Source organism: Rhizobium sp. P43, from assembly GCF_056730705.1.
Genome location: NZ_CM161539.1, coordinates 3,700,001 through 3,815,343 on the forward strand (window position 1 = coordinate 3,700,001; position 115,343 = coordinate 3,815,343).

Here is a 115,343-nt window from a genome sequence, read left to right on the forward strand (position 1 = left end):
GTCTCGAAACGGTGCGGGTATCCCGGGCTTCTGCCGACCAGCGGGCTGGGCGCGCGGGGCGAACGGAACCGGGGATCGCAATCCGGCTCTGGCATGCGGGACAAACGGCAGCCCTTCCCGCCTTCACGCCACCGGAAATCCTATCGAGCGACCTATCCGGTCTCGCGCTCGATCTTGCCCACTGGGGTGTTGCTGATCCAGGCCAGCTCCTTCTTATCGACATGCCGCCTGAGGCTGCCCTCAAGGAGGCCCGCCAACTGCTGATCGGGCTCGGAGCGCTCGACGAGAAACTGCAGTTGACCGATAAGGGGCGGCGGATGCGGGATTTCGGACTGCCGCCCCGGCTGTCTGCGATGGTACTGGGCGCGTCACAGCATGGCGACGCGAGGGCCGCAGCAGAGCTGGCGGTTCTCCTGACAGAACAAGGATTGGGCGGTGATGATCTCGACCTCGATGAGCGGCTGAGGCAATTTCGCCGGGATCGAGGCGAGCGAGCACGCAGCGCTCGCAACCTTGCACAACGGCTCTCGTCCGGCCTCAAGCAACGTGATGATGCCGAAGCAGCACCGATCTCTGCCGGGGCACTTCTGATGCATGCCTTCCCGGACCGGATCGCGCGCCAGCGAGGGGGCCGCGGCCGTTTCGTCATGGCCAATGGCCGGGGCGCAGAGATCCCCACATCCGAGCGTCTGGCAGGTGCCGAGCTGATTGTCATCGCCGATCTGACCGGCAAAGCGGCGCAAGGGCGGGTGATCGCGGCCGCTGAGACGTCTCGCGCCGATATCGAGAGCCTGCTCCCCAAGGCTATCACCACGTCAGAAGAAAGCGGCTTCGACACGGCGAGCCGCCAGGTACGCGCAAGACGGGTGACGCGACTGGGGGCAATCATCGTCGATGAAAAGCCACTTCCGAAGCCGAAGGGAGACGATGCCGCCAAAGCACTCGCTGAGGGGGTTCGCCTCATTGGTCTCGCCGCCCTGCCCTTTTCCAAATCAGCGGCCCAGTTGCGACAAAGACTTGGCTTTCTATACCGCAGCCTCGGCGAGCCATGGCCTGATACCAGCGATGAAGGGCTCAGCGCGAGACTGGATGAGTGGTTCGTGCCGTTCCAATCCGGCGTGACGAGCTTCCAGGAGATCAGTGCCGCCAGCCTGCATGACGGGCTGATGGCGCTGGTCCCCGGCGGATCACAGCGCGAGCTCGACCGGCTTGTCCCGACGCATTTCACTGCGCCAACCGGACAAGCCCATCCGATCCGATACGAGGGCGATGAGCCCGTGCTACAGATCAGGGTGCAGGAGCTCTTCGGGTTAAAGAGCCACCCCACGATCGGCGGCGGCAAATTTCCACTGCTTCTGGAGTTGACCTCGCCCGCCCATAGACCCATTCAAACGACACGGGATCTTCCGGGATTTTGGGCCGGATCGTGGAAGGATGTGCGCGCGGACATGCGAGGACGCTATCCAAAGCATCCCTGGCCAGAAGACCCTGCCGCAGCAGATCCGACGACACGAGCGAAACCCCGCGGAACCTGATGACGCGGCACGACAGGAAAAGTGATGACCATGGATCTGGCAGCCAAATTTGGCCCAAGCAGCCGTCGCCTGCGATTGGAAACGCTCGTGAAGCTCCGCTGGGTTGCCGTAGCAGGGCAATTGTCGACGATCCTCATCGTCGCACTCTGGTTCCAATTTCCGCTACCACTGATGACCTGCCTCGGGTTGATCGCGGCATTGGCGGCGGCCAACTCGCTGATGTCGGTGGCCTTCCCTCCCACCTATCGCCTGGAGCCGGCGGCGGCCTTCGCCGTGCTTGCCCTTGATCTCTTCCAGATGGGCGCCTTGCTCTTCATTACCGGCGGGCTCAACAATCCCTTTGCGCCGCTGATCTGTATTCCTGTCATCATCTCGTTTGCATCGCAGCCAAGCCGCCACTCGATCGCGCTGTTCGTAACAGCGCTCGCCTTCATCACGCTGCTGGCCTTCACCCCCTATCCCTTACCCTGGTTCGAGGGGCGTACACTGGAAGTGCACCCGCTTCTGCAGCTCGGCATGTGGAGCTCGATCGTGTCGATGACGGCCTTTGCGGCCTTTTATGCCTATCGCGTTTCGCAGGAAGCAACGCTTCTTGCAGACGCACTCACCGCGACCGAGCTCATCCTGCAAAGGGAGAAGCACTTGCATCAGCTGGATGGGCTTGCAGCCGCAGCAGCACATGAGCTCGGGACACCGTTGGCGACCATCAGCGTGGTGGCAAAGGAGATGGAGCGCGACCTCGGTCATGACGAGCGGTATCGCGAGGATGTGCAGCTGCTGCGCAGCCAAAGCGAGCGCTGCCGAGATATCCTGCGGCGGCTGACGTCGCTGGCGACCGAAGGCGAAGCGCATATGCGCGAGCTGCCGCTCTCCTCGATGATCGAGGAGGTGATCTCACCGCATCGTGAATTCGGAGTGAAGGTCGAGCTGATCGAACTCTCGGACAGGGCATTGGAGCCTGTTGGGACCCGTAATCCGGCCATTCTCTACGGATTGGGCAATCTCCTGGAGAATGCTGTCGATTATGCGCGTTCGACAGTGACCGTCAGTGTCGAGCACACGCCTGCCGAGGTGACGGTCACGATCGAAGACGACGGGGCCGGATTCTCGCCCGGGGTCTTGCAAAGAATTGGCGAGCCCTATGTTACCAGCAGGCAGAGCGATACACGCGCCGGTGGCCTTGGACTTGGATTGTTCATTGCAAAGACGCTGCTCGAACGGTCCGGTGCAAGTCTCCAGTTCGAAAACCGCAGTCCCGAAGGGTCCGGGGCACGCGTTGTAGTAACCTGGCCGCGCGATTACATGGAATTGGACACGTCGTTATGACTTTACCCACCCGGTCTTCACACGCATAAGGTCGTCAGCGGACTTGTCGGAACAGTTGCAGGAACAAGAAGATGGTAGATGTGACATCACAGGTGGCAAAATCCGCAGGCAGCATTCAGGCGGTCGCGCATGATCTCGGTCCGGATCCGTCGCTGCTGATCGTCGATGACGACGCACCGTTCCTGCGCCGCCTGGCACGTGCGATGGAGAGCCGTGGCTTTACTGTCGAGCTGGCCGGTTCCGTCGCTGAGGGTATTTCGAAAGCGAAAGAGGCTGCGCCCGCTTATGCCGTCGTCGATCTCAGGCTCGGTGATGGGACCGGGCTCGATGTCATCGAGGCAATACGGGAGCGCCGTTCCGACACACGGATCATCGTTCTCACAGGCTATGGCAACATTGCGACCGCAGTTACGGCCGTAAAGCTAGGTGCACTGGACTACCTGGCGAAGCCAGCAGACGCCGACGATGTCTATCTCGCACTCACCCAGCGTCCGGGGGAGAAAGCCGAGATACCGGAAAACCCCATGTCAGCCGACCGGATCCGCTGGGAGCACATTCAGCGTGTCTATGAGAGCTGTGAACGCAACGTCTCGGAAACAGCGCGCCGGCTGAACATGCACCGACGGACATTGCAGCGCATTCTCGCGAAACGCGCCCCGAAGTAATCACGAAGGCGATGGCTGCGCCGCCCATTCTGCGGCCATGAGCCTTTGCGCTGCGGCCCTTGAGAAGTCGAGGGTGACTGATTTGCGCGTGGCAGGCGGCAAACGATGCTCTGGGGCCTCCCTGACCAGGTGGCCTGCATAACCATCTGAGAGAAGAAGCCCACAGTCCTCTGGGAAAATCTCCAGGGGTACGCCGGCATGGGTGGCAAAAAACAACCGATCACAGTAGCGGCGATAATCAGGCCACTTCCGATCTACGCGAAAATCTTCGATCGACGACTTGATCTCGACGATCCAGATCTCCCCCTTCTCCGAGAGAGCCATGAGGTCGGCACGGCGTCCGTTGGAGAGCGTCAGCTCGGGCAGGATGGCAAAACGCATCTCTGCCAGAAGGATCTGGATGCCACGACGAATCATCATGGCGCGATCGGACTGACGCCCATCGATTAAGGGATTGTTTACCGCGATGGAGACTAAGGTCATGGATAATTCCGCTCTGCACGCGCTGGTCTGTTGCAAAAAAACCATGCGGAGTCATTTTGCACCGCGATAGACATCCGTCGGAAGTACAGCACTTGCACAGCCGTGATTAATTCAAAATAAACCATAATCAAAGATGGTCACAGGACCATCTCTCAGCCACCATTCACGAGCTTCCTCATGCGCTTCCGCAATATCCTGACCGCGCTTGGCCTGGTTATGTCCCTAGGCCTCGCAGGCTGCACGACGACGACCGGAGACAAGACCGACGTCGCCGAGACCACCAAGGTGCAGATCTTCAGCGACTCCTATGGTGCCATGACCGACGCGGGTTATGCCCTGCCGGCAATTCCGATTCAGAAGATCGACAAGAAGTTTCATCGACAAATTGTCGATTATGAGACCAGGGAAAAGCCGGGCACGATCGTCGTGAACACGCGCGAGCGGTTCCTCTACTACGTGCTGCCGCGCGGCAAGGCCGTTCGTTACGGGATCGGCGTCGGCAAGCAGGGCTTTGCCTGGGAAGGTGAAGCCTATATCGCCTGGAAGCAGGCATGGCCGACCTGGCATCCGCCGAAGGAAATGGCGGAGCGCAAGCCTGAGGTCGCCAAATATGTCGAGAAGGGTATGGATCCGGGTCTTCGTAACCCGCTTGGTGCGCGCGCCATGTATCTCTTCAATGAAAAGGGCCAGGACACGTTGTTCCGCCTGCATGGCACGCCGGAATGGGCATCCATCGGCACCGCTGCGTCTTCGGGCTGCATCCGCCTGATGAACCAGGACGTGATCGATCTCTATAATCGGGTCAAGCCGGGCCGGAACGCCAAGGTCGTGGTTCAGCAGTAAGTTTCCGAGACAGGAATTGCAGAAAGACCCCCCGGAGTGATCCGGCGGGTCTTTTCATTTGATGCACCATTTTCCGTGGAATCAGGCGGCGGCTTTTGCCTTGAGCTCGATGCGACGACGATGCAGGACCGGTTCCGTGTAGCCGTTCGGTTGCTCCCTGCCTTTGAGGACCAGATCGAGAGCTGCCTGGAAAGCGACTGAGCCGTCGTAATCCTTCGCCATCGGCACGTACACCGGGTCACCGGCATTCTGCGCATCAACGACAACCGCCATGCGCTTCAGCGTCTCGACGACCTGTTCTTCCGTCACCACGCCGTGGTGGAGCCAGTTTGCCATGTGCTGGGCGGAAATGCGCAGGGTCGCGCGATCCTCCATCAGACCGACATTGTTGATATCCGGCACCTTGGAGCAACCGACGCCCTGGTCGATCCAGCGCACGACATAACCGAGAATGCCCTGGGCATTGTTGTCGAGCTCGCGCTGGATCTCTTCCGGGGTCCAGTTCGGCCGAGTTGCGACCGGGACGGACAGGATGTCGGCGAGCTTGGCACGCGGACGTGACTTCAAGCCGTTCTGAACGTCTGCAACGTTCACGCTGTGGTAGTGCGTGGCATGCAGCGTCGCTGCAGTCGGCGACGGAACCCAGGCGGTATTGGCGCCGGCCTTCGGATGGGCGATCTTCTGCTCCAACATGGCGGCCATCAGGTCAGGCATGGCCCACATGCCCTTGCCGATCTGGGCATGACCCGACAAACCGCATTCGAGGCCAATATCGACGTTCCAGTTCTCGTAGGCCGAAATCCAGGCCGCCTGCTTCATGTCGCCCTTGCGGATCATCGGGCCGGCTTCCATCGAGGTGTGGATCTCGTCGCCGGTGCGATCGAGGAAGCCTGTATTGATGAAGACGACGCGCTGGCGGGCCGCACGGATGCATTCCTTGAGGTTGACCGTGGTACGGCGCTCCTCGTCCATGATGCCCATCTTAATGGTGTTCGGCGCCATTCCGACCAGCTCTTCGACGCGCGAGAAGATCTCGCAGGCGAAAGCGACCTCTTCCGGGCCATGCATCTTGGGCTTCACGACATACATGGAGCCGGCGCGGGAATTCTTGCGGCGACCGTTCGGGCCGATGTCATGCAGGGCGATCAGAGCGGTGATCGCCGCATCCATGATGCCTTCCGGCACCTCGTGGCCCTCCTTGTCGGTGATCGCAGGGTTGGTCATCAAGTGACCGACATTGCGGACCAGCATCAGCGAACGGCCCGGCAAGGTGACAGCCTTGCCGTCGGCGCCCGTCAAGGTGACGTCTTCGTTCAACGCACGGGTGAAGGTCTTGCCGCCCTTGGAGACTTCCTCCGTCAGGTCGCCCTTCATCAGGCCGAGCCAGTTGGAATAGACGGTGACCTTGTCTTCCGCATCGACGGCGGCGACCGAATCCTCGCAGTCCATGATGGTGGTCAGCGCAGATTCGAGCCTGCAGTCGTTGATGCCGGCCGGGTCCGCCTTGCCGATGACGCCGGTCTTGTCAACGAGGATTTCGACATGCAGGCCGTTCTTGCTGAGGAACAGGCTGGAAGGCGCCATAGCGTCGCCTCGGTAGCCGGCAAATTGGGCGGGATCGGCAAGGCCCGTCATGCCGCCATCCTCAAGGCGGACAGAGAGCGCGCCGTTCTCAACCGAGAGGCTGGCAACCTTGTCCCAGCCGCCGGCGGCAAGCGGCGCAGAGCGGTCCAGGAAGCTTCGCACCCAGGCGATCACCTTGGCGCCGCGAACGGGATTGTAGCCCTTGCCCTTCTCCGCACCATCAAATTCGGAAATCGCGTCCGTGCCGTAGAGCGCATCATAAAGTGAACCCCAGCGGGCATTGGCAGCATTCAGCGCATAGCGGGCGTTCATCACGGGGACGACGAGCTGCGGACCGGCCAGAGTCGAGATTTCCGGATCGACATTGGCGGTCTCGATCTTGAAGGCGGGGCCTTCGGGCAGAAGGTAACCGATCTCGCGCAGGAAGCCTTCATATGCGGCCAGATCCGATGGCGCACCGTTCTTGCGATACCATGCGTCGATCTCGGCCTGCAGCGCATCGCGCTTGGCGAGCAAGACGCGGTTCTTCGGCGCCAGATCGTGGATGATCTTCGAGAAACCGGCGAAGAATGCTTCGGCCTCGACCTGCGTCCCCGGGATCGCCTGGTCCACGACGAAGTTGTAGAGACGCCGGTCGATCGAAAGCCCATGGGTTTGAACTGAAGTCATGACGTCACTCCTCGCATTGATGTCGTTGTTGGTGACAGCATCGCCAAAACCTATTACTAGTCAATCTTGCATAAATTAGAAATATTCTTTCCAAAATGGAAAGTCACTGACGTGCCGTTCTCGGGCGGCCGCTGGCCGTCGCCGTGATCCGGGCTTCCACCAGCTTGCGTCTGCCCTCGATCTCGGGGGCATCGAGCTCTTCCTTCACGATCAGGACAACATCGACAGCGCCGCTCGCTTCGGCTCTTGCGCGTGCCAGTTCGGCTGCCCGCGACCTGGCCCGCTCCAGAGCATGTGCTTCGTCCGTCAGCCGCTCGCTGTCGCCGGCCCCCGTTAGGATAAACAGTCCCTCCTCCGGCGATCCGACTGTGACCGAAACGCTGCTGCGCACCTGTCCGACGACGGCGCCCACGGCGTTGGCGACATCGGCATCTGCGGGCACAGCGACATCGGATGCCAGCATTTCGGCAATCGCCGGGTAATAGACGCCCGCAGAGGCACCGAGCCCAATCAAAGGCCGGTCAAGCGAGAGATTGAAACGCGCGATCCCCGACTGGCGCTTGAGGGCGCGGTCGATCAGTACCGACTTCGCAGGTTCGATGTCGGCAAGGCCATCTTCGGCAAGCGCTGCGGACAGAATGACCTCGGCCGACTGGCGTGTCAGACGATCAACGATCAGTTGGGCAAGCTGCTCAGGTGAAGACGCGATGGGCTGGCCGGAACCATCCTTCTGACGCATGGCCAAGGCCATGCCGAGCTCGGCCGCCCTTCGATCCCATTGGCCCTGGCGATCCAGGACATGCATCGCATCAGATGGGGTCAGACCGCAGATATGGACAAGGCCGCGAGCGACAAGACGGTCGAGTGTCGCCTTCTGCTGGGTGAAGCTGATCAGCTGGTCGAGCGGCAGTGGCACCGTGCCGATCTTCTGAAAGAGGGCGGCCTCCTGTGGCTGCAGACCGGCGGCAAGGTGATCCGGCACCCCGGTTCGGACGGCAAAGCGCCCGTCATGGCGACCGAGATGCGGCGCACGCAGCTGGCGCTCGAGTACATCGGTAATCGCCGTTCCGTGCAGGGTGGCTGCAAGGCTCAAGGGAACGAGACGGCGCGGGCCGAGTTCGATCTTGGCTGCAAGCCCGCGATCGTCGAAGCGGACTTCCGAATCACCACCGAGACCGAAGGTGCGCATCGCGACCGCTTCCACCATGGTGCGATAACCACCGACCACGGCGCCATCCTGATCGAGGCGCGGCTGGCCAGCCTCCATGACGGCGACGTCCGTCGTCGTGCCGCCGATATCGGACACGACGGCATCATCGAGGCCCGTCAGGTGGCGCGCGCCAACGAGACTCGCAGCCGGGCCGGACAGGATGGTTTCGATCGGCCGCAAGCGAGCCTCCGCAGCAGAGATCAGCGCGCCATCGCCGCGCACGACCATCAGCGGGGCCTGGATGCCGCGCTCCACGAGATAGCGTTCGGCGGAGCCGATCAGGCGGTCGATCATGGCGACCAATCGGGCGTTGAGAAGCGTGGTCAGCGCGCGGCGTGGCCCACCGAGCTTGGAGGAAAGCTCATGACTGCAGGTGACGGGCAGGCCGGAATGTCGGCGAATGATATCGCGCGCTCGTTGCTCATGGGCCGGATTGCGCACGGCGAAATAGCCGGCAATCGCGAAGGAAGAGACATTGGCCGAAAGCTCGGGCAGTGCCGCCTCCAGCGCCACCTGGTCGAAAGGTGTCTCATTGCCATGGACATCGTGTCCCCCGGCGATGAAGAGGACGGGATCGTTGCCAAGAGCGTCGGCCAGGCCATCGCGCTTGAGGTCTTCGGGACCGAAACCGATCATGATCAGGCCAGCGCGACCGCCCTGCCCTTCCACCAGCGCGTTGGTCGCAAGCGTTGTCGACAGAGAGACAAGGCCGATCGCCGAGGGATCGATTGCCGATTCGGACAGGACACTTTCGAGCGCGCCGGAGATACCGATCGACAGGTCGTGGCGGGTGGTAAGCGACTTCGCCTTGGCGACGATCCCATGCGTTTCGCTGTAGATCACGGCGTCCGTATAGGTGCCGCCGGTATCGATGCCCAGCATGTAATCGGATGTCACGCAGTCTTCCCCATGATGCCCGCCAGTATGGCGCCGCATCCCTTATGGCACAGGCCCTGGTCCGATTTCCAGCGAAGGAGCGGCAGGATCACGCCGCTTTACGGCTTGCGCGGGGTGACACGCATCGGAAGCCCGCCCGCCGGCTGGGTGGTGAGCTTCTGCACCGGCCAGGGTTTCGTCTGCGGTGTCGTTTCGAACCGATACTTCTGCATCAGAACGGCAAGGGCAATCACCGCTTCCTGCAGGGCAAAGGTCGCGCCGATGCAGACGCGCGGACCAGCGCCGAAGGGCAGATACTGGAAGCGACCGATCTTTTCACGCTCGCCGGGCAAGAAGCGTGAGGGATCGAATATCCGCGGCTTGTCCCAGTAGAGCTCATGGCGATGCAGCGTCCATGGCATGACCAGGACGGTCGTACCCTTGGCGATTTCCACAACCTCGCCGTTCGGGGCCGTGTAGCGGTCATCGGCGATCGCATCGCGGTTGATCGAGGGGGCCGGAGGATAGAGCCGCATGGCTTCCTCGAAGGCGGCGCGCACATGCGGCATGCGGTCCAGCCATTCGACGGGATCGGCGCCCGAGGCGATCACCTCGTCGATCTCTCGCTCCATGGAATCGCGGACATCGGGACAATGCGCCACGCAATAGAGCGTCCAGGCCAGCGCCCGGGCCGTGGTCTCGTGACCGGCGCCGATGAAGGTGAGGATATTGTCCTCGATTTCCTCCGAGGTCAGGCCTTCCGGTCCCTCGAGTTCCAACAGGAGGGTGAGGAAATCATCAGGCGCCTTTTCCCGCTCAGCCTGAATGATGGCTCGGCGGTGGTCCATCGTCCGGCGCACGAGTTCGCGAAACTTGCGCAGTACGCCAAGACCGCGAATGCGGGTCAGGCGGGGGATCCATTTTGGCGCGCGCAGCAGATCAAGTGGATCGATGCGGCCCATGCTGTGCAAGAGGTCATCAACATCCCTGGCGAAGTCACCCTGCTCGGAGATGATGCCCCCGGAGAACAGGGTTTCGGAGAGGATCGCATAGGTGAGCTCCGTCATGTCGACGGCGACATCGCGAACCGTGCCTTCGGCGCCCGCTTCATATCGTTCGAGGAAAAGCTCGCTCTGCTCGCGCATCTGGCGGGCGAATCCGCGGGCATGGCGTGGGGTGAACACCGGCGCCATCGCCTTGCGCGAGCGCTTCCAGACGGGACCTTCGGCTGTCAGCAACCCATCGCGCAGGATCGGCCTGAGCACGAGCTGTCGGATCTCCGACATCTCGTAATTCGCAGCATTGTCGACCAGCACGTGGCGGATCAGGCCGGGATCATTGGCGATGATGGTGGTCTGGCCGAAGAAACGCGTGACAATCCAGGGCCAGGTATAAGAGGGCTGTCCCCAGAGTTCGAGGGGATTGCGCAGGACTGTGCGGATGATTTCAAGCCGGCTCGGCGGGACGGTGCGCGGCACCGGGGCCGGCGGCTCAAAGGTCGATCTTCGCAGACTGGCGTCCATGTCATGCTCCCTCGGGAGCGCAGACGCCCCCATCAAGAGTTAGAGCAGGGACTCCAACTCTTCCAGCCGATCATTGATCAACCAGCCGTAGTAGTTCTCTTCCGGCCAATTCGCCGCACCGCTGGCACGCCTGGTTGCCAGAGCACGTGCGCGCTGCTGGGAATTGCCGATGTTGAAAAGCGTGGCCGTCAAACCGGGATTGCCGGAAATGTCGACATCGGCAATCTCCTTGTAGTCATCGATCGACTTGCGGATCACGGCCGCCATGAAGGCGAGCGAGATATCCGGATCCATGATTGCCTTGTAGACACCGGCCGCATCATTTTCGTCGAGCTTGGGATAGCCGGACTTTTCATGCACGAGGTCGGACAGCATCAGGGCGGTCAGCGGGTTGATCTGCCCAAGGCCGAAGGTCTGTCCGGCATAGAAGGGCTGAAAGAACACGGCGCTGAAACGGTTGTCGGGATAGGATGTGCCACCGACCGTCTGACCACGGAAACGATCCTGCCAGACATCTTCACGGCAGGACCACAGGCGGTAGGAGTCCTGATAGCCACTGCAGTCCGCGAATTCCGGTCGGCCGACAAAATCTGAGATGCTTTCGTCCTTGTAGCCGAAGCGGAAGCTGTTCCCGGCATAGGACGCAGCCTTCACATAGTAACTCTGGAGGCTGTCATAGGCATCGACGTTGTAGGTGTGCTCGCCAACGATCGCCCCGACCATGTGAATGGGTGCGATCCCATAGGCCGATGAGGTTTTCTTGATCTTGGCGATCAGCGAGGAATCATTTCGCAAGAGATCGCGAACTTTCTCGTATTTCAGGTCGAAGGTGGTCCGCCCCGCTTTCGTGCGTCGCACCGACGCACCTGGGATCGCCGGTTGTTCGGCATTGCGGTTGCCGGGCGGCACCTTGTCCGCAGCGACGCCTGCTGCCGGATAAAGACCCGCCAGCCCCAATGCGACGATGATGATCCTGGTAATGTTCAGCACGATTTCCGGCCCCTGGACATATGTCCCGCACGAACTGGCGACGCAGGGCCACCGTCATCCGACAGGCGCATTCCTTACATAAGGGCTGCCTGTATTGTCGATACGGGTCACTTTCACTTTCCCGATACGGCGACGGTGAAAGTGACCCTTAGATGCACAAAGATCACAGGATGTAACGGCTCAAGTCGGTGTTTGTCGCCAGATCTCCGACATGTTGCTGCACATAGGCAGAATCGATCATCACGGCCGAACCACCTCGATCCGGCGCGTGGAAGGAAATCTCGTCCAGCACCCGCTCCATGACCGTCTGCAGGCGACGGGCGCCGATATTCTCGACCGTCTCGTTCAACCGAACGGCAACGTCGGCCAGCGCATCGATGGCATCCTCGGTGAAATCAAGATTGAGTTCTTCGGTCGCCATCAGCGCCTTGTACTGGCGGATGAGGCTTGCTTCGGTCTCCGTCAGGATGCGGCGGAAGTCTTCCTTGGTGAGCGGCTTGAGCTCGACCCGGATCGGCAGACGGCCCTGGAGTTCCGGCAGCAGGTCCGAAGGCTTGGAGACATGGAATGCGCCGGAAGCAATGAAGAGGATATGATCCGTCTTTACCGGGCCGTACTTGGTGGAAACCGTCGTACCTTCGACCAGCGGCAGCAGGTCGCGCTGCACGCCTTCGCGGGAAACACCGGCACCCATGGCGCCCTCTCGGGCGGCGATCTTGTCGATCTCGTCGAGGAAGACGATGCCATCGTTCTCGACGGACCGCAGCGCTTCGCGCTGGATGACTTCATTGTCGATCAGCTTGTCCGACTCGTCACGGATCAGGTCGTTGTAGGATGCCTTGACCGTCGTCCTGACCTTCTTGGTGCGGCTGCCCATGGCCTTGCCGAACATTTCGGACAGGTTGAGGATGCCGATGTTGGCGCCGGGCATGCCGGGGACTTCGAAACCGGGCATGCCGGAGCCGCTGTCTGAGACTTCGATGTCGATTTCCTTGTCATCGAGCTCACCGTTGCGCAGCTTCTTGCGGAAGCTGTCACGGGTGGCGGGCGATGCCGTGGCGCCGACCAGGGCGTCGAGCACACGCTCTTCGGCGAGCGCATGGGCCTTGGCCTGGACTTCCAGACGCTTCTTCTCCCGAACAAGGCCAATGCCGATCTCGACCAGATCGCGGATGATCTGCTCGACGTCACGGCCGACATAGCCGACTTCGGTGAACTTGGTCGCCTCGACCTTGATGAAGGGCGCACCGGCGAGCTTGGCAAGGCGGCGGGAGATTTCCGTCTTGCCGACGCCGGTCGGTCCGATCATCAGGATGTTCTTCGGCATGACCTCGTCGCGCAGGTCTTCCGAGAGCTGCTGGCGGCGCCAGCGATTGCGCAGCGCGATGGCAACCGCGCGCTTCGCCTCATGCTGGCCGATAATGTGACGGTCGAGCTCGGAAACGATCTCGCGCGGAGAAAAATTGGTCATTCAGTCTGCTCCTCACGATGCTGCGGGGCCGCGCATCGTCGCTTGCGGTGGGACGTTTTCGGCAGCCGTCAGGCGGCGTCGAGGGTTTCGACCACCATGTTGTTGTTGGTGTAGACGCAGATCTCGCCGGCGATGGTCAGGGCGCGCGTGGCGATCTCCTCAGCCGAGCGATCGCTGTCCATCAGCGCGCGCGCAGCCGCATAGGCGTAGTTCCCGCCGGAGCCGATCGCGATCGCGCCATGCTCGGGCTCCAGCACGTCGCCATTGCCAGTGATTGCCAGCGTGATCGACTTGTCGGCGACGAGCATCATGGCTTCGAGATTGCGCAGATACTTGTCGGTGCGCCAGTCCTTGGCGAGCTCCACGGCTGCGCGCATCAGCTGGCCGGGATATTGCTCGAGCTTCTTTTCGAGACGATCAAGCAGCGTGAAGGCATCGGCCGTTGCGCCGGCAAAGCCTGCAATCACGTCGCCGCCCTTGCCGATGCGGCGGACCTTGCGGGCATTGCCCTTCATCACGGTCTGGCCGAGGCTGACCTGTCCGTCACCGGCCATCACCACCTTGCCGTCCTTGCGCACGGTAATAATCGTTGTCATCAGTCACCTGTCACCCGTCTTGCAGGCCTTGTGGAGCGGGCTGTGAGGCCCGGTTTGTCGGTTCCTATGTAAGTGGGGTTTCGGCGATTGCAATCTGCGGCAAAAGCTCCGACGCCGCCTTGCGGCAGCGCAATGTAACTTCTGGATATTTCACCGCCCTGCTGTTATGGGAGGGCCGAGATCCTCATGGAGCAGCCAGATGGCAGAGCGTAAAGGCGAAGTTTCCCGCAAGACCAACGAAACCTCGGTCTCGGTTTCCGTCCATATCGACGGCACCGGCACGGGCAAGATTTCGACGGGCGTGGGCTTCTTCGACCATATGCTCGACCAGCTCTGCCGCCACTCGCTGATCGACATGGACATCGATGTGAAGGGCGACCTGCATATCGACGATCACCACACCGTCGAGGACACGGGCATTGCGCTCGGCCAGGCGATTTCCAAGGCGCTCGGCGACCGCAAGGGCATCACGCGCTATGCCTCGATAGACCTTGCCATGGACGAGACGATGACGAAGGCGGCGATCGACGTCTCAGGCCGTCCCTTCCTGGTCTGGAACGTCAATTTCAGCGCGCCGAAAATCGGCACCTTCGACACCGAACTGGTGCGCGAATTCTTCCAGGCTTTCGCCCAGAACGCCGGGATCACGCTGCATGTGCTGAACCATTACGGCGCGAACAACCATCATATTGCCGAGACCTGCTTCAAGGCGGTCGCGCGCGCACTTCGGACGGCAACCGAAGTCGATCCGCGGCAGGCAAACCGTATCCCCTCCACCAAGGGCACCCTGGTTTAAGGGGCATCTTCCCTCACGGGGGAACTGCCACCTTGCTCCGGCTCGGACGTTGAAGCCGAACCGTCGAGCAGAAAGGACTGGACAACATGCGTGTAGCTATCATCGACTATGGCTCGGGCAATCTGCGCTCGGCCACCAAGGCCTTTGAACGGGCCGCCCGCGAGGCCGGCCTTAACGCCGAGATCGAACTCACCGACAAGGCAGAGCGGGTCGCGACTGCCGACCGGATCGTTCTTCCGGGTGTCGGCGCCTATGCCGACTGCCGCAGCGGACTGGATGCGGTCCCCGGCATGCATGGCGCGATCGCTGATGTTGTCGAGAAGAAGGGCCGCCCCTTTTTCGGCATTTGCGTCGGCATGCAGCTGATGTCGTCGCGTGGTCTCGAGAAGACCGTGACCGACGGCTTCGGCTGGATCGAAGGCGACGTGGTCGAAATGACGCCGTCCGATCCCTCCCTCAAGATCCCGCAGATCGGCTGGAACACACTGACACTCAACCGACCGCATCCGCTATTCGAGGGCATTCCGACCGGACCGGACGGGCTTCACGCCTATTTCGTGCATTCCTATCATCTGGCCGCACGCAACCCGACGGAGGTGATCGCGACGACCGATTACGGTGGCGCAATGACCGCGTTTGTCGGGCGCGACAACATGGTGGGTGCGCAATTCCATCCCGAGAAGAGCCAGGCACTCGGCCTGAAGCTCATCGCCAATTTCCTGACTTGGACGCCCTGAAGGGCACGGATACACTCATGATCCTCTTTCCCGCCATCGACCTCAAGGACGGCCAGTGCGTTCGCCTCAAGCTGGGCGATATGGAGCAGGCGACCGTCTACAATCCCGATCCGGCCGCACAGGCCCGCGCCTTCGAAGACCAGGGCTTTGAATGGCTGCACGTGGTCGACTTGAACGGTGCCTTTGCCGGTGAAAGCGTCAATGGCGCTGCCGTCGATGCGATCCTGAAGGCGACGAAGAACCCGGTGCAGCTGGGTGGCGGTATCCGGACGCTGGACCATATCGAGAGCTGGCTGTCGCGCGGGCTGTCACGCGTTATCCTCGGTACGGTTGCCGTGCGTGATCCGGCGCTTGTCATCGAAGCCTGCAAGCGCTTTCCGGGCAAGGTCGCCGTCGGCATCGACGCCAAGGGCGGCAAGGTTGCGGTCGAAGGCTGGGCGGAAGCCTCCGAACTCGGCGTGATCGAACTTGCGCAGCGTTTCGAAGGCGCTGGTGTGGCTGCCATCATCTATACCGATATCGACCGCGACGGGATCCTGACCGGCATCAACTGGGCATCGACGCTGGAACTGGCCCAAGCCGTTTCAATCCCGGTGATTGCGTCGGGCGGTCTCGCTTCGATCGAGGACATCAAGCGCATGCTGGAACCGGATGCGAGGAAGCTTGAAGGGGCGATTTCCGGTCGCGCGCTTTATGATGGGCGGATCGACCCCGCAGAGGCGCTGGCGCTGATCAAGGCTGCGAGAGGCTGAGGACAAGACCATGACACTCAAGGCCCGCGTGATCCCCTGCCTCGACGTCAAGGACGGCCGCGTCGTCAAGGGCGTCAACTTCGTCGATCTCATCGATGCCGGTGACCCGGTCGAGGCTGCCAAGGCCTATGACGCCGCCGGCGCTGACGAGCTCTGCTTCCTCGATATCACCGCGTCCTCGGACAATCGCGACACGATCTTCGATGTGGTTGCGCAGACGGCCGACCATTGTTTCATGCCGTTGACGGTCGGCGGTGGTGTTCGCGCCGTCGCCGATATCCGCAAGCTTCTGCTTTGCGGCGCCGACAAGGTGTCGATCAATTCGGCAGCGGTGAAGAACCCCGATTTCGTCGCGGAAGCCGCCGATAAGTTCGGCAATCAGTGCATCGTCGTCTCGATCGATGCGAAGAAGGTTTCAGCCGTCGGCGAAGCGGATCGCTGGGAGATCTTCACCCATGGCGGACGCCAGCCGACCGGGATCGATGCCGTGGAATTCGCGATCAAGATGGTCGAGCGCGGGGCCGGCGAACTGTTGGTGACCTCAATGGACCGGGACGGCACCAAAAGCGGCTATGACATCGGCCTCACCCGCACCATCGCCGACAGTGTCCGCGTGCCCGTCATTGCCTCCGGCGGTGTCGGCACTCTCGACGATCTGGTCGCAGGCATTCGCGATGGGCATGCGACTGCTGTTCTTGCCGCTTCGATCTTCCACTTCGGCACCTATTCGATTGCAGAGGCCAAGGCCCATATGGCCAAAGCCGGCATCGCCATGCGTCTCGACTGACGCGGAAAGGCTTGTCATGAGCAATTTCACCCTGGCCGATCTGGAAGCCATTGTCGCGAGCCGCGCTGAGGCGGATCCGAGCCAGTCCTGGACGGCGAAACTCGTCGCAGGTGGACAGGGCAAGGCGGCGAAGAAGCTCGGAGAAGAGGCCATCGAAGCTGTCATGGCTGCGGTGAAGGACGACCGCGAGAACCTCGTCTACGAGAGCGCAGACCTGCTCTATCACCTGATGGTCGTATTGAAAATTGCGGACATCCCTTTACAAGCAGTGATGCAGGAACTTGAGCGTCGGACCGCTCAGACGGGCCTGAATGAGAAGGCCAGTCGGCAGGATCCATGACGATAGCTATGCGGGACCCCGAAACGCCAGACGTCCTCGACCATTTCCAGGCGAACGGCTATTCCCCCTACCTGTTCTTCGACAGCGAGGAATGGGCGCATTTCCGCGCCGATACGCCGCTGACATTAACGGCCGACGAAGTGCACCGGCTGCGCTCGATCGACGACCCGATCGATCTCGACGAAGTTCGCCGGATCTATCTTTCGTTGTCGCGCCTGTTGTCGTCGCATGTCGAGTCGTCGCAGCTCTTGTTCGAGCAGCGCAACCGCTTCTTGAGCATGTCGGATGTCTTCAAGACGCCGTTCGTGATCGGCATTGCCGGATCGGTGGCGGTCGGCAAGTCGACGACGGCGCGTATTCTGAAGGAACTGCTGGCCCGCTGGCCCTCCAGCCCGAAGGTCGATCTCGTGACGACCGACGGCTTCCTTTACCCGAATACCCATCTGGTGAAGAACGGCATCCTGAACCGCAAGGGCTTCCCGGAAAGCTATGACATCGGGGCGCTCCTGCGCTTCCTGTCGGCGATCAAGGCCGGGCTGCCCAACGTCAAGGCGCCCAGCTATTCGCACCTGACCTATGACGTGTTGCCAAACGAGCACCGGGTGATCGACAGGCCTGATATCCTGATCTTCGAAGGGATCAACGTCCTGCAGTCGCGCAATCTGCCGGCCGACGGCAAGATCGTGCCGATGGTCTCCGACTTCTTCGACTTCTCGATCTATATCGACGCGGACGAGAACGCGATCCATCGGTGGTATGTCGATCGCTTCATGAAGCTCAGGCAGACGGCATTCCGCGATCCCAATTCCTACTTCCATCGCTATGCGACGATCAGCGAGGACGAGGCCAAGGAGATCGCCGAGGGGCTCTGGGCGAATATCAACCTGAAGAACCTCAGGGAAAACATCCTGCCGACCCGCCCGCGCGCCGATCTCATCCTGCGCAAGGGTGACAACCACCTCGTCGAGACGGTGGCGCTCAGAAAACTGTAGGCGATAGATCGTCGGCTATGGATTGACGCGGCGGAGCGTCAGGTTGATGCGTCCGCTAGCCTTGAGCAGCGTTGACGTGCCGGGATAGATCCGGTCGACACCATGGAAACACAGACGTCCTTCGCCGCCGAGAAGGAAGACATCGCCGCTTTCCAGTTTCAGGGATTTGGTGCCATCCGTCCGCGCCAGTCCTCCGATACGAAAGAGGCACGTGTTGCCGAGCGAGATCGAGAGCACCGGAGCGGAGAAGTCCGCCTCATCGCGGTCCTGGTGCAGGCCCATCTTAGCGTCATCGGTATAGAAATTGACGAGGCATGCTTCGGGATCTCTAGGATGGCCCGATAGCTCCCGCCAGAGATCGAGCAGTACTTCGGGGATATCGGGCCAGGGCTTGCCGGTGACCGGATGGGTCGGCTGATACCGATAGCCGCGCTCCTTGTCCGTCACCCAACCCAGCGGGCCGCAATTCGTCATGCGCACCGACATCGGACGACCAGAGCCGGGCATCACGGGCACATAAAGCGGCGCCTCGGCGACCACGCCACGGATGATTTCGACGAGGTTCTCCTGCTCTGGACGCGACAGACGGCCCGGTAGGTAGCGAAGACCTGATTGGAGGCTGATCTCGGCTGTCGCTCCCGCCACGGTCAATCTCCCGCCGGCTTGCCGCGCATCTTCTTCACATCCGAGCGGCCGGACTTTTCCTTGAGGCGACGTTCAATAGAGCCCTTGGTCGGCCTGGTCTTCTTGCGGGGCGGCGGTGGTGGCTTGGCCGCTTCGAGAAGCAGCTCCTTGAGGCGCTCGCGCGCGTCTTCGCGATTGCGGTCCTGGCTGCGGAAGCGGCTCGCCTCGATCATCAGCACACCTTCTTTCGACAGGCGCTTGCCGGCGAGCTTCGCGGCGTTCTGCTTTACCCTGTCGTTGAGCGAGGGCGATCCAAGCAGGTTGAAGAAGAGCTGGACGGCCGTCGAGACCTTGTTGACGTTCTGACCACCCGGGCCGCCGGCCAGAACGAACTGCTCCGTCAGCTCCCAGCCGGCGATCGTGATGCGGTTGTTGATCTCGAGGGGTTCGCTTGCCATGTCGTCGGTCTCTTTCTCGGCTTCCATATCGGCCGCAAAGACTACAAAGGCAAGCCGGAAGCAGAAGAGGCCCGGCAAACATGCCGAGCCTCTTCGTAGTCGTCAAATCAACACATCACTCGGCAGCGAGGCGAATGCCGGGAGCCGCGTCGCGGACCTTGCCGTCGACATGGGCTTCGAACTTGGCGAAGTTGTCGATGAACATGCCGACCAGCTTCTTGGCCTGGGCGTCGTAGGCCACGCCATCGGCCCAGGTCGAACGCGGATCGAGGATCTTCGTGTCAACGCCGGCGACAGCGACCGGAACGGCGAAGCCGAAGTTCGCATCGGTGCGCATCTCGACCTTCTTCAGCTCGCCGGTCAGAGCGGCAGTGAGAAGCGCGCGCGTTGCCTTGATCGGCATGCGGTTGCCGGTGCCGTAGGCGCCACCGGTCCAGCCGGTATTGACCAGCCAGCAGTCGACCTTGTGGCGGGCGATCAGGTCACGCAGCAGGTTGCCGTATTCGGTCGGATGGCGTGGCATGAAAGGTGCGCCGAAGCAGGTCGAGAAGGTGGCTTCCGGTTCGGTCACGCCCTTTTCCGTGCCGGCGACCTTGGCTGTGTAGCCGGACAGGAAATGGTACATGGCCTGTTCCGGCGTCAGCTTGGCGATCGGCGGCAGGACACCGAAGGCATCGGCCGTCAGCATGATGATCGTCTTCGGATGCGGGGCGATGCCGGTCTCCGAAGCATTCGGAATGAAATGCAGCGGGTAGGCGCAGCGGGTGTTTTCCGTCAGCGAACCATCGTTGAAGTCTGGAACGCGGTTCTCGTCCAGAATGACGTTTTCGAGCACGGTGCCGAAGCGCTTGGTCGTGGCAAAAATTTCCGGTTCGGCTTCGGCTGAAAGACGGATGGTCTTGGCGTAGCAACCACCTTCGAAGTTGAAGATGCCGTTTTCGCCCCAGCCATGCTCATCGTCGCCGATGAGCGTCCGGCTTGGATCGGCCGACAGCGTCGTCTTGCCGGTGCCGGAAAGGCCGAAGAAGACTGCGGCGTCACCCTCGGGGCCGACATTGGCGGAGCAATGCATCGGCATGACGCCCTTCGACGGCAGCAGGTAGTTGAGGACGGTGAAGACCGACTTCTTCATCTCGCCGGCATAGGACGTGCCGCCGATCAGGACGATGCCCTTGGTCAGGTCGCAGGCGATGACAGTTTCGGTGCGGCAACCGTGGCGCGCCGGATCGGCACGGAAGCTCGGCAGGTCGATGATCGTCAGCTTCGGCAGGAAGCCCTGCAGGGCGTCACGCTCCGGGCGGATCAGCAGATTGCGGATGAAGAGCGAATGCCAGGCGAATTCGGTCACGACACGGGTCGGAAGCGCGTTGTCGGCATCGGCACCGCCGATCAGGTCCTGAACGAAGAGATCCTTGCCTGCAGCATGAGCCAGCATGTCCTGATGCAGCACCGCGAAATGCTCCGGCGACATCGGCTTGTTGTTGTCCCACCAGATCTGCCCGTCGGTCTTCGCATCGCGAACGACGAACTTGTCCTTGGCAGAGCGACCCGTGTGCTGGCCGGTCAGCGCACGCAATGCGCCGTCAGCCGTCAGTTCGGCCTCTCCCCGGCGGATGGCTTCCTCATAAAGGGCAGCCTCCAGGAGATTGTAGCGAACGCTGGCGGCTTTTCCCAAACCGATTTCCGCGATCCCCGCAGCCGGGTTCCTCACGCCGAATTCCTCCATGGTGCGCCTTCCTCTCACATGGGCCAGAACCTTGAATGAGGGAAAACTAAACGGTGAAGGCTGGAAACGCAAGGCGTCGCGCCAAAAAATATAATGATATCAATTATTTAATCGATTTAAAACGGAAAATGACTATTTTAAATCGTTTAGTTCTGCTTCCATTCCGCCGTTCTCGCACACTGCTTGCGACAGAAATCTGCGGTTGAACCGCGAATGACGAAGCGCTCCCCTTCCCCTCTGCCACAATTTGTTCCACCTTTATCCCCATATCGCACTGCCATGGAACCAGAGCTGGGCTGGACGAACCAGGAGCAGCGCAACGATGACGGAGACGTACACAATGCAGACGATCGCCCTCGTGGATGACGACCGCAACATTCTGACTTCGGTGTCCATCGCGCTCGAAGCGGAAGGCTACAAGGTCGAAACCTACACCGATGGCGCTTCCGCACTCGACGGTCTTCTGGCCCGTCCGCCGCAGCTTGCCATTTTCGACATCAAGATGCCGCGTATGGACGGGATGGAGCTTTTGCGCCGCCTGCGGCAGAAATCCGATCTGCCGGTGATCTTCCTGACGTCCAAGGACGAGGAGATCGACGAGCTCTTCGGCCTGAAGATGGGCGCCGACGACTTCATCACCAAGCCCTTCTCGCAGCGCCTGCTGGTGGAGCGCGTCAAAGCGATCCTGCGCCGTTCGGCAAGTCGGGAGAGCTTTGCAGCCGGTAACGGCCCCGCCAAGGGAAGCCCCGAACAGCAGGCTCGTACGCTCGAGCGCGGCCAGCTGGTCATGGACCAGGAGCGCCATACCTGCACCTGGAAGGGTGATCCGGTGACGCTGACCGTGACCGAATTCCTGATCCTGCAGTCGCTGGCGCAGCGCCCGGGCGTGGTGAAGAGCCGTGACGCCCTGATGGATGCCGCCTATGACGAGCAGGTCTATGTCGACGACCGTACGATCGACAGCCACATCAAGCGGCTGCGCAAGAAGTTCAAGATGGTCGATACGGACTTCGACATGATTGAAACCCTTTACGGTGTGGGCTACCGCTTCCGCGAAGCAGCGTGAGGTTCTGCGGGCATCGTTCGCAGGCGGCACCTGATGAACGGGCTCGTTGGCGAAAGGCAAAGGTTTGACCCAGCAGGTTGACGAGGGACATCTGGAGGAGCCGGATACCGGCTCCGAACAGCGTCGGCTGTTCAGCCACCCGTTCACGCTGATCCGTCGGATCTTCGGTCACGCCCTGTTTTCCAGCCTGACGCGCCGAATCGTCTTCTTTAACCTCGCCGCACTGATCGTTCTGGTCGGCGGCATCATGTATCTCAATCAGTTTCGCGAGGGGCTGATCGACGCGCGTGTCGAAAGCCTTCTGACCCAGGGCGAGATCATCGCGGCCGCCGTCTCCGCCTCGGCTTCGGTCGATACCAACTCGATCACCATCGATCCCGAAAAGCTGCTGGAACTGCAGGCCGGCCAGAGCATCACCCCTGTTCCGAACGATGAAGATCTGGAGTTTCCGATCAACCCGGAACGGGTGGCACCGGTGCTTCGGCGCCTGATCTCGCCGACGCGCATTCGTGCCCGGCTATTCGATGCGGATGCCAACCTGCTGCTTGATTCGCGGCATCTCTATTCGCGCGGACAGGTGCTGCGTTTCGACCTGCCGCCCGTCGACAATGACTCGACCAGCTTTACCGACTGGATCACCCGTCTGTTCAACACCATCCTCCAGCCCGGCAATCTGCCCGTCTACCGCGAGGCTCCCGGTGGCGATGGCTCGATCTATCCGGAGGTCATGAACGCGCTGACCGGCGTTCGCGGCGCCGTGGTGCGCGTGACCGATCAGGGGGAGCTGATCGTCTCGGTCGCGGTGCCCGTGCAACGCTCGCGCGCCGTCCTCGGCGTTCTCCTGCTGTCGACCCAGGCCGGCGACATCGACAAGATCGTGCATGCGGAGCGTCTCGCGATCCTGCGCGTCTTCGGCGTGGCGACACTCGTCAATATCGTCGTGTCGCTGCTCTTGTCCTCGACGATTGCCAATCCGCTGCGCCGGCTTTCGGCTGCAGCCATTCGCGTGCGTCGGGGCGCCAAGGAGCGCGAGGAGATTCCGGATTTCTCCGTTCGTCAGGACGAGATCGGCAATCTCTCGATTGCGCTGCGCGAGATGACGACGGCGCTATACGACCGGATCGATGCGATCGAAAGCTTCGCGGCCGATGTAAGCCACGAGTTGAAAAACCCGCTGACCTCACTCAGATCGGCTGTCGAGACGCTGCCGCTGGCCAAGACCGATCAGTCGCGGCAGCGGCTGATGGACATCATCCAGCACGATGTCCGAAGACTCGACCGCCTGATCAGCGACATCTCGGACGCATCGCGTCTGGACGCGGAGCTGGCGCGCTCGGACGCGAAGCCGGTCGACCTCCAAGTGCTGGTCGCAAGCCTCGTCGATATCTCGCGCGAAATCCGCAGCGGCAAGAAAGCGGTGAAGATCGATTATGTGATCGATCAGAAGCCCGGAGCAAACCAGCAGTTCGTCGTCACCGGCCATGATCTGCGCCTGGGTCAGATCGTGACCAACCTCATCGAGAACGCCCGCTCTTTCGTGCCGGAAGACAGCGGCCGGATATTGGTCAAGTTGTCACGCAACCGGAGCCGCTGTCTGATCCAGGTGGAGGACAACGGTCCGGGCATCCAGGCGGAAGACATCGACCGCATCTTCGAGCGCTTCTATACCGACCGTCCCGAGGGCGAAAGTTTCGGCCAGAATTCGGGCCTTGGTCTGTCGATCAGCCGGCAGATCGCCGAAGCCCATGGGGGGACGCTGAGGGCGGAGAATGTCATGGATGCGGCAACCGGCCGCATCACCGGCGCTCGGTTCATTCTGTCGCTGCCGGTGGAAAGCTCCACGTGACGGCCCGGGCCGACAACATTCATGCGACAGCCATCGCCGTCGACGGCATCGGCCTTCTCTTTCTCGGTCCGTCGGGCAGCGGCAAATCGGCACTTGCCTTCGATTGTCTGGCCGAGGCGCGGTTGGCCGGACGGACGGCCGCCCTGGTGTCCGACGACCGTGTTCTCGTTTCCCGTGAAAACGGCCTGATCATCGCCCGTGGACCGCAGGCAATCCGCGGCCTTATCGAGCTTCGCTATACCGGGATCGTCAGCGTCGATCCTGTCGAGGAAGCAGTGCTGCACTATGCGGTGCAGCTCGTGTCCGGAGATGAAAAGGAGCGTCTTCCGCCGGATGACGAGCATGTGGAGATCGCCGCAGGTCTCCGTCTTCCCCTGATCCGGGTTCCCCCATGGAGCCGGTTTCCGCTCAGCCTCATCTTTGCGCGCATTCGCAGCCTTGCTGCAAAGGGCTGATTTACACGCTGTTTTGGCTTGCACTTCGCGCTTTGATCGACAAGATGGCGTCCAATTGATGGACGAAACGCCAATCTTGAGCTATTTGGCAAGAGTTGCGCGAAGGGGCAGTAGAGAATGATCGGACTTGTGCTTGTCACGCATGGCAAGCTGGCTGAAGAGTTCCACCATGCGGTGGTTCATGTCGTAGGCCCACAAAAATGTATCGAGACCGTTTCGATCGGCCCCGAAGATGACATGGACCAGCGTCGTCAGGATATCCTTGATGCCGTGCTGCGCGCCGACGATGGCCATGGCGTGATCATCCTGACCGACATGTTCGGTGGAACGCCGTCGAACCTCGCGATCTCCGTGATGAATACCGGTCGCATCGAAGTGATCGCAGGCGTCAATCTGCCGATGCTGATCAAGCTCGCCGGTGTTCGGGGTGACAACGACATGGATCGCGCCCTTGTCGAGGCGTCGGAGGCCGGCCGCAAGTATATCAATGTTGCAAGCCGCGTTTTGAGCGGCAAATGACGACAATGGCCGAAGCGATTTCCCAGGACCTCCTGATCATCAACAAGCGCGGGCTCCATGCGCGCGCATCCGCAAAATTCGTGCAGACTGTCAGCGGGTTCGACGCCGTCGTCAGCGTGTCGAAGGACGGCACCACGGTGGGCGGCACCTCCATCATGGGCCTGATGATGCTCGCCGCCAGCCCGGGCTGCTCGATTTCCGTGACAGCCTCAGGCAATCAGGCGCAGGCCGTGATGGAAGCGCTTGCGGCTCTGGTGGCCGATCGTTTCGGTGAAGAGATGTAAAGCATCGCGACATAAAGACATAAAGACTTCTTTATGTCAGATTGCGTTTGCTGCCATTCCCTGCTAGAAGATCCCCAGCCCTGCAGCCCTGACTGCGGGAGAGCCAGTTAGTCCGTCCGCCATGAGATGCGGATCGGGTCGGATCCAGCCGGAGAATCCCATGAGCAAACATGACTACGTGATCGCCGATATCGGTCTTGCCGATTTCGGCCGCAAGGAAATCAGCATCGCTGAAACCGAAATGCCGGGCCTGATGGCCTGCCGTGAAGAATTCGGCGCCAGCAAGCCGCTGAAGGGCGCGCGCATCACCGGCTCGCTGCACATGACGATCCAGACTGCGGTTCTCATCGAAACCCTCGTTGCTCTCGGTGCCGAAGTTCGCTGGGCGTCCTGCAACATCTTCTCGACGCAGGACCACGCTGCCGCTGCGATCGCAGCTGCCGGCATCCCGGTCTTTGCCGTCAAGGGTGAAACGCTCACCGACTACTGGGACTACACTGACAAGATCTTCCAGTGGGCCGATGGCGGCGTCTCCAACATGATCCTTGATGATGGTGGCGACGCCACCATGTACATCCTGCTCGGCGCCCGCGCCGAAGCCGGCGAAGATGTCCTTTCCAATCCGCAGTCGGAAGAAGAAGAGATCCTCGTCGCACAGATCAAGAAGCGCCTTGCCGCTTCGCCGGGCTGGTTCACCAAGCAGCGCGATGCGATCAAGGGCGTCACCGAAGAAACCACCACCGGCGTTCACCGTCTCTATGAACTCGCCAAGAAGGGCCTCCTCCCCTTCCCGGCCATCAACGTCAACGACTCGGTCACCAAGTCGAAGTTCGACAACAAGTATGGCTGCAAGGAATCGCTGGTCGACGGTATCCGTCGCGGCACCGACGTGATGATGGCCGGCAAGGTTGCCGTCGTCTGCGGTTACGGCGATGTTGGCAAGGGCTCTGCCGCCTCGCTGCGCGGCGCCGGCGCTCGCGTCAAGGTCACGGAAGTCGACCCGATCTGCGCCCTGCAGGCTGCCATGGACGGTTTTGAAGTCGTCACGCTCGAGGACGTCGTCTCCTCGGCCGACATCTTCATCACCACAACCGGCAACAAGGACGTCATCCGCATCGACCACATGCGCGAGATGAAGGACATGGCGATCGTTGGCAATATCGGTCACTTCGACAACGAGATCCAGGTTGCTGCTCTCCGGAACCTGAAGTGGACCAACATCAAGCCGCAGGTCGACATGATCGAGTTCCCGAAGGGCAACCGCATGATCCTGCTGTCGGAAGGCCGTCTCCTGAACCTCGGCAACGCCACGGGTCATCCGTCCTTCGTGATGTCCGCCTCGTTCACCAACCAGGTTCTCGGCCAGATCGAGCTCTTCACCAAGACCGAGGAATACAAGCCGGGCGTTTATGTCCTGCCGAAGCACCTCGACGAAAAGGTCGCCCGACTGCACCTCGAAAAGCTCGGCGTGAAGCTGACGACGCTTTCGGACGAACAGGCCGCCTATATCGGCGTGACGCCGCAGGGTCCGTTCAAGGCAGAACACTACCGCTATTAAAATATGGCTGGATAATATCTACATCTAGTAGGCGGCGCCTTGACAAAGGCGCCGCTTTCTTTTTTGGGGCCCGGCCTTCCCGACCCATTCCATCGGCGGTATTGTTTTAGGACTTGATTCGTGGACTGCACGAGCGGTCCGCGAATACGGATGTCTTGTCGACGATGCGGCACATAATGAGACGGAGACAGACCGAGAATGTCGGTAGATCAACGCGCCCCGCGTCAGCGGGATACGGCTATGACGGCCGGTTTTTCGAGCCTCTGGCGGCCAGTTTCTGAACAGAAATACGGGATGCTCCTAAAGCTGACCCGTCGTCCCGTCCTGGCGGCGAAACACCGCCTGCTGGCCGGTGGAAGCGCGCTCGCCGGCTTCTTGATCCCAGGCCTCGCCCATGCGCAGGCCGTGCGTGACTTCGACAGCGTCGACGTTGCCGGCTATGCCGTTCTTCTTGGCTCGGTCTCCGCCGCACTGATCTTTGCAGCCGTCCTGCTGCGCCAGCGCAACAAGCTTGATGTCGAGATCCGCGAATTGCGGTCCGCCTTCTCTGACAGTCAGCAGAAGATTTCCCGTTATCAGACGCTGATCGCCGACAAGAACCGTCGTACCGTGATCTGGGAAGGCCATAACGGCAAAGCCGAACTGCTCGGCCAGCTTCCTGCGGAAACGGGCGCGCCTCAGCAGGATCCGGATTTCCTAGCCTTTGGACGCTGGCTCAAACCCCATTCGGCGAGTGAAGTCGAGCGTGCCATCGAGGCACTTCGTCTCAATGCCCAATCCTTCGACCTGGTGGTTGAAACCCAGCGTGGGGAGGTCCTCGAAGTCCAGGGCAAGCTCTATGGCGGCCGCGCCTATGCGCATTTCCTCGCTCTGGACAATCTCCGGGCCGAACTCGCCGAGCTGAAGATCGAGCGGAACCGTCTGCGCAGCTCCATCGCGACCTTCGAATCGCTGCTGGATTCGATCGAGCAGCCCGTCTGGCAGCGGGACAGCGACGGACGCCTCGTCTGGGTCAATCAGGCCTATAGCGATGCCGTCGAGGCCTCCTCGCCGCAGCAGGCTGTCCAGGAAGGGCGCGAGATCCTGGGCACCCTCACCCGCGAGAAGATCAAGGCGTCGGCCACGCCGGAATCTCCGTTCCATGATACGGTTTCAACTGCGGTTCGTGGCGCGCGCACCTTCTTTGACGTGGTCGATGTTCGCGGCCCCGGTGGGTCCTGTGGTATGGCGATCGATGTCTCCTCGTCCGAAACGCTCCGCGAAGAACTTGCCCGGACCCTTAAGAGCCATGCCGACACGCTCGATCATCTGGCGACCCCGGTTGCGATCTTCGATTCGGAGCGCCGGCTGCAGTTCTACAATCAGGCCTTTGCGCAGCTCTGGGACCTGGAGACCAAGTTCCTGGAAAGCCGTCCCGATCATGCCGAGCTGCTCGACCGGCTGCGCGCCGCACACAAGCTGCCCGAGCAGCTGAGCTGGAAGGCCTGGAAGGAAAACTGCCTTTCGGTCTACCGGGCGCTGGAAACCCAGACGGATCTCTGGCACCTGCCCAACGGACAGACGCTGCGCGTGATTGCCTCCGCACACCCGCAGGGCGGCGCGACCTGGGTCTTCGAAAACCTCACGGAACAGTTCAATCTGGAGACCCGCTATAATACGCTGGTTCAGGTTCAGGGTGAGACGATCGATCACCTGTCCGAAGGCGTTGCCGTCTTCGGTCCCGATGGCCGGATCCAGCTGTCCAACCCGGCGTTCCGTGCACTCTGGGGGATCTCCGAGGCCGAGGCTGCCGTTGGCACCCATATCCGCTCGCTCGAAGCCGCCTGTGCGTCCTCCTATGACAAGCCGGATGGCTGGAAAGCCTTCGGCAAGATGATCACCAGTTTCGAGGACGAACGGCCGTCGAGCCAGGGCACGCTCGAACTCTATTCCGGCCTTGTTCTCGACTATGCGGTGACACCGCTACCCAACGCCCAGACCATGCTGACCTTCGTCAACATGACCGACAGCGTACGTGCCGAACGGGCGCTGAAGGAAAAGAACGAGGCGCTGCGCAAGGCAGACGAGCTCAAAAACGATTTCGTCCAGCACGTGTCCTACGAACTACGTTCGCCGCTCACCAATATCATCGGCTTCACCGATCTCCTGAAGACCCCGGCGATCGGGCCGCTCAACGAGCGCCAGGCGGAGTATATCGACCACATCTCGACCTCGTCCTCGGTGCTGCTGACCATCGTCAACGACATTCTCGATCTCGCGACCGTCGATGCCGGCATCATGCAGCTCGACTATTCCGAGATCGATCTGAGCGACCTGCTCGATGACGTCTCGATGCAGATGACGGATCGGCTGCAGGAAGGTGGCGTGACTCTGGAGATCGCGGCGCCGACGCAGCTGGGCCACCTGATTGCCGACCGACAGCGGCTGAAGCAGATCCTCATCAAGATCCTGACGAATGCCGTGAATTTCGCACCCGAAGGGACTGTCGTCTCGATGAAGTGCTGGCGCGAGACGAACGACTTCGTGTTCTCAGTGAGCGACAGCGGCTGCGGCATGAGCCCAGACCTCGTCTCCTCGGCCTTTGATCGTTTCTCGACAAGTGCCAAGGGCGGGAAGCGCAGTGGGCCCGGCCTTGGGCTCTCGATCGTCCAGAGCTTCGTCAACCTGCACAAGGGTGAGGTGAAGATCGAGAGTGAACAAGGACGGGGGACCACGGTTCACTGCCGCATTCCCAACGCCAGTCTGCCGCAGATGATCGCCGCCGCCGAATGAGCGCCGAGCCGACCCCGCTTGCCATCCACCTTGCCGACGACGTTGCCACGGCGCGTTTCGGCGAGGATTTGCTCCTCGCTCTTCAGGTCGGCGACTGCGTTGCACTTGAGGGGGATCTGGGCGCCGGCAAGTCGACGCTAAGCCGAGCGCTCATCCGAGCTTTGGCTGATGAACCTGATCTGGAAGTTCCAAGCCCGACCTTCACGCTGGTGCAGAACTACGATCTGAGGATACCGGTCGCCCATTTCGATCTCTATCGGCTGTCTGATGCGAGTGAGCTCGACGAACTGGGTCTCGAAGAGGCTTTGGCCGAGGGTATCTGCCTCGTTGAATGGCCTGCCAAGGCCGGTCGCGCGCTGCCGAAGAACCGCATCGAGATCAGCTTCCAGTTCGCATCCGACGGTGGGCGAAACCTCTCCATACAGACTCCTGAGCTGAAGCTGGCGCGACTTCGTCGCGTCATCGAAATTCGCCACTTCCTTGAGGAAAACGACTACGCGGGCGCCCGCAGACGCCATCTGACAGGTGACGCCTCGAACCGCGCCTATGAGCATGTCTATCCGACCGATGGAAGCGCCCGCCTTGTCCTGATGGATGCGCCGAAGCGGCCGAACGGTCCGCCGATCCGCGATGGCAAACCTTACTCGCAGCTCGTGCATCTGGCCGAGGATGTGCGTCCCTTCGTGGCCATCGGACAGGCGCTGCGCGAGCGCGGCTTTGCCGCTCCCGAAGTCCTGGCACAGGATCTCGACGCCGGGCTACTGCTGCTCGAAGATCTCGGTGAAGACGGCGTTCTCGACGCAGAGGCAAAGCCGATCGCCGATCGCTACCGTGCGAGTGTTGCCTGCCTCGCCGCCATTCATGATGCGCCTTTCGATCGGGAGATCGTTATTGCCGGTGGGCATAAACACGTCATACCCGATTTCGATCGTGCGGCGATGAAGTTCGAGGTGGAGCTGCTGCTCGACTGGCATCTGCCCTGGAAACGCAAGGGGCAACAGGCGACAGCGGAAGAGCGGGCAAGCTATCTCGCCATCTGGGACCAGCTGATCGACGAGTTGGCGGGGGCCGACACGTCCATCGTGATGCGTGACTTTCATTCGCCGAACATCATCTGGCGCGAAGACCGCGAAGGACATGACCGGGTCGGCCTCATCGATTTCCAGGACGCAATGATCGGCCCCTCGGCCTATGATCTCGTTTCGCTCGTCCAGGACGCCCGGGTGACGATCGAGCGGCCGCTGATGGATCAGTTGATGACCGACTATCTTTCGGCACGCGCCAGGAAAGCGGATTTCAACGAAGCCGCCTTCCTGAAGAGCTGGGCGATCATGTCGGCGCAGCGCGCCTGCAAGCTGAACGGGCTCTGGGTTCGCCTCAAGGACCGGGACGGCAAGCCGGGCTATATGCGCCATCTTCCCCGCACACTCTGGCACTTGAGCGTCGCTTTCGAACATCCTGTGCTCGCCCCCTTGCGGAACTGGTGCATAGAGGCTGGAATCGAGCTTCCCGAATCACCGGCCTGAGCGAATGATCATCAAGCAAGCCATGGTGCTCGCGGCCGGCCTCGGCACGCGGATGCGCCCCATTACAGAGACAATGCCGAAACCGCTGGTCCGCATCGGGGATAAACCGATGATCGACTATGTGCTCGACGCGCTCGTAGACGCCGGCGTCGAGACCGTTGTCGTCAACGTGCATCACCATGCCGACCAGATGGAGGCTCACCTCGCCACGGAGGCGCGGGCCAAGATCCGCATTTCCGACGAGCGCGAGCGGTTGATGGATTCGGGCGGTGGACTCGCAAAGGGTCTCAAGCTGCTCGACCAGGACCGTCCGGCGCTCGTCATGAATGCCGATCTCTTCTGGGTCGGGGAACGCGATGATGAGCCGAGCAATCTTGTCCGGCTGGCGCAAAAGTTCGATCCCTCCCGAATGGACATGGCGATGCTCTGCGTCGAGCAGGAACGGACCACGGGCCATAACGGCAAGAACGATTTCTCGATGGCGGATGATGGTCGGCTGACCCGCTATGCCTCCGGCGCACCAAACCCGGTCGTCTATGCCGGGGCCTTAGCGCTGATGCCGCATCTCTTCGATGACGCGCCTGCGGGTCCCTTCAACCTCAACATCTATTTCGATCGTGCGATTGCCGCTAATCGGCTGTTCGGCACAGATCTCCATGGACAGTGGCTGACCGTCGGCACACCCGACGCGATCGCGCCTGCCGAAGCCGTGGTCGCCCGATATGGCGGGAGCCGTTGAGATGGTGAGCAAGGCGCCGCGTCTGCTGACGATCCCTCCGGGCCGGCCCTTTCTCAGGACGCTTACGGAAGCGCTGCTCGATGGCCGCTTGACCGACAGTTTTCGCTACGACCCCGCCGATCCGCTTTCGCTGGCAGGGGTCACTCTGCTGGTTCCGACCCGCCGCGCAGCCCGCGTGTTGCGCTCGGAATTCGTCGACCTGCTCGGCGGTCGCGCGGCGATCCTTCCCGATATTCGCACGCTGGGTGAAACCGACGACGACAGCGGCTTTTTTGACCTTGATGCGCCGCAGTTGATGGATCTCGCCCCAGCGGTGAGCAGCACCGTCATGCTTCTGGAACTCGCCCGGCTGATCCTGGCCTGGCGCAACCAGTTGCCCGACATCGTGCGGTCGATCCATTCGGACACGCCGCTGGTCGCGCCCGCGAGCCCCGCCGATGCCGTCTGGCTGGCTCGGGCGCTGGTCGAACTGATCGAAGCGGCGGAGACCGAAGGCTGCGACTGGAAGGATCTCGAAAAGCTGCAATCGGCGGATTTCGGCTCCTGGTGGCAACTGACGCTGGAGTTTCTGACGATCGCAACGGAGTTCTGGCCGGCGCGGCTGCAGGAACTGGTGCGGTCATCACCGGCGCGCCACCGCGATGCGGTGCTCCGGGCCGAGGCCGACCGCTTCCGCAGGCAGGGTTCGGCTGGCCCCGTCATCGTTGCAGGCTCCACCGGCTCGATCCCGGCAGCGGCCGAACTGATTGCCGCGATTGCAGAACTCGACCAGGGTGTCGTGGTACTGCCCGGGCTCGATCTCGACATGCCGGATGAGGACTGGGCGAAGCTCAACGATCGCGAGATCTCGGTGATCCGTCCGAGCCCTGCCGTGCGCGGGCATCCGCAATATGGTCTTGCCCATCTCTTGCGGCATATGAAACTCGAACGCGCGGATGTCCGGGTGCTCGAAACCTCCGATCCGGCGCTCCAGGATAGGGCCGAATTTCTGTCGCGCGCCATGGCACCCGCCGAGGCAACCGATACCTGGAAGGCCTGGCGGCAGGAGATCGACGATGCACGTGTTCTGGCTGCGTTTCGCGATGTCGCGCTGATCGAAACGGCCAATGAACGCGAGGAAGCAACGGCAATTGCGATTGCACTGCGGCTGGGGCTCGAAGAGGCGTCAGACAATCCCGAAAGCCGGGTGGCGCTGATCACGCCCGATCGCGCGCTGGCACGGCGTGTGATGTCTGAACTCGCCCGATTCGGGATTGAGGCGGACGATTCGGCGGGTACGCCGATGACCGGCACCCAGGCTGCCATGCTGACCCAGGTGGTGGCCGAGGCCTGCCTGCGCCCCGGTGATCCTGTGGCGATCGTGTCGCTCATCAAGCATCCGCTGGCTCGCTTCGGCTTCACGGCCGAGGATATGCGCAAGGCCGCCGATGCGCTCGAACGCATCGCGCTGCGTGGGGGCCTGAAGAGCCTCGACCTTGCCGAGATGGAACCGCTGTTTGCGGAAGGGCTCGACGCGCATCTAGCCGACCGCCACAAGCCGCAATGGCGCATCTCGATTGCGGCTGAAGAAATCGAGCTTGCTCAGCTACTGGCCAACCGTGTCACCTCAGCGGTTGAGCCGCTCGTCTCGTCGGTCATCCGGTCGACCGACGGGCGGGTGCTGTCGCAGAGACTGACTGTCAGCGATTGGGCAGAGCGCACGGGTCGCGTGCTGGAAGCCGTCACCGTTGACGAGCGCGGTGACCTTGCCGGTCTCTGGGGCGATGCTGCGGGGGAGGCTCTGGCACGGCTTCTCGCCGAAGTCCTGGAGACGGACGGGCAGATCGAGGCTGACGGCCCGCAATGGGTGGATATCCTGACGGCCCTGATGGCCGGCCAGGCGGTCAAGCCACGCGCCATGCGGCATCCGCGCGTCTTCATCTTCGGGACGCTGGAAGCGCGCCTGCAGAATGTCGACATGATGGTGATCGGCGGCATGAACGAGGGGAGCTGGCCGAGCCAGACCAAGAACAATCCCTTCCTGTCGCGCGTCATGAAGACCGAAGTCGGGCTTGAGCCGCCGGAACGGCAGATCGGCCAGGTGGCGCATGACTTCCAGATGGCCTGTGGCACGCGGAAGCTGATTTTCTCGCGCTCGCTGCGACAAGGATCTGCGCCGACGGTTGCCTCGCGCTGGCTCCAGCGTCTGATGGCGCTCGGCGGGCCCCTGCTTGAAGACGAGATGCGAAAGCGCGGCCAGATCTACCGGCGCTATGCCGACCTGATCGACCAGGGCGAAAACCAGGCTCCGGCGCAGCGCCCCGCACCACGACCGCGCGCCGAGATACAACCCCGTGCCTTCAGCTTTTCCGAGGTCGGGCGCTTCCGGCGTGACCCCTATTCCATCTATGCGCGGCGCATCCTGCGTCTCGATCCCGTCGATCCCTTCAACCAGGATCCGGGGGCTGCCGAACGCGGGACGCTCTATCACCGTATCGTCGAGCGTTTCATCCGTGAGGATCATGACCCGGCCCGGCTGGACGCGCTCGATATCCTGCACCGGATCACCGATGAGGAGTTTCTCAAGGAGGCTCTGCCGCTCCACATCGACGTTGTCTGGCGGCAGCGCTTCTACAGCGTCGCCTCGGCCTTTCTCGGCTGGGAGCGGCAGCGGAGACCGGAGATCAAGCGCTCGCTGACGGAAGTCAGGGGCAATGTGCTGCTGCGCCCTGTCGATATCACCATCAGCGGGATTGCCGACCGGATCGATATCCGGGGCGGCGGCTTTGCCGATATCATCGATTACAAGACGGGGCTCAACCCCAGCGTCAATCAGGCGCGCAGCCTGCTCGACCCGCAATTGGCCCTCGAAGCGGCAGCCCTAATCCAAGGCGCCTTCAAACCGGCCGGGGACATAAAGCCCCTCAACCTTGTCTATGTCCGTCTGCGGCCCGGCGATCGCTTCTCGGCGGATCAGGTGAACAACGAAATGGCGACGCGGGGCGACAACAAGAAGTCTGCGCTTGAGCTTGCCACGCAGTCCGTGGACGAGCTCGGCCGCTTCGTTCAGGCGCTGCAGAGCGGCGAGCGGGGTTACGTCTCCCGTCTGATCCCGGCGGAACAGAACGCCTATGGCGGCGAATACGACCATCTGGCGCGCGTCGCGGAATGGTCGACGGCGGAAGCCGAGGAAGGAGCCGGCGATGAGTGATCAGCGCTTTGCCCTGGACGAGCTACCGACCGGCAGCGATCCCACCGCCTGGCTCGGCTGGACGACGCTTGCCCAGTCGCGCGCATCCCATCCCGGCCAATCGGCCTGGGTGTCGGCCAATGCCGGCTCCGGCAAGACGCATGTTCTGACGCAGCGGGTGATTCGGCTTCTGCTGGCGGGCGCTCGCCCCTCGTCCATTCTCTGCCTCACCTATACCAAGGCTGCGGCGTCCGAAATGTCGAACCGCGTCTTCGAGCGGCTGGCAGAATGGGCAACGCTGGATGATCGGGAACTGGCCAAGCGGATTGCGGCGATCGAACAGAGGGAACCGGATCGGGCGACGCTGGCGGCCGCACGGCGGCTCTTTGCCAAGGCACTGGAAACACCGGGTGGCCTGAAGATCCAGACGATCCACGCCTTCTGCGAAGCGCTGCTGCACCAGTTTCCCTTGGAAGCGAATGTCGCCGGGCATTTCAACGTGCTCGACGATCGAGCCGCCGTCACGGTTCTTGCCGAAGCGCGGCGATCGCTGCTGACGGCCACGTCGACGGAGAATGATGCGACACTCGCCGAAGCCTTCTCCCAGGTGCTGAGCATTGCCGATGAAAGCGGGCTCGAAGGACTGATTGCCGATACCGTGGCCAATCGGCATGCAATCCGCGAGTTCCGGCAGCGTGCAGAACGGACGGGTGGCCTTGATGCGACCCTGCGCAAGGGTCTGGGCATCGGCCCGCTCGAAAGCGAGACCAGCCGTGCCGAGGATTACTGGCCTCTTGCCGGACTGTCGGGTGGCAATTTCAGCCGGTACATCCAGCTTGCCCTCGAAAAGGGCGGCGAGAAGGTGCGAGCCGTCGCGGAAGTCCTGGAACGGGCGCTGGTGGAAACCGATCCGCTGGAGCGGGCGAAGCTTCTGGACCAGGCTTTCCTGACGGCACAGGAAGCACCGAAGGCCGACAGCTCGCTGATTGCCGCTGCCATGACCAAGGTCGCGCCGGATCTCAAGGATGCTGTGATTGCGGCCCGGGATCATGTGGTCGCCATGCGGGACCGGCTGCGGATCTTCCGCATGTACCAGGCGACGCGATCGGCACTGACGCTGGCCGTGCGTCTTGACTCCGACTACGAGGAGCTGAAAAAGCGGCGCTCGCAGCTCGATTTCGAGGATCTGATCGTGCGCACCGCGCGGCTTCTGACGCGGGACGATGTCGGCGCCTGGGTGCATTACAAGCTCGATCAGGGCATCGATCATATCCTCGTCGACGAGGCACAGGATACGAGCCCGGTGCAATGGGATGTCATCCGGTCGCTGCGCGAGGACTTCTTCACGGGTCTCAGCGCCCGGCCCGGGATCCGCACCTTCTTTGCGGTGGGGGATGAGAAGCAGTCGATCTATTCCTTCCAGGGCGCACGACCCGAGCAGTTCTCGCAGGAAGCGCGCCAGACCGAACGCGCGGTCACGGAAAGCGGACAGAGCTTCAACACGGTGCGCCTGCCGCTCTCCTTCCGCTCGACGCAATCGGTCCTTGCGGCCGTCGACCAGGTCTTCAGCCTGCCGGAAAACAGCCGGGGCCTGAGTGCCGGCGGGGACCCTGTCATCCACCAGTCGAGCCGCATCGGGCATCCGGGAATGGTCGATGTCTGGGACATGATCGCCGCCGAAAAGCAGGAGAAGGACGAGGACTGGACCGCCCCCTTCGACGCGACGCCGGAAAGCGCTCCCTCCGCGATCCTCGCACGACGCGTGGCGCACCAGATCAGCCAGATCGTCGGACGCGAGACCATCATCGAGAAGGGCAACAAGCGGCTGATCCGCCCGGGCGACATCCTTGTGCTCGTGCGCAAACGCGACGGTTTCGTCAATGCGCTGACCCGGGCGCTGAAACGCCCCTACAACATACCGGTCGCCGGTGCGGACCGCCTGAAACTGACCAGTCATATCGCCGTGCAGGACATGCTGGCGCTTGGACGTTTCCTGCTGCTGCCGGGCGACGATCTCTCGCTCGCTTCGCTCCTGAAGAGCCCGCTCTTCAACCATAGCGAAGACGATCTGATGGCGCTGGCGGCCGAGCGGCCGGAAGCGCAGAGCCTCTGGGCGAGACTCGCGGAGCAGGCTGAGGGCAATGATGCGTGGAAGAAGACACATGACAGGCTGACCCTGTTTCTCGACCAGGCACGTGACCACTCGGTCCATGATTTCTATGCCCGCGTGCTCAGCGTCCATGGTGGCCGGAGGGCCTATCTCGGTCGCCTCGGCTCTGAGGTGAGCGACATCATCGACGAGTTCCTGACCTTTGCCCTCTCCTTCGAGACCAGCGGATTGCCAGGGCTGCAGTCTTTTGTCTCCACGCTCGAGATGGAAGCGCCGGAGGTCAAGCGCGAGCAGGACAAGGAGCGCAACGAAGTCCGCATCATGACGGTGCATGCCTCGAAGGGTCTCGAAGCGCCGATCGTCTTCCTGATCGATGGCGGCTCGAAGCCTTTCAATTCGAACCATGTGGCCAAGCTGCGAATCATTGGGACGGCTGAAGGCATGCCCTTCCCGATCTGGGTGCCGTCGAAGTCGCTCGGCAATTCGATCTCCGCTGCCGACATGGATCGGCGCAAGGATCAGGCCGAGGAAGAATATCGCCGGCTGCTCTATGTCGCGATGACCCGCGCTGCCGACCGCCTGATCGTGGGCGGCTATCGCGGCGTGCAGGACACGGGCGAGATCTGGCACAAGATGATCGCGCGGGCGCTCAGCGCCAACGAAACGCGCTGCAAGCCGGTCGAATTCACCGGACCGGATGGCAGCTGGGCGGGACTGCGCTGGTCTCTCGGCGAGGCGGAGCATGACCTGCCCGTGAGCGAAGAAAGCGCTGAAAGCGAGGAGAGCCACAGCCTTCCCCCGACGCTCTGGAAGCCGCTTCCGCCACCGGTCAGCCTGCCGAGACCGCTCAGCCCATCGGGTGTCGGCAGCATTACCGTGGACGAAGACGAGGACGCCCTGACCGCCTCAGCACTGTTTTCGACGACGGAAAAGGCGGATCTCGCTCTGCAGCGCGGGCGGCTCATCCATCGGATGCTGCAGAACCTGCCGGGCTTTCCGGAGTCTGACCGCCGTGAGGCAGCCGAGCGTTATGCAGAACGTGCGGCCCGGTTCTGGCCGGCAGAGCAGCGACAGAGACTGGTCTCTACCGTCATGGCCGTGCTGGAGGACGAGGTGCTTCATCCGGTGTTCAATACCGGCAGCCGTGCCGAAGTTTCGGTCATGGGAACGATGCGACTGAAGGGTGAGTTGCGTGCCGTCTCCGGCCGCATCGACCGGATGGCCGTGCTAACCGACCGGGTGATCATCGCCGACTACAAGACGAACCGGAATCCACCATTGGAGGCCGCGCAAGCCCCCCTCTCCCACCGGGTGCAGCTCGCCATCTACCGCGAGATCCTGCAGCCGCTCTACCCCGGCAAACAGGTGGAATGCTGGCTGATCTATACCGAAAACGGCAGCCTCATCCGGCTCGATGCCGGGCTGCTCCAGCGCTCTCTTGCCGACCTCGAAACATCGTGAGATACCGCATATTGAAATTGCTGCCGTGCGGCATCACATATCTAGTCAATTCCGTATCTATGAAGGGAGAGCCCCATGGCTACCGTTAAAGTCGACAAGTCCAATTTCCAGGCCGAGGTGCTCAACGCTTCCGAACCGGTTGTCGTGGATTTCTGGGCCGAATGGTGCGGCCCGTGCAAGATGATTGCACCGAGCCTTGAAGAAATCTCCAACGAACTCGCCGGCAAGGTGAAGATCGCCAAGCTGAACATCGATGAAAACCCGGAACTGGCTGCCCAGTTCGGCGTTCGCTCGATCCCGACGCTGGCCGTCTTCAAGGGTGGCGAAGTCGCCGACATCAAGGTGGGTGCAGCACCGAAGACCGCTCTGTCCAGCTGGATCGCCGGCGCAGCCTGAACCTCAGGTCACTGATAAAAAAGAAAAAGCCCGGTTTCGCCGGGCTTTTTTCATGTCGGAATGGTGCCGTTTTCGGCGAGCACATTGCCCGCGAGATAGAGCGAGCCGCCGATCATGATGCGCGGCGGAGTTCCGCCTTCACTGCGCTCACGGATCGCATCGAGCGCCTGACCCAGTGAGCCCATCGGAAGAGCTTTCAAACCGGCCTCTGCTGCGGACTGGGCAAGTGCCACCGGATCGAGGCCGACGTCAGAACCCAGGATCGGCACGGTGTAGACATTGTGGGCGATGTCGACGAAAGCGCGGAAGAAGCCGATCGGATCCTTGGTGTTGATCATGCCGATAACCAGATGCAGCGGCCGCGCCTGGCGTTCTTCCATGGCTGCCATGGCTTCGGCGATCACCTCACCCGCACCCGGGTTATGCCCGCCATCGAGCCAGATTTCAGCACCTTGAGGGGCCCGCTCCACCAGCCGACCCTCGGTCAGCCTTTGCAGACGGCCCGGCCATTCGACCGACAGCATGGCCTTTTCGGCGATCTCTTCCGTCACCGTATAGCCGGCTGCCTTTACGGCCCGGATGGCCGTAGCAGCGTTTCCAATCTGGTGGCGGCCGGGAAGCCGCGGGAGCGGCAGGTCCATCAGACCGAACTCATCCTGATAGACGAGCCGTCCGAATTCTTCATAAGCGAGGAAATCCTGGGCAAAGACGGCGAGCGGACAGCCGAGGCGCTCTGCGGTGCTGATCAGCACATCCTTCGCGCCGTCGAATTCCTGGTGACCGATGACCACGGGAACGCCGCGCTTCATGATGCCGGCCTTTTCGGCGGCAATCAGCTCAACCCGGTCACCAAGATAGGCCTGATGATCGAGCGAGATCGGCTGGACGATGCAGACAGCCGGTTTTTCGACGACATTGGTGGCGTCGAAGCGTCCGCCAAGACCAACCTCCAGCACGACGACGTCGGCAGGCTGCTCGGAAAAGAGGATGAAGGTCACCGCCGTCAGGATCTCGAAGACGGTGATCGGCTTGCCACCATTGGCCTCTGCCACGCGGCGCAGGGCATCGGCAAACATCGCATCATCAACGATCTGCCCGCGGCCACCCTTGACGCCGATGCGATAGCGCTCGTGCCAGCGCACGAGATGCGGCGAGGTGTGGACGTGGACGGACAGACCCTGGGCTTCCAGGAGCGCACGGCAAAAGGCCGTTGCCGAGCCTTTGCCATTGGTGCCGGCCACATGGATGACCGGCGGCAGCTTCAGATGGGGATTGCCCAGAACCTCGAGGAGGCGCCGGATACGGTCGAGCGAGAGATCATAGCCCTTGGGGTGCAGCCCCATGAGCTTGTCGATCTCGGCATCGGCCTGGCTGACGATGGGGTCTGTCATGACACTCGTTCCGCGAGCGCGGCCTCAAGGGGAAGCAAGGCTCAGGCCGAAGCCTTGGCGACCGGCTTCGCCCCATTCACGGGAACCGCTACGTCATTTGCAGGGCGCTTGGTCATGATCTTCAGGACGCGCGCCAGCGTGTCCGGGATATCATGGCGCTTGACGACCATATCGACCATGCCGTGTTCCAGAAGATATTCCGAGGTCTGGAAGCCTTCGGGAAGCTTTTCGCGGATCGTCTGTTCGATGACGCGCTTGCCGGCAAAGCAGATCTCGGCACCCGGTTCGGCAATGTGGAGGTCACCCAGCATGGCATAGGAGGCCGTGACGCCGCCCGTGGTCGGGTTGGTCAGGACCACGATATAGGGCTGGCCGGCTTCCTTCAGCATATCGACGGCAACCGTCGTGCGCGGGAGCTGCATGAGGGACAGAATACCTTCCTGCATGCGGGCGCCGCCCGAAGCCGGGAACATAACCAGCGGGCACTTTTCCTTGATGGCGCGCTCGAAGGCCTTCACGATCGCTTCGCCGGCAGCGATGCCGAGCGAGCCACCCATGAAGTTGAACTCGTGTACGACGGCAACGAGCTTGAGGCCCTGCACCATGCCGACGCCGGCGACGATCGTGTCTTCCTGGTCGGTCTTCAGACGGCTGTCCTTGAGACGATCCGTGTATTTCTTGGAATCGCGGAACTTCAGCGGATCCTGCGCCACCTTCGGCTGCGGCAGGGCCTCGTACTGGCCACCGTCGAAGAGGTCGGTCAGGCGGGCCTTGGCCGGCATCTTCATGTGGTAGCCCGAGGCCGGGATCACCCACTTGTTCTCTTCCAGGTCCTTGTGGAAGACCATCTCGCCCGTTTCCGGGCACTTGATCCAGAGATTTTCCGGAACTTCGCGGCGACCCAGCATGGAATTGATGCGCGGGCGCACATAGTTGGTGATCCAGTTCACGCGGCTTACTCCTGATGTTTCCAGCCCATATGGGGTGCTTATTCGGCGGCAGCAAGGCGCGCAGACCGCACGCCGCTTGCCAATCCGCGCACCAGCGTGGCGACGGCCTGAACCGTATCCGCCGTCGCCTGACCATCGGCTGTGAGATTGGTGGCAACCTGATTGACGATCGCGGTCCCGACCACGACGCCATCGGCATTGGCGCCGATCAGGCGGGCATGCTCGGCGGTCTTGACGCCGAAGCCGACGCAGATCGGCAGGTCCGTGTGCGCCTTGATACGCTGGACGGCGCCGGCAACGCGCGAAGGATCCGGCAGCGACGAACCGGTGATGCCGTTCATCGAGACGTAGTAGACGAAGCCCGAGGTGTTATTGAGAACGGTCGGAAGACGCTTGTCGTCGGTGGTCGGGGTTGCCAGACGGATGAAGTTGATATCGCGGCTGCGGGCCGGAATGCAGAGTTCGTCATCCATTTCCGGCGGCAGGTCGACGACGATCAGGCCGTCGATGCCGGCTGCGAGTGCGTCGTCAAGGAAACGCTCGACGCCATAGACGTAGATCGGGTTGTAGTAACCCATCATGACGATCGGCGTTTCGTTGTCCGTCTTGCGGAATTCGCGGGCCAGATCAAGCGTGCGCACGAGGGTCTGGCCGGCCTTCAGGGCCCGCTGGCCGGCAAGCTGGATCGCCGGGCCGTCAGCCATGGGATCCGAAAATGGCATGCCGAGCTCGATGACGTCGGCGCCGGCTTCAGGCAGGGCCTTCATGATCGAAAGCGACGTGTCGTAGTCCGGATCGCCACCCATGAAATAGGTGACGAGAGCCGGGCGGCCTTCTGCCTTCAGGGCAGCGAAACGTTGGTCCATACGCGCAGTCATGATCAGAGCCCCATACCGAGAATCTTGCCGACAGTGAAGATGTCCTTGTCGCCGCGGCCGCAGAGGTTCATCACGATGATCTGGTCCTTGTCCATCTTCGGCGCGCGCTTGATGACTTCGGCGAGCGCGTGGCTCGGCTCGAGCGCCGGGATGATGCCTTCGGTGCGTGTCAGGAGCTGGAAGGCTTCAAGCGCCTCGTCGTCCTTGATCGGGACATATTCGACGCGGCCCATGTCCTTGAGCCAGGAATGCTCGGGACCGATGCCGGGATAGTCGAGGCCGGCGGAGATCGAGTGACCTTCCTTGATCTGGCCGTCGCCATCCTGCAGCAGATAGGTGCGGTTGCCATGCAGGACGCCCGGGGTGCCCGCGGTCAGTGAGGCGCAATGCTCCTCGCCTTCGAGACCCTTGCCACCGGCTTCGACGCCAACGATCCGGACGCTCTCGTCATCCAGGAACGGATGGAAGAGGCCGATTGCGTTCGAACCGCCACCGACGGCGGCAATCAGCATGTCCGGCAGACGGCCTTCAGCGGCGAGCATCTGCTCGCGCGTTTCGCGGCCGATGACCGACTGGAACTCGCGGACCATTTCCGGATAGGGATGCGGGCCGGCGGCGGTGCCAATCATGTAATAGGTGTCGTCGACATTGGTGACCCAGTCGCGCAGCGCCTCGTTCATGGCATCCTTCAGCGTGCCATGGCCGGCGGTGACCGGCTTCACTTCGGCACCGAGGAGCTTCATGCGGAAGACATTCGGCGCCTGGCGCTCGACGTCGGTTGCGCCCATGTAAACGACGCAAGGGATGCCGAAACGAGCCGCGACCGTGGCCGAGGCGACGCCGTGCTGGCCTGCACCGGTTTCGGCTATGATGCGGGTCTTGCCCATGCGCTTGGCGAGCAGGATCTGGCCGAGGCAGTTGTTGATCTTGTGCGAACCGGTGTGGTTCAGCTCGTCGCGCTTGAAGTAGATCTTCGCGCCACCGAGCTCTTCCGTCAGGCGCTCGGCGAAATAAAGCGGGCTCGGACGACCGGTGTAATGGGTGTTGAGATGCGCCAGCTCCGCCTGGAATTCCGGATCCGTCTTTGCCTTTTCCCATTCCGCCTGCAGATCGAGGATCAGCGGCATCAGCGTTTCGGCAACGAAGCGGCCACCGAAGATGCCGAAACGGCCGTCTTCGTCGGGACCTTCACGGAAGGAATTGGGTTTCGGTGACTGGTTCACTTGACACTCCCTGAAACCGGCTGTGCACGACTTGCCTCGGCAACGGCCGCAAAAAACTCGTCCATCATCTGAAGATCCTTGACGCCCGGGGCGGATTCCACGCCGGACGAGATATCGATCGCCCGCGCCCCGGTCTCCCGCAGGGCCTCTGCGATATTGGCCTTGTTGAGGCCTCCGGAAAGCATGTAATCCACGCCGTCGTCAAGCGAACGCAGCAGACGCCAATCGAAGGTGACGCCGTTGCCACCGGGAAGATCGGATCCCGCAGGCGGCTTTGCGTCGAAGAGAAAACGATCGGCAATGCCAATATAGGGCTCGATGCGCCTCAGGTCATCGGCATCGCGGATGGAAAATGCCTTCATGATCGGAAGACCGGTCACGGCCTTGACCGTCAGCAGGCGTTCCGGGCTTTCGTTTCCATGGAACTGCAGGATATCCGGGCGCATCAAGGCGATGATCTCGTCGAGATCGTCATTGTCGGCATCAACAGTCACCGCAACACTTTTCACCCGACCGCGAACGCGATCGGCGAGTGTGCCAGCGATGTCGGGCTCGATGTTGCGCGGGCTCTTTTCGAAGAAGATAAAGCCGATATGGCTCGCGCCGCTGTCAGCCGCACGATCGACCGCCTCCGGCGTCTTCAGTCCGCAGATCTTGATATCGGGTCTCATGGCAGCGAAGTCGCACGAAATCAAAAAAGAGTCGAGCCAATTTGCGACAAAGGCTGAAAGGTCGCGGGTTGCTCAGTCGAAGTCGATGGCATGCAGCGCCGAACCGTGGCGCTTCAGCCAGGCCTTGGCCTCATCCATATCAGGGCAGAGCTTGCGGCAGAGCGCCCAGAAGGCCGGCCCATGGTTCATCTCGCGCAGATGCGCGACTTCATGGGCCGCCAGATAGTCGATGACGAGCGGCGGGGCCATGACGATGCGCCAGGAAAAGCTGAGCTTGCCGTCCCAGGAACAGGATCCCCAGCGGCTGCGGGTATCCTTCAGGGTCATGCTCTTCACCGGCTTGCCGACATGTCCGGCATGCAATGCCACGAGCCGCTCCAGATCGCGGCGTGCTTCCTTCTTGAGGAAATCGGCGACGCGACGCGGCAGATGATCCTCAAGACCGCTGACGCTCAGGATATGGCCGATCTCGCTGTCGATCGACTGGGTCAGGCCGCGCAGCTGTCCGGTATGGACGATGCGATGGGGAATGCCACGAAGCAGGATCTCGCCCCCGTCCTCGATGCTGCCGGCCGTCTTCTGGCGCTTGAGCTTGGTGCTGAGCCAACCCTGATGTCGATCGAGAAAGTCCTCGATATCGCGTTCGCGCAACCCTGGCGGAATGGTCATTTTCAGGGCGCGACCGCCGGGCTCGATCCGGAGCGTGATGCGGGTCGCACGGCTGTTTTTGCGGATGGTGAGCGGAACCGACCGTCCATCCACGGCAATCGCCCGCTCCAACTGGATCGCCGGTGCTCTCTTGGGTGTCAGCTTTTTCAGCAGGGGAAACATGCGCCTGTTCTAGCCGATTCGTGGTGTCACCTTGCAACAAAAAAGGCCGGCGCAAGGGCGCCGACCTCGATCTTGTCCATGAATGCAGCGGTTCGTCAGTTGCCGGTGAAGCCCTGAGCCGGACCGCCCTCGCCTGCCGGCTTGACCTGCTGGCGATCGCGCATGAAGCGGTCGAACTCTTCCTGGTCCTTGGCTCGACGCAGTTCGCGGGCATAGGTGTCGAATTCGGCGCGCATCTCGTCGAGACGGCGGCGCTCTTCGTCGAGACGCTCGAGTTCGGCCTTGCGCCAATCATCGAAGGCGACATTGCCGGTCGAGGCGGAGGCGCTGTAGGTGTTGGTGCGGCACCAGGCAAAAGCCGTGTCCGCCTTGCGGTTGGCTTCGCGCTTGAAGCTTTGGAATTTCTCGCCAAACAGGATGTAGGCAAGCATGGCCAGACCGAGCGGCCAGAAGACCACGAAGCCCAGCACCATCAGGGCGACGGTTGCCGGAGTCCAATCCGGCCGAAGCAGTGCTGACTGGTTCATCATCGATAACCTCGTTCACGCGAAGGGCGGAATGCCCTCCGATGGTTTCGATGTGGGAAATGGCAGCCTGCCCTTCAAGAAAGAAGCGGACCCAATCGGAGAACCGATTGAATCCGCTTCTTAAATTCGGAATGACGAAAATGTCAGAGGGACTTGCCACCCTTGATGACGCGTTTGACCGGCGTTGTGGCCTTGGCCTTCTTGCCATGGGTCTGGGCGAACTGGATGATGCGCGGCGCGATCTCGCGACGGAAGCGCGAGCCGTTGAAGACCCCGTAGTGACCGACATCGGGCTGCATGTAATGCAGGCGCATATGGTCGGGGATGTTGGTGCAAATGGTCTGCGCCGCCTTGGTCTGACCGACGCCGGAGATGTCGTCGTTTTCGCCTTCGACGGTCAGCAGCGCGACGTTGCGGATGGCGGTGGTGTCCACTCGCTTTGAGCGGTGCATCATTTCACCCTTCGGCAGGGAGTGCTTGATGAAGACGGTGTCGACCGTTTGCAGATAGAACTCCGCCGTCAGGTCCATGACGGCCAGGTATTCGTCGTAGAAATCACGATGCTTTTCAGCCGAGTCCCCGTCATTCTTGACGAGGTGCATGTAGAAATCCTTGTGGGCGATCATGTGCCGGTCGAGGTTCATCGACATGAAGCCTGAGAGCTGCAGGAAGCCCGGATAGACCTGGCGCATGAAACCGGGCTGCGGCCACGGAACCTGCATGATGACGTTGTCACGGAACCAAGAAAGCGGCTTGTCCTGCGCCAGCTGGTTGACCGCAGTCGGGTTGATGCGGGTGTCGATCGGCCCACCCATCAGCGTCATGGAAGAGGGCGCACAGCTGTCCTGGTCACCTTCCATCACGGCAACGGCCGCAAGAACCGGAACCGAGGGCTGACAGACAGCGACCACATGGGTATCCGGACCCAGGTGATGGAGAATATCGATGACGTAGTCGATGTAATCGTCGAGGTCGAAGTCACCCTCTGTCACCGGCACCATGCGGGCATCGATCCAGTCGGTGATGTAGAGATCGGCGCTCGGCAGCAGCGCTTCGACCGTTCCACGCAGAAGCGTTGCATAATGGCCCGACATCGGAGCGACGATCAGGATCCGAGGACCCTTGTCTGCTCCAGCCGGCAGATGGCGCTTGAAATGGATCAGATCGCAGAAGGGTTTGCGCCAGACCACCTCTTCCTCAACCATGACGCTCTCGCCATCGACGATTGTCGTCGGAAGCCCGAATGCGGGTTTACCGTATCGGCGTGTGACGCGCTCGAAAACCTCGAAGCCTGCGGATAAAGAACGCCCAAGCGCCGTATGCGACCAGGGATTCAGGGGATTACGCCAGGCGAGGTTCATCGCATCCGCCGTTGCCCGGAAAGGCGCCATGAATGCGTGGTTGAGTTCGTAGAGCTGATAGAACATGGGTTCTGTACCTTTGTCCCGGACCCTTGAGATCCGCGTTCATTCGCTACACTAACAGACTTTGTGCAATGCAAAAGCCCGGATTGGTCCTTCTTTCGCTGCACAAGAAGCCTTCTGATTTCGGATGATGTTCGAAAAGCCTTAAGGTTCCCTCCCCGTGACGGGGTTAATCAACGATCACAGTGTTCAACCGAATTTGCAGCTCCTACCCTTTCCGAGGCTTGCGATTTGATGTTTGTTCCATCCGTCATCCCAAGACATGAGTGAAGGAACACCATGACCAGCAGCAACAACCGCAAGTCCGAATACAAAGTCGATCCGATCTTCCTCGATCGTTGGTCACCGCGTGCATTCGACGGCAGCACGATGCCGAAAGAAGACCTGCTTACCATCCTCGACGCGGCCCACTGGGCGCCATCGGCGTTCAACTATCAGCCTTGGCGCTTCATCTACGCGCTGAAGGGTACGCCGGAGTTCGACAAGTTTCTCGACATCCTGATCGAGTTCAATCAGGGCTGGGCCAAGAACGCCTCCGCGCTTGTCTTCATTTTCTCCGACACGCTGAGCCGTCCGGCCGATGGTTCAGAGCCCAAGCCCTACCGCAGCCACAGCTTCGATGCCGGTGCCGCCTGGGGCCTGCTATCGCTTCAGGCAATGAAGTCCGGTTATTTCGCGCATGCGATGACGGGCTTCAGCTTTGATCGCGCGCTGGCAGAACTTGGAGCACCGGAAGGCTTCCACATCAATGCGGCGGTTGCGATCGGCAAGCTTGGCGACAAGGAGACGCTGCCCGAAGGTCTGCGTTCGCGCGAAACGCCGAATGAGCGCAAGCCGCTCGCGGACGTCGCCTTCGAAGGTCACTTCTGAAAATCTTGATCTGATGGTTTCACGTGAATCACGTTAACCATCCAGGCAGAGAAGTCTGTTGAAAGCAAAAGGGCCGCCTGAAAGGGCGGCCCTGTTTCGTGTCCTGACGCAAGCCGTCAGATGTCGAGGTTGGCGACGCTCAGCGCATTGTCCTGGATGAATTCGCGGCGTGGCTCGACCTCATCGCCCATCAGGCGGGAGAAGAGGCCGTCGGCATCGGTCGCATCGTTGACGCGGACCTGGAGCAGCGAGCGCACATTCGGATCCAGCGTGGTTTCCCAGAGCTGCTCCGCATTCATTTCACCGAGACCCTTGTATCGCTGCATCGAGAGGCCCTTACGGCCGGTCGCGAAGATCGAATCCAAGAGCGCGCGCGGGCCCGACATGTCGCTGCGCCCATCCTTGCGGGTGAGAACCGGCGGTTCGGAATAGATTTCGCGCAAGCGTGCGGACATCTGATCCATGTGACGAGCGTCAGCAGAACCGATGAGCGCCACATCAACTGCGGCCACTTCCTTGACGCCACGGACCATGCGCTCGAAGCGCAGGCCGCCTTCGTCGGTGACGAAGCCCTGCCAGCCGCGTTCGGTGTCTTCGGCGATCATGTCCAGGCGGGTCGCGACCAGCGCTGCGGTTGCCTCGGCCTGCCGGCGGTTGCCCGTCAGTTCCGGATTGAGCGCACCGGCAATTGCTGCCTGCTCGATGACATTGCGGTTGTATCTGGAATGCAGACCATCGATCAGTGACCGCAGACGCAGCGCGTCCTGAATGACGTCGCGTAGATCCTGTCCGGCACGGACTTCACCGTTGGCAAGCGTGAGTGTCGCCTCTTCGAGACCCATGCTGATCAGATAGTCTTCAAGGGCCTTTTCGTCCTTGAGATACTGGACCGACTTGCCGCGCGCGACCTTATAGAGCGGCGGCTGGGCGATGTAGAGGTGACCGCGCTCGATCAGTTCCGGCATCTGGCGGAAGAAGAAGGTGAGCAGCAGGGTTCTGATATGCGCGCCGTCCACGTCAGCATCGGTCATGATGATGATCTTGTGGTAACGCAGCTTGTCGGCGTTGAACTCGTCCTTGCCGATCGAGGTGCCAAGGGCTGTGATCAGCGTGCCGATTTCCTGGCTCGACAGCATCTTGTCGAAGCGAGCGCGCTCGACGTTCAGGATCTTACCGCGCAGCGGCAGTATCGCCTGGTTCTCGCGCGAGCGGCCCTGCTTGGCCGAACCACCTGCTGAGTCACCCTCGACCAGGAAGAGTTCGGACTTGGCCGGATCGCGCTCGGAGCAGTCGGCGAGCTTGCCGGGCAACGACGCGATATCGAGCGCTCCCTTGCGGCGGGTCAGTTCACGCGCCTTGCGGGCGGCTTCGCGGGCAACGGCGGCTTCGACGACCTTGCCGACCAGGATCTTGGCTTCGGTCGGATGTTCCTCGAACCAGGTGCTGAGCGCCTCGTTGACGAGGTTTTCGACGACCGGACGAACTTCCGATGATACAAGCTTGTCCTTGGTCTGCGACGAGAACTTCGGATCGGGAACCTTGACCGAAAGGACAGCCGAGAGACCTTCACGGCAGTCCTCGCCCTGCAGCGTTACTTTTTCCTTCTTGGTGATGCCGGAGCTGTCGGCATAGGAAGTGACCTGGCGGGTCAGCGCAGCGCGGAAGCCGGCCATATGCGTGCCGCCATCGCGCTGGGGAATGTTGTTGGTGAAGCAAAGCACGTTCTCGTGGTAGCTGTCATTCCACCACATGGCGACTTCGACGGTGATCCCGTCCTTCTCGCCCTTGATGGCCACGGGCTTTTCCACCAGCGGCTTCTTGGAACGATCGAGATAGCGGACGAAGGCTTCGAGACCGCCATCATAGATCATCTCTTCCTGACGGATGTCGGACTTGCGCTTGTCGGTCAGAAGAATGCGCACGCCCGAATTCAGGAAGGCGAGTTCACGCAGGCGATGCTCCAGCGTTGCGTAATCGAACTCGGTCTTGGTAAAGGTTTCGGAGCTCGGCAGGAAGGTGACTTCCGTGCCGGAACGCCCTTCGTAGTCGCCGGTCACCTTGAGAGGTGCATCGGCCACGCCATGGGTGAAGCTCATTTCGTGGATCTTGCCGGCGCGGCGGATCTTGAGGCTGAGACGCACCGACAGTGCATTGACGACCGAAACGCCGACGCCGTGCAGACCACCTGAAACCTTGTAGGAGTTCTGGTCAAACTTACCGCCGGCGTGGAGCTGGGTCATGATGACTTCGGCAGCAGAGACGCCTTCGCCGGTGTGGATGTCCGTCGGGATGCCGCGGCCGTTGTCGGTCACCGTTACGGAGCCATCGGCATTCAACGTCACCGTCACGATGTCGGCATGGCCGGCCAGGGCTTCGTCGATTGCGTTGTCAACGACTTCGTAGACCATGTGATGCAGGCCTGAGCCGTCGTCGGTATCACCGATGTACATGCCGGGGCGCTTGCGGACGGCGTCCAGTCCCTTCAGAACCTTGATCGAGTCCGCGCCGTATTCGGCCGGTCCATCATTTTCCGCGATCGGCAAGTCGGTCATTCAGCAATCTTTCCAGTCAATTCTCAAAGGCCCGGCTGATTCGAATCAGCAGCTTCAAGTAGCCCGACTATAGGGGTTTTGGCCTGAGTTCCAAAGGTAAGGGCGTCGTTTGTCGTGGATAGACAGGGCTTTTCAACCCCTTCAAGGCCGTTTTTTGGCGCTATCCAGAATATCCTGCATGTCTCGTATCACATCGGGAGAGAGCTGGCGAATCAGCTTGGCCAGATCATTGGCGAAGGCGGTGTATTCGGGCTTCATTCCGGAGGTATCAACCACCACGCGGGGGTCTGATCGACCGGCCGTAGAAAAGAGCTCTTCGGCCTCGTCCCAGATGATGTTGAAGTAACCCGCAACACGCTGCAGGAAATCGAAATTCGGCAGGCCGCGCTTTCCATGCTCGAGCGCCGAAAGATAGGCCGGCGAGACCCCGATGGCTGCGGCCATCTCCTTTTGCGAAACTCCCTTTCGCTCGCGCAACTGCCGAAGGGCATCGCCAAACGGTGTCATCGACGGTCCTGCCCGCGGCGGGAAAGCCGCACATAGAGAGCACCATCCCCGCCGTGATGACGGGCGGCCGGCTCGTAAGACGAAATCAGAAACCGGAACTCCGGCATCGCAAACCAGAGTGGTACCGCGCGCTTCAGCGCGCCTTCGCTGCCGAGCGAACTGCCTTTGCCCGTAATGACCAGCACATGGCGTAGGCCCCGCTCATGCGCCCGGATCAGGAAGTCGAGCAGCATTCCATGGGCTTCGCTCTGGATCAGACCATGCAGGTCGATGCGGGCCTCAAGTGCCAGATGGCCGCGGGAAAGCTTGCGCTTGACCGGCTTTTCCAGAGGGTGATGGGCGTGCGCTGCCGGTTTGCGTTCGGTCTCGGATGCTGAACTCGACGTCGAAAGGGCAGCGCGGTTGAGCGCCGGCACATCCTTTTCTTCGACAGCGGTCTGAAACTGCTCCTCGAAACTCAGCAGTTCCTCCATGCGGCCGGGCATCGGCCGGGTCGAGCGCGCGACCTTGCCCCAGAGGATGCGATCTTCCGGATTGAGCTTTGGTGCACCCGACACTCAGACAAACCTCTCTGCTGCCTGCTTCGGGATCAGTATATAGAAATCCGCTGCATTGCGCACCGCGCCCGCCAAGTCGCCGGCCTCGTCTCCCGAGCCGGTGAAGATGTCGCCGCGCGCAGGACCGACAATTGCTGAACCCGTATCGAGGGCAAGCATCGTGCGGGCAAAATCCTGCCCGCCGTCCATATGATTAAGGCCCCGGGCATGGATGAAAAAGGGAAAGCCAAAGGTATGGATGTTGCGGTCGACGGCCAGTGAACGGCCTGCAATGAGCGGCACCTTGGCGGCCGCGATCGGGCCGCGCGAGAGATCGTCGACATCGACCTCGCGAAAGAAGATGTAGGACCTGTTGTGCCAGAGGATTTCGTCGACGCGTTCAGGATGGGCAGCGAGCCAGGCGCGGATGGACTGCATGGAGATCTCGGCTTCCGGGATCTCGCCGAGGTCAATCAATAGTCGGCCTATCCCTGAAAACGGGTGGCCGGCCTTGGCAGTGTAGGTGATACGATGCAAGCGACCATCCGGATAGCGCAATCGCGCGGCTCCCTGGACATGGGCGAAGAACACGTCAACCTTCGAGCGGGCCCAGGCAATTTCCAGCCCCCTGCCCTCAAGCCAGCCCTGATCGATCGCACGCCGGTCCGGATAGGGCCGCAGCCCCTGATCGGTCTTCAAGGCGAAAGCATAGGATGGATCGAGATCCGCTGGAGGGTTGGCCTCATCGACATCCACGAGATCGAGCGGCCGACGATAGAAGGGATGGCGATACTCCTGATCGGGCGCATCGCTGACGGCGACTTCCGGCTCATAAAAGGCTGTGACCAGGCCGGATTTGCCATCATCGGGCAGGATTAGGAACGGCCGGGTTTGGCGCTCGAAGAAGGCACGCGCGTCTTCGGCTCCTGATGGCTGAAGCCTATCGGCGGCATCGAGAAGCGGCATAAGGTCCTGCGCGGTCAGGCCAAGACGGCCTGCCTTATACGGCTTGACCGACTGCAGATAGTTCCTGCAGTCGGTCATCGCAGCCCAGAGAGATGTGGGATTGTCCGCCTTCCAGCCGGGCAGATCGTCGAACGACACCGGCTTCAGGCGGTATGAGCCTTGCTCGCTCATTGTTCCGCTTCGGTCGCGATCAGCTTCCAGTTCGGATCGCGCGAGCGGACGTCGCGGGCAAAGGTCCAGACATCGTTCACTTCAGACACGGCTTCGGCATCGCCATCGATCAACGTGCCGTCCTTGTCGAAGGTCGCGGTGATCAGCTGGCTGACGATGCGAACGGTGACCTGCTCCTCGTTGTCGCGTGCCGAAGCCTGGGTGATTTCCGCCTTCTCGATGCCGACGAAGGTCGATCGGACGGTCTCCCCACGACTCTCGCGGTCGGCGATCGCATTCTCAAAACCTTCCAGCACTTCCCGGGAAAGGAGACCCTTCAGCGTCTTTCGATCACCCTCGGCATAGGCCATCACGATCATTTCGTAAGCGATCTTCGCACCGTTCAGGAATTCCTTCGGGTTGAAGTTCGGATCGTGGCGCAGAAGTTCGCGCAGCTGGTCGTTCAGCGTCGTGCCAGCCGGAGCATAGGCGTCGACAGCGTTGAAGCGCTCTTCGCCGGTCGCTTCTTCACGGCGCGGCAGTGTTACGACCTTGCCGTCATCGCGTGCGGTACCCTTTGGCAGATCGCGTTGCGCGAAGGGATCGAACGGCGGCTTTTCATGGCCGGTGCGGCGTCCGAGGACGCTGCGAAGCTGAAAAAAGATCAGCACCGCAGCCACCAGGAAGAACAATGTAACGAAATCGCTAGATCCCATGAATACCGCCAGGCTTGATTGAATTTGATTTTTCGTTCTCCCATATAGTCTCCAGCGCCGCATCATTCAAATGGCGCAATGCATTCTTTGCATCGAGTAAGCGCCGACTCTTGCGATATCCGGATCACAAAGGCGTTTGGAGCCAGCCTATGCGCCTGCCTTTGGTGCTTTTTTTGATTGCACCACTTATCGAAATCGCAAGCTTTATCCTTGTTGGTCAGGCCATTGGTGTTTTGCCGACGCTCGCCCTGATCATCCTCTCGGCAGGCGTTGGCGTCGCCCTTCTTCGGTTTCAGGGAGCCGGCATTCTTCGCCGTCTGCAGAGCGAGGCCCGGCAGGGTCTCGACCCCGGACGTGAACTCGTTCACGCTGCCCTGCTGGCGGTCGCCGCATTTTTGCTGATCGTTCCGGGTTTCTTCGGCGACATCATCGGTATCCTGCTCTTCATTCCCTTCGTGCGAGACTTCGCCTGGCGGCTGATCAAGCCGCGCATCGTTGTTCGAAGCACAGGCTTTGCCGACACTGGTTTCAGGGCCAGCAAGCCCATGGACGAGAATGTGGTGGATCTCGGGGACGACGAGTACAGCCGAGAACCGAACCCGAATTCGCCCTGGCGGGACCCGCAAATCGGTCGCGATTGATGCCTCTCACCCCTCCCTGCGCAGGGTTGTAAGGTGAAGTGTCAAATGTTAGATGGCCTTAGCAGTTCATCTTCAAGGAAACGCCCTATGGCCGACAACAATCAGGGAACGACTTCTCCGTCCCTCAACATTCTTGCCCAGTACATCAAGGACTTCTCCTTCGAGAACCCGGGCGCGCCGCGTTCGCTTCAGGCTCGTGACAAGGCGCCGGCCATCAATATCAATGTCAACGTCAATGCCAACCCGCTGTCAGATACCGACTTCGACGTTGTGCTGGCGCTGAACGCGGAAGCCAAGGACGGCGACAAGGTCGTGTTCGTCAGCGAGCTGGTTTACGGCGGCGTCTTCCGGATCTCCGGTTTTCCGCAGGAGCACATGCTGCCGGTTCTCTTCATCGAGTGCCCGCGCCTGCTCTTCCCGTTCGCTCGTCAGATCATTGCCGACGCAACGCGCAATGGCGGCTTCCCGCCGCTGATGATCGATCCGATCGATTTTGCACAGATGTTTGCTCAGCGCGTGGCGGAAGAACAGTCCCGCGCCAAGAGCCAGGCAGCTCCGAACTGATACGCCTCATATGATGCGAGACTTGAGAAAGGGCCCTTGTCGGGCCCTTTTTGTTATCCGTCGTATTTAGCCCAAAGCGCCTTGCCGCCGAGCCGCGCGACGAGCTTGGCGTGTCCCTCGACTTCCATCGCCGACAGGCGCGGCGCCAATGGACGCGGTCGGTCATAGCTGATCTCGACCACGTCATCGACTTCGCTCGACTGGTTGCGCCGGGTCTCGATCGTCGTCAGGCCGAAAGCGGCCTGCCGCCCACCCAGCATCTCGATATAGACTTCCGCCAGGAGTTCGGAGTCGAGCAAGGCGCCGTGCTTGGTACGGTGGGAGTTGTCGATCCCATAGCGGCGGCACAGAGCATCCAGAGAATTGGGGCTCATCGGATGCTTGCGACGCGCAAGCGCAAGCGTGTCGACGACCATGTCCGATGGTACGGGTGGGAGGCCAAGCCGTTCGAATTCCGCGTTGATGAAGCCCATGTCGAACGTGGCGTTATGGGCGATCCACTTGGCGCCGTCGAAGAATTCCTGCAGGTCAGAGACGATATCCGCAAAGAGCGGCTTGTCCTTCAGAAAGTCGTCGGTGATGCCATGGACGGCAAGCGCGTCGGGGTGAACCTTGCGGTCGCCCGGGTTGATGTAGACATGGAAGGTGCGACCCGTCGGAAAATGATTGAGCAGTTCGATACCGCCGATTTCAATGACGCGGTCGGCCTTGTTGTCGAGACCCGTGGTTTCCGTATCGAAGATGATCTCACGCATGGTTCGTCCGTTTTGCCTGCTCGCGTAATTCTCTGACGATGGTTTTGACCTGGGCACGGGCGCTGTCAATGCCCTGACCCGTATCGATGATGTAATCGGCCTTGGCGCGTTTCTCGGCATCCGGCACCTGGCGTGCGAGGATGAGCTGAAACTTCTCCTCGGTCATTCCGGGCCTCGCCAGAACACGTGTTCTCTGGATCTGCGGATCACAGCTGACCACGATGATCCTGTCGACACGATTCTGTCCACCGGTCTCGAAGAGCAGCGGGATGTCGAGTATTACCAGGTCCTGTCCAAGGTCTCGCTGCCGATCCAGAAAGGCCTTTTCCCGCGCCCGGACCAGCGGATGAACGATGGCTTCGAGTTCCCTGAACTTAGCCGGATTCTTTGCCAGATTCGCCGACAGCAACTGACGGTCTACAGCTCCATCGACAATGACGTCGGGGAAGAGTTCAGCGACCGGCGGAACGGCTTCCGAACGATAGAGATCATGAACCACCTGGTCGGCGTCGTTTACGGGCACGCCCTCCTCCGCAAACATTGCGGCAGTGGTTGATTTCCCCATACCGATCGATCCGGTCAGACCAAGGATGATCATTGATGCGCCTCGATATCCTCGAGCACGAGGCGTCGCAGCTCGGTTGTCACCTCGGGCTTTTTGCCGAACCACCGTTCGAACCCCGGGACCGCCTGATGGAGCAACATGCCCAGGCCATCCACCGTATTCAGGCCAAGCTGCTCGGCCTGCAACAGAAATGGTGTCTTCAACGGCACATAGACAATGTCAGTGACAACAGCATCGCTCCGCATCCGGTCAAAAGCCAGTGTCGGCGCTGCCGACCCATCCATCCCCAGGGACGTCGTGTTGACGAACAATCCGGCGCCCTCCAACAGGGCATCCAGTGCTTCCATACCGTGTGCCTCAAGGGGCGGTCCGAAACGATGGACAAGTTCTCGGGCGCGGTCGACCGTGCGGTTGACGACATGGATCTCGGGTATCTGGCGATCGCGAAGCGCCTGAAGAATAGCACGGCTGGCGCCCCCTGCCCCCAAAACGATGGCGCGTCCTACCTTGTCCCAGCCGGGTTGTTGCAAGTCCAGATTGGCAAGGAAGCCGACACCATCGGTGTTCGTGGCATGCAACAATCCATCTTCACGCCAAAGGGTATTGGCAGCTCCCAACTCCTCGGCGACCGGGTCGATGCGATCGGCAAGACTGCAGGCCGCCTCCTTGTGGGGGATGGTCACATTGCCACCTCGATAGGGGCTATCGGCACGCTTCAGCTGTGCGATGAAGTCCGCAAAATTCTCCGGCGCAACTGCAACTCTCTCGTAGGAGCCAGGCAGTCCATATTGATCGAGCCAATAGCCATGAATGATCGGCGAGCGGGAATGCTTGATCGGATAGCCGGCGACAAAAGCACGGGGCGGGAATGTTTCACGTGAATCACGCATGGTTAATCTCATGTTGACGAAGGGCCGCAAGCAGCGGCAAAAGGGGCAGACCCAATATCGTGAAATAGTCGCCGGCGATCGTATCGAACAACTGTACGCCCTCCCCTTCAAGCTGATAGCAGCCCACACTCGACAAGACGGCGTCACCGTTGCGCTGCAGATAGCCGGCGAGGAACTCATCCGAGAATTCGCGCACCTGCATGCAGGCTTTCACGGCTTCGCTCCACAGCAGCTGCTCGTCTCGGACGAGACAAACCGCGCTGTTTAGGAAATGCGCCCGTCCCCGCAAGGCGAGCAATGTCACCCGCGCCTCGGCTATCGAATTCGCCTTGTGAAAAATCTTCGGACCCAAAGACATGGTCTGGTCGCAGCCGATCACATAAGCGCCTGGAAAACGTCGTGAAACCTCGATGGCCTTGGCCAAAGCGAGATGGCGCGCAACGGAGACCGGGTCCCGTCCGGCGAGCGGCAGGTTCTCTTCAATCGCCCGTTCATCGACCGAGGCAGGAACCGCACTAAATTCAAGACCGGCATTTCTAAGGAGCATCTGCCGCGCCTTGCTGCCAGACGCGAGAATCAAGGATGAGCTCATGACGATACCTTCGTAATGGCAATGGTCATCGCTTAGCGCGGCTTTGGACGCAGGGCAAGAATGGCCGCCGCGGTCTCTTCGATCGAGCGTCGGGTGACATCGATCAGCGGCCAGTTGTTGCGGGCACACAGCGAACGCGCATATTTCAGTTCTTCGGTGATCGATGCCCGATCAACATATTCGCTTTTGTCATAACCAGCCGTTGCGCCGAGAATCCGGTTCTCCCGCACCTGCGAGATCCGATCCGATGTCGCGATCAGCCCGACGACCAGAGGCCGGGTCGCCGTCAGAAGTCCATCAGGGAGTGGCACGCCCGGGACGATCGGCAGGTTGGCGGTCTTGATCCCGCGATTGGCGAGATAGATGCTTGTCGGTGTTTTCGATGTCCGGCTGATGCCGATGATGACCACATCCGCCTGGTCATAATCTTCAGGAGCCTGCCCATCGTCGTGGTCCATGGTGAAATTGAGCGCTTCAATCCGCGCGAAATACTCGGCATTCAGCACATGCTGGGCACCGACCCGGCCACGCGAGGGTGCTCCCAGATAGGCCTGAAACTTTTCGATGATCGGGGCCAGCACATTGACGCAGGGCAGGCCGAGTTCATGACAGCCGGTTTCAACGAGCGCGGCGAGGTCCTGATCGACGATGGTATAGAGAACGATCCCAGGCTCTCGATCAAGCGCTTCGATGAGCGCCTTGATCTGCTTCTTGCTGCGGATGAGCGGGTAGACGTGCTCGATGGCGTTCGAACCGCGGAACTGTGCGGCTGCGGCTCGGCCAGCCGAGATCAGAGTCTCACCGGTTGAGTCAGAAATCAGGTGGAGATGGAAGAAGTTTTTCCGGTTCTCCACGTTGTTCACCGTGCCCTGTTGATTGTTTGGGATAAACAGAGGTAGCGGCGATGCGGGCGAAGGGGCAAGAGGAAAAGTGCCGATTTATCCACAATCGGTCACCAACCGGTCTTCGAATTTCGGGGGTTGTGAATTGTGGTGACGAAAGAGGGATGCCCGATCCTGATCGACTCCCCATCCCCTGTTAACGGTCTCTGATTGCCTCTTGGAAGTAGATGGAATCGCGGGTTAATTTCGGGTTATCCCCATTATCCCTGTAGCATTTGGCACCTAGCAGCCGATTCCGGATGGATTGGCAATATTGCGAGAACAAGCTGTGGCTCTGGATTAATCCTTGATAGTCAGAGACTCTTAGAAATAGAAGAAGATTCAATATCTCTTTTCTTTTTTGAAAGGGCTTGAGCCTTGAGCACGACGAACCGAAAAGTCCTCGACGTCTTGGATGGGAAAACGGTGACGCCGCCGCCCATCTGGCTCATGAGACAAGCGGGACGCTATCTGCCGGAATACCGGGAGACCCGTCAGAAAGCCGGGAGCTTCCTCGATCTCTGTTACTCGCCGGAATTTGCGACAGAGGTCACTCTCCAGCCGATCCGGCGCTACGGCTTCGATGCTGCGATCCTCTTCTCCGACATTCTGGTGATCCCAGATGCGTTGCATCGCAATGTGCGCTTCTCCGAGGGTCATGGTCCGCAGATGGATCCGATCGATGTCGATGGCATCAAGGGGCTCTCGACCGATGGTGTGATGGATCACCTGAAGCCGGTCATGCAGACGGTGTCGAAGTTGCGCTCCGAACTGCCGTCGGAAACCACGCTGCTCGGCTTCTGTGGCGCGCCCTGGACGGTTGCAACCTACATGATCGCCGGACATGGCACACCCGATCAGGCCCCTGCCAGGCTCTTTGCCTATCGTCATCCGGAGGTCTTTGCGCGGCTGCTCGATTTTCTCGCTGACGTGTCTGCGGATTATCTGGTTGCACAGATCGATGCCGGCGCGGACGCCGTGCAGATCTTCGATTCCTGGGCTGGCGTTCTCGGTGAGGCCGAGTTCGAAGCCTATGCCGTTCGTCCCGTTCGCCGGATCATCGACTCGGTCAAGTGGCGCCGGCCGCAGGCCAAGGTCATCGCCTTTGCCAAGGGTGCCGGTATCCTGTTGAAGCACTACCGCCAGGATACGAATGCCGATGCCATTGGCCTCGACTGGTCCGTCCCGTTGAGCTTTGCCGTTGAGCTGCAGAAGGACGGGCCTGTTCAGGGCAATCTTGATCCCATGCGGGTTGTCGCCGGTGGTGCGGCCTTGAAGGACGGCATTGATGCGATCCTGCAGGCTCTAGGACACGGCCCGCTGATCTTTAACCTCGGACACGGAATCACACCGCAAGCCGATCCCCAGCATGTCAGCGAACTGGTGGCACAGGTCAGGAGCTTCGGCTGAGGATGGAAAAGCAGATTGACGAGAAGCCGGGAGCCCAGGCCGCCAGAAAGGCGGCGACGGCGCTTGTTTTCTTCGCATTGATTGGCGGCGGTATCATGCTGGCAGGACCTGACCAGGCCTATCCCTGGATCAAGGCGCTGCACGTGATTGCCATCATCTCGTGGATGGCCGGCATGCTCTACCTGCCCCGGCTCTTCATCTATCACTCGGACTGTGACCCTTCCTCGCAGCAGGCGAAAACCTTTGCGGTGATGGAGGCTCGGCTGATGAAGGTGATCATGAACCCCGCGATGGTCGTGTCCTGGGTGCTTGGCCTCTATCTCGCCTGGCAGGTCTTCGCGTTTCAGGGTGGCTGGCTGCATGCAAAAATCGCGGCCGTCATCGCGCTTTCCGGCGTTCACGGCTATTTCTCCAAGGCTGTGAAGTCTTTCGGCCGCGGGGAGTACATTCGCACGCCTCGCTACTGGCGGATGATGAACGAAGCACCGACGCTGTTGATGATCGTGATCGTCGTGCTTGCGGTGGTGAAGCCTTTCTGAACTTTCGGCTGATCACGCATTATTTTCATGCGCACGGGCTTTTCGCTTGCGGTCGAATCCGCGAGTCGCTATTTTCGCGCCACTTCCTCTTTTGGCTTGCGTAATATTCAGTCATTTGCGGCCTTCGCGATCGTACCGAATTCCACCAGCTCGCCGTTCCCCTTCAAAATACCTATCTGACGTGGTCTCCCTTCATGGCTGAAATGAAGCTACAAGAACTCAAAAGCAAATCGCCGACCGATCTCCTGACCTTCGCCGAATCGCTCGAAGTTGAAAATGCGAGCACGATGCGCAAGCAGGAGCTGATGTTTGCGATCTTGAAGATGCTTGCGAGCCAGGACGTGGAGATCATCGGCGAAGGCGTCGTTGAAGTTCTTCAGGATGGCTTCGGTTTCCTTCGCTCAGCGAATGCAAACTACCTGCCAGGCCCAGACGACATCTACATCTCCCCGTCACAGATCCGTCGTTTCTCGCTGAAAACAGGCGATACCGTCGAAGGTCCGATCCGCGGCCCGAAGGAAGGTGAACGCTATTTTGCGCTTCTGAAGGTCAACACGATCAATTTCGAGGATCCGGAAAAGATCCGCCACAAGGTTCACTTCGACAACCTGACGCCGCTCTATCCGAACGAGCGGTTCAAGATGGAACTGGATGTTCCGACCTCGAAGGATCTGTCCGCCCGCGTGATCGATCTCGTCGCGCCGCTCGGCAAGGGCCAGCGCGGACTGATCGTTGCTCCGCCGAGAACCGGTAAGACCGTTCTCCTGCAGAACATTGCCCATTCGATCACGGCCAACCATCCGGAATGTTATCTGATCGTTCTCCTGATCGATGAACGCCCGGAAGAAGTGACCGACATGCAGCGCTCGGTGCGTGGCGAGGTCGTGTCCTCCACCTTCGATGAACCGGCGGTGCGTCACGTTCAGGTGGCAGAAATGGTCATCGAGAAGGCGAAGCGCCTCGTCGAGCATGGCCGTGACGTCGTCATTCTCCTGGACTCGATCACGCGCCTCGGTCGAGCCTACAACACCGTTGTGCCTTCATCGGGTAAGGTTCTGACCGGTGGTGTTGACGCAAATGCCCTGCAGCGCCCGAAGCGCTTCTTCGGTGCTGCCCGTAACATCGAGGAAGGCGGCTCGCTGACGATCATTGCGACGGCCCTGATCGATACCGGCAGCCGTATGGACGAAGTCATCTTCGAAGAGTTCAAGGGTACGGGTAACTCAGAAATCGTGCTCGACCGTAAGGTTGCCGACAAGCGCATCTTCCCGGCCATGGATATCCTCAAGTCCGGTACGCGTAAGGAAGACCTGCTCGTGCCGCGCCAGGATCTCCAGAAGATCTTCGTTCTGCGCCGCATTCTCGCACCGATGGGTACCACGGATGCGATTGAATTCCTCATCGACAAACTCAAGCAGACGAAGAACAACGGCGACTTCTTCGACTCGATGAACACCTGATGTGGTGCCGGTTGCTACCGGCAGCCTCAGGCCTTGCCTGTGGGTGATCTCGTGACAGCGCGATCCGATACGATTTGTGCCCTTGCGTCCGGCGGCTTGCCCGCCGGCGTTGCCGTTATCAGGGTCAGCGGTCCCTCCTGCTTCGATGCAGTCCGCCAGATGGTCGGGTCGTTGCCGCAGCCGCGCTTGGCTTCTCTGCGGACGATCAACACGGTTGATGGCGAGTTTCTTGATCGCGGTCTTGTTCTTGTTTTCCCGGGACCCAATTCCTTCACCGGCGAAGATTGCGTTGAGCTGCATCTGCATGGCGGTCGCGCGGTCGTCAACGCTGCTCTCCGATCTTTAGCCGGATTCAACGGCGTTCGACTGGCAGAAGCTGGCGAGTTTTCACGACGTGCGTTTGAGAACGGCAAGATGGATCTTGTCGAGGTTGAAGGTCTCGCTGACTTGCTCAGCGCCGAGACCGAAATGCAGAGAAGGCTCGCGGGGGAACAGGCCAACGGTCATCTCTCAGCCGTTTACGACGAATGGCGCGAAAAGCTGGTTTTCGTTCGCTCGATGCTTGAGGCGGAGCTGGATTTCAGCGACGAAGGCGACATTCCAGGTTCTGTGTCGGATCGAGTTTGGGCCGATGTTGCCGGACTCAAGGCACAGGTGGATCGGGCAATCAGTCATCTTCGGGCGGGTGAGATCATCCGCGACGGGTTCAAGGTAGCTCTGGCGGGTCTTCCGAATGCAGGCAAATCAAGCCTGATGAATGCGCTGGCGCAGCGCGATGTGGCCATCGTAACGCCGATTGCCGGTACGACCCGTGACGTGGTTCGCTGTGAACTGGATATCGATGGATACAAGTTCGAACTCTTTGATACCGCCGGTCTCAGGGATACGGATGACCTCGCCGAGCAAGAGGGAATCCGGCGGGCGTTCCGGACGATCAATGATGCCGACCTCATTCTGCATCTGATTGACCTGTCCGAGAATGCCGATCCGGAGTTGATGGACTTCGAGCGACCCGTTTTGCGCATCGGGTCCAAAGTCGATCTCGCATGCGACCTTTCAACAGCTGAGGCGTATGATCTCTGCGTCTCTTCGGCGACGGGGGAAGGTCTCGAACTCCTTCGCGAGAGGCTGCTTGAGGCAGTCACAAGCCATACGCAGGTTGAAAGCCTTGCAATTCCAAGCCGTTTGAGGCATGCAGAGCGCCTTCGCTCGGCGTCACGGCATCTTGCATCGGCGCTTGAGGGCGGCGGGCTGCCGCTTGAGATCCGAGCCGAAGAGCTGCGATTGGCATCCGTCGAGCTGGCGAGAGTGACCGGTCGAATCGATACCGAAACGCTTTTGGGTAAGATCTTCTCCGAATTCTGTGTCGGCAAGTGATTCACGTGAAACAGGCTGTACCCCGATCATGTCTGAGAGACATTTCGATGTAATTGTTGTTGGCGGCGGTCATGCCGGTACCGAAGCGGCTGCCGCAGCGGCACGCATGGGCGCCAGAACCGCGCTTGTGACACACAAGGCCGAAACGATCGGCGTCATGTCCTGTAATCCGGCCATCGGCGGCTTGGGCAAAGGCCATCTCGTTCGCGAGATCGATGCACTCGATGGCATCATGGGCCGCGCCGCGGACGAAGGCGGTATCCAGTTCCGCATGTTGAACCGGAAAAAGGGCCCGGCAGTCTGGGGCCCACGCACGCAGGCCGATCGCAAGCTCTATCGCCTGGCTGTGCAGCGCCTCCTCGCGGAAACCCCGAACCTCGAGATCATCGAAGGTGGTGTGGTCCGTTTCGTTCGTGACTCTACCGAAATAAATGGCGTTATCCTTGATAACGGACTGCAGCTCCATTCTGCAGCAGTCGTGTTGACAACGGGTACGTTTCTTAACGGTCTCATCCATATCGGCGACAAGAAGATCGCCGCAGGCCGTGTCGGTGAGGCCCCTGCCCTGGGATTGAGCGGTGATCTGGCGGCGCTGGGTCTGAAGCTTGGTCGTCTGAAAACCGGCACTCCGGCGCGCCTGGACCGCAAAACCATTCGTTGGGAGGATCTGGAAGTCCAGGAGGCGGATGAGAACCCGATTCCCTTCTCATTCATGACGGAATCGGTCACAACGCCTCAGATTGCTTGCGGTATCACGCGCACAACGGCAGAAACCCACCGTATCATCCGGGAGAATATCCACCGGTCCGCCATGTATTCCGGCCAGATCGAGGGCGTTGGACCGCGATATTGCCCCTCGATCGAAGACAAGATCAATCGTTTCGGAGATCGTGATGGCCATCAGATCTTTCTGGAGCCGGAGGGGCTCGATGACGACACCATTTATCCAAACGGGATCTCGACTTCTTTGCCGGAAGAGGTCCAGGAGCAGTTCATTCGCTCTATCCCGGGGCTCGAGAATGTCCGGATCCTGCAGCCGGGTTATGCGATCGAGTATGACTATGTCGATCCGCAGCAGCTCGATCTGTCTCTGGCAGTCAAGGGCGCAAAGGGCTTGTACCTGGCTGGTCAGATCAATGGTACCACAGGTTATGAAGAGGCTGGCGCTCAAGGCCTGCTGGCCGGTATCAATGCGGCCCGGCTCGCGGCCGGGCAAAGCGGTTTCTCCTTCAGCCGCACGGATTCCTATATCGGCGTCATGATTGATGACCTGACGTCGCGCGGTGTGGCGGAGCCCTATCGCATGTTCACGTCCCGGGCCGAATATCGCCTGTCGCTGCGTGCTGACAATGCCGATATGCGCCTGACGCCCTATGGTATCGAGCTTGGTTGCGTGTCTTCGGAACGGGCCCAGAAGTTCGAGGCCTATCGCAGCCAGCGCGAGGGACTTTACGAACAGCTCGGATCGCTCACTGCCTCGCCCAACGAAATGGCGCTCGCCGGCGTGGTTATCAACCAGGATGGTCGTCGTCGTTCTGCTCGAGAGATTCTGTCCTATCCGGACATCAACTGGGTACAAGTTGTTCAGGTCTGGCCCGAGTTGAAGTGCGTGGATACGAAGATCGCAACCGCCGTTGAGATCGATTGCCTGTACCACGTCTATCTTGAGCGACAGTTGGCGGATATCGAAGGGTTGCGTGCTGAAGAGGAGCGCGTCATTCCCGATAACTTCGACTATTCCGCCCTATCCGGTCTCTCCAACGAGCTGAAGATCAAGCTCGTCGCCAACAAACCCCGCAATATTGCCCAGGCAAGCCGGCTTGAGGGTATGACGCCGGCTGCCGTCGCCTTGCTTGTCGCGCATCTGCGCAAGAACCAAATCAATAAGTTGGCATCCTGATATGCAAAGAATGAAAAGCGCTCCGTATGGAATCGATGTTTCACGTGAAACGCAGGAGCGCCTTGATCGCTTTGCCAACCTTTTCCTGAAATGGGCCGCAAGAATCAATTTGATTGCGCCATCGACGGTCGAACAGCTCTGGACACGGCACATCGCAGACTCGTTGCAACTCCGAAACATTGTGCCGAGGCCGGGTCGATGGATCGATCTCGGGAGTGGGGGCGGATTTCCAGGGATCATCACCGCCATCACCCTGATGGAAGATCAGGCCGGTTGGGTCGATCTGGTCGAAAGCAACAACAAGAAGTGCGGTTTTCTGCGGACGGCGATCACGGAGATTGGTGCACGGGCATCCGTTCACCCTCTGCGGATCGAGGATGCGGCAAATACGCTGGCCGCACCTGATTTCATCTCGGCGCGTGCGCTTGCCGAGCTCGATCTTTTGTTCGCCTATGCTCAACCCTGGGCGCTTGCCAATCCTGATCTGAAACTGATCTTCCATAAAGGTCGGGATTACCAGCAGGAAATCGATAAAGCGCGTGGTCGCTGGGACTTCGATCTGATAAAACATCAAAGCGTTGTCGAGGCGGATTCCGTTATTCTGGAGATCGCCTCCCTGGCGCGCAGGGTTTAACGCTTCGGGTGCCAAATGAGTCTCGAAAAGAACCGCATCATCACCATCGCCAATCAAAAGGGCGGCGTGGGCAAGACCACAACAGCGATCAACCTGGCAACCGCCCTGGCGGCCATCGGTGAGCGTGTGCTCATCGTTGACCTCGATCCGCAGGGAAATGCCAGCACGGGCCTCGGGATTGACCGCCGCGATCGCCGCTTGTCGTCCTATGATGTGCTGATTGGTGCGAACTCCATCAGCGAAGCGGCACTGCAGACGGCCGTGCCCAATCTTTCGATCGTGCCCTCGACGATGGATCTGCTCGGCTTCGAGATGGAGATCTCCCAACAGGCAGATCGGGTATTCCGCCTCAAAAAGGCGCTCAATCTCGATGATGCGCGTGCCTACAGCTATGTGCTGCTCGATTGCCCGCCTTCATTCAATTTGTTGACGATGAACGCCATGGCCGCCGCACACTCCGTGCTGGTGCCGCTGCAGTGTGAATTCTTCGCGCTGGAGGGCTTGAGCCAGCTTCTCGAGACCATCAACCAGGTGCGGCAGAGTGTGAATCCGACCCTGGATATCCAGGGCATTGTGCTGACCATGTTCGATGCCCGCAACAATCTTGCGCAGCAGGTGGTCAGTGATGTGCGCGAGCATCTTGGCGAAAAGGTCTACACGACCCTTATTCCGCGCAATGTGCGCGTATCCGAGGCGCCATCCTATGGTAAGCCGGCTATCCTTTACGACCTGAAATGCGCCGGTAGCCAGGCCTACCTGCAGCTGGCATCCGAGGTCATCCAGCGTGAGCGGCAGCGCAAAGCAGCCTAATCTTCGTACAAGGGTGTGAGTATGAGCGAAGACGTATCGAAACGGCGCCTGGGGCGTGGACTTGCAGCACTGATCGGCGAAATGGATCAGCCCGTTCCCGTCGGTGAGACGCGTCCCGCGATCAGTGCCGACCGCACTGTTCCGATCGAATTCGTCGCGCGCAGCCCGAAAAATCCCCGCCGCTATTTCGACGAGACAGAGCTTCAGGACCTCGCCGGTTCCATTCGCCAGCACGGGATCGTGCAGCCGGTCGTCGTACGCACCATCGGCAGTGATCGTTATGAAATCATTGCCGGTGAGCGTCGCTGGCGTGCCGCGCAGCTTGCGGGCCTGGTCGAGATCCCGGTCATCGTCCGGGACGTCGACGATAGGACGGCGCTGGAGCTCGCGATTGTCGAAAACGTCCAGCGCGCAGATCTCAACCCGCTCGAAGAGGCGCTCGGCTACGAGCAGTTGATCGCCGAGCACGGCTATACCCAGAATGATCTCGGGGAAATCATCGGCAAGAGCCGCAGCCATGTGGCAAACAGCCTGCGACTGTTGAAGCTGCCAGACCCGGTCCGGGACATGCTGGCGGATGGCAGCCTGTCGGCCGGTCATGCGCGCGCTCTGGTATCAACACCTGATCCAGTCATGCTCGCCAAGACGATTGCCCAGAAGGGGCTTTCCGTTCGCGATGCGGAGAAGCTGGCCCAGAACCACATCAAGGCGCAGCAGGCCCCTGCCCCGGCTGAGACCCGGGAAGCCAAGGATTCCGATACGATTGCGCTGGAGCGCAGCCTGTCGGATCGTCTTGGTCTTTCGGTCTCGATCAACCACAAGGGTGGCGGTGGCCAGTTGAAGATCAATTACAAGACGCTGGATCAGCTCGAAGAGATTTGCCGGCTTCTCGAAGCGCGTTGATCAGCCCCGACGATTGCGCCTTGCAGACTGCAGCGTGGTTGCGAGCAGGGTCTGGATCGCCAGATTGTCTTCCAGGGGCGCGTTTTGTCTGCTCTGCAGAATGGCTGCGTTGAGCCGCGCGCTCTCGCGTGCGAGATCGGCACTGTTCCAGTTCCGTAACGCTTTTTCGATGATCGGCTTTCGCTTGAAATGGATGCCGCGCCCCAGCGTCTGCATGACCTGGGCTGCCTGCTGCTGACGCTCTTCCATCTCCAGCCGCATGGTTTCCAGAAGCTGGATCTGTTTCATTGTGCCCTGCAGGACGAGAAAGACAGCGGTCTTCGACGCAATGACCTTCTGGATGGCGTGAAGGAAGCCGTCCGGATCACCTGATAGCACCGCGTCGACAACTTCGTCTGTCGATACGGCACTCGCATCGCCGACAATCTCCAGAACGTGGCGCTCGTCGATCAGATCATCCTTCATGCAATAGAGCACGAGCTTTTGGATTTCGTTGCGCGACGCAATGCGGTCGCCGCCAATCGATTCGACCAGCAGTTCACGCGCTGCCGGGGTGATCCTCAGGTTGGCGGCCGAGAGTTCGGTGTCGATCAATCCGTTCAGGGCACGGGCATCATCCTGGTAGCAGGCGATGCAAGCGATGCTGCGCTCACCTTCGGCCACCTTCCTGAGCGCTGATCCCTTTTTCAGGTCACCTGCTTCGATCAGGAGATAGCTGCCCTCGGGCGGGTTTGCAGCGAGATGGGAGAGCCCATCGACAAGCTGCTTCTCGTTGGCCGCACCGCGGACCCAGATCAGCTTTTCTCCACCAAACAGACCGAAGGCGTTGACTTCATCTACCAAGCGGCCGGGATCGGATTGAATATCGGAAACATCCAGCCGGATCAGCGCGAAACCGTCATTGAGATCCACACCTGTCTTCCCAGCAATGGCCCCTGCCCGCTCGGCGACAAGACCGCGGTCGGGCCCGTAAACAACGAACATGCGGTAATGCCTCGCCGACTTGGCGAGGAAACCCTCAAACTCGTGGGACTTGATGTCTACCATGGCCGCAAATCAGCGACCGAGAGCCATGGCAAGATCGGCGTAGATCAGTTCAGCGAGTTCAAGGGCGGCGCGTGTTTCAGCGTCACGCGCGGCGCGAAGCTTTGCGAATTCCTGACGCGGATAGTCGAAGAGCGCAACACCCGTACGACGGCCTGTCTTCAGAACGGTGTCATCCGAAATCCGCTTCAGGGTGTAGCTGCCGACGACAACCGCACGGCCGGCATTTGCCGTGTCCGACGTATCATCAAGCAAAACGCCCTCGACCCCGCCGCTGACGCTCAACTCGACACGATATTCCGGTGTCTTCGTCTCATCACCGCCGCTGGTCAGGAAGATCAGACGATTGCGCGTTTCCAGACCAACCCGGCTCGTTGCTTCCGAATAGGCGATCGCGGCGAGAGCGCCGCGCGTTTCACCATTGGCATCCTGATAAAGCGGTCTCGCCTGGCAGCCAGCCAGAAGCAGAGCCGCACCAATCAACAGCGAGCGCCGAAGCACCGTGGAAGGCTTGAGTTCAGAGGACAATATTCACGATCCTTAGCGGGACAACGATGATCTTCTTCGGAGCCTGACCGCCGAGGGCGGCCTGGACGGCGTCAAGAGCCAGTACGGCCTCCTGGACTGCATTCTGGTCTGCGTCGCGTGCGATTGTCAATTCGGCGCGCTTCTTGCCGTTGATCTGCACAGGCAGGACAATTTCGTTTTCAGCAACGAGGCCTTCGTCGAATTGCGGCCAGGATGCCTTGGCGACAAGACCCTGATTGCCGAGGACGGACCAGCATTCTTCGGCCAGATGCGGTGTCATCGGCGCGATCAGCTGCACGAGGATGTCGGCGGCATTGCGGACAGCGGCGACATAGGCAGCGTCACCCTGCCCCGCCGCGACATTGGTCAGCGGTGCTGCGAGTGCATTCACCAGTTCGTAAATGCGCGCAATCGCCTTGTTAAAGGCGAGCTTGTCCAGGTCGCTCTGAACCGCCTTCAGCGTCTTGTGGGCAATCTGCGAAACGACAAGCCCTTCGCCTTCCTTAGCCGGATTCGCTTGAACGGACTTCAGTCTGTCGGCCGCTTCCGAAACCAGGCGCCAGACGCGCTGGACGAAGCGGTGGGCGCCTTCGACACCCGATTCGGACCAGATCACATCGCGATCCGGCGGCGAATCCGACAGTACGAAGAAGCGAGCGGTGTCGGCGCCGTAAGAGCCGATGATGTCATCGGGATCCACGACGTTCTTCTTCGACTTCGACATCTTCTCGATCGAGCCAATCTTGGCTTCCTGACCATTGCTGAGCAGGAAAGCACGGCGAGTTCCATCGGCTTCCTCGATGCGCAGGTCTGCCGGGGCCACCCATTCACGCTCGAGGCCCTCGCCGATGCTGTAGGTTTCATGCACAACCATGCCTTGGGTGAAGAGGCCCTTGAAGGGTTCCTTCAGGTCCAGATGCCCGGTCTCGCGCATGGCGCGGGTGAAGAAGCGCGAATAGAGCAGATGCAGGATCGCGTGCTCGATGCCGCCGATATACTGGTCGACCGGCAGCCAGTGATTGGCAACTGCGGGATCCGTCGGATTGTCTTCCCAGGGTGCGGTAAAGCGGGCGAAGTACCAGCTGGAATCGACAAAGGTGTCCATGGTGTCCGTCTCGCGACGGGCGTCCTTGCCGCAGTGGGGGCAGGCGACATGGCGCCAGGTGGGATGACGGTCGAGCGGATTGCCCGGCTTGTCGAAGCTGACGTCGTCCGGAAGCTTGACCGGCAGGTCCTTCTTCGGGACGGGTACGACGCCGCAGTCATCGCAATGGATGACCGGGATCGGGCAGCCCCAATAGCGCTGACGGGAAATGCCCCAGTCACGCAGACGGAAATTCACCTTGCGTTCGCCCTGCGGTGCGCCGTTCAGCTGCTGCGACGACAGGCGGTTCGCAACTTCCTCGAAGGCGTCCGTTGTCGAAAGTCCGTCCAAGAAACGCGAATTGATCATGACGCCGTCATCGGTGAAGGCGATGTCGCCGATCGCAAAGCTTTCGGCATCACCATCCTTCGGCATCACGACGGGAACGACCGGCAGATCATATTTGCGGGCGAAGTCCAGGTCACGCTGGTCGCCGGACGGGCAGCCGAAGATCGCGCCCGTGCCGTATTCCATCAGGACAAAGTTCGCGACATAGACCGGCAGCTCCCAGCTCGGGTCGAGCGGGTGCTTCACACGAATACCGGTGTCGATGCCCTTCTTCTCGGCTCTTTCGAGTGCCGCGAGCGACGTGCCGGCATGCCGGCATTCCTGGCAGAAGGCGTCAACGTCGGCGTTGCGGGCTGCCGCTTCCTTGGCCAAGGGGTGATCGGCAGCGATCGCCAGGAAGGATGCACCAAACAGAGTATCGGGACGCGTGGTGTAGACGGTCACTTCGCCGGCTTCGCTGCCGGAGGCAACCTCCCAGCGGACCAACATGCCTTCCGAGCGACCGATCCAGTTCTTCTGCATCAGCCGGACCTTTTCCGGCCAGTTATCGAGCTCGTCGAGGGCGTCGAGCAGGTCCTGGCTGAAATCGGTAATCTTGAAGAACCACTGGGTCAGTTCGCGCTGTTCGACCAAAGCGCCCGAGCGCCAGCCGCGGCCATCGATTACCTGCTCATTGGCGAGCACGGTCATGTCTTCCGGGTCCCAGTTGACCTTGGAATTCTTGCGGTAGACCAGGCCCTTCTCCAGGAAATCCAGGAAAAGGTGCTGCTGACGGTGGTAGTAGTCGACGTCACAAGTTGCGAATTCGCGCGACCAGTCGAGCGACAGGCCCATGGACTTCAGCTGGCCGCGCATGGTTGCGATGTTTTCGTAGGTCCAGACCTTGGGGTGGACCTTGTTCTTCATAGCGGCATTTTCGGCTGGCATGCCGAAGGCGTCCCAACCCATGGGATGGAGCACGTTGTAGCCGCGGGCGCGCTTGTAGCGGGCTACGACATCGCCCATGGCATAGTTGCGGACATGGCCCATATGGATGCGGCCCGACGGGTACGGGAACATCTCAAGCACGTAGTATTTCTCGCGCGGGTCGGCATTGTCGGTCTCGAAGACCTTGTCTTCGGACCATTTCGCCTGCCAACGGGGCTCGGCGTCGCGCGGATTGTAACGTTCGGTAGCCATGGATCGCATTTCCGGGAATAGCATCAAAAAGAGAGGGCCGACCTTCATCACGAAACCGGCCAAGCGTCAAGTTTTTGAGGCATTCACACGGGCTTTCCGGGCAGGCGCTTGCCAACCCCCGAGCCTCGGATTAACCCCTTGCCGAAAGATCTGGTGACGCCAGATATCAGGCAGATGAAAACGAGGATTGGGCATGTCGGTTGAAGAGCGGCTTCAGGACGTCCGGGATAAGATCGCAAGTGCAGCGCAGGAAGCCGGTCGTAAGCCGGATTCGATTTCACTCGTTGCGGTTTCCAAGACCTTCGATGCTGAGCATATCCGCCCGACGATCGTCGCAGGACAGCGGGTGTTTGGGGAAAACCGGGTCCAGGAAGCCCAGGGGAAATGGCCAAACCTGAAAGCGGAAACCCCTGACCTCGAGCTGCATCTCATTGGCCCCCTTCAGTCCAACAAGTCAGCCGATGCCGTGGCCCTTTTCGATGTCATCGAAACGGTTGATCGCGAGAAAATCGCCCGGGCGCTCGCAGAGGAAACGAAGCGGCAGAACCGCTCGATCCGCTTCTACATTCAGGTCAATACCGGTCTTGAGCCTCAGAAGGCCGGTATTGCGCCCGATGACGTTGCGTCTTTTGTCACGCTTTGCCGGGATGAACTCGCGATGCAGGTTGAAGGCCTGATGTGCATTCCGCCGGTCGACGAAAACCCGGGGCCCCATTTTGCCCTGCTGGCCAAACTCGCTGGAGAAAACGGACTGTCAAAGCTCTCGATGGGCATGTCCGGCGATTTCGAGACGGCCATCGGCTTCGGGGCAACGAGCGTGCGCGTCGGCTCCGCCATATTTGGCACACGTTAATTTGCCTTAGACCTTCGGCATAGCGCTTTGGTCTCTCTTTCCTCCTCCCTTCGTCGATCCTAAAATGATGCCAAAGGCGAAAGCCTCAAGCGTTGTCATGGGAGGATCGACATGCGCGACAGCTATCAGGACATCTATGATTCCTGGAAGGCGAACCCCGAGGGCTTCTGGGAGGCTGCGGCGAAAGACATCCACTGGTTCAAGCCACCCGAGAGCGTCTTCGATCCGTCCCAGGGCACCTATGGTCGGTGGTTTGCGGGTGGCGAGACCAATACATGCTACAACTGTGTCGACCGGCATGTTGAAGCGGGTCGCGGTGCCGAGACCGCCGTCATCTACGACAGCCCGATGACCGGGCAGACGGCGCGCTACAGCTATGACCAGGTGCTGGTCGAGGTGTCGGCGATTGCTGCGGTCTTGCGCAATCATGGTGTCGGCAAGGGTGACCGCGTCATCATCTACATGCCGATGATCCCGGAAGCCGTGTTCTCCATGCTCGCCTGTGCGCGCATCGGTGCCGTGCATTCGGTGGTCTTCGGCGGTTTCGCGGCACATGAACTGGCAACCCGCATCGACGATTCCGGCGCGAAAGTGGTCATCGGCGCCAGCTGTGGCCTCGAGCCGGGCCGCATCGTTCCCTACAAGCCGTTGCTAGATCAGGCGATCGACATGGCCAAGGTCAAGCCGAACTACTGCCTGATCCTGCAGCGCGACCAGTACCACGCGCCGCTGCGCTATGAACATGGCGATGTCGATCTCGCCCAGGCCATCGAGCAGGAAAAGATCAACGGCTCGTCTGTCGATTGCGTGCCTGTGGCGGCAACCGACCCCCTCTATGTTCTCTACACATCCGGTACCACCGGCCAGCCAAAGGGCGTGGTGCGCGACAATGGCGGGCATATGGTCGCGCTCAACTGGAGCATGAAGAACATCTATGGCGTGAAGCCCGGCGAAGTCTTCTGGGCGGCCTCGGATATCGGCTGGGTCGTCGGTCATTCCTATATCGTCTACGGGCCGCTTCTGGCGGGCAATGCCACCGTGGTTTTCGAAGGCAAGCCTGTGGGGACGCCCGATGCCGGGACTTTCTGGCGCGTGGTCAGCGATCACGATGTCAAAGCCCTGTTCACCGCACCGACGGCTTTCCGCGCGATCCGCCGTGACGATCCCGACGGCGAGCATGTTGCCCGCTATGACATCTCCGGGCTCCGCGCCCTGTTTCTGGCCGGCGAGCGGGCCGATCCGGAAACCCTCAAATGGGCCGAGCGGATCCTGAAGATCCCGGTCATCGATCACTGGTGGCAGACGGAGACGGGCTGGGCGATTGCCGCCAATCCCGCAGGCCTCGGGCTGCTTCCCGTGAAACATGGCTCACCGACCAAGGCCATGCCGGGCTATGCGCTCGAAGTCCTGGACGATGCCGGCCACCCGGTCGCCCCAGGCACGCTTGGCAATATCGTGGCCAAGCTTCCCCTGCCTCCAGGCTGCCTGGTGACGTTCTGGAATGCTGACGATCGCTTCCGGAGTTCGTGCCTCGAAGAATTCCCGGGCTACTACAAGACCGCCGATGCCGGGATCATCGATGAGGACGGCTACGTCTTCGTCATGGCCCGCACGGACGACATCATCAATTGTGCCGGTCATCGCCTCTCCACCGGCGCCATGGAAGAGGTCTGCGCCATGCATCCCGATGTGGCGGAATGCGCGGTCATTGGCATCGCCGACGAGCTGAAGGGGCAGATCCCCTGTGGCTTCCTGGTGCTGAAGAAGAACGTGCATCGCGATCACGCTCTGATCTCCAAGGAAGTCGTCCAGCTGGTGCGGGATGAGATCGGGCCGGTGGCCGCCTTCAAGATGGTGCTGATGGTCGATCGTCTGCCGAAGACGCGGTCAGGCAAGATCCTGCGGGGGACCATGCAGAAGATTGCCGACGGTCTGCCCTGGAAGATGCCGGCGACGATCGACGATCCCGCAATCCTGGATGAAATCACCGCCGTGCTGCAGGCGCATGGCCAGGTGCCAGTCGTGGCGAAGGCCGCCGCCAGCGCGTAAACCCAAATTGCGGGTAATAAAAAACCCCGGCTGCCATAGGCTGCCGGGGTTCGATGTATTGTAAACGTGATCAGTACTGATCGTCTTCGTCGTCGTTGCGGCGGTCCGACTTGAGCGACTGCAGCTTGGCGAAGACCGCGTTGGCGTCGATTTCCTTTTCTTCCTCACGGTCGTAGCCGAAGCCGAGGTTTTCGGTCTCGCTGGCCGACTGAAGCGTTGCGCCGAGTTCGGCTGCGGTCGGAAGCGGACGGCCCTTCGATGCCTTTTCAACTTCCAGGTCGAGATCGATCTGGCTGCAGAGACCGAGGGTCACCGGATCCATCGGCGTCAGGTTGGCCGAGTTCCAGTGGGTGCGCTCGCGGATCTGTTCGATCGTCGACTTCGTGGTGCCGACGAGACGGGAGATCTGGGCGTCCTTCAGTTCCGGATGGTTGCGAACCAGCCAGAGAATGGCGTTCGGGCGATCCTGGCGCTTGGAGACCGGCGTGTAGCGCGGGCCGCGGCGCTTGTTGTCGGGAACGCGAACCTTCGGCTCGGAAATCTTCAGCTTGTAGTTCACGTCCTTTTCGGCGCGGGCGATTTCGTCGCGCGAGAGCTGGCCGGTTGCGATCGGGTCGAGACCCTTGATGCCCTGGGCTGCTTCGCCGTCCGCAATCGCCTTCACCTCGAGCGGATGCAGTTTGCAGAACTGCGCGATCTGGTCGAATGACAGAGCGGTATTGTCGACGAGCCATACGGCGGTCGCCTTCGGCATGAGCAGTGTCTGGGCCATAGATACAATCCTTCTGAGGGTCCGCGCCGGTTGTCGCGGGCCGTGGGTTTAAACCACTATTTCCGGGAATTCGGCGTCCTTATAGCGATTATGTAACGAAATTGCAATTCGCGAAGTCACGAATGACCTTTGTCTAATTGCTGGCCATATTGCACCTGCTATGAATGGCGTCGATAGGCCGGGGAGGACGGTCCTGGTCGCCAGTAGTGGCCCGTCAACATGAGGAGGAGTTCATGTCAGCCAAAACCTATCCGGTGCTGAAATCCGCAAAAGTCCGCGCTCTGATCGATGATGACAAATACCAGAAATGGTATCAGGAAAGCATCGAAGACCCCGAGAAGTTCTGGGGCAAGCACGGTAAGCGGATCGACTGGTTCAAGCCGTATACGAAGGTCAAGAACACGTCGTTCAAGGGCAAGGTCCCGATCAAGTGGTTCGAGGACGGGCTTACCAACGTTTCCTACAACTGTATCGATCGTCACCTGAAGACGCATGGCGAACGCACCGCCATCATCTGGGAAGGTGACAATCCCTATATCGACAAGAAGATCACCTATAACGAGCTCTACGAGCAAGTTTGCCGCATGGCGAATGTCTTGAAGAAGCACGGCGTCAAGAAGGGTGATCGCGTCACGATCTACATGCCGATGATCCCGGAAGCGGCCTATGCGATGCTCGCCTGCGCCCGCATCGGGGCAGTTCATTCGGTCGTCTTCGGCGGCTTCTCGCCGGAAGCGCTGGCGGGTCGTATCGTCGACTGCGAATCAACCTTCGTGATCACCTGCGACGAGGGCGTGCGCGGCGGCAAGCCGGTGCCGCTTAAGGAGAACACCGACGTTGCGATCGACATCGCTGCCAAGCAATATGTCATCGTCAACAAGGTGCTGGTCGTTCGCCGCACCGGCGGCAAGATCGGCTGGGCGCCGGGTCGCGACATTTGGTATCACCAGGAAATGCATACCGTGAAGCCGGAATGCCCGCCGGTGAAGATGAAGGCGGAAGACCCGTTGTTCATCCTCTACACCTCGGGTTCGACAGGCAAGCCGAAGGGCGTCATGCACACGACGGGTGGTTACCTCGTCTATGCTTCGATGACGCATGAATATGTCTTCGACTATCACGATGGCGATATCTACTGGTGCACGGCCGATGTCGGCTGGGTCACCGGTCACTCCTACATCGTCTACGGGCCGCTTTCGAATTGCGCCACGACGCTGATGTTCGAGGGCATTCCGACATTCCCGGACCAGGGTCGCTTCTGGGAGGTGATCGAGAAGCACAAGGTCAACATCTTCTACACCGCACCGACCGCCATCCGCTCGCTGATGGGGGCCGGCGACGATTTCGTCAAGCGCTCGGATCGCTCGTCGCTGCGCCTTCTCGGCTCGGTCGGCGAACCGATCAATCCGGAAGCCTGGGAGTGGTATTACAACGTCGTCGGCGAACAGAAGTCGCCCGTCGTCGATACCTGGTGGCAGACGGAAACCGGCGGCATCATGATCACGCCGCTGCCGGGTGCAACGCCGCTGAAGCCCGGTTCAGCCACGCGTCCGTTCTTCGGGGTGAAGCCCGAACTCGTCGATAACGAAGGCAAGGTGCTGGAAGGGGCGACCGACGGCAACCTCTGCATCACCGACAGCTGGCCGGGCCAGGCCCGTTCGGTCTATGGCGATCACGACCGCTTCGTGCAGACCTACTTCTCGACTTACAAGGGCAAGTATTTCACGGGTGACGGCTGCCGCCGCGATGAAGACGGCTACTACTGGATCACGGGTCGCGTGGACGACGTTCTGAACGTCTCCGGCCACCGTCTGGGAACGGCGGAAGTCGAATCGGCGCTGGTCTCGCACCACCTCGTCTCGGAAGCGGCCGTCGTCGGCTATCCGCACAACATCAAGGGTCAGGGCATCTATTGCTATGTCACCCTGATGGCGGGTCATGAGGGCAACGATGCGCTGCGGGCCGATCTGGTGAAGCATGTCCGCACGGAAATCGGACCGATTGCGACGCCGGACAAGATCCAGTTCGCACCAGGTCTGCCGAAGACCCGTTCCGGCAAGATCATGCGTCGTATCCTGCGCAAGATCGCCGAGGATGATTTCGGTGCACTGGGGGATACTTCCACCTTGGCGGATCCGGCTGTTGTCGATGACCTGATCGCCAACCGTCAGAACAAGACCGGCTGATCAGATCAGGCCGTGAGAGACAGACAGGGGCTTCCTCGCGGGAGCCCCTTTTTCATGTCAGTCGTCCGGGCAGGGCCGCTTGCTTTTCGTTCGTCCCCTATAGGCTTCGACCAGGCCCGCCTTCAGAAGAAGCTCGGCCGGACGGGTGCCGTCGGACAATTCGAGATCGGCGACCACGCGGCCGAAATACTTGTCACCGGAGATTGCGGTTAGCTGCACCATCCGCTCACCCTCGACCAGGCTTGCCAGTTCACTCTTTGCCTGTTGCGCTGCCTTGCGGAAGGCCTGGCATTTCGATCGAAGCTCGGGCGCATCGATGCCGCGCAGGCGCACATAGGTGCTGACCTTGTGATCGGGCCAGGGCATGGCCTCGACCAGCACCGTGTCACCGTCAATAACCTTCACGACCTCTGCGGCGACAGGGCCGTCAATCAGCCTGTTGGCTGAGGCAGCCGGTGCCGATGGCCCCAAGGCAAGGAAAAAGATCACAAGTGAGAGATGGGTTCGGAACATTATAGGAACATATTCCGAATGAGGGGCGTGATCAATGGGGAATCATTCCTCAGAAGTCGATTGCCCGACCCTTGATCTCCCAATCCCCAAAGCGGGCCGGGTCTGCCCCGCCACGTCCGCCGATTTCCGGCGGCATTTCAGTGGCCGCTTCCTTGCGGCGCCGCTCCTCGGCTTCCGCCAGTGCGCGTTTCGCGGCCGGGCTCAGTTCCCGCGGCTGTTCGTCCACGCTGACTTCGGCTTCACGATCTTCTGACATCACATCGTCCTTTGCTGAGACGGCATTTCATGCGCAAACATTGAAATTGGGGTGGCCGCTTTTTAAATCAACAGGCGAAAACGGCAAGAAAATTGCCGATGTGTTGCTTCCGGAGGAGCTCGACATGAATACCATGCGGACTGCCATGCTGCTCGCCTTCATGACTGCCCTGTTCATGGGCGTCGGCTTCCTTATCGGCGGTCGCGGCGGGATGATGATTGCTTTCTTCGTTGCGGCGGGGATGAACTTCTTTTCCTACTGGAACTCCGACAAGATGGTGCTGCGCGCCTATCGCGCCCAGGAGGTCGACGAGCGGACGGCTCCGGAGTTCTATGTCATGGTGCGGGATCTCGCCCGCAATGCCGGTCTGCCGATACCGAAGGTCTATGTCTTCGACAGCCCGCAGCCCAATGCGTTCGCCACTGGTCGTAATCCGCAGAATGCCGCCGTTGCTGCTTCCACCGGGCTGTTGCAGCGGCTGACTCCTGAAGAGGTTGCGGGCGTCATGGCCCATGAGCTTGCCCATATCGAGAACCGAGACACACTGACGATGACGATCACGGCGACGCTCGCCGGTGCGATCTCGATGCTGTCGAATTTTGCCTTTCTCTTCTCCGGCGGCCGGGACAATCGCAACCCGCTCGGATTTGTCGGTGTCCTCCTTGCCATGATCGTAGCTCCCCTTGCCGCCATGCTGGTTCAGATGGCGATCAGCCGGACGCGCGAATATGCGGCCGATCGTCGAGGGGCCGAAATCTGCGGCCAGCCGCGCTGGCTCGCTTCGGCGCTGCAGAAAATTGCGGGCGAGGCGCCAAAGTTCGAGAATGTGAATGCCGAGCGCAATCCGGCCACCGCGCATATGTTCATCATCAATCCCTTGAACGGTCAGCGGATGGACAATCTCTTCTCGACCCATCCGAACACGCGCAACCGGATCGAAGCTCTGCTGGCGATGACCGATATCGGTCCTAAGGGATCGACGCCACCGCAGGCCCCTGTTAAGGCAACGCGCACGGCGCGTTCCGTTCCGACCACCGGTTGGGGGCGCGGCAATGCCGAACCACCCAAGGGACCATGGTCTTGAACGATCGATCGACGGACGCATCCAAGAAGAAGCCGAAACGCCATCAGGGCCAGAAAGACGCAACACCCCGGCGCAGCGACAAGCCGGGGCTCGATGCGCGTATCGCCGCGTCCCGCATCCTGGCAGCCGTCATCGATAAGAAGACGTCGCTTGACGGGATGCTGGATCCCGAACATGGCAATCCGGCCTTTATGGCGCTGAATGATGCCGATCGCGGTCTGGTCAAGGCGATCCTGCAAAGCTCGCTCCGCCATCTGCCACGCATCGAAGCCATCATTGGTCAGCTGCTCGACAGCCCACTTCCTGATGGTGCGCGCTCCCTCCATCATCTTCTCGTCGTCGCGGCCGCGCAGATGCTCTATCTTGATGTGCCGGATCACTCGGCTGTCGATCTGGCTGTCGAGCAGGCGAACAGTGATCCCCGCAGCCGACGGTTTGCGAAATTGGTCAATGCCATCCTGCGCCGCATCGGTCGCGAAAAGGCGGACCTCCTTGCTTCTGTCGAGAAGCTTCCGTGCATGCCCGAATGGTTCATGCAGCGGCTTGCCGCGGTCTATGGGCCCGAGCAGGCGCTTGCGATCGCCGCCTCGCAACTCGAGCCGCCAACGATTGATCTCACCGTGAAGGCCGATCCCGAGGGCTGGGCCGCGCGTCTGGGTGGGCAGGTCCTTCCGACCGGCAGTGTTCGCCTCGACCGCTTCCGTGGTTCGATCATCACGCTCGACGGTTTCGAGGATGGTACCTGGTGGGTTCAGGACGCCGCTGCCGCGATTCCCGCCAAGCTGTTTGGCGCTCTCACAGGCAAACGCGTGGCCGATCTCTGTGCCGCCCCCGGCGGCAAGACGGCACAGCTTGTCCTTGCCGGTGGGGATGTGCTTGCGGTCGAGCAGTCGAAGTCCCGTCTGAAACGCCTCGAAAGCAATCTCCAGCGTCTGGCTCTCTCAGCAGAGACGCGCTGTATCAACCTGCTCGATATCGAGGATGCCGAAGGTTTCGACGCGATCCTTCTCGACGCGCCCTGCTCGTCCACGGGAACGACGCGCAGACATCCCGATGTGTTGTGGACCAAGGATGCCGCCGATATCGCCAAGCTGGCCGCCCTTCAGGAGAAGCTCGTTCGCCATGCCGTCAGCCTGCTCAAACCCGGCGGACGGCTCGTCTTTTCCAACTGCTCGATCGACCCTTCAGAAGGCGAGCAGGTCATTGATCGGCTGCTGGCCGATGTTTCCGGCCTGCGCCTGATACCGATTGATGCGGCAGACTGGCCAGGGCTCGAAGAGGCGATCACCAGTCGGGGCGAGTTTCGCACCACGCCGGCCATGCTCGCGGACCGCGGCGGCCTCGACGGCTTCTATGCGGCAGTCATTGCTAAAATTTAACTAATATCTCAATAAACCTGTTGGGAAGTCTGCTTGGATGCAGCATTTCACTCCGCATCATCGTGGGGTGGGACTATGGCTCGAGGTTTCGTGCTCGGAAACTGGCATTGCAAGTTTCGTTTCTGAGAGCACAGAACCAGACAAACGGAACGCTGGGACCATCATGGTCCGGCAACAGGAAATCGTATGCGAATTAAAGATCGCGCCCGTCTGATCTCGCTTCATGTTGCCGAATCCTGGCGACGCTTGCGCCAGACGGCTGCCGTCCTTACTCCGTCTGTTCTCCATCGCGGCGGATTTCGTGTCAGTCGTGTCGTCGTTGCACCCACTGACCTGAGGGCGGTGGATTCCTTCGTCGCTGAAGAAATCATCAGCGGGCGCTATCCGCTTGCCGGCCGCATCCTGGATACCGAGGGGCAATCGCCCTTCGAACTGGAATTGCCCTCGGTGCAATTTGCGCGGCGGCTGCATGGGTTTGGCTGGCTCAGGCATATCCGGGCAGGCAAGACATCGGCCGCCTGCAGCAATGCGCGACGGATCACCGACCAGTGGATCTCCCTTCATGGCAATCGCACCAAGGGGATCGCCTGGGACAGCGAAGTCGTATCGCGGCGGATCATCAGCTGGCTGTCCCACTCGCCTATCCTGCTGCAGGACGCCGATGCCGGGTTCTATCGTCGTTTCACTTCGTCGCTTGGACTACAGGTCCGTTATCTCCAGCGTCGTGCCGATTCCCTGCCGGACGGTTTGCCGCGGCTAAAGGCCCGTATTGCGATCGCCATGGCTACGGTTGCAGCGGAGGCGAAGCCGGGCGCCGTGCGCCGGGCGGGACGTCTGCTCGATCGCGAGCTCGAAAGGCAGGTCCTGCCGGATGGCAGCCATGTCTCGCGAAATCCGCAGGCCCCTGTCGATCTGTTGTTCGACCTGCTACCGCTGCGCCAGAGCTACATCAATCTCGGCCATGAAGTTCCGTCGAAACTCATTCCGGCGATCGATCGCATGTACCCGGCGGTTCGTTTCTTCCGCCACAGCAGCGGTGATCTGGCACTGTTCAATGGAGCCAGTTCGTCTCTGGCGACCGATCTGATGAGCGTGCTGCGTTACGACGAGACGGCGGGTCAACCTTTCAAAGCCCTGCCGCATGGCGGTTATCAGCGCCTTGCCGGCGGTGACACCACCATCCTCGTCGATACCGGCAAGCCGCTCTCGGCGCGCCTGTCGAACACCGCCCATGCGGGCTGCCTGTCCTTCGAGCTTTCGTCAGGGCGCAACCGTTTCATCATCAATAGCGGTTCGCCCCGCTTCGCCGGCGAGCGGTTGCGGCAGTTGGCGCGCACCACGGCTGCCCATACGACCGTGTGCATTGGTGATGTCTCATCGGCCAGGATCGCCCATTCGTCACATCTCGGTCCGATCATCCTGTCTGGACCATCGACGATCGACATCGATCGCCAGACCGGCCCTGACGGTAGCGACCGTCTTTCGGCGCGTCATGACGGCTATGTAGAGCGCTTCGGGGTGCTTCACGAGCGCGAAATCCGCGTCAACGAGCAGGGCACGAAGATTGCCGGGCGTGATCGCCTGCTCCTGCCCGATGGCATGCCCACCTTAAACCTGCCGGGTGCCGAGGTCGTAGCGCGGTTTCACATTCATCCGTCGATCAGCGTTGATCGTGCTGATGATCGCAAGGTGCGGCTTGTCGCGCCCGATGGCGAAAGCTGGTCCTTTTCCATTCCGGTTGGCGAACTGGTGATCGGCGAAGATGTGTTCTTTGCGGATGTATCGGGGATCCGGCCGTCGCAGCAGCTGGAGATCGTCTTCCAGGGCCCGGAAATCCGTTGGTTTCTCGCCCATCACGCCTGATGGCAGCGATCTTGCGGTTTCATCGGGGATGAAGCTGTGCTAGGCGGCGGCATCGCGCCCGCTGCCGCTTGTCCGGGCGCCCGCCAGCTCGGAGTGAACCATGGCCGTCGTTTCCAAGAAGATCCCCGCCCCTGACCTCGTGCGCGTGCGCACGGCACTTCTGTCCGTGTCCGACAAGACCGGCATCGTCGAGTTTGCCCAGGCGCTGCATCAACGCGGTGTGCGCCTTCTGTCGACTGGCGGCACGCACAAGACGCTGGCTGCCGCTGGGCTGCCCGTCATCGATGTCTCGGAGATCACGGGCTTTCCTGAGATTATGGACGGCCGCGTCAAGACACTGCATCCGCTTGTGCATGGCGGCCTTCTGTCTATCCGTGACGATACCGAGCACGTCGAGGCCATGAAGGCGCATGGGATCGAGGCCATCGATCTCTCCGTCATCAATCTCTATCCGTTCGAACAGGTGCGCGCCGCCGGCGGTGACTACCCGACCACCGTAGAAAACATCGATATCGGCGGTCCGGCGATGATCCGCGCCTCGGCGAAGAACCATGCCTATGTCACCGTCGTTACGGATGCCGCCGATTACCCAGAGGTTATCGCCGCGCTCAGCGACAATGATGGACAAACAACCTACGCGCTGCGCCAGCGGCTCGCGGCCAAGGCCTATGCGCGCACGGCTGCCTATGATGCTGCGATTTCCAACTGGTTCGCCGAGGCGCTTGAGATCGAAATGCCGACCTATCGTGCCATCGGCGGCGTGCTGAAGGAGAAGATGCGCTACGGGGAAAACCCGCATCAGAGCGCCGGCTTCTACCTCACCGGCGAAAACCGCCCCGGTGTCGCAACGGCCACGCTTTTGCAGGGCAAGCAGCTCTCCTACAACAACATCAACGACACGGATGCCGCCTTCGAACTCGTCGCCGAGTTCCCGCCGGAAAATGGTCCGGCTTGTGCGATCATCAAGCATGCCAACCCCTGTGGGGTCGCAACCGGTTCGAGCCTGGTCGAGGCCTACAAGCGGGCACTGGCCTGCGACAGCACCTCGGCCTTCGGCGGCATCATTGCCCTCAATCAAATCCTCGACGGCGAAACGGCACAGGAGATCGTCAAGCTCTTCACCGAAGTGATCATTGCTCCTGAAGTGACCGAGGAGGCCAAGGCGATCATTGCGGCAAAGCCGAACCTGCGCCTGCTGACGACGGGTGCCCTGCCCGATCCGCGCGCCCGTGGCGTCATGGCAAAGACGGTTTCGGGCGGCCTGCTCGTCCAGAGCCGAGACAATGTCATGGTCGAGGATCTGGAGCTCAAGGTCGTCACAAAGCGCGCGCCGACCGCGACCGAGCTTGAGGATATGAAATTCGCCTTCAAGATCGCCAAGCATGTGAAGTCGAACGCCGTGATCTATGCCAAGGACGGCCAGACGGCCGGTATCGGCGCCGGTCAAATGAGCCGCGTGGATTCCGCCCGCATCGCCGCACTCAAGGCGGAAGATGCCGCCAAGGCGCTTGGCCTTGCCGAACCGCTGACCAAGGGCTCCGCGGTCGCATCGGAAGCCTTCTATCCCTTCGCCGATGGTTTGCTGGCGGCAATTGCGGCCGGTGCCACGGCCGTCATCCAGCCAGGCGGCTCGATGCGCGACGAAGAGGTGATCGCCGCTGCCGATGCGCATGGCGTGGCCATGGTCTTCACCGGCATCCGGCACTTCCGCCATTGATTTCATCATACCTGTACAAACAGATGGGCCGGCGGAGTGATCCGCCGGCCCATTTGTTTCTGGCACATGATTGAGCCTAGACTGGCTTCACGTGGTCCTTGGCGGGATAGGAGGTCTTCCAGAGCAGTGCCAAGCCGCCGATGAGGAAGACGAGCAGTGTTGCCATACCGGCGCGTGCCGAACCGGACCAGGCCGTCACGACCGAGAAGGAGAGCGTTGCAAGGAAGCTGGTTGCGCGGCCGGAGAGCGAGTAGATGCCGAAATAGCGGCCCGCCTCGTGCAGCTCGACACTCCGGGCGAGGTAGGATCGGGACGAGGCCTGGACGGGCCCGAAGGACATGCCGATCAGCAGGCCATAGAGAATGTAAGCCTTTTCGGCCGGTGTGGCGAAGAGACCCTCCGTCCCCGTGATCGGCAGGCTGACCAGCCCGAAAAGGGTGAAGTCGACACCGGTGGACACGATCCCGAACGTGGCGGTGATCAGCATCACCAGGCTCACGAGAACCACCACCTTCGACCCCAAGGCACGATCGACGCGGCCGGCCACCAGGCAGCCGAAGATGGCGACGATGTTGAGGATAATGCCGTAGATGCCGATTTCCATCGTCGACCATCCGAACATCGCCGCAGCAAAGACGCCACCGAGGACGAGCAGTCCGTTGACGCCATCCTGATAGATCATGCGGGCGATCAGGAAGCGCAGGATATTGCTGCGATGACGCAGCTCGCCGAGTGTAGAGCGGATCTCGCGCAGCCCCGATCGGACGGCGGCACCCAGCGCCTTGCCCTTCGCCGCATCGGGCGTGAAGAGGAACATCGGCAGGATGAAAATCAGGTACCAGACAGCCGAGATCGGACCTGTGATGCGGGCATCTTCGCCCGCTGCAGGGTCCAGGCCGAATAGAGGATCCATGCCGATCAGCGTCTTGCCGGTCGTCGGACTGCCGGCGAGGAACAGGACGACGAAGATCAGGACGATCATGCCGCCCATATAGCCCATGCCCCAGGCGATGTTGGAAACACGACCGACATCCTGCTGGCTCACCAGGCGCGGCATCATGGAGTCGTTGAAGACGATCGAGAACTCGGCCGCGACGCTCGCCATGATCATCAACAGCATGACCAGGGCGACCGGCGAGCCCGGGGCTGCGGTCCAAAGCATCGCAAGGCAGATGATCTTGATCAGCGCGAAGAAGGCGATCCATGGTTTGCGCGCGCCGGATTCATCGGCAATCGATCCCAGGATCGGCGCAAGGATTGCAATGATCACACCGGAGATCGTCGCCGCATTGCTCCAGGCGGTCTGGGCGCTCACGGGATCTTCGGTCATCCGCGACACGAAATAGGGGCCGAAGATGAAGGTCGTCACCACCGTGAAAAACGGCTGTGCGGCCCAGTCGAAAAACATCCAGCCACGGACCCCTTTGTCGATGGGACCGTGGCCGGATTTTGTCTCTACACTTGTCGTCACGCGCACCCCCACAGGCTCTCAGGCCCGGGACAGTGTCACCTCACGTGGTCTTGTGCAAGATCACCGAGGAGCCCCGCGGCAACGGCCAGTTTGGAAATGCTCGGCTCGCCGCTGTCGACGATCGAGGCCAATTCCTTGCCGATCCGCTCGACGCGGTTGCGATCCGTCTCGATCCAGGCCTGCACCGGCTGGCTTTCCTTGCCGTGGCTTGTCAGAGCCGCGCAAACGATTTGGCGTCGGGCCTGGCCGATACGGTCGAGGCTGCGGGTCAGCGCTAGACTGTCATAGTGATCTGTCGTCTGGATGCGGCCGGCATTCTCGACGATGCGTCCGATCCGGAACGCTTCCGACACGGCAAAGAAGCCGCGCATGGCGTTGGCAAAATCGGCGCCCGTCCGCTCGGCGATCTGCAGGATCTCCGGCAGGAGCTGCATGGTCTGCAGGTTCACCACCTCGGTTGCCAGAGCCGCCGGCGCACCGGCCTCGATCAGGGCGGCAATCTGCTCGTCGAAATGCTGGCGGAGTGTGGCCGGAACCGCCTTCTTGAAGACGGGAGCGGCAGCGACAACAGCACCGGTGACCCGGGTTACCGCTTCACCGACGGAGCCTTTCACCAGGCCCGTGTCGAGCAACAAACGGGTCATTGCCGCATAGACCTCGGCGACGATTGCGTAGAGCCGGTTCTGCGTCTGGCCCGAAAGCGTAGCGTCCAGCGCGTCGATCTTGCTCCACAGTGCCGAAAGCCCCAGCGCATCCCGGGTGACCAGGGCCGCCTTGACCACCGCATCGGGTGAACTTCCGGTGGCATCGGACACGGATACGACGAAGCCAGGGCCACCCCGATTGATGGCATGGTTGGCAAGAACGGTCGCGATGATTTCCCGGCGCAGACGATGACCGGCGATGTCGTTCGCAAAGGCCTTGCGCATGGCGGCTGGGAAATAGTTGAACAGCGTCGTCTCGCAATAGGGATCGTCAGGCAGATCGCTTTCGATCAACTGGTCGAAGAGCACGATCTTGGCATAGGAGAGAAGCACGCCGATTTCCGGGCGGGTCAATGCCTTGCCGGAGACGTAGCGTTCGGCAACGCCGGCGGAATCCGGCAGGGTCTCGACCTTGCGGTTGAGGCGGCCCATGCCTTCGAGATAGTCCATGAGCCGGCTCAGCTCTTCGCGGTTTCCGGCTCCCTTGGCTTCGGTCAGCGAGATCGCAAGCGACTGCAGGTAGTTGTTGCGCAGCACGAGGCCTGCGACTTCGTCGGTCATCTGGGCGAGCAGCACGTTGCGCTTTTCGCGCGGCAGGCGTCCGTCCTGCATGGCCGGGCTCAGCGCGATCTTGATATTGACCTCGACGTCGGAGGAGTTGACGCCTGCCGAGTTGTCGATCGCGTCGGAATTGCAGCGGCCACCGTTCAGGCCATAGGCGATACGGCCCTTCTGGGTGACGCCGAGATTGGCACCCTCGCCGATAACCTTGGCGCGCACATCGGTGGCGTTGATGCGGATGGCATCATTGGCCCGGTCTCCAACCTCCGCGTCCGTCTCGGCGGCTGCCTTGATATAGGTGCCGATGCCACCGAACCAGAGGAGATCGACGGGTGCCTTGAGGATCGCCGTCATGATGTCCATCGGTGTCGCCGTCGTTGTCTCCAGGCCGATCGCGGCTGCCGCTTCCGGGGTGAGTGTCACCGACTTCTCGGCACGCGAGATGATCATTGCCCCGGGTGAGAGGGTGGAGCGATCATAGTCCTGCCAGCTGGACCGCGGCAGGTTGAACATGCGTTTGCGTTCGGCAAAGGACACTGCCGGATCCGGATTGGGATCGATGAAGATGTCGCGATGGTCGAAGGCGGCAATCAGCCGGATCTTTTCCGAAAGCAGCATGCCGTTGCCGAAGACGTCGCCGGACATGTCGCCGACACCTGCAACGGTGAAGGGGGTCGTCTGGATGTCCGTGTCGATCTCGCGGAAGTGGCGCTTGACCGTCTCCCAGGCACCGCGGGCGGTGATGCCCATCTTCTTGTGGTCATAGCCGGCAGAACCACCCGATGCGAAGGCGTCGTCCAGCCAGAAGCCGGCTTCCTGCGCGAGGCCGTTTGCCGTGTCGGAGAAGGTGGCCGTACCCTTGTCGGCGGCGACGACGAAATAGGGATCATCGCCATCGGGCCGCAGGGTATCTGCCGGCGGTACGATCTTGCCAGCTACGATGTTGTCGGTGATCGACAGCAGTGTGCGGATATAGGTCTTGTAGGCTTCGGTGCCGGCGGCAAACCAGGCTTCGCGGTTGCTTGCAGGTGGCAGCTGCTTCGGGAAGAAGCCGCCCTTCGCCCCGACCGGGACGATGACCGCGTTCTTCACCTGCTGCGCCTTGACGAGGCCCAGCACTTCCGTGCGGTAGTCCTGCGCACGGTCGGACCAACGGAGCCCACCACGGGCCACCTTGCCGAAGCGCAGATGCACGCCCTCGACCTCGACGCCATAGACGAAGATCTCGCGGAACGGACGTGGCTCGGGCAGTCCGTCCAGCTTGTGCGGGTCGAACTTGAAGGCGAGCATCGGGCGCTCGCTCTCACGGTAGCCCTTCTGGAAGAAGTTGGTCCGAAGCGTTGCCTCGATCGCGTTGATATAGCGGCGCAGGATCCGGTCTTCGTCGAGGCTCTTCACGTCTGCGAGCTTGGTTTCCAGGGCCTGGAGAAGCTCCGCCTGGCGGGTCTTGCGGCTCTTTTCGGCGAGCGTGGTATCAAAACGGGTGCGGAAGAGCGCGACGAGATCGGATGCGATCGCCGGATGCTTCGCCAGCGTCTCCGCCATGTAGGTCAGCGAATAGACGGCGCCTGCCTGGCGCAGATAGGCGGCATAGGCTCTGAGCACGGAGGCTTCGCGGGCGTTCACGCCGGCCGCGAGGATCAGCCGGTTGAAGGCATCGTTGTCCACGGCGCCGGTGAAGGCGGCGAGGAAGGCTTCTTCAACCTGGGTTCCATTTTGCCGGATATCGAAGCTCACGCCCTCCGGCACCTGCAGTTCCATGTCATGCAGGACGACCGACCGCTGTGCTTCGCCGGACTTGCTCAGGCCAATGTCAAATGTGCGTTCGCTGATCACCCGGAAGCCGAGATTTTCAAGCAGCGGCACGCGGCGGGAGAGCGGCAGGTGGTCACCGGCGTGGAAAATCTTCAGGTAGAGAAGCGGGCCGTGTTCGCTCGTTACCTCGTGGAATTCGAGCGAGAGCGGCGCGCCGGCGATGCATGCCTTTATATGCTTGAGATCGCTCACCGCCTCTTCCGGCGTAAAGGCCTCCTGGAAAGCCTGACCGACGTCGAGACTGGGTGCGCCAGTGCCGGCCAATGCGGCAAAGCGGTCGGTCCAGCGGGCGGTGATCTGACGGACCGCTTCCTCGAGGGTCGCCTGGGGAATGTCGGGTGTGGTTCCCTCGCGCCGGCCGATGATGATGTGGACGCGGGCGACGCCGCCTTCGGGGAAGGCCGGATAGAAGGCCGAAACATGGCCCTTGTAGACGGACTGGAAATAAAGGCCGATCTTCTCGCGGACGATCGAATTATAGTCCTCGCGCGGTACATAGACGATCAGCGAGACGAAGCGGTCGAAGTGGTCGATGCGCGGCAGAACGCGGACGCGCGGCCGTTCCGAGAGGTCGTTGATCTGTTCGCAGAATTTCGCCAGCAGTTCGGGCGTGATCTGGAAGAGATCATCGCGCGGATAGTTCTCGAGCGTGTTCTGCAGCATGCGGCCCGAGTGACTGCGGGGATCGAAATCGAAATGCGAAACGACCTTCTCGACCTTGGCGCGCAGAAGCGGGATCTGATTGACCGAGCGGGTATAGGCCGTGGCCGTAAACAGGCCGACGATGCGCAATTCGCCGACAACCTTGCCGTTTGGTCCGAAGCGCTTGACGCCGACATAATCCATATAGGCGCGGCGATGGACGACGGATTTGACGTTTGCCTTGGTGACGATGAGATAATCCGGCCCCTGCAGGAAGGCGAGGATCTCCGGTGTGGTCGTCACCTGGTTCTGGCCCTGGCGGAGAACAAGCACGTCGGGATCCGAGAGAATGCCGAGGCCGCTGCCCTTGTCGCGCTCGACGGTCGCATCGGCGCCTTCGCCGGAATAGACGTATTCGCGCATGCCAAGGAAGGTGAAGTTGTTGTTCCGCAGCCATTCGAGGAAGGCCACAGCCTCGTCGCGTTCGGCTTCGCTGCGCCCTGCAGACAGGTCTCGCAGCTCCGAGAGCGCCTTCTCCAGAAGGTTCAGCATCGGCTTCCAGTCGGTCGCGGCCATCTTGACCTGGCCGAGGACGTGCTGGAGCCGCTTAATCAGGTCGGCAGACTGCTCGGCGGAGAGCGGCGCAAGGTGGAGCTGGATATAGCTGACCTTGATCGCGCCTTCCGGGTCGGAGTCGGGATTTGAAAGCGAGACGTCACCGCGAGGCGTCACAGCGAGGATCGGATGGACCGCCATGTAGATGTCACGATAGTGGCTCGTGACTTCGGCCATCAGTGAGTCGTAGAGGAAGGACTTGTTGTGGTCGACAATCGAGAGGATGCTCACAGGGACGCCGTCGGGACTTACACTCTTGATCGTCTCGATACGGATATGGGGGATCTCGCGATCCCAGCCGGCGATGTCACTGGCTGCTCGCGCTGCCGACCGTGCCAGCATGGCCGCATCGTATCGATCCAGATCGTCGTTGCTGGCCCTGCCGAAGATGGCCGCGGGCGAGACAAATGCTTCCCCCTGCTTCTTGGCCTGCTCTTCCGCGCTCTCCAGCAGTTGATCCCGCTTGCTCACCCCAGTCCTGCCCATTTACCCCTCCGTAGCTTGCGCCATTTCGCGTAATCTTCACGCAAATGACTTGCAAAAGTATGTATGGAACAGAAATAGGAAAAAATCAGGCAAAAATATGCGGTCAAATTCTCTCAATTCAGGAAATTTTGGCACGTATGGATCGATCGACGGGTCAATTGCCGGAATAGCACACGGAAACACGTAAAATGCGCGAAAAAACAGGTGGTGCCGTCATCGTCATCTCCAGCCATGTGGTTCGAGGATCCGTCGGCAACCGAGCCGCCGTCTTTGCCCTCGAGATCCTTGGTCGGCCGGTCTGGGCGCTGCCGACGATCGTCATGCCCTGGCATCCGGGACATGGCCCGGCGACCCGTCTCAAGTTCCCGGATGCCGATTTCGATCATGCGATCGATGACCTGATCAGGGCTCCCTGGCTTGGAGAAGTATCTGCCATTCTGTCCGGCTATTTCGGCACGCCGCAGCAGCCGGCGGCGGTGGCGCGGCTTGTGGAGGCGGCGAAGCTCAGGAATCCGGACCTGACCTATGTCTGCGATCCGGTGATGGGGGACCTTGGCGGATTGTACGTTCCGGTCGAGACCGCCAGCGCGATCCGTGACCGGCTCATTCCGCTTGCGGATCTGGCAACGCCCAATCGCTACGAACTGCAATGGATGGTCGGCAGCGAGTTGACGAGCAATCAGGCCATCATCGATGCCGCCCTTTCGTTAGGGCCGAAGCGGATGCTGGTGACGTCGGCCGTACCGATGATGGCTGGCGGTACCGGCAACCTGCTTCTCAGCGGCCGCTCGGCACTGCTTGCCGAGCACAGGCTGATCGATAATCCCCCGAACGGTCTTGGCGATCTTCTGGCTGCCGTCTTTCTGGCACGCCTGCTGGATGGCATGGAGGAAGAAAAGGCACTTCAGCTGGCGACGGCCAGCGTCTTCGAAATCCTCGCCCGAACGGCGAAAAGGGGTGGCGACGAACTTACCCTCGAAAGCGATTATGCCAGCCTTTCCACACCTATGGCCATGGTTCAGATGCGCCGCCTCGTGCATCCGTCGCAGCGGAAATCCGGCGGTCCGAAATGATATGCCGGCTAATGCCAATTCCCGGTGAAAGGTTGCCACGACCGCTGGCGCGCTGTAATCCGTAGGGATGAGCCACTTTCCTCCCGCGCTGCTGAACGGCTACCGGAACTTCATGGCTGGTCGCTATCATGATCAGCGCGATCGTTACCGGGTTCTCGCCGAGCAGGGGCAAAAGCCAAATACGCTGGTCGTTGCCTGTTGCGACTCGCGCGCCGCACCCGAGATGATCTTCGATTCGATCCCCGGTGAACTGTTCGTCGTCCGCAACGTCGCGAACATGGTCCCACCCTATGAGCCCGATGGTCAGTATCATTCGACATCGGCCGCGCTCGAATTTGCTGTCCAGGCCTTGCGTGTGCAGGATATCATTGTGATGGGGCATGGCCGATGTGGGGGTATCCGGGCGGCGCTCGATCCGAATGCCGAACCGCTTTCTTCCGGCGACTTCATCGGAAAATGGATGAACCTCGTGGCGCCCGCCGCCGAGCAGATCCAAGGAAATTCGGAGATGACGCCTGCGGAACGTCAGACGGCCCTCGAGCGCATTTCCATCCGCAACTCGATCTCCAATTTGCGCACGTTCCCCTGCGTCCGGATCCTGGAGGAGCGCGGGAAGCTGCGCATCCACGGTGCATGGTTCGACATCAGCAATGGCGAACTGTGGCTGATGGATCCGAAATCGCAGGATTTTCGTCGGCTGGACATCGATGCGCTCAGCCCTGCCGAGGCGGCAGGCTGACCGAGTCTCTCTGGACCTCACGCTGGCCTGCGAAAGTAAAACGGCGGCTCGTGGCCGCCGTTTATCATGTGATCATTCCGCGTCGATTTGAGCGGCGATATAGGCAATTGCCTGCTGATAGACCTTAGCCGCGTTCCAGCCCTGGATCGCGACGAAGTTTGGTTCGCCTGGCTGGTAGCCAGCGCCCGGCTGCCAGCCATGGCCGCGCAAGAAGTTTGCCGTTGATGCAAGAGCGTCCGACCGCGAGCGCACCATGTCGATATGGCCATCGCCATCGCCGTCTGCACCGTAGCGCACGACGTTGCGCGGCAGGAACTGCGTCTGGCCAATCTCGCCATGCGCTGCGCCCTTGGCGTTGACGTCGAGATTGCCGGCCTGAACGAGTTCGAGGGCGGCATAGAGCTGGTCCGTGAAGAATTCACTGCGGCGGCAGTCAAAGGCGAGCGTCGCGACGGCCGAAAGCGTATGCTCCTTGCCGAGGAAGGAGCCGAAACCGGTCTCCATGCCCCAGATCGCGATCAGCGGCCCGGGGGGAACGCCATAGCGCTTCTCAAGCCGGGCGAAGAGTGCCGCATTGTTCTTCTTCATGGTCTTGCCGCGGTTGATGATCGTCTGACCGCCGCGCTTTTGCATGAACTGGTCGAACGACAGCCTGAAGCTCTTCTGACCGCGATCGGCGCTGATCGTGCTGCGGCTGTAGCTCACGGAAGAGAAGACCTTGTCGAGCATGCGCTGGTTGAAGCCCTGGCCTGCAGCCTTCTGCTTGAAGGCGGCCGCCCAGGCGTCGAAACCTTCGGAGGTATTGCTACAAGCGGCAGCGGCTGCGGATCCAGCGCCTCCGATCAGGAGGGCTGCGGAAATCAGGGCTGCCGACAGAGTTGAAGTCAGTCGCATTCATGCCTCGTTACGGACTGTGGATGGGTTCGATTCGGCCGCACCATGCCAGCGAATGGCAAATCTGTCATCCGTCCAATGCTAATGGATGGCCGCTGTGGTCTGAAATCCGGATCACTTTCACCTGAAATGCTGCGCAAAGGCTTCCCAAAATGGTTGAGAAGCCTTTGCGGTGATCAATCAGGCTGCCGCGCGCGGCTTGATCAGGCCGCGATTGACGAGCAGTTCGGCAATCTGGATGGCGTTGAGAGCGGCACCCTTGCGCAGGTTGTCGGAGACGACCCACATGTTGAGGCCGTTTTCGACGGTCGCGTCTTCGCGGATGCGCGAGATGTAGGTCGCGTCTTCACCGGCGCATTCGACCGGGGTGATGTAGCCGCCGTTCTCTCGCTTGTCGATGACGAGGCAACCCGGGGCCTCACGCAGAATATCGCGGGCCTGGTCGGCGGTGATCTCGTTTTCGAACTCGATGTTGACCGATTCCGAATGGCCGATGAACACGGGTACGCGCACGGCCGTGCAGGTCACCTTGATCTTCGGATCGAGCATCTTCTTGGTCTCGGCGAGAACCTTCCACTCTTCCTTGGTGTAGCCATCTTCCATGAAGCTATCGATATGGGGGATGACGTTGAAGGCGATGCGCTTGGTGAACTTCTTGGATTCGACCGGATCGGCGACGAAGACGGCGCGGGTCTGGGTGAAGAGTTCGTCCATGCCTTCCTTGCCGGCGCCGGAAACGGACTGGTAGGTCGAGACGACGACGCGCTTGATCTTGGCCGCATCATGCAGCGGCTTCAGGGCCACGACGAGCTGGGCGGTCGAGCAGTTCGGGTTGGCAATGATGTTGCGCTTCTTGAAATCGACGATCGCGTCCGGGTTCACTTCCGGAACGATCAGCGGAACATCGGCGTCATAACGCCACGCGGAGGAGTTATCGATGACGACGCAGCCCTGGGCGCCGATCTTCGGAGACCACTTCTGCGAGATCGTGCCGCCGGCGGACATCAGGCAGATGTCGGTGTCGGAGAAATCGTAATTCTCGAGATTCTGTACCTTCAGAACGCTGTCGCCGAAGGAGACTTCCGTGCCCTGGGAGCGGGCGGATGCCAGCGCGATGACCTGCGATGCGGGGAAGCCGCGCTCGGAAAGGATGTTCAGCATTTCGCGCCCGACATTGCCGGTGGCGCCTACGACTGCAATCTTGAAACCCATGTCAATGCTCTCTTTCTGTCTCTCCGCGGATGGTGAGGGGGAAGTTCGCGACAGGACGCAACCTTCCTTGTCCCCGGCCGTGCCGGGGAGAGAGCGGTGGCCGAAGACGTCAGACGGTTTTCGTCGTCGTTTTGGCCTTGGTCGTGGATGCAAGAGAAAGGCATGCGGCACCGGCAGCAGGCTGCTGCAGGAGCTGGAAGACCGCAATGGGTTGCCCGAAAGCGTGCATGGACCGAATTCCTCTTCGCGGCGAGGGATTACAAGGTTTTCAGCATGAGTCAAGCCGACAGAGCCGCCTCGTCCGCGAAAAGCGAAGTCCATCGAAATGATGAGGGTGTCACCGTGACACCCAACAGCTTGCTTGCCTCCTTGCGCCATGGAATGAAGCATAATTTCCAGCGGAGTGCCCATATGCCCTTTGAGATCCGTGATCTGATGCTCAGCGACCTGCCGTCGGTGACTGCGATCTATGCCGACGCCGTGCAGAACGGCACCGCAAGCTATGAGCTCGTTCCGCCAGATCTTCAGGAGATGACGGAACGATATCAGGCGCTGAAAGCGAAAGATTATCCCTATCTCGCGGCACTCGATGATAGCGGCACGCTCTTGGGTTACGCCTATGCATCGGCCTTTCGCACCCGGCCTGCCTATCGCTGGCTCGTTGAAGACTCGATCTATATCAATCCCTTGGCACGCGGTCGTGGAGTCGGGAAAGCGCTTTTAACGGAGCTGCTGGCCCGCTGCGAAAGTCTTGGGTTCCGGCAGATGGTCGCCGTGATCGGCGGCGCCAGCGAGGCTTCCATGGCTGTCCATCGCAGCTGTGGCTTCGAGATGGCTGGTCGCCTGGTCGGTACTGGCTTCAAGCATGGGCTCTGGCTCGACACCGTCTTCATGCAGAAGGCGCTCGGAGCGGCAAACACGGCTGCACCCGATCTCGGCGCCTATCCGGCTACGCTGACATGAGGATCAATCGACGGCCTTCAGGGCCTTGTCGAACACCTTGAGCACCTGCCGCAGGTCGTGGCCGCGCTTCAAGATGCGGCCATCGGTGGAGACAACCGAGAATGCCCCCTGCTTGGCCGCAAGCTTTGGGTTCTTTTCAATCCTGTAGAGCGGATATTCGCCGGACCGCTTGAACACTGAAAAGACGGCGCGATCCTTCAGATGGTCGATCGCATAGTCCCGCCATTCGCCTTCGCCCACCATGCGTCCATAGATCCACAAAATGGCATCCAGCTCGCGGCGATGGAATGTCACGGGGAGGGGGTCGAGGGATTGTCTATAGATGCCGAGATCGACCACGCCTGTCGCGGTTTTCTCAGCACCCTCGTCTTCGTGGCGCTGCCCTTCCGGCTGCTCTGTCATCAATGCTCCACGAGCTCCGATTCATGACGGCTGGATGACAGTGTGCCTGACATGCCCAAAATTGCAAGCTTGCCGGACGAAACGGTCCAGGAGGCGATCACCTGCCCCTGCTCAGGAAGCGGCCGAGCAGAAGTTCCCTCAGTCGGGCGGCAATCGGAGACAGACGTTTACCGCTCAAGGTGATCAGATGATAAGGCGTTACCTCGATCGGTGTATCGAGGCTTAGCGTGGTTAAGTCTCCCACGGGCGACTGCCGACATAGAAGGTCTGAGACTTCGCGCGACATCGGTGCGATGGCGTTCGAGGATGCGAGCATTGCGATCATCACGAGCAGCGATGTGGTGTTGACGATGTTGCGCGGGATCGGCGCCCCTTCCTGGATGAAGACGTTTTCAACCGCCTGACGCAAGGGCGTGCCCGGCGCCTGCATGACCCACGGAAAATGCGCCATGTCGGAGACATTGAGGCGATCCACATTCACCAGCGGGTGCAGTCGGTGAACGACGATCTCCACCTCTTCCATGGTCGCGCCTTCAACATGGAATTGACGGGCATCGACCCCTGGCGGGATCCGACCCAGCACGAAATCATACTGGCCGGAGAGAAGGTCGCGGATCATTTCTCCGCTCGGCGCGACGTCCACATGGATGTCGACTGTCGAGGCTTCCGCTTTCAGCGCCCGGATTGCCGGCACCACGTAGCCGACGGCGCCGCCGGTCACCGCGCCGATCCTGACCTTTCCGGTCAATCCGCGCTGAATGGCCTCGACCTCGCGCGCCGCTTCACGCATTTCTTCGAGCACATTCTGTGCCCGGCGTGCCAAGGCGCTGCCGACAGCTGTCGGCTCCATCCCTTTGGGCGTTCGGATGAAGATCTGCGACCCGACGAAGCGTTCAATCTCGCCCAACATGCGGGAAGCCGCAGGTTGAGTCAGCGCAAGCTCTTGCGCGGCCAAGCTTAATTGTCCGAGCTCCGCAATCGAGCGGATCAGACTTAGATGTTTGGGCTGCAATCGGTGTATATGAATCTCCGTCATGAACGATATATCAACCCTGATATGCAGAAAGTCAAAATAATCATTTGATCGGTATATGGGGCGCGATAAGACTCGCCACGGAGCTGGGGGCTGTTGCGTCAGCCGCTCGTTCTTGTTTCAGCGAGTGCCAGGAGGAGCTTGGCCTCGTACGGTATGACCAGGGAGGTTACCATGAAGAAACTTGGCGCCCTGATTGCGTCTATCGCAATCGGCATCGCATCATTCGCGCCCGCGTCCTTCGCACAGGACAAGGGCATGGTCGGCATTTCCATGCCGACGAAGACATCGACCCGCTGGATCTCCGACGGCGAGACCATGGAAAAGCTGTTTCAGGAAGCCGGCTACACCCCGGACCTGCAGTTCGCTGACGACGACATCCCGAACCAGCTGGCCCAGATCGAAAACATGGTCACCAAGGGTGCCAAGGTTCTCGTAATCGCTGCCATCGACGGCACGACCCTCTCGGACATCCTGCAGAAGGCTGCCGACGCTGGCGTTAAGGTCATCGCTTATGACCGCCTGATCCGCGACTCGGGCAATGTCGACTACTACGCCACCTTCGACAACTTCCAGGTCGGTGTTCTCCAGGCCACCAGCCTCGTTGACGGCCTCAAGGCCAAGTTCCCGGACACCAAGCCTTGGAACGTCGAACTCTTCGGCGGTTCGCCGGATGATAACAACGCCTTCTTCTTCTACGATGGCGCCATGTCTGTCCTGCAGCCCCTGATCGACAGCGGCGACATCGTCATCAAGTCCGGCCAGATGGGCATGGATCAGGTCGGTACGCTGCGGTGGGACGGTACCGTTGCCCAGGCTCGTATGGAAAACCTGCTGTCCTCCACCTACACCGAAGACAAGCTGCACGGCGCTCTTTCGCCGTATGACGGTCTCTCCATCGGTATCCTGTCGGCTCTGAAGGGCGTCGGCTACGGTTCGGGCGACATGGTCATGCCGGTTGTCACCGGTCAGGACGCAGAGCTGCCCTCGATCAAGTCGATGCTTGCCGACGAGCAGTACTCGACCGTCTTCAAGGACACCCGCGAACTCGCCAAGGTCGCCGTCTCGATGGTTGAAGCCATCATGGAAGGCAAGACCCCCGAGATCAACGACGACAAGACCTACAACAACGGTGTGAAGGTCGTTCCGTCCTACCTGCTGAAGCCTGTCGCTCTCGACAAGGCCAATGCCAAGGACGTTCTCGTCGGCGCCGGTTACTACACCGCCGAGCAGATCGACAACTGATCCTTCGGGTCACATCCGGGTCCGCGACATGTCGCGGACCCCTTTTCTATACGCATTGAGGGAGCTCGCGCCTCCAGTTGGATCTTGATAAGATCACTGGCTTGGCGCCGGAATTCTGCACATGGACAACATCATTCTCGAGATGCGCGGCATCACAAAGACATTCCCCGGCGTCAAGGCGCTGGACAATGTCAGTTTCAAGGTGCGCGAGGGCGAGATCCACGCGCTGGTTGGCGAAAATGGCGCCGGCAAGTCCACGCTGATGAAGGTCCTGAGCGGCGTCTATCCCGCAGGCACCTATGATGGCGACATCTTCTATGACGGTGAAGTCCGTCGCTTCAACCGGATCTCCGACAGCGAGCATCTCGGGATCATTATCATTCACCAGGAACTGGCTCTCGTGCCGCTCCTGTCGATCGCCGAGAATATCTTCCTCGGCAACGAAATCGCCCAGAAGGGCGTGATCCACTGGCCCCAGACTTTTGCGCGGACGAAAGAGCTGCTGGACAAAGTCGGCCTGAAGGATTCGCCATCGACGCGCATCACCGACATCGGCGTCGGCAAGCAGCAGCTCGTCGAAATCGCCAAGGCCCTGTCGAAGAAGGTCCGCCTGCTGATCCTCGACGAGCCCACCGCGTCGCTCAATGAAACGGATTCGGATGCGCTGCTGACGCTGCTCATGGAATTCCGCAAGCAGGGTATGACCTCGATCATCATCTCCCACAAGCTCAACGAAATCCGCAAGGTCGCCGACCAGATCACCATTCTGCGTGACGGTGGCACTGTCGAGACGCTTGACTGTCATACCCAGGAAATCACGGAAGACCGGATCATCAAGGGCATGGTCGGCCGTGACATGGAAGACCGCTACCCGAAGCGCGAGCCGAAGATCGGTGAGGTGCTGCTCGAGGTAAAGAACTGGAACGTCTTCCACCAGAACCATAGGGATCGCCAGTTCCTGCATGACGTCGCGTTCAACGTGCGCGCCGGCGAAGTCGTCGGTATTGCCGGCCTTATGGGGGCCGGACGGACCGAGACGGCGATGAGCATCTTCGGCAAGTCCTGGGGTCACAAGATCACCGGTGACGTGTTGATGCACGGAAAGCCGGTCGATGTCTCGACGATCCCGAAGGCAATCGACGCAGGCCTCGCCTATGTCACCGAGGACCGCAAGCATCTCGGTCTTGTGTTGCAGAACAACATCAAGGAAAACACCACGCTCGCCAACCTCAATGGCGTATCCAGCGGCACCGTCATCGACGACCGCAAGGAAGCCAAGGTTGCTGCCGATTACCGGCAAAAGCTCCGGATCCGCTCGCATTCGATCTATCAGGAGGCCGTCAACCTGTCGGGTGGCAACCAGCAGAAGGTCGTGCTGTCGAAGTGGCTGTTCACCAATCCTGAAATCCTGATCCTCGACGAGCCGACACGCGGCATCGATGTCGGGGCGAAGTTCGAAATCTATACTATCATCAACCAGCTTGCCGCCGAAGGTAAGGGCATTCTGATGATCTCGTCGGAAATGCCCGAACTGCTCGGCACCTGCGACCGCATCTACGTGATGAACGAAGGGCGTATCGTCGCGGAACTCACCAAGGAAGAAGCAAGCCAAGAGTCCATCATGCGTGCCATCATGCGCTCTGGGGAGAAACACTAATGGCCATCGACACAAGAACCGAAACCCCCAAGGTCTCCGTGGGCGACTATCTGCGCAACAATATCCGCGAATACGGTCTGTTGCTCGCGCTCGTCGTCATCATGTTGCTGTTCCAGTTCCTGACCGATGGCGTCCTCTTCCGCCCGGTCAATATTACCAACCTGGTTCTGCAGAACTCGTTCATCGTCATCATGGCGCTGGGCATGCTGCTGATCATCGTGGCGGGACATATCGACCTGTCGGTCGGCTCCATCGTCGCGTTCATCGGCGGTATATCGGCCATCATGCTGGTGAAGCTGGAATGGCACTTTGCGCTTGTTGTGCCGCTCTGCCTCGTGCTTGGCGGTCTGATGGGTGCGGCTCAGGGATACTGGGTCGCCTATCAGAAGATCCCGTCCTTCATCGTGACGCTCGCCGGCATGCTGGTCTTCCGCGGCCTGACTTATGTGGTTCTGGACGGCCGTCCGATCGGTCCGTTCCCGAAGGAATTCACGCTGCTGTCGACCGGGTTTATTCCGGACTTCCTGCCGCTCACCAACCCGGAATCGACGGGGATCGTGAACCATGTCGCGCTGATCGCCGTGGTCGCTCTCGTTGCGCTGGCCATCTATAACGGCATGAAGAACCGCCGCCTGAACGACGAGCATGGCACTGAAAACGAGCCTTTCGTCTTCTTCGTCGTGCAGATGGCCATCATCAGCGTTGTCGCGATTTTCCTCGGCTACCAGCTCGCCACCTATCGTGGTCTGCCGAACGTGCTCGTCGTCATGGCCGTGCTGATTGCGCTTTATTCCTTCGTCACCACCCGCACGACCATTGGTCGCCGCATTTATGCGCTGGGTGGCAATGAGAAGGCGGCAAAGCTCTCGGGCATCAACACCGAGCGTCTTGTTTTCCTGGCCTTCGTCAACATGGGCGTGCTTGCCGCCCTTGCCGGCATGATCATCGCGGCCCGCCTGAATTCGGCGACCCCGAAGGCCGGCGTCGGCTTCGAGCTGGACGTTATCGCGGCGTGCTTTATCGGCGGCGCTTCGGCATCTGGCGGCGTGGGCAAGATTACCGGTGCAGTTATCGGCGCCTTCATCATGGGCGTCATGAACAACGGCATGTCGATCATGGGTATCGGCATCGACTACCAGCAGCTCATCAAGGGCCTCGTGCTTTTGGCTGCTGTCTTCTTCGACGTCTACAACAAGAACAAAGCAGTCTAAGGATAGGCTTATGTTTCTCTCGCAATTGAAAGCTGGCGGCATCATTTGCCGCCAGGGTGAGGCTGCGCGCCTTGTCCCAGGGTTCAACACCACCTACGACCTCGCCAAGGCAGCCATTGCTGCTGGCAGCACGGTTGCAGCGCTGATCGAAAAACAGGGTGCCGGCGAGAGCGTCGACCTCATGGCGCTGGCGGCTGATGGCAAGCTCGACTGCCCGGTCCGTCATCCGGATCCCGCGCATATGTATCTGACCGGCACGGGTCTCACCCATACCGGTTCGGCGTCGGCGCGCGACAGCATGCATGCCGACACGGCCGGCATGAGCGATTCCATGAAGATGTTCCGCATGGGGCTGGAAGGCGGCAAGCCGAAGCCGGGCGAAACAGGCGTTCAGCCGGAATGGTTCTACAAGGGCAATGGCTTCAATGCCGTGGCTCCGGGCGACGACCTCGTCTCCCCGTCCTTCGCGCTCGATGGCGGCGAAGAGCCGGAGATGGCCGGCTACTACATCATCGGTGACGATGGCACGGCCCATCGTCTGGGCTTTTCCGTTGCCAACGAATTTTCCGACCACGTGACCGAGAAGATCAACTATCTCTTCCTCGCTCACTCCAAGCTGCGCCCGGCCTCGTTTGGCCCCGAACTGCGTGTTGGTGCCCTGCCGGATCACGTCGAGGGTACCTCGCGTATTCTCCGGGGCGGCAAGATCGTTTGGGAAAAGCCGTTCCTTTCGGGTGAGGCCAACATGTCCCACACGATCGCGAACCTGGAATATCACCATTTCAAATATGCGCTGTTCTGCCAGCCGGGCGATCTGCACGTCCACATGTATGGCACCGCGACACTTTCGGTGGCCGATGGGTTCGTGACCGAAGAAGGTGACGTGTTCGAAATCGTGTCCCCGCAATTCGGTCTTCCGCTGCGCAACCGCCTCGCGAAGGCGGCAGCCGAGACCGTCAAGGTCAAGATGCTCTGAGCGGATCGGTCATCCGGCCCGCCCACTTCCCAGAGACAGGACAAAAGCCATGAGCAAGTTCAAACCGGCGGCCTGGCCGCGCCAACTGAGATCCCAGCACTGGTATGGTGGCACGTCGCGCGACACCATCTATCACCGCGGCTGGCTGAAGAATCAGGGTCATCCGCACGACCTGTTCGATGGACGTCCTGTGATCGGCATCCTCAACACGTGGTCTGACCTGACGCCCTGCAACGGTCACCTGCGCGAACTTGCAGAAAAGGTGAAGGCGGGTGTCTGGGAAGCCGGTGGTTTCCCGGTCGAGATTCCCGTTTTCTCTGCGTCCGAAAACACCTTCCGCCCGACAGCCATGATGTATCGCAACCTCGCGGCGCTTGCCGTCGAGGAAGCCATGCGCGCGCAGCCGATCGATGGCGCCGTCCTGCTGGTCGGCTGTGACAAGACCACGCCGTCGCTGGTGATGGCCGCCGCCTCCACCGACCTGCCGTCGATCGTCGTGACGGGTGGCCCAATGCTCAACGGCTATTTCCGTGGTGAGCGCGTCGGATCCGGCACGCATCTCTGGAAGTTCTCCGAAGCCGTGAAGGCCGGCGAGATGACCCAGGAAGAGTTCCTCGAGGCGGAAGCCTCGATGTCGCGCTCCACGGGGACCTGCAACACCATGGGTACGGCGTCCACAATGGCGTCGATGGTCGAAGCCCTCGGCATGGCCCTGTCCGGCAATGCCGCTATCCCTGCCGTCGACAGCCGCCGCAAGGTGATGGCCCAGCTCTCGGGCCGCCGCATCGTGCAGATGGTCAAGGACGATCTGAAGCCCTCCGACATCATGACTAAGGAAGCCTTCGAGAACGCCATTCGCGTCAACGGTGCCATCGGCGGCTCGACCAATGCCGTCGTGCACATGCTGGCCATGGCCGGCCGTGTCGGTATCGATCTGACGCTCGACGATTGGGACCGCCTCGGTCGCGATGTTCCGATGATCGTCAACCTGATGCCGTCGGGCAAATACCTGATGGAAGAGTTCTTCTATGCCGGCGGTCTGCCCGTCGTCATCAAGATGCTCGGCGAAGCCGGCAAGCTGCACATGGATGCTCTGACCGTCTCTGGCGAAACCATCTGGGATGAAGTCAAGGATGTCCGCAACTGGAACGAAGACGTCATCCTGCCGGTCGAGAAAGCACTGACCCCCCAGGGCGGCATTGTCGTTCTGCGTGGCAACCTGGCGCCCAAGGGCTGTGTCCTGAAGCCGTCGGCAGCCTCACCGCATCTGATGAAGCATCGCGGTCGTGCGGTCGTCTTCGAAGACATCGACGACTACAAGGCGAAGATCAACGACGAGGCGCTCGATATCGACGAAACCTGCGTCATGGTTCTGAAATACTGTGGTCCGCGCGGATATCCGGGCATGGCCGAAGTTGGCAATATGGGCCTGCCGCCCAAGGTGCTGCGCAAGGGCATCACCGACATGGTCCGCATCTCCGATGCCCGCATGTCCGGCACGGCCTATGGTACCGTGCTCCTGCACACGTCGCCGGAAGCCGCGCGGGGTGGTCCGCTCGCGATCGTCAAGAATGGCGACTTCATCGAAGTCGATGTGGAAGCCCGTCGCGTCCATCTCGACATCTCGGATGAGGAAATGCAGCGCCGTCTCGCCGATTGGCGTCCGCCGGTCGAGCCCCCGGCCAGCGGTTACGCCAAGCTCTTCCACGATCACGTCGAAGGTGCCGATACCGGCGCCGACTTCGACTTCCTGAAGGGCTGCCGCGGTTCGCCGGTCGGCAAGGATGCACACTGAGGAACCGGATCATGGCAGATCGTATTCCGCTCGCGCTTGTCGGCATCGGCAAGATCGCCCGCGACCAGCATATCCCGTCGATCGCAGGCGGTGACGACTTTGTCGTTGCCGCCGGTGTCAGCCGGCACGGCAAGATCGCGGGTGCCGAAAACTTCACCGACTTCGATGCCTTCCTGGCCGCCCGCCCGGACATCAAGGTCGTATCGCTCTGCACGCCGCCGGAAGTGCGGTTCAACATGGCGAAGGCTGCCATTGCTGCCGGTCGTCACGTGCTGATGGAAAAGCCGCCGGCGACGACGCTCGGCGAGGCAGAAGCGCTTTCGGAACTCGCGGCCAAAGCCGGTGTCACGCTCTTTGCCACCTGGCATTCGCGCTTCGCGCTCGGCGTCGAGCCCGCCCGCCAGTGGCTCTCGGACAAGGTCATCCAGTCGATCTCGATCGTCTGGAAGGAAGATGTCCGCCGCTGGCATCCGGGACAGGCCTGGATCTGGGAGCCCGGTGGTTTCGGCGTCTTCGATCCCGGCATCAATGCCCTTTCCATCCTGACCGAGATCGTTCCCGGCCATATCATGGTCGAGAAGTCGGTTCTCGAGTTCCCCGAAAACAAGAAGCAGCCGATCGCCGCTTCCATCGCCATGCGGACCGTCGAAGGCGCGCCGATTACGGCCGAATTCGACTGGCGACAGGAAGGCCCGCAGACGTGGGACATCACAGTCCAGACGAATGCCGGCGAATTGCGTCTTTCAAAGGGTGGCTCGGAACTCTATATCGGGGGAGGCGAGCAGGCGTCCGGGCCGGACCGCGAATATGCTGCGATCTACGAACGCTTCGCCAAGCTCATCCGCTCCCGCCAGAGCGACACCGATTATCAGCCGCTGCGTCTTGTGGCGGATTCGTTCCTCTGCGGGGAACGGAAGGTCGTCGCTTCCTTCGAAGACTAAGACAAGAGGAGGCCCATTCCATGGCCTATACACCGACCGGAAAACACCTGATCGCCGGCACCTGGGTTGCCAGCACGGATACCTTTGCCTCGTCGCCGGCCACGGGCCCCTCCCATACCTTCTCAAAAGGCACGCCTGCGCTTGTCGACCAGGCCGTCAAGGCGGCTGAAGAAGCCTTCGAGACCTATGCCTATTCCAGCCGTGAAGAACGCGCAGCCTTCCTCGATGCGATCGCGGAGGAAATCGATGCACGCGGCGATGCCATCACTGAGATCGGCAGCCAGGAAACCGGCCTGCCGGAAGCGCGCCTGATCGGCGAGCGTGGCCGCACCGTCGGCCAGCTCCGCCTGTTTGCCGCGCATATCCGCAAGGGTGATTATCTCGACCGTCGCCATGATGAAGCGCTGCCCGACCGCAAGCCCTTGCCGCGTCCGGACCTGAAAATGGTTCAGCGGCCGATCGGTCCTGTCGCCGTCTTCGGTGCTTCCAACTTCCCGCTCGCCTTTTCGACGGCTGGTGGCGATACCGCAGCAGCACTTGCTGCCGGCTGCCCCGTTGTCGTCAAGGCGCATGATGCCCATCCGGGCACGGGTGAAATTGTTGCGTCGGCCATCGATGCTGCGATCAAGCGCTGCGGCGTTCACCCGGGCGTCTTCTCGCTCGTCCATGGCGGCAGCCGTGATGTCGGCCAGGCGCTTGTCCAGCATCCGCTGATCAAGGCCGTCGGCTTCACCGGTTCGCTCGGTGGCGGTCGCGCGCTTTTCGATCTCTGCGCCCAGCGTCCCGAGCCCATCCCGTTCTTCGGCGAGCTCGGCTCGGTCAACCCGATGTTCATGCTGCCCAAGGCCGTCGCCACCCGTGGCGAAGCCATCGCCAAGGGCTGGGTTGCTTCGCTCACCATGGGTGCCGGCCAGTTCTGCACCAATCCGGGCATTGTCGTCATGCTGAAGGGCGCAGATGCAGACAAGTATGTCGAAACGGCTACGGAGGCCCTGTCGGCCGTCGGCCCGCAGACCATGCTGACCAACGGCATCGCCGACGCCTATCGCAAGGGTGCAACCCGGATCGCCGGCACGGACGGTGTCCGGTCGCTCCTGACCTCCACCTGCGACCTGCGCAACGCGACCCCCTATCTCTTCCAGACGACTGCGAAGGACTGGCTCGACAACCATGTGCTCGGCGAAGAAGTCTTCGGGCCGCTTGGCCTGATCGTCATCGCCGACAGCGAAGACGAAATGGTGGCCATGGCCCGCAGCCTTTCCGGCCAGCTGACCGCGTCGATCCACGTTGCCGATGGCGACGAGCCGGTCGCGAAGCGGCTGATGCTGATCCTGGAGCGCAAGGCCGGCCGCGTGCTGGCCAACGGTTTCCCGACCGGCGTCGAAGTGGCCGATTCCATGGTTCATGGAGGCCCCTACCCCGCTTCGACCAATTTCGGTGCCACGTCGGTCGGTACGCTGTCGATCCGCCGCTTCCTGCGGCCGGTCTGCTTCCAGGATATCCCGGCATCCCTGCTGCCGATCGATCTCGCCTGAGGAGCCGACGTGACCGGATCACCGTTTGCCGCGCTCGTCGATTGGGGCACCAGCAACCTGCGCATCTGGCTCGTCGATGGCCAGGGTGCGGTGATCGGTGAGAGACAATCGCCCGAAGGCATGGGCAGCCTGGACAAGGCTGCCTATCCCGCCGTTCTGGAGAGCCATCTTTCGGCTCTCGGAGCCTCCGCAGATTTGCCCGTCGTCATTGCCGGCATGGCCGGGGCGCGTACCGGATGGCGCGAAGCGCCTTACGTTGAAACACCGGCGCCTTTGGTCGGTCTGTTCCAGCACGCTGTGCAGCCGGAAGGGGCTAGCCGTCCTGTCTATATCCTGCCGGGTGTCTGTCAGCGTGAGGGTGGCGCCTATGACGTCATGCGCGGCGAGGAAACCCAGCTGGCGGGTGCGCTCGAACAAGGGCTGGACAATGCCCTCTTCTGCCTTCCCGGAACCCATTCCAAATGGGCCTTGGTCGAAAACGGTCAGGTGAAGCGCTTCTCCACTGTCATGACGGGAGAGTTGTTTCACTTGATTAGCCGGCAATCGATCCTGCGTCTCTCCGTTCCGGAGGATGGCGATGCGGAAGCGGATGCCGACATTTTCGACGCTGCCGTTGCACAGGCGCTTGCGCCCGGTTTCGCCCTGACATCGGTGCTCTTCTCGATCCGAGCCGAGGGCCTGCTGGCCGGCCAGGGGGCGAAGGTCAACCCCGCAGCCCGTCTCTCCGGTCTTCTGATCGGTGCGGAGATCGCAGCCATTCGTGATGACCTTCTGCGCCACGGGAAAGCCTATCTGATCGGGACCGGCAAGCTCACCCGTCTCTATGCGCGCGCCATCACCAAGGCCGGTGGTGAGCCTATGATGCTTGATGGCGGCCTTCTCGTGCGTCGGGGCCTGCTTGCGTCGGCCCTTTCGCTTTTCGACCACGAATTCAAGGACTGAACGATGACCGCATCCGTTGCCTGGCCCGCGCTTCGTCGCAACCTCGTCGCCATCCTGCGTGGCATCAAGCCGACCGAAATCGAGGCGACCGTTGACGCTCTCGTCGAAGCCGGTTTCGAAGCGATCGAAGTTCCGCTGAATTCACCCGATCCCTTTATGTCGATCGAGAAGGCCCGTAAACGCGCGCCGTCAAACGTTCTGATCGGTGCCGGCACCGTTCTTGAGGTGGCACAGGTCGATCGTCTCCATGATGTCGGCGGAAACCTGCTGGTGACCCCGAATGTCGAGCCGGATGTGATTCGTCGCGCCGTCGCCCATGGCATGGTCGCGATGCCGGGCGTGTTTACCCCGACAGAGGCCCTGCTTGCGGCCAAGTGCGGTGCGGCAGCGCTCAAGTTCTTTCCGGCCAGCGTTCTTGGCCCGGCCGGGATATCAGCGATCAAGGCCATTCTGCCGCCGCACCTGCCGCTTGGTGCGGTCGGCGGTGTCTCGGATGCCAATTTTGCAGATTACTGGAAGGTCGGTGTGCGGGCCTTCGGACTGGGATCCAGCCTCTATAAGCCGGGTGACGATGCCAAGGTCATTGGCGAACGGGCAGTGCGTAGCGTTCAAGCCTACGACGCATTGCAGGGCTGACCATCGGCGATATGCGATCAGGAGACCCACCTGGCGGTGCCGGGTGGGTCTTTGTCGTTCGTGTGGCGCGTGGGCTGTGACAATAATCACGCCTCAAATCAGATAAATGACCCACCGCCCAAATTTGAACATACGCGCGCCGCTTTTTGCGATAGGATATAACTAACTTGGTTGGCGCGGTGCGCCAAACGGTCCGGTCTGGCGCATTGACCCCTTACCCCCAGCCCCCCAATGCTTCCGGGCCGGACCACACCAGGTTTTCCCCTAGAGTGTCTTTGGCTTTTCCATCATCACGGTCGCCCCGACGATGTGAGACGGGTTCCCGCCTTCATCGGCCGCCTGGAGAAGGATCGCGCAGCCGTCGCTTTTCTCGTCACCCATGCGTTTCGCCGGCAGTGTCAGGTCGAGCGGCTTTCCGTCCCACATGCCGACGGTTTGAACATCCGTGACGCTGTGCCAGTAGTCGAGATTCTGACCGACATTCTCACCCTTCAGCACTTCGACCGTCTGATGCTGCCGGAAGTATACGACGACGACGTTCGCTTTCCCCTGGCCTGCGCCGACGGAAATCGACAGCTGGTCGTCATGGCGCGAGGCACGGATGGGCACGACAAGGCCTTGGCCCTCAGCCTGCAGCCGCTCAAGGCGGCGGTCGATATCGGCTGCATCTGTACCCTTGAGATGCTCCCGGCCGTTCAGAATGGCCTGCGGCGTGTAGACACCGCTGCGACCGAAGGCCTTCGAATAGGCATATTGCCGCTCGGTGTTTTCAGGAGATGCCAGCGTATCTGCCCAGCCAAGGTAGTTCCAGTAATCGACGTGATAAGAAAGAGCGACGACATCGCCCTGGCGCACCAGCTGTTCAAAGGCGCGATCGGCAGGCGGACATGAACGGCAGCCTTGCGATGTGAAGAGCTCGACAACGCCCTTGGGCTCCACGAATTCCTCGGCGGACGTCTCTCCAGAGAAGGTGACAAGGCTGAGCGCGGCAAGGACCACCATCGTCCCCGTCGTCAGCCATCCTGCCGTTTTTCTATTGATCGTGTGCCGCATGCTATCGAGATGCCTTCACTTGAGTGCTGCACTGATAACGCCAACAGCGCCATCCGAGAAGTCACGATGGGGTGAAACTTTTGGCATCAGATGGAGTGCGGCGCTCCAAAAGAAAAGGCCGCCGGTTTCCCGGCGGCCTCTTGTGGTCATATCGCGAGACGATCAGGCGGCGAGATCGCGCAGAACGGTCTGCAGAATGCCGCCGTTGTTCATGTAGGTGACTTCGTCGAGCGTATCGATGCGGCAAAGCAGCGGTACGTCCTTCACGGTGCCGTCGGAGTAGGTGATCTTGGCGATCTTCTTCTCGCGCGGCTTGATATCGCCTTCGAGACCTTCGATCGTGACGATCTCGTCGCCCTTCAGGTTCAGCGAAGCCCAGGTGGTGCCTTCCTCGAAGGTGAAGGGCACGACGCCCATGCCGACGAGGTTCGAGCGGTGGATACGCTCGAAGGACTGCGCGATGACAGCCTTCACGCCGAGGAGGTTGGTACCCTTTGCGGCCCAGTCACGCGAAGAGCCGTTGCCGTATTCGACACCGGCGAAGATGACGAGCGGAACGCCCTCTTCCTTGTACTTCATCGCGGCATCGTAGATCGACAGCTCTTCCTTGGACGGATAGTGGATGGTGTAGCCACCTTCCTTGCCGTTCGGGCCGAGCATGTGATTGCGGATGCGGATGTTGGCGAAGGTGCCGCGCATCATGACTTCATGGTTGCCGCGGCGCGTGCCGTACTGGTTGAAGTCCGCCACAGCCACGCCGTTTTCGGTGAGATAGGCGCCTGCCGGGGATGCCGCCTTGATCGAACCGGCCGGGGAAATGTGGTCGGTGGTGATCTTGTCGCCGAAGAGACCGAGGACGCGCGCGCCCTTGATGTTCTTCAGGCCCGAGCCGGTCTTGCCCATGCCAACGAAGTAGGGCGGGTTCTGGACATAGGTCGACTTGTCGTCCCAGGCATAGGTCTGGCCTTCCGGAACCTGGACGGCCTGCCAGTTTTCGTCGCCCTTGAACACGTCGGCATACTTCGACTCGAAGAGTGCGCGGGTGACGTATTTCTGGATGAACTCCTGCACTTCGGCAGAGGTCGGCCAGATATCCTTCAGGTAGACCGGGTTGCCGTTCTGGTCTTCGCCGATCGGCTCCTTGGTCAGGTCCTTCTGGACCGTGCCGGCGAGCGCATAGGCGACGACGAGCGGCGGGGAGGCGAGGTAGTTCGCCTGGACATCAGGCGAGATGCGGCCTTCGAAGTTGCGGTTGCCCGATAGAACGCCGGCAGCGATGATGCCCTTGTCGTTAATCGTCTTCGAGATCGGGCCCGGCAGCGGGCCGGAATTGCCGATGCAGGTCGTGCAGCCGAAGCCGACGAGGTTGAAGCCGAGCGCGTCGAGTTCCTTCTGCAGGCCGGACTTTTCGAGATACTCGCCAACGACCTGGGATCCGGGTGCGAGCGAGGTCTTGACCCAAGGCTTGGTCTTCAGGCCCTTGGCCACGGCATTGCGGGCGAGCAGACCGGCTGCAATCAGCACGCTCGGGTTCGAGGTGTTGGTGCAGGAGGTAATGGCGGCGATTGCCACGTCACCATGGCCCAGATCGTAGTCGGTGCCTTCGACGGCCCAACGCTGGGAGAGCTGGCCCGGCTTCTTGTAGTCGCCTTCCAGAGCGGTTGCGAAGTTCGGGGCGATGGTTTCGAGCGGCAGACGGCCTTCCGGACGCTTCGGGCCGGCCATCGACGGTACGACGTCCCCGAGGTCGAGTTCGAGCGTGTCGGTGAAGACGAGCTGCGAGCCGTCATTGTCACGCCACATGCCTTGAGCCTTGGAATAGGCTTCGACGAGAGCGATGCGGTCCTTGGAGCGGCCCGACATGTCGAGATAGCCGACGGTGGCCGAATCGACCGGGAAGAAGCCGCAGGTCGCGCCGTATTCCGGACCCATGTTGCCGATGGTCGCACGGTCTGCAACCGGCAGCGTGTCAAGGCCGGGGCCGTAGAATTCGACGAACTTCGAGACGACGCCCTTCTTGCGCAGCATCTGCACGACGGTCAGCACGAGGTCGGTCGCGGTGACGCCTTCCTTCAGCGTGCCGGTCAGCTTGAAGCCGATCACCTCAGGCAGCAGCATGGAAACCGGCTGGCCGAGCATGGCGGCTTCGGCTTCGATACCACCGACACCCCAGCCGAGAACGCCGAGGCCGTTGATCATCGTGGTGTGGCTGTCCGTGCCGACGCAGGTGTCGGGATAGGCGATTGTTTCGCCGTCCTCGTCCTTCGTCCAGACGGTCTGGCCGAGATATTCGAAGTTCACCTGATGACAGATACCCGTGCCCGGGGGAACGACGCGGAAGTTCTTGAAGGCCTGCTGGCCCCACTTCAGGAAGCGGTAGCGCTCGCCGTTGCGCTGGTATTCCAGCTCGACATTGCGGGCGAAGGCCTGGGGCGTGCCGAATTCGTCGACGATGACAGAGTGGTCGATGACCAGGTCGACGGGAACCAGCGGATTGATCTTTTCCGGATCGCCGCCGAGGTTCTTGATGCCGTCACGCATGGCGGCGAGGTCAACAACGGCGGGAACGCCGGTGAAGTCCTGCATCAGCACGCGGGCCGGGCGATAGGCGATTTCGGCTTCTGTCAGGCCCTTGTTGACGAGCCAGGCGGCGCAAGCTTCGATATCCGCCTTGGTGACGGAACGACCGTCTTCATTACGAAGCAGGTTCTCGAGCAGAACCTTCATCGAGTAGGGGAGCTTCGATACACCGGCAAGACCGTTCGCTTCGGCCTTGGGAATGCTGTAGTAGACATAGTCCTTGCCATCGACGGTGAGGACCGAACGGCAATTGAAGCTGTCGAGAGATTTAGCCACGGATAGAAACCCCGCTTGAAACTGATAGCCAACACAATCGTGCGGACGCCCATGCACTTCATGCACATCAGGATGCGGGTACGACCATTTCCGCTGTCCGCACGTGACACCGCTCCTCGCGATGTTCAAGTTCGGCACAAGGATGAACTTCACGCCGGCCGCTGGCGTGGTTGCAGGTCTTATAGATAATTTCTAAGAAAGGCGCCAGACCGACGAAGGGCGAAAACGGATTTTTTTATGAGGCAGGCCTCATCCTGCCAGAAGGCGACCATGATCAGGCTTGAAGCCGAAAATCTCTCAGCGCGTCGTGGCGAGGATCTGATTTTCGTTAATGTTTCCTTTACGTTGACCGCGGGAGAGGCGCTTGTCCTGACGGGTCGAAACGGCTCCGGCAAGTCGACACTTCTGCGCGTCGTTGCCGGCTTGCTGCGTCCGGAGACGGGGCGTGCGGTCTGCTTTTCCGGCACGGATCAGGAGGCGCGACCGGCGGGTGAATTCAGCCATTATCTCGGTCATCGCAACGGCATGAAGCGGGAATTGACGGTCGCCGAAAACCTCGCCTTCTGGAAGTCGTTTCTTGGCGATATCGGCACGGGCCGAAGCCTTGATGTCGAAGAGGCGGCCGCTGCCGTCGATCTGTCCGGCATTACCCACCTGCCCTATGGCTATCTTTCGGCAGGTCAGCAGCGGCGCTTCGCCATGGCGCGGCTGCTCGTGGCGCATCGTCCGGTCTGGATTCTCGATGAGCCCACCGCCGCGCTCGACCGCAAGGCGGATGCGATGTTCGAAGGGCTCGTTCGCCATCACCGTCAGTCAGGTGGGATCGCACTTGCGGCAACCCACCAGCCGCTGGGGCTCGAAGGGGCGCAGTCCCTGGAGATGCTCGGCTTCGATGGCGTCGATATGGAGTATGCCGGATGATGGCGCTTTTCTTGAGGGACCTGAAGCTCTCCGTCCGCGCCGGTGGCGGCGCACTGATCGGCGTGCTGTTCTTCACCACCGTTGTCGCTGTCATTCCCTTTGGCGTCGGGCCGGATCTCAACCTTCTGTCACGGATCGGGCCCGCAATCGTCTGGATCGGGGCCCTGCTCTCGGCCCTGCTCGGCCTCGACCGTCTTTTTCAGGCCGAACGGGATGATGGTTCGCTGGACATCCTTCTGATGCAGGAAACGCCGCTGGTGCTGACGGTGCTCGTCAAATGCCTGGCGCATTGGGTCGCGACCGGTCTGCCGCTCGTCATCGCCTCGCCGCTGCTCGGCCTGTTCATGAACATGGATGAAGTGGCCATCGGTGCGGTGATGTTGACACTGCTGGTCGGGTCGCCGGCCATCACCTTCATCGGTGCGGCGGGTGCTGCGGTTGCTGTTGCGCTCCCGCGTGGCGGCTTGCTGGTCTCCATTCTGGTGCTGCCGCTGGCCGTGCCGGTGCTGATTTTCGGCGTCAGTGCCTCCTATGCAGCCGTCGAAGATCCGGCCCCGTTCCTGCCACCCTTCCTGTTCCTGTCGGCGATAACACTTCTCTTTGCCGTGATCGGCCCTGTGGGTGCGGCGGCGGCACTGCGCAGTTCGGCGGATTGAGGCATTTCGGCTTGACCAGGATCAATTGCAGCCTCGCTTGAGACAGGCTAGAACGAGATATGACCGACAACACCCTCGCCGTGACCAAAATCATCGACCTCGCCAATCCGACGCGATTCCTCGCATTTGTCGAGAAAGTTCTGCCGTGGTTTGTCGGGATAAACGTACTTCTTTTCGTCGTGGGCCTTTATCTCGGCTTCACCTCCGAGACGGATTACCAGCAGGGCGACACGGTGCGTATCATGTATGTGCATGTGCCTGCGGCCTGGCTCTCGATGATGTGTTACTCCGTGATGGCGCTTTCCGCGATCGGGACACTGGTGTGGCGTCATCCGCTGGCGGATGTCAGCCACAAGGCAGCAGCGCCGCTGGGTGCGGCCTTCACTTTGATTGCTCTGGTCACCGGTTCGCTCTGGGGCAAGCCGATGTGGGGCACCTGGTGGGTCTGGGATGCGCGCCTCACATCGGTCTTCGTGCTCTTCCTGATGTATCTCGGTCTGATCGCGCTGAACCGCGCGATGGATGACCCGTCGAAGGCTGCGCGCGTCAGCGCCGTCCTGATCCTGGTCGGCTTCGTCAATATTCCGATCATCAAGTTCTCGGTCGACTGGTGGAACACCCTGCATCAGCCCGCCAGCGTCATGCGGCTTGATGGGCCGACAATCCATCCCGAGTTTCTCTGGCCGCTGATGGTCATGGCGCTCGCCTTTACCCTTCTTTTCTTCATCCTGCATCTGATGGCCATGCGCAACGAGATCTGGCGGCGCCGGGTCGGCGCCCAGAGGCGGATGGCGGCGCGTCAGGCCGGTCGGGAGCATCAGGCATGACACACGCCTTTTATGTGATCGGCTCCTATCTGATGACGGCCGGGATCTGTCTTGGCCTGATCGTCTGGGTCTATCTCGACGGTCGGGCGCGCAAAAGCGAACTAAAGGCGCTAGAGACGCAAGGCATTCGCCGCCGCTCGGCCGGGTCCTCGCAGGACAGCCAGGCATGACGGGCAGCGGCGACAGCCATCCTGCAGATGCCGGCAAGGGGCGTGGCCGCTATCTGATCGCGGCCTTGCCGCTCGTCGTTTTTGTTTCGCTTGCGGGCGTCTTCCTGACCCAGTTGCAATCGGGACGCGACGTTTCGGAGATCCCCTCGGCGCTGATCGGGACAAAGGCGCCCGCGCTTGAGCTTGCCGCGCTCGAGGGCTCCGAGCGCCCTGCCCTGACGACGGCGGCCATTACCGGCAAGCTTACGCTCGTCAACGTGTTTGCTTCCTGGTGCGTGCCCTGCCGGCAGGAGCATCCGATCTTGCTGGAACTCTCCAAGGATACCCGCGTGAACGTTGTCGGCATCAACTACAAGGACCGGTACGACAACGCGCTGCGGTTCCTCGGTGAACTCGGCAATCCCTTTTCAGCCATCGGCGTCGACCCGAATGGCAAGGCTGCGATCGATTGGGGCGTCTATGGCATTCCGGAGAGCTATCTCGTCGGTCCTGACGGCACCATCCTCTACAAGAAGGTCGGCCCCTTCGATGCGGATAGCTTTCAGACCGAGCTGATGCCGGCGATCGAAAAGGCGCTCGGCAAAGGCTGATCCTTCCCGGTCAGAGCGCGCCCTGCCAGGTCTTCACAGCCTCGATCGGCCAGACCAGCATGAGGACATTGAGGGTCAGATTGTCCCGGATGACGAATGCCGTCAGAAGCTCGAAGACGACCGCGATGATGACGGTGAGCCACAGGGGCATACGGGCTGCGAAGAAGAAGCCAGCGACCATCGCGACCATGTCCATGCCGGAATTGAGGATGCTGTCTCCGCTATAGCCGATGGCCATGGTCGCGGTCCGGTAGCGGTCGATCACCATTGGCGAGTTTTCCAGGATCTCCCAGGTTGCCTCGATCAGGGCGGCAAGCGAAAGCTTTGCGGTGATCGGCTGCTTGCGCATCACCAGCCAGCCCAGACCATAGAACAGGAAGCCGTGGATGATGTGCGACGGCGTGTACCAGTCGAACAGGTGCTGCGAATTGCCGGGTGTATTCACGCCGGCTTCGAAGAGCTTCACATAGCCGCATTCGCAGATCCAGAGACGCCCCATCAGATATTGAGACAGGACCTGAACCAGGATGATGACAAAGGTCACCACCAGCCAGAAACTCGTCGTCGAGTTCTCGCCCCCCTGGCCGGGTACATCGCTCATTGCTGTTCCTTGTCTTCCAGGGAGTGCTTCATGAGCAGCGGCATCTGGGCCAGCGTGAAGAGGATGGTGATCGGCATCGTGCCCCAGACCTTGAAGCTGACCCAGACATCGTCGGAGAAATTGCGCCAGACGACCTCGTTCAACACGGCAAGGAAGAGGAAGAAGATGCCCCAGCGAAATGTCAGCTTGCGCCAGCCTTCCGCGTCGAGCTGGAAAGCGGCGTTGAACACGTAGCCCAGGAGCGAGGTGCCGAAGGCGAGCCCACCCAG

General features: G+C 60.9%; 101 protein-coding genes (2 of these 101 running past the window's edge). 57 read left to right on the forward strand and 44 right to left on the reverse strand.

Annotation, left to right across the window (positions count from 1 at the left end):
- The 3 genes from hrpB to AC1PUL_RS18495 all read left to right on the forward strand — a co-directional run.
- Positions 1–1,535, forward strand: the 3' portion of a protein-coding gene (hrpB, locus tag AC1PUL_RS18485; protein WP_480465519.1) for an ATP-dependent helicase HrpB. 934 nt of this gene lie to the left of the window's left edge; the window shows 1,535 of its 2,469 coding nt (coding positions 935–2,469); the start codon falls outside the window, past its left edge; the stop codon is at positions 1,533–1,535.
- A 24-nt stretch (positions 1,536–1,559) separates the two neighbouring features.
- A complete protein-coding gene (locus AC1PUL_RS18490; protein ID WP_480465520.1) occupies positions 1,560–2,861 on the forward strand; it encodes an ActS/PrrB/RegB family redox-sensitive histidine kinase in 1,302 nt (433 codons plus the stop codon).
- Between the two features lie 71 nt (positions 2,862–2,932).
- Positions 2,933–3,526 carry an ActR/PrrA/RegA family redox response regulator transcription factor gene (locus AC1PUL_RS18495; RefSeq protein WP_480465521.1) on the forward strand — a complete coding sequence of 198 codons (594 nt, stop codon included), beginning with the start codon at positions 2,933–2,935 and terminating at the stop codon, positions 3,524–3,526.
- Here AC1PUL_RS18495 and AC1PUL_RS18500 read toward each other — a convergent pair whose 3' ends face one another.
- Positions 3,527–4,009 (reverse strand): MmcB family DNA repair protein, encoded by a 483-nt coding sequence (locus AC1PUL_RS18500; RefSeq protein WP_480468628.1) that lies wholly within the window; start codon positions 4,007–4,009, stop codon positions 3,527–3,529.
- A 177-nt stretch (positions 4,010–4,186) separates the two neighbouring features.
- On the opposite strand from AC1PUL_RS18500, the gene AC1PUL_RS18505 reads away from it, so the two are divergent.
- Positions 4,187–4,852 carry a L,D-transpeptidase gene (locus AC1PUL_RS18505; protein ID WP_480465522.1) on the forward strand — a complete coding sequence of 222 codons (666 nt, stop codon included), beginning with the start codon at positions 4,187–4,189 and terminating at the stop codon, positions 4,850–4,852.
- An 81-nt stretch (positions 4,853–4,933) separates the two neighbouring features.
- Here AC1PUL_RS18505 and AC1PUL_RS18510 read toward each other — a convergent pair whose 3' ends face one another.
- The 6 genes from AC1PUL_RS18510 to hslV all read right to left on the reverse strand — a co-directional run bounded on the left by AC1PUL_RS18510 (position 4,934) and on the right by hslV (position 13,771).
- Entirely contained in the window at positions 4,934–7,105 is a 2,172-nt protein-coding gene (locus tag AC1PUL_RS18510) for a malate synthase G (protein WP_480465523.1), read from the reverse strand.
- A 103-nt stretch (positions 7,106–7,208) separates the two neighbouring features.
- The gene (locus AC1PUL_RS18515; RefSeq protein WP_480465524.1) at positions 7,209–9,212 is read right to left on the reverse strand and encodes a hydantoinase/oxoprolinase N-terminal domain-containing protein; all 2,004 of its coding nucleotides are present in this window, start codon (positions 9,210–9,212) and stop codon (positions 7,209–7,211) included.
- Positions 9,213–9,310: 98 nt separating this feature from the next.
- A complete protein-coding gene (locus tag AC1PUL_RS18520) occupies positions 9,311–10,714 on the reverse strand; it encodes a cytochrome P450 (RefSeq protein WP_480465525.1) in 1,404 nt (467 codons plus the stop codon).
- A gap of 39 nt (positions 10,715–10,753) precedes the next feature.
- Positions 10,754–11,683 carry a DUF1402 family protein gene (locus AC1PUL_RS18525; protein ID WP_480468629.1) on the reverse strand — a complete coding sequence of 310 codons (930 nt, stop codon included), beginning with the start codon at positions 11,681–11,683 and terminating at the stop codon, positions 10,754–10,756.
- Between the two features lie 184 nt (positions 11,684–11,867).
- On the reverse strand, positions 11,868–13,175 hold the full coding sequence (hslU, locus tag AC1PUL_RS18530; protein WP_480465526.1) for an ATP-dependent protease ATPase subunit HslU: 1,308 nt from the start codon (positions 13,173–13,175) through the stop codon (positions 11,868–11,870).
- Positions 13,176–13,243: 68 nt separating this feature from the next.
- Positions 13,244–13,771, reverse strand: a complete 528-nt coding sequence (gene hslV, locus AC1PUL_RS18535; RefSeq protein WP_480465527.1) for an ATP-dependent protease subunit HslV — start codon at positions 13,769–13,771, stop codon at positions 13,244–13,246.
- Positions 13,772–13,970: 199 nt separating this feature from the next.
- On the opposite strand from hslV, the gene hisB reads away from it, so the two are divergent.
- The 6 genes from hisB (at position 13,971) to coaA (ending at position 18,175) form a co-directional block, all read left to right on the forward strand.
- Positions 13,971–14,567 carry an imidazoleglycerol-phosphate dehydratase HisB gene (gene hisB, locus AC1PUL_RS18540; protein WP_142072251.1) on the forward strand — a complete coding sequence of 199 codons (597 nt, stop codon included), beginning with the start codon at positions 13,971–13,973 and terminating at the stop codon, positions 14,565–14,567.
- Positions 14,568–14,653: 86 nt separating this feature from the next.
- Positions 14,654–15,304: an imidazole glycerol phosphate synthase subunit HisH gene (gene hisH / locus AC1PUL_RS18545; RefSeq protein WP_480465528.1), complete on the forward strand. Its 651-nt coding sequence runs from the start codon at positions 14,654–14,656 to the stop codon at positions 15,302–15,304.
- A gap of 17 nt (positions 15,305–15,321) precedes the next feature.
- On the forward strand, positions 15,322–16,056 hold the full coding sequence (gene hisA, locus AC1PUL_RS18550; RefSeq protein WP_480465529.1) for a 1-(5-phosphoribosyl)-5-[(5-phosphoribosylamino)methylideneamino]imidazole-4-carboxamide isomerase: 735 nt from the start codon (positions 15,322–15,324) through the stop codon (positions 16,054–16,056).
- Positions 16,057–16,066: 10 nt separating this feature from the next.
- The gene (gene hisF, locus AC1PUL_RS18555; protein ID WP_480465530.1) at positions 16,067–16,843 is read left to right on the forward strand and encodes an imidazole glycerol phosphate synthase subunit HisF; all 777 of its coding nucleotides are present in this window, start codon (positions 16,067–16,069) and stop codon (positions 16,841–16,843) included.
- Between the two features lie 16 nt (positions 16,844–16,859).
- Positions 16,860–17,183, forward strand: a complete 324-nt coding sequence (locus AC1PUL_RS18560) for a phosphoribosyl-ATP diphosphatase (protein WP_480465531.1) — start codon at positions 16,860–16,862, stop codon at positions 17,181–17,183.
- The gene (gene coaA / locus AC1PUL_RS18565; RefSeq protein WP_480465532.1) at positions 17,180–18,175 is read left to right on the forward strand and encodes a type I pantothenate kinase; all 996 of its coding nucleotides are present in this window, start codon (positions 17,180–17,182) and stop codon (positions 18,173–18,175) included. Before AC1PUL_RS18560 ends, coaA begins: the two co-directional genes overlap by 4 nt.
- 15 nt (positions 18,176–18,190) lie before the next feature.
- Here coaA and AC1PUL_RS18570 read toward each other — a convergent pair whose 3' ends face one another.
- The 3 genes from AC1PUL_RS18570 to AC1PUL_RS18580 form a co-directional block, all read right to left on the reverse strand.
- On the reverse strand, positions 18,191–18,820 hold the full coding sequence (locus AC1PUL_RS18570; RefSeq protein ID WP_480465533.1) for an alpha-ketoglutarate-dependent dioxygenase AlkB: 630 nt from the start codon (positions 18,818–18,820) through the stop codon (positions 18,191–18,193).
- Positions 18,821–18,822: 2 nt separating this feature from the next.
- A complete protein-coding gene (gene arfB / locus AC1PUL_RS18575) occupies positions 18,823–19,257 on the reverse strand; it encodes an alternative ribosome rescue aminoacyl-tRNA hydrolase ArfB (RefSeq protein WP_480465534.1) in 435 nt (144 codons plus the stop codon).
- A 115-nt stretch (positions 19,258–19,372) separates the two neighbouring features.
- The gene (locus tag AC1PUL_RS18580; protein ID WP_480465535.1) at positions 19,373–20,983 is read right to left on the reverse strand and encodes a phosphoenolpyruvate carboxykinase; all 1,611 of its coding nucleotides are present in this window, start codon (positions 20,981–20,983) and stop codon (positions 19,373–19,375) included.
- Between the two features lie 340 nt (positions 20,984–21,323).
- Here AC1PUL_RS18580 and AC1PUL_RS18585 point away from each other — a divergent pair, with 340 nt between their 5' ends.
- The 12 genes from AC1PUL_RS18585 to trxA all read left to right on the forward strand — a co-directional run bounded on the left by AC1PUL_RS18585 (position 21,324) and on the right by trxA (position 38,884).
- A complete protein-coding gene (locus tag AC1PUL_RS18585) occupies positions 21,324–22,049 on the forward strand; it encodes a response regulator transcription factor (protein WP_298463063.1) in 726 nt (241 codons plus the stop codon).
- Between the two features lie 64 nt (positions 22,050–22,113).
- Positions 22,114–23,895 carry a stimulus-sensing domain-containing protein gene (locus tag AC1PUL_RS18590; RefSeq protein WP_480465536.1) on the forward strand — a complete coding sequence of 594 codons (1,782 nt, stop codon included), beginning with the start codon at positions 22,114–22,116 and terminating at the stop codon, positions 23,893–23,895.
- Positions 23,892–24,350 (forward strand): HPr kinase/phosphorylase, encoded by a 459-nt coding sequence (locus AC1PUL_RS18595; RefSeq protein WP_480465537.1) that lies wholly within the window; start codon positions 23,892–23,894, stop codon positions 24,348–24,350. The genes AC1PUL_RS18590 and AC1PUL_RS18595 overlap by 4 nt, the downstream gene beginning before the upstream one ends.
- 117 nt (positions 24,351–24,467) lie before the next feature.
- Complete coding sequence (locus AC1PUL_RS18600; protein WP_298463057.1) at positions 24,468–24,869, forward strand: PTS sugar transporter subunit IIA; 402 nt, start codon at positions 24,468–24,470, stop codon at positions 24,867–24,869.
- Positions 24,866–25,153 carry an HPr family phosphocarrier protein gene (locus tag AC1PUL_RS18605; RefSeq protein ID WP_480465538.1) on the forward strand — a complete coding sequence of 96 codons (288 nt, stop codon included), beginning with the start codon at positions 24,866–24,868 and terminating at the stop codon, positions 25,151–25,153. The genes AC1PUL_RS18600 and AC1PUL_RS18605 overlap by 4 nt, the downstream gene beginning before the upstream one ends.
- A 160-nt stretch (positions 25,154–25,313) precedes the next feature.
- Positions 25,314–26,711 (forward strand): adenosylhomocysteinase, encoded by a 1,398-nt coding sequence (gene ahcY, locus AC1PUL_RS18610; protein WP_480465539.1) that lies wholly within the window; start codon positions 25,314–25,316, stop codon positions 26,709–26,711.
- A 294-nt stretch (positions 26,712–27,005) separates the two neighbouring features.
- The gene (locus AC1PUL_RS18615) at positions 27,006–29,483 is read left to right on the forward strand and encodes a sensor histidine kinase (RefSeq protein ID WP_480468630.1); all 2,478 of its coding nucleotides are present in this window, start codon (positions 27,006–27,008) and stop codon (positions 29,481–29,483) included.
- The gene (gene tsaE / locus AC1PUL_RS18620; protein WP_480465540.1) at positions 29,480–31,009 is read left to right on the forward strand and encodes a tRNA (adenosine(37)-N6)-threonylcarbamoyltransferase complex ATPase subunit type 1 TsaE; all 1,530 of its coding nucleotides are present in this window, start codon (positions 29,480–29,482) and stop codon (positions 31,007–31,009) included. The genes AC1PUL_RS18615 and tsaE overlap by 4 nt, the downstream gene beginning before the upstream one ends.
- 4 nt (positions 31,010–31,013) lie before the next feature.
- Positions 31,014–31,748, forward strand: a complete 735-nt coding sequence (locus AC1PUL_RS18625) for a nucleotidyltransferase family protein (RefSeq protein ID WP_480465541.1) — start codon at positions 31,014–31,016, stop codon at positions 31,746–31,748.
- A gap of 1 nt (position 31,749) precedes the next feature.
- Positions 31,750–34,938, forward strand: coding sequence for a double-strand break repair protein AddB (gene addB / locus AC1PUL_RS18630; RefSeq protein ID WP_480465542.1), 3,189 nt, complete (start codon positions 31,750–31,752; stop codon positions 34,936–34,938).
- Positions 34,931–38,488 (forward strand): double-strand break repair helicase AddA, encoded by a 3,558-nt coding sequence (gene addA / locus AC1PUL_RS18635; protein WP_480465543.1) that lies wholly within the window; start codon positions 34,931–34,933, stop codon positions 38,486–38,488. Before addB ends, addA begins: the two co-directional genes overlap by 8 nt.
- A 75-nt stretch (positions 38,489–38,563) precedes the next feature.
- The gene (trxA, locus tag AC1PUL_RS18640) at positions 38,564–38,884 is read left to right on the forward strand and encodes a thioredoxin (protein ID WP_006724193.1); all 321 of its coding nucleotides are present in this window, start codon (positions 38,564–38,566) and stop codon (positions 38,882–38,884) included.
- 50 nt (positions 38,885–38,934) lie between these two features.
- On the opposite strand, the gene AC1PUL_RS18645 is transcribed toward trxA, so the two are convergent.
- The 8 genes from AC1PUL_RS18645 to AC1PUL_RS18680 form a co-directional block, all read right to left on the reverse strand.
- Positions 38,935–40,275 carry a bifunctional folylpolyglutamate synthase/dihydrofolate synthase gene (locus AC1PUL_RS18645; protein ID WP_480465544.1) on the reverse strand — a complete coding sequence of 447 codons (1,341 nt, stop codon included), beginning with the start codon at positions 40,273–40,275 and terminating at the stop codon, positions 38,935–38,937.
- A 41-nt stretch (positions 40,276–40,316) separates the two neighbouring features.
- Complete coding sequence (accD, locus tag AC1PUL_RS18650; protein ID WP_480465545.1) at positions 40,317–41,225, reverse strand: acetyl-CoA carboxylase, carboxyltransferase subunit beta; 909 nt, start codon at positions 41,223–41,225, stop codon at positions 40,317–40,319.
- Positions 41,226–41,263: 38 nt separating this feature from the next.
- Entirely contained in the window at positions 41,264–42,103 is an 840-nt protein-coding gene (gene trpA, locus AC1PUL_RS18655) for a tryptophan synthase subunit alpha (RefSeq protein WP_480465546.1), read from the reverse strand.
- 2 nt (positions 42,104–42,105) lie between these two features.
- Complete coding sequence (gene trpB / locus AC1PUL_RS18660; protein ID WP_298463037.1) at positions 42,106–43,326, reverse strand: tryptophan synthase subunit beta; 1,221 nt, start codon at positions 43,324–43,326, stop codon at positions 42,106–42,108.
- Positions 43,323–43,997 carry a phosphoribosylanthranilate isomerase gene (locus tag AC1PUL_RS18665; protein WP_480465547.1) on the reverse strand — a complete coding sequence of 225 codons (675 nt, stop codon included), beginning with the start codon at positions 43,995–43,997 and terminating at the stop codon, positions 43,323–43,325. The genes trpB and AC1PUL_RS18665 overlap by 4 nt, the downstream gene beginning before the upstream one ends.
- Positions 43,998–44,069: 72 nt before the next feature.
- Complete coding sequence (locus tag AC1PUL_RS18670) at positions 44,070–44,828, reverse strand: M48 family metallopeptidase (RefSeq protein WP_480465548.1); 759 nt, start codon at positions 44,826–44,828, stop codon at positions 44,070–44,072.
- Between the two features lie 95 nt (positions 44,829–44,923).
- Positions 44,924–45,355, reverse strand: coding sequence for a DUF2852 domain-containing protein (locus tag AC1PUL_RS18675; protein WP_480465549.1), 432 nt, complete (start codon positions 45,353–45,355; stop codon positions 44,924–44,926).
- A gap of 143 nt (positions 45,356–45,498) precedes the next feature.
- Positions 45,499–46,782: a polyhydroxyalkanoate depolymerase gene (locus AC1PUL_RS18680; protein ID WP_480465550.1), complete on the reverse strand. Its 1,284-nt coding sequence runs from the start codon at positions 46,780–46,782 to the stop codon at positions 45,499–45,501.
- Between the two features lie 276 nt (positions 46,783–47,058).
- Between AC1PUL_RS18680 and AC1PUL_RS18685 the strand changes: the two genes are divergently transcribed.
- The gene (locus tag AC1PUL_RS18685) at positions 47,059–47,649 is read left to right on the forward strand and encodes a nitroreductase family protein (protein WP_480465551.1); all 591 of its coding nucleotides are present in this window, start codon (positions 47,059–47,061) and stop codon (positions 47,647–47,649) included.
- A 116-nt stretch (positions 47,650–47,765) separates the two neighbouring features.
- On the opposite strand, the gene gyrB is transcribed toward AC1PUL_RS18685, so the two are convergent.
- From gyrB to AC1PUL_RS18710, 5 genes are all read right to left on the reverse strand, one after another.
- On the reverse strand, positions 47,766–50,201 hold the full coding sequence (gyrB, locus tag AC1PUL_RS18690) for a DNA topoisomerase (ATP-hydrolyzing) subunit B (RefSeq protein WP_480465552.1): 2,436 nt from the start codon (positions 50,199–50,201) through the stop codon (positions 47,766–47,768).
- A 141-nt stretch (positions 50,202–50,342) separates the two neighbouring features.
- Entirely contained in the window at positions 50,343–50,708 is a 366-nt protein-coding gene (locus tag AC1PUL_RS18695) for a helix-turn-helix domain-containing protein (RefSeq protein ID WP_185808986.1), read from the reverse strand.
- The gene (locus tag AC1PUL_RS18700) at positions 50,705–51,193 is read right to left on the reverse strand and encodes a Smr/MutS family protein (RefSeq protein ID WP_480468631.1); all 489 of its coding nucleotides are present in this window, start codon (positions 51,191–51,193) and stop codon (positions 50,705–50,707) included. The genes AC1PUL_RS18695 and AC1PUL_RS18700 overlap by 4 nt, the downstream gene beginning before the upstream one ends.
- 72 nt (positions 51,194–51,265) lie before the next feature.
- On the reverse strand, positions 51,266–52,381 hold the full coding sequence (gene mltA / locus AC1PUL_RS18705; RefSeq protein WP_480465553.1) for a murein transglycosylase A: 1,116 nt from the start codon (positions 52,379–52,381) through the stop codon (positions 51,266–51,268).
- Positions 52,378–53,076, reverse strand: a complete 699-nt coding sequence (locus tag AC1PUL_RS18710; protein WP_298463020.1) for a Tim44/TimA family putative adaptor protein — start codon at positions 53,074–53,076, stop codon at positions 52,378–52,380. The genes mltA and AC1PUL_RS18710 overlap by 4 nt, the downstream gene beginning before the upstream one ends.
- 149 nt (positions 53,077–53,225) lie before the next feature.
- Between AC1PUL_RS18710 and AC1PUL_RS18715 the strand changes: the two genes are divergently transcribed.
- Positions 53,226–53,717 (forward strand): FxsA family protein, encoded by a 492-nt coding sequence (locus AC1PUL_RS18715; protein ID WP_480465554.1) that lies wholly within the window; start codon positions 53,226–53,228, stop codon positions 53,715–53,717.
- An 87-nt stretch (positions 53,718–53,804) separates the two neighbouring features.
- Entirely contained in the window at positions 53,805–54,281 is a 477-nt protein-coding gene (secB, locus tag AC1PUL_RS18720) for a protein-export chaperone SecB (RefSeq protein ID WP_298463019.1), read from the forward strand.
- 53 nt (positions 54,282–54,334) lie between these two features.
- On the opposite strand, the gene dnaQ is transcribed toward secB, so the two are convergent.
- From dnaQ to AC1PUL_RS18745, 5 genes are read right to left on the reverse strand one after another with little or no spacing between them, the layout of a single operon-like run.
- Positions 54,335–55,036, reverse strand: coding sequence for a DNA polymerase III subunit epsilon (gene dnaQ, locus AC1PUL_RS18725; protein WP_480465555.1), 702 nt, complete (start codon positions 55,034–55,036; stop codon positions 54,335–54,337).
- Positions 55,029–55,634: a dephospho-CoA kinase gene (gene coaE / locus AC1PUL_RS18730; protein WP_480465556.1), complete on the reverse strand. Its 606-nt coding sequence runs from the start codon at positions 55,632–55,634 to the stop codon at positions 55,029–55,031. The genes dnaQ and coaE overlap by 8 nt, the downstream gene beginning before the upstream one ends.
- Positions 55,631–56,491 (reverse strand): shikimate dehydrogenase, encoded by an 861-nt coding sequence (locus AC1PUL_RS18735; protein WP_480465557.1) that lies wholly within the window; start codon positions 56,489–56,491, stop codon positions 55,631–55,633. Before AC1PUL_RS18735 ends, coaE begins: the two co-directional genes overlap by 4 nt.
- A complete protein-coding gene (locus AC1PUL_RS18740) occupies positions 56,484–57,083 on the reverse strand; it encodes a Maf family protein (RefSeq protein WP_480465558.1) in 600 nt (199 codons plus the stop codon). Before AC1PUL_RS18740 ends, AC1PUL_RS18735 begins: the two co-directional genes overlap by 8 nt.
- 32 nt (positions 57,084–57,115) lie before the next feature.
- A complete protein-coding gene (locus AC1PUL_RS18745) occupies positions 57,116–57,937 on the reverse strand; it encodes a pyruvate, water dikinase regulatory protein (protein ID WP_185808996.1) in 822 nt (273 codons plus the stop codon).
- A gap of 405 nt (positions 57,938–58,342) precedes the next feature.
- Here AC1PUL_RS18745 and hemE point away from each other — a divergent pair, with 405 nt between their 5' ends.
- The 8 genes from hemE (at position 58,343) to AC1PUL_RS18785 (ending at position 66,997) form a co-directional block, all read left to right on the forward strand.
- On the forward strand, positions 58,343–59,374 hold the full coding sequence (gene hemE / locus AC1PUL_RS18750; RefSeq protein WP_480465559.1) for a uroporphyrinogen decarboxylase: 1,032 nt from the start codon (positions 58,343–58,345) through the stop codon (positions 59,372–59,374).
- 2 nt (positions 59,375–59,376) lie between these two features.
- On the forward strand, positions 59,377–59,913 hold the full coding sequence (gene hemJ, locus AC1PUL_RS18755; protein WP_480465560.1) for a protoporphyrinogen oxidase HemJ: 537 nt from the start codon (positions 59,377–59,379) through the stop codon (positions 59,911–59,913).
- Between the two features lie 194 nt (positions 59,914–60,107).
- Positions 60,108–61,373 (forward strand): transcription termination factor Rho, encoded by a 1,266-nt coding sequence (gene rho, locus AC1PUL_RS18760; protein WP_185808999.1) that lies wholly within the window; start codon positions 60,108–60,110, stop codon positions 61,371–61,373.
- 51 nt (positions 61,374–61,424) lie between these two features.
- Positions 61,425–62,750, forward strand: a complete 1,326-nt coding sequence (gene mnmE, locus AC1PUL_RS18765; protein ID WP_480465561.1) for a tRNA uridine-5-carboxymethylaminomethyl(34) synthesis GTPase MnmE — start codon at positions 61,425–61,427, stop codon at positions 62,748–62,750.
- 28 nt (positions 62,751–62,778) lie between these two features.
- Positions 62,779–64,650: a tRNA uridine-5-carboxymethylaminomethyl(34) synthesis enzyme MnmG gene (gene mnmG, locus AC1PUL_RS18770; RefSeq protein ID WP_480465562.1), complete on the forward strand. Its 1,872-nt coding sequence runs from the start codon at positions 62,779–62,781 to the stop codon at positions 64,648–64,650.
- 10 nt (positions 64,651–64,660) lie between these two features.
- Positions 64,661–65,284 carry a 16S rRNA (guanine(527)-N(7))-methyltransferase RsmG gene (rsmG, locus tag AC1PUL_RS18775; protein ID WP_480465563.1) on the forward strand — a complete coding sequence of 208 codons (624 nt, stop codon included), beginning with the start codon at positions 64,661–64,663 and terminating at the stop codon, positions 65,282–65,284.
- A 15-nt stretch (positions 65,285–65,299) separates the two neighbouring features.
- Entirely contained in the window at positions 65,300–66,094 is a 795-nt protein-coding gene (locus AC1PUL_RS18780; RefSeq protein ID WP_480465564.1) for a ParA family protein, read from the forward strand.
- A 21-nt stretch (positions 66,095–66,115) separates the two neighbouring features.
- Positions 66,116–66,997: a ParB/RepB/Spo0J family partition protein gene (locus tag AC1PUL_RS18785; protein WP_480465565.1), complete on the forward strand. Its 882-nt coding sequence runs from the start codon at positions 66,116–66,118 to the stop codon at positions 66,995–66,997.
- Here AC1PUL_RS18785 and holA read toward each other — a convergent pair whose 3' ends face one another.
- From holA to leuS, 3 genes are read right to left on the reverse strand one after another with little or no spacing between them, the layout of a single operon-like run.
- Positions 66,998–68,044: a DNA polymerase III subunit delta gene (holA, locus tag AC1PUL_RS18790; RefSeq protein ID WP_480465566.1), complete on the reverse strand. Its 1,047-nt coding sequence runs from the start codon at positions 68,042–68,044 to the stop codon at positions 66,998–67,000.
- 9 nt (positions 68,045–68,053) lie between these two features.
- Entirely contained in the window at positions 68,054–68,569 is a 516-nt protein-coding gene (locus AC1PUL_RS18795) for a hypothetical protein (protein ID WP_480465567.1), read from the reverse strand.
- A complete protein-coding gene (gene leuS, locus AC1PUL_RS18800; RefSeq protein ID WP_480465568.1) occupies positions 68,559–71,180 on the reverse strand; it encodes a leucine--tRNA ligase in 2,622 nt (873 codons plus the stop codon). Before leuS ends, AC1PUL_RS18795 begins: the two co-directional genes overlap by 11 nt.
- A 193-nt stretch (positions 71,181–71,373) precedes the next feature.
- Between leuS and AC1PUL_RS18805 the strand changes: the two genes are divergently transcribed.
- Complete coding sequence (locus tag AC1PUL_RS18805) at positions 71,374–72,033, forward strand: YggS family pyridoxal phosphate-dependent enzyme (RefSeq protein WP_480465569.1); 660 nt, start codon at positions 71,374–71,376, stop codon at positions 72,031–72,033.
- 111 nt (positions 72,034–72,144) lie between these two features.
- Positions 72,145–74,082: a propionyl-CoA synthetase gene (locus tag AC1PUL_RS18810; protein WP_480465570.1), complete on the forward strand. Its 1,938-nt coding sequence runs from the start codon at positions 72,145–72,147 to the stop codon at positions 74,080–74,082.
- 70 nt (positions 74,083–74,152) lie between these two features.
- On the opposite strand, the gene AC1PUL_RS18815 is transcribed toward AC1PUL_RS18810, so the two are convergent.
- A complete protein-coding gene (locus AC1PUL_RS18815) occupies positions 74,153–74,854 on the reverse strand; it encodes a DUF1013 domain-containing protein (RefSeq protein WP_185809010.1) in 702 nt (233 codons plus the stop codon).
- 233 nt (positions 74,855–75,087) lie between these two features.
- Here AC1PUL_RS18815 and acs point away from each other — a divergent pair, with 233 nt between their 5' ends.
- On the forward strand, positions 75,088–77,040 hold the full coding sequence (acs, locus tag AC1PUL_RS18820; protein WP_298462995.1) for an acetate--CoA ligase: 1,953 nt from the start codon (positions 75,088–75,090) through the stop codon (positions 77,038–77,040).
- Between the two features lie 57 nt (positions 77,041–77,097).
- Here acs and AC1PUL_RS18825 read toward each other — a convergent pair whose 3' ends face one another.
- Positions 77,098–77,445: a thermonuclease family protein gene (locus tag AC1PUL_RS18825; RefSeq protein ID WP_480465571.1), complete on the reverse strand. Its 348-nt coding sequence runs from the start codon at positions 77,443–77,445 to the stop codon at positions 77,098–77,100.
- Between the two features lie 157 nt (positions 77,446–77,602).
- Complete coding sequence (locus AC1PUL_RS18830) at positions 77,603–77,809, reverse strand: DUF1674 domain-containing protein (protein ID WP_480465572.1); 207 nt, start codon at positions 77,807–77,809, stop codon at positions 77,603–77,605.
- A 124-nt stretch (positions 77,810–77,933) separates the two neighbouring features.
- On the opposite strand from AC1PUL_RS18830, the gene htpX reads away from it, so the two are divergent.
- From htpX to purH, 4 genes are all read left to right on the forward strand, one after another.
- Complete coding sequence (htpX, locus tag AC1PUL_RS18835) at positions 77,934–78,893, forward strand: zinc metalloprotease HtpX (protein ID WP_480465573.1); 960 nt, start codon at positions 77,934–77,936, stop codon at positions 78,891–78,893.
- Positions 78,884–80,272, forward strand: a complete 1,389-nt coding sequence (locus AC1PUL_RS18840) for an RsmB/NOP family class I SAM-dependent RNA methyltransferase (RefSeq protein ID WP_480465574.1) — start codon at positions 78,884–78,886, stop codon at positions 80,270–80,272. Before htpX ends, AC1PUL_RS18840 begins: the two co-directional genes overlap by 10 nt.
- Before the next feature lie 186 nt (positions 80,273–80,458).
- Positions 80,459–82,135, forward strand: a complete 1,677-nt coding sequence (locus AC1PUL_RS18845) for a heparinase II/III family protein (protein ID WP_480465575.1) — start codon at positions 80,459–80,461, stop codon at positions 82,133–82,135.
- A 100-nt stretch (positions 82,136–82,235) separates the two neighbouring features.
- Entirely contained in the window at positions 82,236–83,852 is a 1,617-nt protein-coding gene (gene purH, locus AC1PUL_RS18850) for a bifunctional phosphoribosylaminoimidazolecarboxamide formyltransferase/IMP cyclohydrolase (protein WP_480465576.1), read from the forward strand.
- A gap of 76 nt (positions 83,853–83,928) precedes the next feature.
- Here the strand turns inward: purH and AC1PUL_RS18855 are convergent, their stop codons facing one another.
- Together AC1PUL_RS18855 and AC1PUL_RS18860 are read right to left on the reverse strand one after the other, a co-directional pair.
- The gene (locus AC1PUL_RS18855; protein ID WP_480468632.1) at positions 83,929–85,260 is read right to left on the reverse strand and encodes an MFS transporter; all 1,332 of its coding nucleotides are present in this window, start codon (positions 85,258–85,260) and stop codon (positions 83,929–83,931) included.
- A gap of 98 nt (positions 85,261–85,358) precedes the next feature.
- Positions 85,359–90,146, reverse strand: a complete 4,788-nt coding sequence (locus AC1PUL_RS18860) for an NAD-glutamate dehydrogenase (RefSeq protein WP_480465577.1) — start codon at positions 90,144–90,146, stop codon at positions 85,359–85,361.
- 188 nt (positions 90,147–90,334) lie between these two features.
- On the opposite strand from AC1PUL_RS18860, the gene pdxY reads away from it, so the two are divergent.
- Together pdxY and AC1PUL_RS18870 are read left to right on the forward strand one after the other, a co-directional pair.
- Positions 90,335–91,219 carry a pyridoxal kinase PdxY gene (gene pdxY, locus AC1PUL_RS18865; protein ID WP_480465578.1) on the forward strand — a complete coding sequence of 295 codons (885 nt, stop codon included), beginning with the start codon at positions 90,335–90,337 and terminating at the stop codon, positions 91,217–91,219.
- A 67-nt stretch (positions 91,220–91,286) separates the two neighbouring features.
- Positions 91,287–91,958 (forward strand): carbonic anhydrase, encoded by a 672-nt coding sequence (locus AC1PUL_RS18870; RefSeq protein WP_480465579.1) that lies wholly within the window; start codon positions 91,287–91,289, stop codon positions 91,956–91,958.
- Between the two features lie 72 nt (positions 91,959–92,030).
- On the opposite strand, the gene AC1PUL_RS18875 is transcribed toward AC1PUL_RS18870, so the two are convergent.
- Together AC1PUL_RS18875 and AC1PUL_RS18880 are read right to left on the reverse strand one after the other, a co-directional pair.
- Positions 92,031–92,852: a lytic murein transglycosylase gene (locus AC1PUL_RS18875; RefSeq protein WP_480465580.1), complete on the reverse strand. Its 822-nt coding sequence runs from the start codon at positions 92,850–92,852 to the stop codon at positions 92,031–92,033.
- A 180-nt stretch (positions 92,853–93,032) separates the two neighbouring features.
- A complete protein-coding gene (locus AC1PUL_RS18880) occupies positions 93,033–94,064 on the reverse strand; it encodes an aspartate-semialdehyde dehydrogenase (protein WP_480465581.1) in 1,032 nt (343 codons plus the stop codon).
- Between the two features lie 411 nt (positions 94,065–94,475).
- On the opposite strand from AC1PUL_RS18880, the gene AC1PUL_RS18885 reads away from it, so the two are divergent.
- Positions 94,476–95,027 carry an N-acetyltransferase family protein gene (locus tag AC1PUL_RS18885; protein ID WP_480468633.1) on the forward strand — a complete coding sequence of 184 codons (552 nt, stop codon included), beginning with the start codon at positions 94,476–94,478 and terminating at the stop codon, positions 95,025–95,027.
- Positions 95,028–95,030: 3 nt separating this feature from the next.
- Here the strand turns inward: AC1PUL_RS18885 and AC1PUL_RS18890 are convergent, their stop codons facing one another.
- Positions 95,031–95,429, reverse strand: a complete 399-nt coding sequence (locus AC1PUL_RS18890) for a DUF2794 domain-containing protein (RefSeq protein WP_480465582.1) — start codon at positions 95,427–95,429, stop codon at positions 95,031–95,033.
- Between the two features lie 97 nt (positions 95,430–95,526).
- Entirely contained in the window at positions 95,527–96,465 is a 939-nt protein-coding gene (locus tag AC1PUL_RS18895; RefSeq protein WP_480465583.1) for a LysR family transcriptional regulator, read from the reverse strand.
- Positions 96,466–96,636: 171 nt separating this feature from the next.
- Here AC1PUL_RS18895 and chvE point away from each other — a divergent pair, with 171 nt between their 5' ends.
- The 9 genes from chvE to AC1PUL_RS18940 all read left to right on the forward strand — a co-directional run bounded on the left by chvE (position 96,637) and on the right by AC1PUL_RS18940 (position 107,400).
- On the forward strand, positions 96,637–97,707 hold the full coding sequence (gene chvE, locus AC1PUL_RS18900) for a multiple monosaccharide ABC transporter substrate-binding protein (protein WP_480465584.1): 1,071 nt from the start codon (positions 96,637–96,639) through the stop codon (positions 97,705–97,707).
- Positions 97,708–97,828: 121 nt separating this feature from the next.
- A complete protein-coding gene (gene mmsA, locus AC1PUL_RS18905; RefSeq protein ID WP_480465585.1) occupies positions 97,829–99,364 on the forward strand; it encodes a multiple monosaccharide ABC transporter ATP-binding protein in 1,536 nt (511 codons plus the stop codon).
- Entirely contained in the window at positions 99,364–100,575 is a 1,212-nt protein-coding gene (gene mmsB, locus AC1PUL_RS18910; RefSeq protein WP_480465586.1) for a multiple monosaccharide ABC transporter permease, read from the forward strand. Before mmsA ends, mmsB begins: the two co-directional genes overlap by 1 nt.
- Positions 100,576–100,585: 10 nt before the next feature.
- Positions 100,586–101,551: an AraD1 family protein gene (gene araD1 / locus AC1PUL_RS18915; protein ID WP_480465587.1), complete on the forward strand. Its 966-nt coding sequence runs from the start codon at positions 100,586–100,588 to the stop codon at positions 101,549–101,551.
- A 49-nt stretch (positions 101,552–101,600) separates the two neighbouring features.
- The gene (araD, locus tag AC1PUL_RS18920; RefSeq protein WP_480465588.1) at positions 101,601–103,346 is read left to right on the forward strand and encodes an L-arabinonate dehydratase; all 1,746 of its coding nucleotides are present in this window, start codon (positions 101,601–101,603) and stop codon (positions 103,344–103,346) included.
- 11 nt (positions 103,347–103,357) lie between these two features.
- Positions 103,358–104,287 (forward strand): Gfo/Idh/MocA family protein, encoded by a 930-nt coding sequence (locus AC1PUL_RS18925; RefSeq protein ID WP_480465589.1) that lies wholly within the window; start codon positions 103,358–103,360, stop codon positions 104,285–104,287.
- A gap of 20 nt (positions 104,288–104,307) precedes the next feature.
- On the forward strand, positions 104,308–105,822 hold the full coding sequence (locus AC1PUL_RS18930) for an aldehyde dehydrogenase (NADP(+)) (RefSeq protein ID WP_480465590.1): 1,515 nt from the start codon (positions 104,308–104,310) through the stop codon (positions 105,820–105,822).
- A gap of 9 nt (positions 105,823–105,831) precedes the next feature.
- Positions 105,832–106,764 carry a 2-dehydro-3-deoxygalactonokinase gene (locus tag AC1PUL_RS18935; RefSeq protein WP_480465591.1) on the forward strand — a complete coding sequence of 311 codons (933 nt, stop codon included), beginning with the start codon at positions 105,832–105,834 and terminating at the stop codon, positions 106,762–106,764.
- 3 nt (positions 106,765–106,767) lie between these two features.
- Positions 106,768–107,400, forward strand: coding sequence for a 2-dehydro-3-deoxy-6-phosphogalactonate aldolase (locus tag AC1PUL_RS18940; RefSeq protein ID WP_480465592.1), 633 nt, complete (start codon positions 106,768–106,770; stop codon positions 107,398–107,400).
- A 264-nt stretch (positions 107,401–107,664) separates the two neighbouring features.
- On the opposite strand, the gene AC1PUL_RS18945 is transcribed toward AC1PUL_RS18940, so the two are convergent.
- Together AC1PUL_RS18945 and acnA are read right to left on the reverse strand one after the other, a co-directional pair.
- The gene (locus tag AC1PUL_RS18945; RefSeq protein WP_480465593.1) at positions 107,665–108,402 is read right to left on the reverse strand and encodes a DUF1223 domain-containing protein; all 738 of its coding nucleotides are present in this window, start codon (positions 108,400–108,402) and stop codon (positions 107,665–107,667) included.
- Positions 108,403–108,615: 213 nt separating this feature from the next.
- Complete coding sequence (gene acnA / locus AC1PUL_RS18950) at positions 108,616–111,309, reverse strand: aconitate hydratase AcnA (protein ID WP_480465594.1); 2,694 nt, start codon at positions 111,307–111,309, stop codon at positions 108,616–108,618.
- Between the two features lie 273 nt (positions 111,310–111,582).
- Here acnA and ccmA point away from each other — a divergent pair, with 273 nt between their 5' ends.
- From ccmA to AC1PUL_RS18975, 5 genes are read left to right on the forward strand one after another with little or no spacing between them, the layout of a single operon-like run.
- Positions 111,583–112,230, forward strand: a complete 648-nt coding sequence (gene ccmA, locus AC1PUL_RS18955) for a heme ABC exporter ATP-binding protein CcmA (RefSeq protein WP_480468634.1) — start codon at positions 111,583–111,585, stop codon at positions 112,228–112,230.
- The gene (ccmB, locus tag AC1PUL_RS18960) at positions 112,227–112,886 is read left to right on the forward strand and encodes a heme exporter protein CcmB (RefSeq protein ID WP_480465595.1); all 660 of its coding nucleotides are present in this window, start codon (positions 112,227–112,229) and stop codon (positions 112,884–112,886) included. Before ccmA ends, ccmB begins: the two co-directional genes overlap by 4 nt.
- A gap of 59 nt (positions 112,887–112,945) precedes the next feature.
- Positions 112,946–113,713, forward strand: a complete 768-nt coding sequence (locus AC1PUL_RS18965) for a heme ABC transporter permease (RefSeq protein ID WP_298462947.1) — start codon at positions 112,946–112,948, stop codon at positions 113,711–113,713.
- Complete coding sequence (ccmD, locus tag AC1PUL_RS18970; RefSeq protein ID WP_480465596.1) at positions 113,710–113,883, forward strand: heme exporter protein CcmD; 174 nt, start codon at positions 113,710–113,712, stop codon at positions 113,881–113,883. Before AC1PUL_RS18965 ends, ccmD begins: the two co-directional genes overlap by 4 nt.
- Positions 113,880–114,473: a DsbE family thiol:disulfide interchange protein gene (locus AC1PUL_RS18975; protein WP_480465597.1), complete on the forward strand. Its 594-nt coding sequence runs from the start codon at positions 113,880–113,882 to the stop codon at positions 114,471–114,473. Before ccmD ends, AC1PUL_RS18975 begins: the two co-directional genes overlap by 4 nt.
- 10 nt (positions 114,474–114,483) lie before the next feature.
- Here the strand turns inward: AC1PUL_RS18975 and AC1PUL_RS18980 are convergent, their stop codons facing one another.
- Complete coding sequence (locus tag AC1PUL_RS18980) at positions 114,484–115,074, reverse strand: DUF2585 domain-containing protein (protein ID WP_480465598.1); 591 nt, start codon at positions 115,072–115,074, stop codon at positions 114,484–114,486.
- A protein-coding gene (locus AC1PUL_RS18985; RefSeq protein ID WP_298462941.1) for a septation protein A crosses the window boundary here: on the reverse strand, positions 115,071–115,343 show its 3' end. It continues 369 nt past the right edge of the window; 273 of the gene's 642 nt are visible here — the last part of the coding sequence; its start codon lies beyond the right edge, outside the window; its stop codon occupies positions 115,071–115,073. Before AC1PUL_RS18985 ends, AC1PUL_RS18980 begins: the two co-directional genes overlap by 4 nt.

Excerpts from the sequence above, each read along its gene's own strand:
- AC1PUL_RS18490 (WP_480465520.1), top strand. The coding sequence starts at position 1,560 with ATGACCATGGATCTGGCAGCCAAATTTGGCCCAAGCAGCCGTCGCCTG.
- AC1PUL_RS18495 (WP_480465521.1), top strand. The coding sequence starts at position 2,933 with ATGGTAGATGTGACATCACAGGTGGCAAAATCCGCAGGCAGCATTCAG.
- AC1PUL_RS18500 (WP_480468628.1), bottom strand. The coding sequence starts at position 4,009 with ATGACCTTAGTCTCCATCGCGGTAAACAATCCCTTAATCGATGGGCGT.
- AC1PUL_RS18505 (WP_480465522.1), top strand. The coding sequence starts at position 4,187 with ATGCGCTTCCGCAATATCCTGACCGCGCTTGGCCTGGTTATGTCCCTA.
- AC1PUL_RS18510 (WP_480465523.1), bottom strand. The coding sequence starts at position 7,105 with ATGACTTCAGTTCAAACCCATGGGCTTTCGATCGACCGGCGTCTCTAC.
- AC1PUL_RS18520 (WP_480465525.1), bottom strand. The coding sequence starts at position 10,714 with ATGGACGCCAGTCTGCGAAGATCGACCTTTGAGCCGCCGGCCCCGGTG.
- hslU (WP_480465526.1), bottom strand. The coding sequence starts at position 13,175 with ATGACCAATTTTTCTCCGCGCGAGATCGTTTCCGAGCTCGACCGTCAC.
- hslV (WP_480465527.1), bottom strand. The coding sequence starts at position 13,771 with ATGACAACGATTATTACCGTGCGCAAGGACGGCAAGGTGGTGATGGCC.
- hisB (WP_142072251.1), top strand. The coding sequence starts at position 13,971 with ATGGCAGAGCGTAAAGGCGAAGTTTCCCGCAAGACCAACGAAACCTCG.
- hisH (WP_480465528.1), top strand. The coding sequence starts at position 14,654 with ATGCGTGTAGCTATCATCGACTATGGCTCGGGCAATCTGCGCTCGGCC.
- hisA (WP_480465529.1), top strand. The coding sequence starts at position 15,322 with ATGATCCTCTTTCCCGCCATCGACCTCAAGGACGGCCAGTGCGTTCGC.
- hisF (WP_480465530.1), top strand. The coding sequence starts at position 16,067 with ATGACACTCAAGGCCCGCGTGATCCCCTGCCTCGACGTCAAGGACGGC.
- AC1PUL_RS18560 (WP_480465531.1), top strand. The coding sequence starts at position 16,860 with ATGAGCAATTTCACCCTGGCCGATCTGGAAGCCATTGTCGCGAGCCGC.
- coaA (WP_480465532.1), top strand. The coding sequence starts at position 17,180 with ATGACGATAGCTATGCGGGACCCCGAAACGCCAGACGTCCTCGACCAT.
- arfB (WP_480465534.1), bottom strand. The coding sequence starts at position 19,257 with ATGGCAAGCGAACCCCTCGAGATCAACAACCGCATCACGATCGCCGGC.
- AC1PUL_RS18580 (WP_480465535.1), bottom strand. The coding sequence starts at position 20,983 with ATGGAGGAATTCGGCGTGAGGAACCCGGCTGCGGGGATCGCGGAAATC.
- AC1PUL_RS18585 (WP_298463063.1), top strand. The coding sequence starts at position 21,324 with ATGCAGACGATCGCCCTCGTGGATGACGACCGCAACATTCTGACTTCG.
- AC1PUL_RS18600 (WP_298463057.1), top strand. The coding sequence starts at position 24,468 with ATGATCGGACTTGTGCTTGTCACGCATGGCAAGCTGGCTGAAGAGTTC.
- AC1PUL_RS18605 (WP_480465538.1), top strand. The coding sequence starts at position 24,866 with ATGACGACAATGGCCGAAGCGATTTCCCAGGACCTCCTGATCATCAAC.
- ahcY (WP_480465539.1), top strand. The coding sequence starts at position 25,314 with ATGAGCAAACATGACTACGTGATCGCCGATATCGGTCTTGCCGATTTC.
- AC1PUL_RS18615 (WP_480468630.1), top strand. The coding sequence starts at position 27,006 with ATGCTCCTAAAGCTGACCCGTCGTCCCGTCCTGGCGGCGAAACACCGC.
- tsaE (WP_480465540.1), top strand. The coding sequence starts at position 29,480 with ATGAGCGCCGAGCCGACCCCGCTTGCCATCCACCTTGCCGACGACGTT.
- AC1PUL_RS18625 (WP_480465541.1), top strand. The coding sequence starts at position 31,014 with ATGATCATCAAGCAAGCCATGGTGCTCGCGGCCGGCCTCGGCACGCGG.
- addB (WP_480465542.1), top strand. The coding sequence starts at position 31,750 with ATGGTGAGCAAGGCGCCGCGTCTGCTGACGATCCCTCCGGGCCGGCCC.
- addA (WP_480465543.1), top strand. The coding sequence starts at position 34,931 with ATGAGTGATCAGCGCTTTGCCCTGGACGAGCTACCGACCGGCAGCGAT.
- trxA (WP_006724193.1), top strand. The coding sequence starts at position 38,564 with ATGGCTACCGTTAAAGTCGACAAGTCCAATTTCCAGGCCGAGGTGCTC.
- AC1PUL_RS18645 (WP_480465544.1), bottom strand. The coding sequence starts at position 40,275 with ATGACAGACCCCATCGTCAGCCAGGCCGATGCCGAGATCGACAAGCTC.
- trpA (WP_480465546.1), bottom strand. The coding sequence starts at position 42,103 with ATGACTGCGCGTATGGACCAACGTTTCGCTGCCCTGAAGGCAGAAGGC.
- AC1PUL_RS18665 (WP_480465547.1), bottom strand. The coding sequence starts at position 43,997 with ATGAGACCCGATATCAAGATCTGCGGACTGAAGACGCCGGAGGCGGTC.
- AC1PUL_RS18670 (WP_480465548.1), bottom strand. The coding sequence starts at position 44,828 with ATGTTTCCCCTGCTGAAAAAGCTGACACCCAAGAGAGCACCGGCGATC.
- AC1PUL_RS18675 (WP_480465549.1), bottom strand. The coding sequence starts at position 45,355 with ATGAACCAGTCAGCACTGCTTCGGCCGGATTGGACTCCGGCAACCGTC.
- AC1PUL_RS18680 (WP_480465550.1), bottom strand. The coding sequence starts at position 46,782 with ATGTTCTATCAGCTCTACGAACTCAACCACGCATTCATGGCGCCTTTC.
- AC1PUL_RS18685 (WP_480465551.1), top strand. The coding sequence starts at position 47,059 with ATGACCAGCAGCAACAACCGCAAGTCCGAATACAAAGTCGATCCGATC.
- gyrB (WP_480465552.1), bottom strand. The coding sequence starts at position 50,201 with ATGACCGACTTGCCGATCGCGGAAAATGATGGACCGGCCGAATACGGC.
- AC1PUL_RS18695 (WP_185808986.1), bottom strand. The coding sequence starts at position 50,708 with ATGACACCGTTTGGCGATGCCCTTCGGCAGTTGCGCGAGCGAAAGGGA.
- AC1PUL_RS18700 (WP_480468631.1), bottom strand. The coding sequence starts at position 51,193 with ATGCCCGGCCGCATGGAGGAACTGCTGAGTTTCGAGGAGCAGTTTCAG.
- mltA (WP_480465553.1), bottom strand. The coding sequence starts at position 52,381 with ATGAGCGAGCAAGGCTCATACCGCCTGAAGCCGGTGTCGTTCGACGAT.
- AC1PUL_RS18710 (WP_298463020.1), bottom strand. The coding sequence starts at position 53,076 with ATGGGATCTAGCGATTTCGTTACATTGTTCTTCCTGGTGGCTGCGGTG.
- AC1PUL_RS18715 (WP_480465554.1), top strand. The coding sequence starts at position 53,226 with ATGCGCCTGCCTTTGGTGCTTTTTTTGATTGCACCACTTATCGAAATC.
- secB (WP_298463019.1), top strand. The coding sequence starts at position 53,805 with ATGGCCGACAACAATCAGGGAACGACTTCTCCGTCCCTCAACATTCTT.
- dnaQ (WP_480465555.1), bottom strand. The coding sequence starts at position 55,036 with ATGCGTGAGATCATCTTCGATACGGAAACCACGGGTCTCGACAACAAG.
- coaE (WP_480465556.1), bottom strand. The coding sequence starts at position 55,634 with ATGATCATCCTTGGTCTGACCGGATCGATCGGTATGGGGAAATCAACC.
- AC1PUL_RS18735 (WP_480465557.1), bottom strand. The coding sequence starts at position 56,491 with ATGCGTGATTCACGTGAAACATTCCCGCCCCGTGCTTTTGTCGCCGGC.
- AC1PUL_RS18740 (WP_480465558.1), bottom strand. The coding sequence starts at position 57,083 with ATGAGCTCATCCTTGATTCTCGCGTCTGGCAGCAAGGCGCGGCAGATG.
- hemJ (WP_480465560.1), top strand. The coding sequence starts at position 59,377 with ATGGAAAAGCAGATTGACGAGAAGCCGGGAGCCCAGGCCGCCAGAAAG.
- rho (WP_185808999.1), top strand. The coding sequence starts at position 60,108 with ATGGCTGAAATGAAGCTACAAGAACTCAAAAGCAAATCGCCGACCGAT.
- mnmG (WP_480465562.1), top strand. The coding sequence starts at position 62,779 with ATGTCTGAGAGACATTTCGATGTAATTGTTGTTGGCGGCGGTCATGCC.
- rsmG (WP_480465563.1), top strand. The coding sequence starts at position 64,661 with ATGAAAAGCGCTCCGTATGGAATCGATGTTTCACGTGAAACGCAGGAG.
- AC1PUL_RS18780 (WP_480465564.1), top strand. The coding sequence starts at position 65,300 with ATGAGTCTCGAAAAGAACCGCATCATCACCATCGCCAATCAAAAGGGC.
- AC1PUL_RS18785 (WP_480465565.1), top strand. The coding sequence starts at position 66,116 with ATGAGCGAAGACGTATCGAAACGGCGCCTGGGGCGTGGACTTGCAGCA.
- holA (WP_480465566.1), bottom strand. The coding sequence starts at position 68,044 with ATGGTAGACATCAAGTCCCACGAGTTTGAGGGTTTCCTCGCCAAGTCG.
- leuS (WP_480465568.1), bottom strand. The coding sequence starts at position 71,180 with ATGGCTACCGAACGTTACAATCCGCGCGACGCCGAGCCCCGTTGGCAG.
- AC1PUL_RS18805 (WP_480465569.1), top strand. The coding sequence starts at position 71,374 with ATGTCGGTTGAAGAGCGGCTTCAGGACGTCCGGGATAAGATCGCAAGT.
- AC1PUL_RS18810 (WP_480465570.1), top strand. The coding sequence starts at position 72,145 with ATGCGCGACAGCTATCAGGACATCTATGATTCCTGGAAGGCGAACCCC.
- AC1PUL_RS18815 (WP_185809010.1), bottom strand. The coding sequence starts at position 74,854 with ATGGCCCAGACACTGCTCATGCCGAAGGCGACCGCCGTATGGCTCGTC.
- acs (WP_298462995.1), top strand. The coding sequence starts at position 75,088 with ATGTCAGCCAAAACCTATCCGGTGCTGAAATCCGCAAAAGTCCGCGCT.
- AC1PUL_RS18830 (WP_480465572.1), bottom strand. The coding sequence starts at position 77,809 with ATGTCAGAAGATCGTGAAGCCGAAGTCAGCGTGGACGAACAGCCGCGG.
- htpX (WP_480465573.1), top strand. The coding sequence starts at position 77,934 with ATGAATACCATGCGGACTGCCATGCTGCTCGCCTTCATGACTGCCCTG.
- AC1PUL_RS18840 (WP_480465574.1), top strand. The coding sequence starts at position 78,884 with ATGGTCTTGAACGATCGATCGACGGACGCATCCAAGAAGAAGCCGAAA.
- AC1PUL_RS18845 (WP_480465575.1), top strand. The coding sequence starts at position 80,459 with ATGCGAATTAAAGATCGCGCCCGTCTGATCTCGCTTCATGTTGCCGAA.
- purH (WP_480465576.1), top strand. The coding sequence starts at position 82,236 with ATGGCCGTCGTTTCCAAGAAGATCCCCGCCCCTGACCTCGTGCGCGTG.
- AC1PUL_RS18855 (WP_480468632.1), bottom strand. The coding sequence starts at position 85,260 with ATGTTTTTCGACTGGGCCGCACAGCCGTTTTTCACGGTGGTGACGACC.
- AC1PUL_RS18860 (WP_480465577.1), bottom strand. The coding sequence starts at position 90,146 with ATGGGCAGGACTGGGGTGAGCAAGCGGGATCAACTGCTGGAGAGCGCG.
- pdxY (WP_480465578.1), top strand. The coding sequence starts at position 90,335 with ATGCGCGAAAAAACAGGTGGTGCCGTCATCGTCATCTCCAGCCATGTG.
- AC1PUL_RS18870 (WP_480465579.1), top strand. The coding sequence starts at position 91,287 with ATGAGCCACTTTCCTCCCGCGCTGCTGAACGGCTACCGGAACTTCATG.
- AC1PUL_RS18875 (WP_480465580.1), bottom strand. The coding sequence starts at position 92,852 with ATGCGACTGACTTCAACTCTGTCGGCAGCCCTGATTTCCGCAGCCCTC.
- AC1PUL_RS18880 (WP_480465581.1), bottom strand. The coding sequence starts at position 94,064 with ATGGGTTTCAAGATTGCAGTCGTAGGCGCCACCGGCAATGTCGGGCGC.
- AC1PUL_RS18885 (WP_480468633.1), top strand. The coding sequence starts at position 94,476 with ATGCCCTTTGAGATCCGTGATCTGATGCTCAGCGACCTGCCGTCGGTG.
- AC1PUL_RS18890 (WP_480465582.1), bottom strand. The coding sequence starts at position 95,429 with ATGACAGAGCAGCCGGAAGGGCAGCGCCACGAAGACGAGGGTGCTGAG.
- AC1PUL_RS18895 (WP_480465583.1), bottom strand. The coding sequence starts at position 96,465 with ATGACGGAGATTCATATACACCGATTGCAGCCCAAACATCTAAGTCTG.
- chvE (WP_480465584.1), top strand. The coding sequence starts at position 96,637 with ATGAAGAAACTTGGCGCCCTGATTGCGTCTATCGCAATCGGCATCGCA.
- mmsA (WP_480465585.1), top strand. The coding sequence starts at position 97,829 with ATGGACAACATCATTCTCGAGATGCGCGGCATCACAAAGACATTCCCC.
- mmsB (WP_480465586.1), top strand. The coding sequence starts at position 99,364 with ATGGCCATCGACACAAGAACCGAAACCCCCAAGGTCTCCGTGGGCGAC.
- araD1 (WP_480465587.1), top strand. The coding sequence starts at position 100,586 with ATGTTTCTCTCGCAATTGAAAGCTGGCGGCATCATTTGCCGCCAGGGT.
- araD (WP_480465588.1), top strand. The coding sequence starts at position 101,601 with ATGAGCAAGTTCAAACCGGCGGCCTGGCCGCGCCAACTGAGATCCCAG.
- AC1PUL_RS18925 (WP_480465589.1), top strand. The coding sequence starts at position 103,358 with ATGGCAGATCGTATTCCGCTCGCGCTTGTCGGCATCGGCAAGATCGCC.
- AC1PUL_RS18930 (WP_480465590.1), top strand. The coding sequence starts at position 104,308 with ATGGCCTATACACCGACCGGAAAACACCTGATCGCCGGCACCTGGGTT.
- AC1PUL_RS18940 (WP_480465592.1), top strand. The coding sequence starts at position 106,768 with ATGACCGCATCCGTTGCCTGGCCCGCGCTTCGTCGCAACCTCGTCGCC.
- AC1PUL_RS18945 (WP_480465593.1), bottom strand. The coding sequence starts at position 108,402 with ATGGTGGTCCTTGCCGCGCTCAGCCTTGTCACCTTCTCTGGAGAGACG.
- ccmB (WP_480465595.1), top strand. The coding sequence starts at position 112,227 with ATGATGGCGCTTTTCTTGAGGGACCTGAAGCTCTCCGTCCGCGCCGGT.
- AC1PUL_RS18965 (WP_298462947.1), top strand. The coding sequence starts at position 112,946 with ATGACCGACAACACCCTCGCCGTGACCAAAATCATCGACCTCGCCAAT.
- ccmD (WP_480465596.1), top strand. The coding sequence starts at position 113,710 with ATGACACACGCCTTTTATGTGATCGGCTCCTATCTGATGACGGCCGGG.
- AC1PUL_RS18975 (WP_480465597.1), top strand. The coding sequence starts at position 113,880 with ATGACGGGCAGCGGCGACAGCCATCCTGCAGATGCCGGCAAGGGGCGT.
- AC1PUL_RS18980 (WP_480465598.1), bottom strand. The coding sequence starts at position 115,074 with ATGAGCGATGTACCCGGCCAGGGGGGCGAGAACTCGACGACGAGTTTC.